This window comes from Lysinibacillus sp. HST-98 (assembly GCF_016757845.1).
Lineage (GTDB): Bacteria > Bacillota > Bacilli > Bacillales_A > Planococcaceae > Lysinibacillus > Lysinibacillus capsici.
Window position 1 is genome coordinate 285051 of the sequence record NZ_JAENHX010000002.1, and the last position, 115343, is coordinate 400393.

Sequence of the window (115343 nt, forward strand, 5' to 3'; positions counted from 1 at the left end):
TTGTTGACCTCAGAGACATTGATGGGCATTTGTGTTATTTCACTCGTATAATAGCCCGCAATATCATCCTGTAAAGTGAATCCATTACTATCAAACTCATATAGATAAAGACTTGTAGTTTTCAATACTTCCAACCACTTGTTTTCTATGACTACTACATGTGAAGCTTGAGATAGATATTGCTGTCTGTCCTGCTCTGTTGTTTGATTTCCTGCATGAAAGCAGACACGCGGACAATCTCTTGGCGTTAAATAGTTTGGCAGGCATCTTTCGTTGATTGCCCATACTAGCCCTTTTTTGGCATCTAAATCTCGTCGCTCAGGTAGTCGAGGATGGAAAATCATAATAGTAGGGTCTTCACTGACATGAAATAAACGCATGGTTACTTCTCCTTTATTTCCTTAATTTAAAAACAATAAAATCTGCACAATGCAAATCTTCCACAAATTGAGGATACTTCTCTAGCATGTCTTGTGATGGCTTAGGCTCTACAATAGCCTCAATAGTAAATCCAGCTTGCCTAATTGCTTGCACATAGCTTGTTAATGTTCGATGGTATAGAACGATCGGTGGGTCAGCATCTAGCTGGTGATACTCCCCTTCATAAAAATAACGTTGGACTTTCCAATATTGTTGATCCAGCTGCTCATGTCTCATCCATCCACTATTTGGTGTCACAAAGCATGGGTGTAAAATCGAAAAAATAAAAGTACGATTAGGTTTTAATAATCGATACATCTCACATAGAACAGCCTGATAATCCTTTAAATCTTGAAGAACCATATTTGAAACAATACCATCAAATTGTTCATCAGCTAGAAATGATAGATTTTCACAATTCCCGTGTAAAAATTGAATAGCTTCCTGCTGTTGTGTTCTTTCCATAGCAATGTCTAGCATTTTTTGTGAAAAATCAACGGCTGTTACTCTTGCACCCTTCTTTACCAGTAATCTGCTTAAATAGCCTTCTCCACATCCTGCATCTAATAGATGCCTTCCATCTACCTCTCCTAGCAAAGAAAAGATAGAGGGATTCAACAGTACGACACGATGAATATCACCCTGCTCATCGTAGTTTGCTGTATACCTTTCCGCAAATCGATTCCAGCGTTGAATAGCTTGTTCTGTGTTCATATAAAGACCCCATTTCAAAGTAAAATCGTAACGTTACGTCCTTTGTGCACTTGTCTATTTTTCCATATAAAGAAAAAAATATATAGACTTTTATTTTATTTTTTAATATCATGTAGATAGAGGCACGGCTTCTTTAAGTAAATGATAAAGCCAGAAATCCTATTTGGATTTCTGGCTTTTATGCGTTATATAGAAACTGTATGTTCAGCAACAGCTTCTTTTTTTACAGTTAACCATCTACCAATTACCATAACGAGCAATGCAAGAAACACAATGACACCAGCAAATATAAGTGCTGCTTTATAGCTACTATAAACTTCAACCAGTTTTCCTGCGATGATCGGTCCGATAATTTGTCCAAAAGCATAAAAGGTTGTTAATAAGGAAACAACGAATCCGCTCTTTGTCGGGAAAAGCTGTCGTGCATAGGAAGTAGTTAGCGTGACAATCCCTACAAAGGTTAATCCGAATAAAAACGATGCTAGTAAAACGCTCCATACCGCTTGTGCAAAAACAGGTAAAAGGATACCAACCACTTGCAGTATATACGCCACAAACAAAATTTTTATAGCTGAAAACTTTTCTAATAAGACTGTCCAAACAGGAGCTGATGGGATAGCCGCTAGCCCCACAATGACCCAGCTATAGGAAGAGTAAGCTTGAAGAGAAGGAATATTATGAATAATATCGACTAAAAAAGTACCTGTAATAATATAGCCTAACCCCTCTAAGCCATAGGATAAAATCAGCCATGGCATAAAACCCTTTGTCATTTTTGTATCAAGAGATTTCGTAACTTTTGTGCTGTCCTGCACCACTAAACTTCTCCATAAATAAGAGGTAATAAATAAAAAAATTGCTGATAAAATCCCTAAGCCTAACCATGCACCCTGCCAAGCAAATCTTGCTTCTATAGCAGGTACACATAAACCTGAAATAGCAATCCCTAAGCCTATACCACTAAATACATAGCCAGACCATCGTGATAATGAATGCTTTGCCAAGTAGTCCATAATAATACTCGATGTTAACACAAAAATAAGGCCCCCTGTAATGCCAGCAATTAAACGCAGAACTAGCCAGACACTATACACTTCTATTAAGCCCATTAATATAACAGATAGGACATTGGTAACAACACTTGCCATTAAAACATTTTTACGTTGACGATAAATGAACCCTGCCCATAATGCGCCAATGAAATAACCAATATAATTGCTTGAAGCTAAAAACCCAGCCACTTCCAATGAAAATCCTACATCATGACGCATAAAGGGGAGAATCGGTGTAAAGGCAAATCGACTAATCCCCATTGCGACAACCAATAACAAAATTCCTCCAAAGACAATTCCTACATGTTGTCGATTCATGATGAACCCCCCCTCATATTATTCTACTGTAATTAAAAGGATACAGAGCGTAAATTAATAAATCTAATATATAATGTATATAAAAGCATAAAAAAAATTTATGAAAGGTGTAACGACATGAATTTACATGCTCTCCGTTTATTTACAAAGGTGGCTGAACTCAATAGTGTTTCCAAAGCGGCACAGACACTTATGATTAGTCAGCCTGCTGTAACCATTCAAATTCGAAATTTAGAGAAAGAACTAGGCTTGACACTGCTAGAAGCCAAAGGTAGGGGCATTTCGCTAACACAAAATGGTACTTTTTTATACAAACAGGCACAGCGCTTATTTGATCTAGAAACTGATATTGAAAATAAAGTTGAACAGCTTAAAAATACGGGCTATGAAGAACTGCAAATTGCCTCCACACATGTTCCCTCCCATTTTTTACTACCTAAATGGTTAGCTCGATTTAAACAAGTTTATCCAGCAACACATATTCATTTAAAGACCGCCAATTCCCAGCAAGTGATTGAGGATTTACTTCATTATAAAGCTGATTTAGCTTTTATCGTCAAAGAAGATGGACATCATGCTGATATTAATTATCAATTTCTAATGAATTTGGATTATTGGTTTATTGTGCCGTACAATCATCATCTGGCAGGTCAAACAGTGTCCCTTGCAGAACTTATGCAGCAGCCCTTCGTCACAAGGGAGGATGGTAGTTCCACAAAAGAATACTTAAATGCCCTATGTAAAGTGCATAAAATTCCTCCACCGAAAGTAGGTTTACAACTAGACGGGATTAATGAATCCATACATGCCATTGCAGCAGGTTTTGGTACGATGCTAGCACCATCCATAGCAGCTTCTAGCTTTATACTACAGCAGCAAGTTGCCCGCGTTTTTATTAAGGACATTGATATCCAAAGACCGATCTACCTTTGTACAAGAAAAAATGAATTGCATCACTCCACATCCTTTAATAACTTTCTTCACATCATCAATGAATCCATCATGTAGTAAGAAGGCACTCTCAAAAAGGTGCCTTCTTTTGTTATCTATCAACGCTTGTCAAAGCTGTAAAAATGTAGTTAAAAAGGTGCATGTATTTCTTTAGTCACCCTACTAATATTCGTTTTTTTGTAGACTTAATAGTTTTTATAGCCTATAATAATCCGTGTTATTATCAATAAACGAACATTAAGGTGGTTTTTATGTCTGAATATACGCATATTTTTAAAGGAACAGCTTTTACTAGTAAATCTGCTACTGACGTTCACATTTTAAAGGATTATTTATTTTTCATTAATGCTGACGGCATGATTGTTAAAACTGTCGCTCCTGAACAAGCTGATTACCAACAACTATTAATTACATATCAAGATCAAAATAACTTCCACGCATTAGCTGAAGGGCAATATTTCCTACCAGGATTTGTCGATTTGCATGTACATGCACCTCAATGGGCACAATCTGGGACAGCTTTAGACATTCCCCTTTACGATTGGTTAAACACATATACTTTCCCTATCGAATCAAAATTCTCCGATTTAGCATTTGCTCAAGAAGTTTATGAGGATTTAGTAAGCACACTACTTGCCAATGGTACAACTACCTCATTATATTTCGCGACAGTTCATAAGGAGGCCAGTGTACTTTTAGCGAAAATCTGTGCTGAAAAGGGGCAGCGAGGATTAGTCGGAAAAGTAGTCATGGACGATCCGGAACAGAATCCAGATTTTTATCGAGATGAAAACACAAAAACCGCATTACAGGATACGGAGGAATTTATTTTAGCTGTAAAAAATTTAGCCAAAACGACTAAACAGGGTGTTTATCCTGTTGTCACTCCTCGCTTTATTCCAAGCTGTACAGACGGTGCCTTAAAGGGTTTGGGTGAATTAGCTGCGAAATACGATACACATATTCAATCACACTGTAGTGAAAGTGACTGGGAGCACAGCTACGTCAAAGAACGATTCAACAAAAATGATGCCGTTGCCTTACATGACTTTGGTTTGTTAGGTGAGAAATCTGTCATGGCTCATTGTAATTTCTTAAGCGATGAGGATGCCAGATTATTTGCTGAAACTGGCACTGCCATAGGCCATTGTCCAATCTCTAATGCCTATTTTGCTAACAGCGTGATTCCAATCGCCCGCTTTCATGCAATGGGCGTTGATATTGGACTAGGTTCAGATGTATCAGGCGGATTTTCTCCAAGTCTTTTTGATAATGCAAGACAAGCTGTTATGTCATCGAGAATGCTAGAGGATGGTGTAGATACAACTATTTCCGCCGAAAAGCGTGGTATCCCAAATTCACGCATTACAATAAATGAGGCCTTCTATCTTGCGACAGCTGGTGGTGGAGAAAGCTTAAGTCTTCCAATTGGCCGTTTACAGGAAAACTATACATGGGATGTACAAATTATCGATACAAAAATTCCTACTGCTAGGCTTCCGATTTTTGATCAAAATGAAGATTTACACGATATATTCCAAAAAATCATGTATCTTGTACGCCCAGAAAATATCCGCGAGGTATGGGTGCAAGGAAATAAAGTTCATACGAGAGGCTAATCATTCTCTTAATCTCTAATAAAAATCTATCATTTTGAGGTGTACAACATCGTGGAAACACAACATAGAAAACTAACTAATCAAACAAAACAAACACAATTAACCGTATTACCAGATGAAAAAATTTCGCTCGGTCAGTCTGCTCTTCTCGGTTTACAGCATGTTATGGCTATGGATGTTTATGTGGTGCCTTTTTTAATTGCCATGCTAATCGGTCTACAAACTGGTCAGGCAAGCGCATTGATTCAATCAACCTTTATTGCTGCTGGGATCGCGACAATTGTGCAAACACATTTTTGTATGAAATTACCGATGGCACAAGGTCCATCTTATGTTCCACTTGGTGCCATTGTTGGGATCTATGCAGCAAGTGGTAGTGGTGATTTAGGCTGGAATACGGTGCTAGGTGCTAGTTTAATTGGAGCCATTTTGGTTATTATTTTAGGTTATACAGGAATCTTCAATAAAATTGTCCAAACATTTATTCCACCCATTGTTGGTGGAACGATTATCTTTGTAGTAGGACTGTCCTTAATGCCTGTTGGTTTAAGTGATAATATTTTTAATGGAGCAGGTGCATCCATAAATCAAAACATTTATTTAGCGCTGATCACAGCATTCGTGTTAATTATTTGTGTCATGTTAGGCACAGTCTTCCATCAAAAAGGACGTCTATTCCGAATTGCTTCTGTCATCATTGCCTTAATTGCTGGTAGTATTGCAGCAAATATCATGGGTGTTTTAGATTTATCTCCTGTATCGCAAGCCAAATGGTTTAGCATGCCACAAATTCCATTTGCAGATTTTAGTTTTAGCTTTAATTTTTCCGCTATTATCACAATGGTCATTATATATATTGTCTTAATGGCAGAAACAACAGGAACATGGTTTGCTATCAGCAATGTCATCGACCAACCTTTGACAAATAAACAAATTAATCGTGGTGTGATTGGTGAAGGAATTGGCTGCTTTATTGCTTCTTTATTTGGTTCCACTCCTGTTACTGGTTACTCAACAAATGCAGGTGTTATCTCTATTACTGGGATTGCGAGCCGTCGTGTCTTTATAGCTGCAGGTATTTGGTTTATCGTTTTCGGCTTCTCTGGTAAACTAGCAGCACTCATCTCAGCCATTCCTTCAGCTGTTATCGGTGGTGTATTTGTGATCGTCTGCGGCATAATAGCCATTAGTGGTTTACAGGTCATGAAAAATGAACATATTGGTGAAAAGGAAATGTATGTCATCGCGATTCCTGTTATTTTAACGTTAGCATTGACATTATTGCCTGATGATTTCCTGTATTCCTTACCTACAACTGTGCAGTATTTATTTGGTTCGCCTATTGCAACCGCTGCGCTCGTAGCGATTTTCCTTAATAAAATTTTACCAAGCTCAAAATAGTAGCTATCTACAACACACAGCATCTTTAGTCCATTAGGATTGCAGGTGCTGTGTCTATTTATTTTCTAAAATTTCTGTTTCCTTTTCTATAAATCTGTTATACTAGAGCAAAAAAGTAGGGATTAGAATGGACTATGATGTCATAATAGTTGGTGCTGGCTCCATGGGGATGGCGGCTGGTTACTATTTAGCAAAGGAAGGGAAAAATGTACTTATGCTAGATGCCTTTACGCCACCACATGAAGAAGGTAGTCATCATGGGGATACAAGAATCATTCGCTTTGCTTATGGTGAAGGAGCTAGCTATGTACCTTTTGTAAAAAGAGCTGGCGAGCTTTGGCAAGAGCTAGAGTCATTAGCAAATGAAAGCTTATTTTTACAAACTGGTGTAGTTAATATTGGTGCGTCAACATGTGCCTTTATTCAAAATGTGAAGGCTAGTGCTGCGCTCTATAATTTAGCACTTGAACACTATTCACCTGCTGAGGCGATGAACAAATGGCCAGGGTTATTCTTACCAAAAAATTTAGTTGCTTGCTTTGAACCAACTGCTGGTGTCCTTCGTGTTGAAGCATGTATCCAAGCCTATAAAAAATTAGCCTTAGAGGCGGGTGCAAGCCTCCGAACAAATGAAAAAGTATTGGCTATCCAAGCTAGTGATATTGTACAGGTACAAACAGTACATAATAGCTATAAAGCAAAGCAATTAATAGTAACGGCGGGTGCATGGGCAACAGAGCTACTACAAACAGTGGACGTGAGCATACCCGTTACACCAACGCGGAAAACCTTTGCATGGTTTGAGGCAGATGAGCAGCTGTATCGTGATGAAGTTTTTCCAGCCTATTGCTTTGAATTTGCCGATTCAACCTACTACGGTTTTCCAAGTATTGAAGGAGCGGGGTTAAAACTTGGACGACACGATGGTGGTGATGTGGTGAATCCAAACGACCCTCTACGTCCGTTTGATGCGTCTGATGCTGTTGACTTACAAAACTTCATTGATCAGTTTATGCCTCAGCATGGAACGCTTAAATACGGAAAAACATGTAAGTATTCGATGACACCAGATGAAGATTTCATTATCGACTTTTTACCTGAACATCAGAATATTGTGATTGCTGCAGGTTTTTCTGGTCATGGCTTTAAATTTAGTAGTGCCGTTGGGGAAGCTCTTGCAGATTTAATTGTAGAAGGCAAAAGTAAACAAGATTTATCTCCCTTTAAACTTAGTCGATTTTAGCAAAAAAGGATTGGTACAACGGTTAGACGTTGCACCAATCCTTTATTTTGTTAACATTGTTTGAAACTGTTGCCAATCATATAAACGTGGAAAATTTACATGCTGGTTATAAGATTGATTCTTTAAGATTACCTTAGTTGTCACATCATGAAGTGTCTCAAGTACTGCTGGTTTATCATCTACATAAATATCTAAAGCAAGCTCTTTTATAATGGCTACTTTTTCTTTATCTTGCATGCCACAGAAAAAATGACCGTCTGTTATTGGAAAGCCCTGTGCTTCCATCCAAGCTTTTGTTTGCGCACAATATTGTTTTGGACGAGATGTAATATAGTAAATGTCATGTCCCTGCTCTGCTAAAGCTTGGAGGGTTTTTAATGCACCATCAAAAGATGGACAGTCCGTAAAATAGATTTCTTCCAATGCGCTATTCCACATGGCTGAACCTTCCTCATCCGTTAATCCAAATGGTTCATGAATTTCTACTCGTTGTATCGCTTGAAAGGTTTCAAAGGAAACATTTTTGCCAAGCTTTTTATTATAAAGTGAAAAGGCATGTGCTCGTAAATCAATTAATGTATCATCTATATCAAAGCCAAACTTCATCTAGTTGTTCGTCCTTTCACGAAGCCTTGTTTATAAAGTTAGAAGCAAATGTCTGCTCTTTTTCAATTTGTTTTGCTAATACTTCCTCAATGGCTTGCTCACGCATTTGTTGAAAATATTGTACGTTAAATTGTGCTAGTGTGTCTTTATTTAGCAAGGATGCAAGACAATCTGCATCTTTTAGTGCACTATTCAGCCCAAAAGCGCCTGTTGGTGTCATTGTGTGAACGGCGTCCCCTAGCAAGACAAGGCCCTTTGTCCCCCAACTATTACAATGGCTACTAAAGACATCAAGCAAAACAAAATCCTGCCAGGAGGTTATTTGTTCCTGTACTGTCTTCGTTAATGCTGGAAATGCCTCCACAAGCTGCTGGATAAAGGGTGTAAATGCTAGTTTTCGAAGCTGAGGGAAACTACCTTGCTCAATATTCCAGCCTATTTGAAGATAACCACCAACTTGTGTAAACAATGACAGCTGCTTATCATCGATGAGTGCCATTTTTATAGATGGTTCCCAATCAGCTGGTGCAGGGATTTTAGCCCACAGTAAATCAAAGCCATGCTTCTGTTTCTGAACATCAATATGTGCTTGCTTACGAATAGTAGAATAACGACCATCCGCACCGATAATTAACTGACTATTGATTTTTATAGGGTCTCCGTTTTTTATCGCCATAACGCCTCTATAATGACCTGTAGCATCCGCAATTAGCTTTGTAACCTTTGTATGTAGCAGGCATGTAAAGTTAGGGAACAGCTGTGCTTTTTGTAAAATTCCTTTTAATAAATTTGTCTGTGGTACATGAATGCCTAAATGTCCTATTGCTTCATCTGGATGAATTGTTTTAAATGCTCTGCCACCAGCATAATACTCGAGCTTCTCCATTCGTAATATCCCGAGTGCCTCGACTGCTTCAAAAAGATGGTGGCTTTTTAAAACAGCCTCCCCCTCCTCATTTAAATGCTCGCCACGAAATGCCTGACCAAGTGCTACATTTTGCTCTAATAAAATCACTGACAGCCCTTTTTTAGCAAGTAGGTAGGACAACAATGCACCAGCAGGCCCTGCCCCTACTATACAGACATCTGCTTGATAGTTCACTTTTCTTCACCCTGCTTTGGATAAGCAATAATACGCAAATCCTCGCCTATTTTATCAAATGAGGCAAACTCAACATTCCATGCCTCATCCATGAGAGAGGGATTATAGCCAGCAAACGGCGTTAACGATAGTTTTCCACCCAAAACTTTAGGAGCTATATATACTACATATTTATCGATTGCACCTTGCTGTAAAAAGGAAGCATTTATTTTACTTCCACCTTCTAGCAAAATATCTGTTATACCGTGCATATAAAGTTTTTCAAGCATCTCATCAATCTGTAGTCCATATTCATTTTTTTGTACAGGTAAAACTGTAACACCTTTTTCTGTAAATAAATGAATCTTTTCTTGGCTTACGTCGTCACTACAAACAAGAATCGTTGGTGCATCCTCTGTATTTAAGACATTTGCATTGTCAGGTGTACGTAGAGAACTATCCATAATAATACGTGTTGGATTTTTTCCATATCCTTGTTTTAGTCTTGTTGTTAAAGAAGGATTATCAGCAATGACTGTACCTACGCCAACTAAAATTCCATCTATTTCATGACGAATATTGTGAACATCCTCACGTGCAGCCTCTCCAGTTACCCATTTTGAATGTCCTGTATGCGTAGCAATTTTCCCATCTAATGTCATAGCAAATTTTGAAATAACAAATGGACGGTGTGTAAGCATATTGTGAATAAAACGCTCATTTAAACGGCGCGCTTGTTGCTCTAAAACCCCTACTTCGACCACTATTCCGGCATCTTGTAGCAATTGGATGCCACGACCTGCTACAGCTGGATTTGGATCTTGCATAGCAACTACCACTCGACTGACACCAGATTCCTTCACTAAATTGGCACAAGGTGGTGTCTTACCATAATGTGAACAAGGCTCTAATGTTACATATAATGTAGCACCCATTGCATGCTCTCCAGCCATTCGAAAAGCATGCACTTCAGCATGTGGTTCCCCTGCTTTTCTGTGTAAACCTGTGCCTACAATCACACCGTTCTTCACGATTACAGCTCCAACAAGTGGATTAGGGTTCGTATTTCCTTTAGCACTAGCTGCTAAATCCAAAGCCAGTTGCATATACTTTTCATCTACATTCATCATCATCGCAACCTCCACCTATTGCTTTTCACGTATATGTCCAGATTTTTCAACTTTCGTTTCTAAATAAAAACGATTCGTCTCTGTCAAACCGCCCCATAAAGGAACATGCCCTTCCGCAGCCATGCCACGAGCCTGTAATGCAGCCAATTTCTTCGGATTATTTGTAATGAGTGTTACTGGTTTGGTACGCAGTGTAGCTAATACCGCAAGTGCTTCGTCATAGGATCGTGTATCATCTGGAAAGCCAAGTGCATGGTTTGCTTCAACTGTATCGAGCCCTTCCTCTTGCAATAAATAAGCAAGAGATTTAGAGAATAGTCCAATACCACGACCTTCATGATCAGCTAAATAAAATATAGCTCCACAGCCATGCTCAACTATCATTTTCATAGATTCATGCAACTGGTATCCACAATCACAACGTTGGCTGCCAAATATGTCGCCTGTGTGACAAATACTATGCATTCGGATTAAAGCACCTTCTGAATGGGTAAAATCACCATATACAAGCACAGAGGATTGTTGTAAAAATGCTAAATTGGCAGCGGCTAATCCATCAATGATTTCTTCTTTAGTTAAATCCGCATCAATTTTAAGCCAGTTATACCATTGAAAAGTTGCAGAAAAATCACCTTGTTTTACAGGTAATTTCACTGGCCCAACTAGGCAAATATTCTCTGTATTTGTATGCTTTACTAATGTCATTTTATCTTTCACTAAGTCCATCACTTTAGTCGTAATTGTCATATTAATCTCCAACCTTCTATAGAAACAGTTGGCTAAATTCACCAACTGAGCACATGTATTTTCACACCACTTACATAACGTAACTTAGTTTATAATAATAACTAAAAAGTGTCAATCAACAGCTATTACTCTTTCATTATAATTATTAAAGATGAGAATTTTATTATTACTTTTTCATCATATACTACTAGCTTATGGAGATGCTATTTTTTCTGTGCAGGCTAGTCTATAATAAGCTTTGGTACAGTAATGACGAAAGGAAGTTTAACATGAACTTAGAAAAAAATGTTCAACTAAAGCAACCAAAATATCAACAAATAGCCATTGATCTCGCCTCCAAGATTGTTGAAAGAAAATACAGCATTGGCGATAAAATATATGCAAGATCCTCTCTTGCCAGTCAATATAATGTTTCCGCTGAGACTGCAAGAAGAGCTATTGCCGTTTTGCAAGACTTAGAAATTGTTGAAGCTTCAAAAGGTAGCGGTGTAATTATAAAATCGTATGAAAAAGCGGCTCATTTCGTCAGACAGTTTCATGATGTACAATCGATTCATGAAATACAAAATGAGCTTTTGACAAGTATTCAAAAGCAACATCATGAATTGATTAATTTACAAGACAAGGCAAAGCAACTCATTAGCCGCACAGAGCATTACCGATCAGTCAATCCGTTCATTCCTTATCAATTAGAAATGACAGCTGATAGTCCATGCATTCATCAAACTGTACAAGCTTTAAATTTTTGGCAAAATACTTCTAGTACGATCGTAGGTATTCGCCGTGGCAATGAATTATTACTATCCCCCGGTCCTTATGTCTCATTTGAAGAGGGGGACATTATTTATTTTGTTGGAAATGATGAAAGTTTCGCTAGAGTTCAAAGCTTTTTATACCCAAATTAAAATCCGTTTAAGCGCTGATATAACAGCGTTTAAGCGGATTTTTTCTTATTTGTCGATTTGACAAAAGTAACAACCCTTTGCTACAGTAAGGTTGTTACTTGTTTATTTTTGGGTATCATTATCCTCACATAGTAATAATCTACGAAAGGAGTGCTTCTATGGAAAAAATTAAAATAGAACACGTATCAAAAGTGTTTGGCAAACATATTCCCCAAGCACTAGAACTCGTTAAGCAACAAAAAAGTAAGACTGATATCTTAAAAGAAACAGGTGCAACTGTTGGTGTATACGATGCAAGCTTTACTGTCAACGAAGGAGAAATCTTCGTTATTATGGGATTGTCAGGAAGTGGCAAATCCACGCTTATACGGCTTTTAAACCGCCTAATTGAACCAACGAGCGGAAATATATATATCGATGGAGAAAATATTTCTACCATGGGAAAAGAAAGTCTACGGTCTGTAAGAAGAAACAAAATGAGCATGGTTTTCCAAAACTTCGGTTTATTCCCCCATCGTACATTACTTCAAAATACCGAATATGGCCTTGAAATTCGGGGTATTTCAAAAGAAGAACGGCAAGCAAAAGCTGAACAGGCTTTAGAAAATGCCGGATTACTCGCTTATAAAGACCAGTATCCAAATCAGTTATCAGGTGGTATGCAACAGCGTGTAGGTTTAGCACGAGCCCTTGCTAATGATCCTGAAATATTACTAATGGATGAAGCATTTTCAGCCCTTGATCCATTGATTCGCAAGGAAATGCAAGATGAGCTACTCGATCTACAACAAACATTGAAAAAAACAATTTTATTTATCACACATGATTTAAATGAAGCATTACGCATCGGGGATCGCATTGCCATTATGAAGGATGGCTCTATCATTCAGATTGGTACGGGAGAAGAAATATTAACTAACCCAGCAAATGATTATGTTAAAACATTCGTGGAAGATGTGGATCGTTCTAAAGTATTGACAGCTGAAAATGTCATGGTACGTCCAGTTTATGTCAATACAGACTTAGATGGCCCTAAAGTGGCACTAAAGCGTATGCGTCAAGAGGCTGTTAGTTTATTAATGGCTGTTGATAAAAATAGACATTTAAAAGGCTATATCACTGCAGACGATGCACTGGCTGCAGCGAAGAAACAAGAGCAAACCGTCCATTCTATTGTGCAATCGGAAGTGTTAACCGTTCCACCAGATATGCTACTACAGGATATTTTAGGGATGATTTATAATTCTCCTACTCCTATTGCCGTTGTGAAAGATGGTCGCTTGCTTGGTGTACTAATTAGGGGCGTTGTCATCCAAGCACTGTCAACTAGCGATGAGGAGGCCGAAGCACATGAATAACTTTTTAGATAATATTCCAACATTGCCACTAGCTCAGTGGGTAGAATCAGCTATGGACTGGTTGACGAGTAATTTTTCAGCGTTCTTTAACTCTATTCAGCAATTCGGAAAACTACTCATGAATCAGGTCACTGATTTATTAATTAGTATCCCAGCCATTATTCTTATACTTCTTGTCGTGATATTTGCCTTCTTCGTTTCAGGCAAAAAGTTAGGGCTTGCTGCATTCTCATTAATCGGCTTGTTGTTTATTTATAACCAAGGATTATGGACTCATCTTATGGAAACAACCACGCTTGTGATCTTTTCCAGTATTATATCCATCATCATCGGTATTCCACTAGGTATCTTAATGTCAAAATCAACGGTAGCTGAAAACATTATTAAACCAATACTAGATTTCATGCAAACAATGCCTGGCTTTGTCTATTTAATTCCGGCTGTTGCCTTTTTTGGTATTGGTATTGTACCTGGAGTCTTTGCATCCGTTATCTTTGCTTTACCCCCTACTGTACGTATGACAAACCTCGGTATTCGTCAAGTACCAAAAGAATTAGTGGAAGCTGCAGACTCCTATGGTAGTACAGCTAGCCAAAAATTATTTAAAGTAGAAATTCCACTTGCTAAATCAACCATTATGGCAGGGATTAACCAAACCGTTATGCTGTCACTTTCTATGGTAGTTATTGCCTCTATGATCGGAGCTCCTGGTCTAGGACGTGAAGTATTAACAGCCCTACAACGTACCCAAGTTGGGAATGGCTTCGTTGCAGGATTAGGTTTAGTTATTTTCGCGATCATTATTGACCGTTTAACACAAAGCTTCAATAAAAAGAAAGCATTATAGAAATGTCATCTTTCTTGCTACCATCCATCCTCCGATGGATGTCGGCAGTTTGATACAAAATGATGAAGAGAAAGGGAGATTCGATGAAACTGAAAACACTATCAAAGTTAGGAATGGCTCTAGGTCTAGGCTTCATGCTTGCTGCATGTAGTGGAGGCGACTCAGGCTCAAGTTCTGGAAAAAACAGTGATTCTAAGGAGGTAAACCTAGCCTATGTTGAGTGGGATACAGAAATTGCCTCAACAAATGTTGTTGGGCAGGTACTCGAAGATTTAGGTTATGATGTAACATTAACTCCTTTGGATAATGCGATCATGTGGGAGGCTGTCTCCAAAGGAGAGGCTGATGGAATGGTTGCTGCTTGGCTACCACATACACATGCTTCACAATATGAAAAATATAAAGCTGATTTAGATGAGCTAGGTGAAAACCTTGCTGGTGCAAAAATCGGTTTAGTTGTACCAAGCTATATGAATGTCAATTCAATTGAAGATTTATCTAATGAAGCAGATCATACAATCACTGGTATTGAGCCAGGTGCGGGCATTACTGCTGCTACAGAAAAAGCATTAGAAGAATATGATAATTTAGCAGATTGGAACTTTATTACTTCTTCTTCTGGCGCGATGACAACAGCATTATCAAAAGCACTGAAAGATAAGGAAGAGATTATTGTCACAGGCTGGTCACCACACTGGAAATTTGCGAAATATGATCTTAAATACTTAGAAGATCCAAAAGGTGTATATGGTGGAGAAGAAACGATTAATACATTCGTACGTAAAGGCTTAAAAGAAGATTTACCAGCTGTATATTCAGTACTCGATAACTTCCACTGGACAGCAGAAGATTTAGAAAGTGTTATGTTAGAAGTAATGGATGGTAAAGATCCAAAAGATGCTGCGAAAGAATGGGTTGATGCCAATCCTGATAAAGTGGCTGAATGGACAAAAGATGTAAAAAAATAATATAAAAACAGGCACTCCTTTTATGCAGGAGTGCCTGTTTAATTATGATAGCAATTTCAACATGATTGCTGCTCCTAATACAAGGACAATACAAACGATGCGTCGCCAGTCCTTAGATTCATTAAAAAACAGCATACCTAGCAGTGCTCCTCCAGCTGCACCAATCCCTGTCCAGATCGCATAGGCAGTACCCATTGGCAATGTTTCCATCGCATAGGCAAGGCCTGCAAAACTTAAGGTGAATGCACCAATCAACAGTCCTAAATTTTTCATACTCTTCGTCTTATTATATTTACTAATCATATATACGCCCAACATCTCACATACCCCTGCAACAACTAATGCCATCCATGCCATTATTCACTCACCTCTTGTTCCTTAGGCTCTCCTGTTACTAGCTTTAAGCCTACAACTCCTGCAAGTAACACAACAATACATATGATTTTTGCTAATTTCCACGGCTCTCCAAATAGCAAGCTATCCGCACATACAGTACCAGCTGTTCCTAATCCGACAAAGATTGCATAAACGGTCCCAACTGGTAGATGCTCACCTGCTTTAATGAGCAAATAAAAACTAATAAAAATGGCAATTGCTGTACCAATCCATTCTAGTACACTTGTTGCATGCTTTAACCCAATGACCCAGCCAACTTCAAAGCAAGCCGCTATAATGACGCTGATCCATTGTTTATTCATCATAAATCCCTCCGTTTTATAAGACACGGCCGACTAATTGGATGATCCAACTACTTTTTCAGCATTCGTCAAATGACTTGATTTTAGCCAAACAAAAAAGCCTGAAGAAACTGTCTTTAAACAGTATCTCCCAGGCTTTTATCCTTCCGTGTCACAAAATCAATTTGTGGTTTTCTCTCGGACCAGACTAGCAAGCGCTACGGAACCCTAGAAAACTTTTATTCGATTATTACTCTTAGTATAGCAAACTATTCAATGATTTTCCACTGGTACATAGCCAACCTTTTCTACCATTGCCTGCCCCTCCTCAGAAAGTATCCAATCAATCAGTTTCTGTACATTTTGATTTTCCGTTCCTGCTGTGATGGCATAAAATTCAGACACTAAAGGATATGTACCATTTTGAATATTCTCTTTTGTTGGTGCTACTCCGTCAATGGATAGTAATTTGATCTTTTTGTTACCAACCATCTCTGTAGAATAATATCGAAACGTAAAGCCCAAGGCATTTTTATAATTTCGATATTGCGACACTTCACGAATGATTCCGCCCATTCCTGATGCAACATCTTCAGTGGGTGCCTCCATGATTGGCGTATTGCCCATCAGCTTTTCTAGTGTCGTTTGGCTTCCACTATCTGCTGGGCGTTGGAAAGCACGAATGGCCTCATCCTCCCCACCCACTTCACGCCAATTAGTTATTTCTCCAGCATATATTTTTTTGACCTGCTCAAGTGTTAAATTATCGATTTTATTTTTACGATGCACAAAAAAGACAAATGCCTCTCGACCAATTGGCGTCATATCAAATGTAAGTCCTTCCTTTTCTGCTTGCCATTCTTGTGAGGTGGACGGGGCTGCCACAAAGATCAAATCAACATCTCCAGCTATTAAATTTTGATAGGCCTCTGGTGTACGACTTACTTGAACTCTACTATTATATGGAGGATATTCCCCTTTGGGATAAGTAGCCTCCACAAAAGCCGCATATAAAGGGTACATGGCTGTTGCACCATCTAGTCGTGGTAATGACTCTGTCAATTGTAAGGAAGCTTTATTTTTCACTATTTCATTGCCAGGGACAAATGGCTGATAGACTGTTACATCAATTTCCGCATCAACAGTGGGAATACTCATTTTATAATAATGTTGAATCGGTTTAATGGCTGCAATCAACAGGGCGATTCCCATGACACCAAATAGCAAGCCCCTTCGTTTTTTTGTGTTGGTCCATTTAAACATGCTACAAACAATCCAGACAAATAAACAAACGGGTATAGTAAAGACCAAATTAATTAAATGCAGCCCACCACTTAATGTGATAATGAATGCAACCATTAATGTCACAACGGATAAACCAATTAGTATCGATACTATTTGTATAAACTTAAGCATACAAAGACCTCCCTAGTGTAATTTTACACTCCTTACACCAATGGTACCCGAAAGCTAAAGCATTCACAACTATATATTCTGAAAATTATGGTAGAATTAATTTTGTCTTGATTTTAATGAATGCTTTTTGTACGAATGTGGTATATCAAATATAGAAAACGCTCTTTATAGAAAAAGAAGCTTTTCGAATAATCTCAAAAATCTTGACAACTATGCTAAGGCATAATTGATATAAGTAGGAGGATGTACATATGGCAATCGAAAAAGTACGTCGCCATTTAGCACAATGGCATGTAGAACACAAAATACAAGAATTAGAAGAAAGCTCCGCAACAGTTGAATTAGCAGCACAGGCACTTGGCTGTGAGCCAGAGCGCATAGCAAAATCTTTATCTTTTCTTGTAAACGATGGAGCGATCTTAATTGTGGCTGCTGGTGATGCTAAGATCGATAATGCAAAATATAAAGCCGTATTTGGTACGAAGGCAAAGATGTTATCCAAAGATGATGTAGAGACGATGATTGGCCATGATGTCGGAGGTGTATGTCCTTTTGGTGTGAACGAGGGCGTAGCCATTTATTTAGACGAATCTTTAAAACGTTTTACTACAGTATTTCCAGCGTGCGGTAGTAGTAATTCAGCCATTGAGGTAACCATTTCAGAACTTGAAACATATGCTCCCTATAAAGAATGGATTGATGTCTGTAAAGGCTGGAATGAATAGGGACCAAACGATTGGCGATACTTTTAAAAGTCTCGCCAATTCATGTTGTGGAAAAAAGATAATATCGCTAGGAGAAATAATACCTTTTTGCAAGGTAAGGGTTGATTTCCGTTCTGCCAGCGTCCTTTCCAGGGCGCGTCCAATGAGCCGCTTCTCTCACTTCCGTTCGCTCCAGGGTTTCATCAGTGACGCTAAATCCCCTAGGAGTGACGCTGGCTCCTCTCCAATCAACCATTCTGCAAAGTGTCTTTACTTTTTTCATAGTAGCATAGTAATAAAATCGCCCATTATCTGTATTCATAGAGGGGATAAGCTCTTATTTTCAATGTGGAGAAGTGATGAGTGACAAGAAGTGAACACCTTCACTTTATTTGAAAAGCTTTGCTAAAAAGATAACACCTTTGTAGGTTGGAGTGGAAGGCTACTTGACTCCCGTGGGATAGCGAGTCAGGCGAACCCCTAAACGGAGCGGAGCGAAGGAAGCGGTTCGGCGCTCGCCCACAGGAAAGCAAGTAGCCTGCAACGGCAATCCATTTTCACCTTCTAAAAAAATTTTATGGGTGGTTTTGTTTTTCAGCACTATAGATTTGTTATTCCTTGTAACCAACGGCTAACCAATGTGAATCCCATTCTGTAATTTGATTGCCTACCCGACAGCTTAAACCACATGCTCGATTATCAGCAACAAATGAGCCAATTAGCCACTTCTTAGCGTGATATCCTTCTTTTAACTGCACTGTTATGCTAGGCATCTCCACATATTGTTGATAAATAAACAAATTATCAACATAATGTTTGGATGTGGAAGCATTTACTCTCCGCCCACTTCCTTCGTAAATTTCTACTGTATTTCCCTCACGTGAATAAACAGGCTTCTTGACATAAGGTACATCATCTCGAATAAATGGTTCTGCTGTAAGGTATGTAGGAAGCATATATTGCAAAATAGCTGCTCGTTCCTCGGAAGTAAAGAGCAATGGATCATTTCTCCGCTCCCATATTAACCATAATAAGATTTTCGATTGTAATACATAGGCAGCAGGTGGATTAATAATTGCCAGCTGTCGTTTTTTGACAAGCTCTAAAAGATGCAATCCAATGCGATCACCATCCGCTGCCACATCATCTATTAAAAACTCTACAGGGTGTGCGGGTCTAAATAAAATATCAATTTTCTCCATTGTAGGTGTATAAAGACCTTGTGCTACCTCAGACGTGTCACTAGAAAAGATGATAAGTTCTTGAATGGGCACATACTCAATGTCAAAAGGAATACAGGACTTGATAAACTGTACCTGGCAATACTCTTCGTAGTCCTCTTTCGCTGTTTTTCCTGTGATGACAATCTTTGGTTTTTTGACATTATGTAAGTATTGGATGGCAGCAAAAAGAGCGCCCGACAATGCTTTTTGTAAGGCTGTTACATCATTTGGATTTTTATAGCCAAAATGCTGACATAGTGCGTCATTCATCTTGAAGGTTTCTTGTACAAGAAAAGGTGTTTCTCCATTTAGCTCTAAACATTTAATGTAGCCCTCCTCTGTACAAATAAAATCAAAGCGTGCCAGAATTGATTGCTGCTGCAAATAATCTAATTGAATATATGGGATCATTTCCGGTCGAATACCTAAGGCTAAGAGCTGATCGACCGATAAATGTTTGAATTGTTTCCCAACTTTTAAAAAGATGTGCCAAAGTATTTGTGTTGCATAATGAAGTTGATCAATTTGTTGCTTTGGCAATTCTATAACATCATATAATGCATACTCTAAATCCTCAAAGTCAGGAAAGAAGTCAGGGAAATTTGAGTAAAATACTTGTCGTCGCTGTGTGTGATTCATCATGTTCTTCACTCCCTATCCAAACCTTACGAGGAGGACGAGCCCCCACGAGATGCCCCACCAGAACCAAAGCCCGATTTCCCTGTGCTTGAGGAAGAGCTATTGGAATAGGAATTGGAACTCTGAGATGAACTATCTGTCGAATAGGAGCGTTGTCCACTCGAATAAGAATTTGATCCACTTGAAGTTGAGCTACCTGAGGTTGAGCTAGCCTTATTTTGCGTACTGTTTGTTATACCATTTGTTGGTTTACTTTCATCCTTAGCGTTTGATGACGATCGTGGCACTGCTGAGCCGCCACCATTGCTTTGCTCATATCGATCTGTACCATTTTTTAAATTGCGACTTTTGTATATCGCACTTCCTATCATGGCTCCAGCCGTTGCATACATCAAACCATTAAAGAAATGCTGTGCATAGTAAGGTGAATTTTCATCGATACATTCAAAGGAACCATCTTCACCTTCTTGCCATTCATCACAGGCATCAGCCATTTCACTATTGTAAACACTTTCTATTTCATCACTTGTATTTGCTTGATTTTGATCTTCAGTTATCTGATTAGAAGTAGTTAAAGGGTATTCTTCTGCTGTTTGAGTTTCACTATTTCCACATGCTGCTAGCTGTACAGCCATCAAAGATGCTGTTGTCACAGCCATATATTTTTTTATTTGCTTTGCCATATTATAAACGCTCCTTTATTTCGAGTACCTAGTTTACGATTATCTCCTATTTTAGGTTTCATTTTTTACAAAAACATACAATTTATTTTAGCAGAAAAAATCCCAAACAGTAGGATTGTTTGGGATTTACAGTATTTTATGATTGTTTGGACACGACTTTTTTTCCATAAGTCATATATCGCCATAATTTTTCAAATGGCCCTATTGTAAAGAACTTAAACCAAATCACGCTAAAAATTATTTGAATGATAAACGTAATACTCGCTATCACTACAATATCTGATGGTGAAACTACTTCTAGCCCCATTAATGAAATGATGGCAGTTCCAATAAAGCTTTGCGCTAAATAATTTGTAAAGGCCATTTGCCCCACACGTCCAATTGGCTGAAGTAGCTTCGCTATTGTTTTATGTTCTAATAGAATAAACAAACAACTTAGATAAAAATAGGTTGTTGGAACAACCCCTAAGCCAATGATAAATTGAAGCTGTTGGTCATCTGCTTGTGAGGCAAACCAAATCCATAATGAAAATCCAATAAAGAATGGGAAAGTACTGTAAAGCAGCCGTTTTATTTTTTGACTATGCGCTCCAATATGCCCAATCCAATCAGCTTTTGCTACTAAAAATCCACTTAAAAACATAATAAAGATGGCTACGGCATCATTGCCTAAAAAGCCAAATATAGCTGACGAAACCGCATTAGACGGCATATACATTTGTCCTAATAATGCCAGAATATGCAGTGTGATAATCGTAAACAACCATTTAGAAATGGTTGAAACCTTCGCAGAGTAAAATGGTAGCAATAAAAACCCAATCACTGCGTAAATGGCTAGGATAGAGCCCCAGAAAATAAAAATATGAATAATACCTATAACCAATAAAGCCAATAAGCGTCTTGCAAAGCGCATTCTCGGTCTATCGCCTCGCGCTTCTGCACGTGTAGCAAAAATATAAAAGCCAACCCCAAATAGGAATGAAAAGATTGAGAAAAATTTCTTTTCTATAAAAATATTAATAAGTGAATCAATAACCCCATTGATTCCACTCATATCAGGCATTGGTGCACCCTCTATTATGAGCTGATAGGCACCTACATTAATAAATAAAATACCAAATAACGCTAATCCTCGTATAATATCTAAGGAAACGATTCGTTCTTTTTGTGTAACGGATGGCTTCATGTTGAAAAACTCCTTATCTTTTATGCTATAGCTAGCATAACTCCCCATCCTTACAACTAATTATTTTTAAGCTTACAGGAACCTTACAAATCAAAAAGAATAGTCTTATAGTTTTTTATCCTCTTCTACGATGAAATATTACATATTTTATAGTAAAAACATCGAAAAGAGAGGTTTAGGAGATGAATAGAAATCGCAAGCTTGGTTTTTGTTATCCCGGCTACCGATACTGTGGTCCTGGCTGCTCAGGACCAGGTACGCCTACAAATGCAGTGGATGCTTGCTGTAAACTGCATGATGAATGCTATGAACGCCACGGTAGCACAAAATACTGTGATGAATTGTTTCAACAATGCCTCCGTCCCCATATGAACACTCCAAATAAAATGGCTAGAGACGCTAGACTATTCTATCGAGTTTTTGAATTACGCAATCGTTTCTTTTAAAAGCAGATAAAGCTCACGATGTTTTTAATAACCGCGTGGGCTAGCTTTTTGTATAGATAGTATATTTTTGTGGTGTCGTAAAACCAAGCTTTGTGCCTAGGTGAATGGATCCTGTATTCGAAATATCACAATCCCAACAAGGCTTTAGCTGGTTGACAAGACAATGGTCTATAAATGCTTCTGCAATGCTACTTGCTAATCCTTGTCCTCTAAATTTCGAATCTGTCATAATATCAATTTCTGCATACTCATTTGATTTAAATATAGAGACTGCTTCACTAATGATTTGTTCTTTATGTACGAAACAAAAGCCAAAGCCATTTTTGAGGAAATTAGAGGTAGAATCCCAATATTCCTCATAATATGTCTGATCAAATTCCAGTGAATTTTTAATCAAGGGTTCAGTAATAGATTTGACTTCGTAATCACGTTCCCCATGCTTCTCTCTATGATTATAAATATTTTCATGAAATGTAAATGTATAGCGTTCTAGCTTTCTCAGCTGATTATTTAACAATTGTTCGATTTTAATATTCCACTGTTCAGAATAAGAAAATAAGGTAAACCGTTTCTGTTGTTCCATAGCCTGTTGAAAACAATAGGCAAGCTGATGATCAATCGAAGTCTTACTTTCATCACCATATACATAATATATACCTGATTTCGTGTGGAATAATAACGTTTGGTAAGCAACTGTATCCGTATAGACAGTTCCTTCTATCATTCGATCTAGTATACTATAAACAAATGTTGGAGCTGTTTTTATTGTTTGTTTTATAAGTGGGTAATGTTCTTCCGTGACAGTCTTCATGTAAATTCCTCCAGTATTTTGCAGTATGTATCATTTCTATTATAATAAACTTAATTTATATGAAGGGACTGAATTATGCACAGATAGCAATATTTTTCATCCAACATCAACATAATTTTGGAGGTAAAAGTATTGATTGAAAATATCGACACGGAAAGATTGCAGTTACGAAAAATGGAGAAAGCTGATGCTAAAAGCTTATTTGCCATTTGGTCTGATCCTGATGTAACAAAGTATATGAATATTGCCCAGTTTACACAAGAAGAGCAGGCCTTGGAAATGATTGAACTTCTAGAACAATTAGCTAAGCAACACAAGGCAATCCGCTTCTCTATTTTTGAAAAGGCATCCGACCATATCATTGGCTCATGTGGATTTAATCTGCTTGATTATGACAATGCTCTAACAGAGATTGGCTATGATTTGAGCAAGGAATATTGGGGAAAAGGCTATGCAACAGAAGCTATAACTGCTTTAATTGATTATGCCTTTAAGCACTTAAAAATGGAAACAATTGTGGCAGAAGTTGAGGCTGCCAATATCAATTCAATCAAGGTTTTAAAAAAATTGAACTTCATTTACCAAGAGAAGCACAATACTAAAGATACTCTACAACTTTACACTTTAACAAAATCGTAATAAGAAAAGGCTAAGCATGGTAGAATTCAACCAATACTTAGCCTTTTTAATTAATGATACATGCCGTGATTAATTTTCCCTGTCAGCTTTTCTATTTGTACTTCAAATAGTTCAATTTTCGGCATAATCGGATAGCCTTCTCTTTCAAATGTCCATTCAGGATTGCCATACTTCTCCAGTAACGCATCAAAGAACCATTCTTTTTTCGTTTCCTCTTCAATTCTTTCGATATGTCCAAACAAAACCACACTTTGATAAACTAGTGCGGATTGACAAGCATATTTTTTGCCTGGATGTAAATCACCCATATCGCAAACTTCTATACAAATTTTAGGATTTTGTTTGATATTTGTCCAAAAGTGACTTTCTCGAAGATTACCAATATGCAAGTATAGTTTGTCCTCCCCTTCATATACATAGACAAATGGAATAACATAAGGAAAACCTTCCTAATCAACTGTTGCAACATGCGCCACTTTTCCCAACTTTAGGTATTGCTGTGCATCCTCTTGTGAAATTTCTACACGCTTTTTTTGAATCGTACCTCTCATCATTTCTTAACCCCCTCATGAAATTATGTAACGATTAATAAACGTCGTTAAACCGTTTATTCCAAATATATATATATTTTACATCTTTAAAAAAACTAAAAAAGGGTAAATTTTTTCAGTAGAATTATAAAAGCCAAGGATGCACTAGTATAGCATCCTTGGCATTCTTGTTATTTAATTGGAATCCAAATTTCTGAATACGAATCAGGGCTATAAGCATCCTCTTCAGGATAAACCTCCAACTCCGCTGTTCCTGCTGGTTCATATGGGTTGGATGGGAACCACTCTGAATAAATTTGTTTCCACGTATTTTGCATTGCATCAGGCATAGGTCCATGTACTTCAAAGATAACCCATTTGGATGCAGGTACTTCCATTGTTAAGAGATCTTCTCCTACTTCTCCTACATGATCAGTAGCAATCCAATAATCAATGAAGCCCTTTTGTCCCTGTTCAGTATTTGGTACACAAACACCTAATACGCCATTGACTGTGCCATTATTTAATTGATATAGCTGATGATCAAAGCCACTTTGGTTTATCTCTTGCCAAAATAGAGGTATTTCCGTTGTGTTCTCTCCATTTTGACAGTTGTATGTTCTTTTTACACCCACAATTTGAAACTTGTCTTTTTCAATAATTTTATATTTCATTGGTTCTGCTCCCTTCAAGCTTACCTGTATGACCAGGCGATTATATGATTGTAATGGTCCTTGCTTCTTTCTTGCTTCACTAGGCGTTACATGGTGCTGTTTTCGAAACGCTTTAGTAAAGGCTTCAGGAGTTTCATAGCCGTATTTGTAGGCGAGATCGATTATTTTTTGTTCAGTACCCAGCAATTCTTGTGCAGCTAACGTTAATCTTCTTCGCCGTAGATAATCAGCAATAGACATATCTGTCAAAATGGCAAATGTTCGCTGAAAATGAAAGACAGAGGAATTAACCTCCTGTGCAATCTGTTCAATCGTAATATCCTCTAATAAATGTTCCTCCATATAATTAATGGCCTTCTGTATCGACTCAACCCAACTCATTGCTCTCACTCCTTGATTCCATCTTAAAATAGATATTGCTGTATAACCTGTCTTTTTATGCTAACTTCGGACAGGTTAAATGGAAAGCATTTTTTGACTAGCTCCCCACTTTTAATTTCTTATCACACTCACTATTTTTTCTTAAAATTCCATTGTAGTAAAAATCAAAAAAACATCCAAAATATTTCTAAAATATATTTACAATAGTTTCTATTAAATGGTAAAACGGTATAAGAGAAGATATAGGGGGACTTTGCGATGAAATGGCTAGGTGCTGCTGCTATTTGTTTGAATGAAAGTAATCAGTTATTAATGGTTTTACAAGGAACTGTTGATGAAGAGAAAACTTGGACTGTGCCATCAGGTGGAAAAGAGGCCACGGAAGATTTTAAGACTTGCTGTATACGAGAAGTTTATGAAGAAACAGGCTATACAGTAGATATTATTAAGGAAATTTATTATAAGGACAATGAAGTAGTGGAAGTTCGCTATTTTCAAACCATCTTAACAGGTGGACAAATGATGATACATGATCCCGATGAATTAATATATGACATAGCATGGAAATCTAAAGAGGAAGTAGCACTTTTACCCCTAACATTTCCAGAAGATCGGGTATTTCTCTTATCGTTATTTAAATAAAAAAAAGTCACGTCTCATCGACATGACCCTCTTGTTAAATGGTGTAATCGTTTTGCTGATAAATAATTAAAGCGGAATGGATGACCGTCTGCTCTCCAATAAAGAGCGTATTGTATTTGATATCAAGTATGAAAAAGCCTTTTAAATCTACTAAAGCTCGGTTAATATCAAGTTCAAATTGCACAATATCATTGTTTTGAATTGTCACAACTTGAGTTATCTGTGTCATTGTCCACACTCCTTTAATCTTATGATAGAGCAAAAAGAAGTACATGTCACACAAAAAAGTTGGAGCTAAAAAAGCCCCAACACCTTTAGTACATCGTTAAATATTCCTCACGCTCCCAGTTATGGACACGTGTGCGATATTTATTCCATTCAATTTCTTTGGCAGCTGTAAATTTATCGTAAATATGGTCACCCAATGCATCACGAACAATGGCATCCATCTCTAATTCGATAAGCGCAAATTCTAATGAGGATGGTAAACTATCAATCCCGTTCAACTCCCGATCTGCTGCTGTCATTTTATAAATATTACGGTCTACCGCAGCTGGTGGCGTTAAATCTTTTCGTATGCCATCCAGCCCAGATGCTAGAATAACAGCCATTGCTAAATAAGGGTTTGCTGCTGGATCAACTGAACGCAATTCAATTCGTGTAGATAGTCCACGTGCTGCTGGAATACGAATTAATGGTGAGCGGTTTTGAGCAGACCACGCTACATAGCAAGGGGCTTCATAGCCAGGTACTAATCGTTTATAGGAATTGACAAGTGGATTCGTGATAGCCGTAAAGCCATGCACATGCTTCATAATTCCTGCCATAAAGCTACGTGCGGTTGCACTTAATTGCAAGTCTGCATGTTCATCGTAGAAGGCATTATTATCACCTTCAAATAATGAGAGATTAAAATGCATTCCTGATCCATTGACCCCAAATAGTGGCTTTGGCATAAATGTTGCGTGGAGACCATGCTGTGCAGCAATCGTTTTTACCACCAGTTTAAATGTTTGGATATTGTCACATGCCTCAATAGCACTCGCATACTTAAAGTCGATTTCATGCTGGCCTGGTGCTACCTCATGATGAGACGCTTCAATTTCAAAGCCCATTCCCTCTAGCTCTAAAACAATATCACGACGACAGTTCTCTCCCAAATCAGTTGGCGCTAAATCAAAATAGCCCCCACTATCATTTAATTCCAGTGTCGGATGCCCCTTTTCATCCAACTTGAATAGGAAAAATTCAGGCTCTGGCCCTAAATTAAACGACGTAAAGCCCAGCTCCTCCATTTCCTTCAATACGCGTTTTAAATTGGAGCGCGGATCTCCTTCAAACGGTGTGCCATCTGGTCTTGCAATATCACATATAAAACGAGCTACCTTCCCCTTTTCAGCAGTCCAAGGAAAAATCACGAAGGTATTGATATCAGGCTTTAAATACATATCTGATTCTTCAATACGCACAAAGCCTTCGATTGAAGAGCCGTCAAACATAACTTTATTATCTAGCGCTTTTTCTAATTGGCTGACAGGAACTTCAACATTTTTGATTGTCCCTAAAATATCCGTAAATTGTAGGCGAATAAATTTCACATTTTCTTCCTTCACTCGGCGTATAATATCTTCTTTGGTATAATGTTTCATTCTTCACCACTCCAATGTAATTTTAATTAACACGTATTTTTGTAACTGATCTTAAAATACATTATTTTTTTAGAATAAGCAATATATATGTAAGGTTTTATAACATGCATTTTATCGAATATATTAATCCCTATTTTAGATTAATTTTTCTAACCACATTCCATCACAAATAGCGATTTTTCATCTTTAAATAAGGGCAAAATTACTACTTTTTACAAAAGGCCTTTAGTCTTACAAATTTCTCCGTCCCTCCAAAAACAAACAGTCTAGTATCATGACTAGAGAGGAGGGATTCATTTCTTCCGCATACATCAAATATAGGTATATCAAGAACATCGTTAAAAAGATAACCCGTGAACACGATCCAAGAACCAAGATGTCAAAAATCCTATTGATTAAGTTTTACTTTATATCACAAAAGCCTTGTATAATGTGATATTTATTGGTAAATTTATAGCAAATTAGAATTTTATTTTATTCATATTATAAGTAAATACGGAGTATATAATTATGGTTAGAAAACATTATGTTGGCTTCCAGGAAATATTTAGTTATAGATACATAAGGCGGTGAATTTAGTAGGCATGTCAGTATTAATTATTGGCAGCGTAAGTAATGATGTGCTACGTCTGCAAAAGTATTTTCATCGTATAAGCATCCCAAATATTCATTGCTTTTCAACAACGGAAGCAGCAATGAACTATTTAGTAGATTCATCTTTGAAAGATGAGCTGGAATTAATCGTACTTGACACTAAAATGACACTCAGCAATTGCGAGGAAATTTGTCAGCACATTCATGTACTTAAAAATTGGATAGATGTCCCTATCCTACTATCTACTACCTACGAAAAAAACATAACAATCGATAGGGTTTTTGAAGCAGGAATTTTCGACTTTATTTTAAAGCCGTTTGATTTTACTCATTTTAAGACTCGAATTCAAGTAGCCTTAAAATATCAGAGGGAAGCCAAGCTTCGAAAGCAGCAAGAAAGTATGATTCAAAAAGATTTGTTTGTTGCAAAAAAATTCCAAAAGAACGCACTATCTCCTCCATTAAATCTTGAGCAACTTCAGGTTGATGGTCTTTATGTAACATCCAATACACTAGGAGGTGACATGTACTGTTGGTTTAAGATTAATGACCATTTAACCGCCATTCTTCTGTACGATGCAATGGGGCATGGCATAGCTGCATCACTCGTTACTATGTCCATCAGATCATTACTAAAAGGAATGATTACTAAGTTAATTGATCCAGTAGCAGTAATCCAAGAACTTAACCGCCAAATATACGAGCTATTTTCTGATGAAGATATGGACCGTTTTTTAATGACAGCAATCTACATACTTCTAGATACAAAAAACGGAACTTTGCACTATGTGAATGCGGCTCATCCTTCTGGTTTTTTATTTGGAAAATATGGAGAAACAGTCTTTCTCCCAGCGAATACGCCTATCCTCGGACTATTCCCTACTATTCAAATAAATAAAAAAACAATACCTTTATCAGGCTGGCATCGTATTATTCTTTATACGGATGGACTATTAACATTGAACGAGCAAAACTCAATTGATATGGACTTTTTCTACGCTTATGCTTCACAGGATAACAGCTATGCACTACAAAAGTTTTCTCAAAAGTACAATTTATTTGATAATGATTACAGCGATGACATCACAGTCGTTTCAATAACAATTACATTAAAGGGTAGGTGATTGAAGATGGAATTCACACTCAATGTAAATCCTGATACACAAGCTATAGCCTTTATTGATCAAGTTATGGAGAATTATACAGATTTATATAATCTACCTTATAAACGAGAATTAAGATTTGTTGTTCATGAACTAGTCATCAATGCCATAGAGGCTATGGGAAAAATTAATACACCCGTCCAAAAGGAGATTCAAATACATGTAGCCCAATCAAACGAAGAAATAAAAATAACAGTCACTGACGAAGCAAAAGGCATTGACGAAAAGGACTGGGACAAAGTTCTTCAATTCGATTTAGACAAACTTGATTATGCTGATCGTGGACGCGGTTTATTTTTTGTCAAAAATATGGTCGACCATATTTGGTTTGAAAATATTTCTAAAACAAAATTTTTAGTTGGTATTTCCAAAAAGATTCATCTATAAAGTAAACGTAAAATTGGGGGCGTTTTAATGAAGTTATCTATACGGAAGAAAATGAATCTGCTTATATTTGGGTGTATTATTTTACTTACCTCCCTTTTAGCAGGAGTCAATTTTTTTGTTGCCAAGAACAATCTATTAGAAAGTGCTGATACAAAGCTTTTATCAGATATACAGTTAAGCTATGAATATTTAGACGCTAAATATCCTGGAGAATGGTCCATTAAAAACAACCAACTCTATAAGGGTGATATCAATATGGTAGAAAACTTTGAGGTAGCTGATAAAGTTGGAGAACTCACAAATGGGAATGCTGTCTCCATCTTTCAAAACGATACGCGTATAAGTACCAATATAGTGGATAATGGTCAACGCGCTTTAAATACCAAGGTTTCTGACGAGGTTGCTACTGTTGTGCTAGGAGAAAAAAAGCGCTTTATCGGTTCTGCAAATGTCTTAGGAAGTTTGCATCAAGCAGCCTATGATCCGATTGTAAATAGTCAAGGCGAGGTTATCGGTGTATGGGCAACCGCTGTTCCTACTGCTCCCTATATAAGCATTGCCACAAAATCAGCACTGGAGAATGTAGCGATTTCCTTAGTAATCGCCATTGTAATGATCGGAGGAATTAGTTGGTTCTTACAAAAGCAAATTGTTAATCCTATTAACATTCTAAGTACCAATGCCAAGGAACTAGCAGAACTAAATTTAAATGTTAAACTGTTAAACCCTAAAGGCAAAGATGAAATCGCTGAATTAGCACGCGCATTTAGTAGTATGAAAAATCATTTAACAGAGACGATAAAGATTGTGGCTGGTAGTGCACATCAAATTGCAAAGTCGTCACACACTTTGGCAGAATCATCACACCAAACAAGTGAAGCATCTAATCAGATCGCACTAACAATGAATGAAATCGCCGTGGGTACTACCACTCAATCTGATCAGGCTGAGCGAATAGTTTCAATGATGCAAAAAACGATTGAAGAAGTATCAAAGAGCTTACAAAAGGCCGAAATCACTTTAAACAGTGCTATCGAATCCACACATATCGCGCGTAAAGGAGAAGAAGCCATCAATGAAGCGATTATGCATCTAAGTGATGTTACGAAAACAGTGTCTTATGCAACTGATTCTATCCAAAAATTAGGCAAGCGCTCTGAAGAAATTGGTGGTATTATTACCGTTATCACTGGCATCGCAGAACAAACGAATCTGTTAGCACTCAATGCGGCCATCGAGGCAGCACGAGCAGGTGATCAAGGAAAAGGTTTTGCTGTCGTTGCATCAGAGGTTCGTCAGTTAGCTGAACAGTCAAGTTTAGCAGCTGGACAAATTACTAATCTTATTAATGATATCCAAGCGGAAACATCTGTGACCGTACGGACAATGGAAAGTAATTTACTAGCTGTCGAGGAGCAAGTAACAATCATCAATAAAGGCGGAAGTGCCTTAAAAGAAATTGTGGAGAAAGTTGTCGAAACTGAAGAAGGTGTGGAACAAATGAAAGTGGCATTTACACATGTTAACGACAACTCCTTAGGTGTGCAACAGGCTATCCAAGATATTTCTCGCATCATCGAGGATGCTGCAGCAGCTACAGAAGAGATTGCCGCAACCTCAGAAGAACAATATGCGACTGTTGCAGAAATTACACAAAGCTCAGATGAGTTATCATCAATTGCTGATAAATTACAAAATGAAGTGAATAAATTTAAGTTTGAATAACTCCCCAAACAAGAAAAGAAAAATGGAGGCGCTATAGGATGAATCAGAAGAAAATTGCAATGAATATTGACACAAAGGCTGATTATATAGTGATTGCGTTTACAGGCGATTTAGAATACGGGATGATTGAAGAAATAAAGTCAGAGCTTCAAACACTTAGCTTAGACACAAAACACGGATACATTATCGATATGCAAAAGGTAACAAATATTGATAGTACTGGATTCGGTATGATCGTTAATTTCGCTAAGAAGGTGTCTGTAAAAGATAAGAAAATCGCCATTATTGTCGTCGATGATTTCATTCGCAACTTATTCGCTATTTCACAGGTTGATAAAGTATTCCCTATTGCCGAAAGTGAAGAACAAGCAAGGAAGATTATTAAAGAAGATTGGCTAGGTGAGCTATCACTTAACGACTATTAATTTTTGTTATACTAATAAAAAGGTGTATTCCGTCTAATAGGAATACACCTTTTCTTTAATACTGCAGTAGCATATTAACAAACACAACTAGAATGATAAACGGGACAACAACTAACATTAACATACGATATGTCGAGTAATAGCCTTGTCCCATTTGACTACCCGTTAGCAATTCTCTCTTCACAAATTCTTTATCTACTACATAGGCAATAAAAATAGCAATGAATAAATTCCCTAGTGGAAGCATGATATTTGACACTAAAAAATCGGTTGCATCAAAGATACTTTTCTCGAAAATCATTATATCCGATAAAACACTCGAAGAAAGTGCTGCTGGAATAGCTGCAATAAATACGACTATACCAAGTATAAGCGTCCACATTGGACGGGATTTCTGACTATGCTCCATAAATGCCGCGACGATAATCTCATATAAACTAAATGATGACGTTAATGTAGCAAATAAAAATAGCAATAAAAACATAGCTAAAAACACTTCACCGAATGGCATTTGACTAAAAGCTGTTGGTAGCACCATAAATAGCAAACCCGGACCCGCTGCTGGCTCTAAATCAAAGGCGAACACAACAGGGAAAATTGCTAAACCTGCTAAAAATGAAACAAGCACGGTTAACAGCACTACAGAACCTGCTGAATTCGGAAGACTGACATCTTTTTTTAGATAAGAGCTATATGTAACTAGACAAGAAAAGCCAACTGCTAACCCAAAGAACGATTGCCCGAGGGCTTCTAATAATGCCTTACCCGTAATATTCGAGAAATCAGGCCATAAGAAGAATTTTACCCCTTCCATTGCCCCATCTAATGTAACAGCACGCACAACAAGGACAATGAACATTATGAAAAGTAACGGCATCATCCATTTATTGGCCTTTTCAATCCCATTTTGTACACCTAATGAAATCACAAGTACGTTGACCAATGTAAACAACACTAGACCAACTAGCGTAATCCATGGCGTGCCTATAATTTTTCCAAATAATTCAGCTGGATCTACTGCTGGATCAATTACCGCGCCAGCTACACCTAGCCCGCTATAAATAAAGATCCAACCTCCGACTACGCTATAAAAAGTTAATAATAAAAAACAGCCTAGCACGCCCATTCGACCAATCCAAGCCCAGCCTGGCTTAGTTGGAGCAATTTTTTTATACGCTGTTACAGCCTCGGATTGTGTACCACGTCCTAACACATACTCGGACAATAACATTGGTAGTCCTATTAACAAGGTAAATAACACAAAGATAAGGAAAAATGCTCCTCCACCACTTTGTCCTGTTACATAGGGCAGTTTCCAAATTGCCCCTAGTCCGATCGCCGCACCAGCTGATGCTAAAATAAAACCTAATTTACTAGACCATTGTCCTTTTTTTCCACTCATCTCTTCAAACTCCTCAAACATTCTAAACTCTTCTCTATTTTACATGAAAATGTAGCTTTCGACTAGGTTATAATTATAAAGTACTAGTTAACTATTTTACCCTATTACTTTTTTCTGTATTTATCCGTTAGTTTTGTTCTTTCTATTCTTCACACTTTTTCCTATCTATTGTTCCTTCCAATAAAAAAACCTCAGGTATATGACCCGAGGTTAGTAAAAATTATTTTGTTATATAGATAGAACGCTGGCGGTCGATCCATTTGCGCATTGTTGTAAATAAAAACGCCATAATAGCCGTTAATAAAATACCTTTCACAATGTTAAATGGTAAAATCCCAGCGATAATCATTTTATAAAGTGAGTCACCTACAACAGGTTCCATTCCTAAGAAGTATGTGTACATCGGTAAAAATACTGCGTAGTTTAAAATACTCATCCCTACTGCCATTACGACTGTTCCTGTCGCTAAACCTCCAACAAGACCAGCAATTGTTTTAAAGCGATTAAAAATAAGGCTTACTGGTAAAATAAATAAAATACCTGTTGCAAAGTTGGCCATATGACCTACTGGCACACCTGTTGGCGTTCCAGAGAAAATCCAATCCAATACATTTTTAAATAATTCTACTAAAATACCAGCTACAGGCCCCATTGTGATGGCTGCTATTAATGCAGGCATATCACTAAAGTCCACTTCCAAAAATGCTGGGAATGGTGGAATTGGGAAATTAAAAAGCATTAATAAAAACGAAATACTGCTCAGCATACCAATCGTAATAAACGATTGGAGTTTAACATTTTTCTTCATAGAAAACTCTCTCCTCTTTGCTGATTCAATCTCGCAAGAAGAAAGGTGACGATCTTTCAATTGTTAGCACGAAAAAACCCTTATGCATGAAGAGCACAAGGGAGAAAGGCATGACGAATAAGCGTCAATTTAAACTATTTTTGAGCACCGTTTAAAAAGCCATACAAAAAAAGCGCTCGGTCATAGTTTATTTCATAACAATGAATGACGATCGTACCTCCATCTTCTCCCATCCAGACTTTAACTGTCGGCCTCGGAATCACACCAAGTCAGCCATGCAAATAAATTTGCACAGGTCGCGGGCTGAAGAGCGAAGCATAAACCATTCGAGTTAATGGAAACATTAACGGTTCACCACTCTATTACCGCCGGTCGGGATTTTCACCCTGCCCCGAAGATGAATCATATTATTTTATACTACAACCTTACTATAATTAATTATTAAGAAAAAGTAAATAGTTCTGCTTAAAAAAATCCGATTAGATTTGTATGTATTATAAAAATGGAGCATTCCATGTTACAGGGATGCTCCATTTTTGATTCTGACTAAGGCATATATTGTTTATTTGGCCCCACAGGCTTTGGCAAATACGTTTTTAAATCGAATCCTTCCCAGCTTTCTTGGACCACATTATCTAAGCGTAATTGTTGGTCAAAGCTAGCAGCAGTTAACATCATAGCTTCAATCAATTGGGTAGCGCGAATTGGCTCCATCGATGCTAAATCTAAGGGAATGTCGAATGTTACGACTACACCTTCCGCTTCCTCTTTCACGGTATATGTTACGTTTTCAGGAACCACTGTTACATAAACATCATCATTTTTGTTTTTCATTAGTGTAAGTGCCTCTGTAACATTAGCAAATGTTTGACGGAAATCTGGCGACAGATATTCTGCCCCATTACCATCTTGGTATAAATAATAATTAAAATGCTTAGCGTTTGTTAATGACATGGCTTGACTTGGCTCACCCTCTTGAGAAAACGCATAAGGTGTGCCATCTTCATTTTGAATCTCAACTTCCGTATATTCAGAATCCGAGAAGGTATCCTCTAAAGTCCCTTTGTATTCATTAACGGTAGCTGATGCAACATCATAGTCATTGTCCTTTGGTAAAACGTGGACAAGCTTGTCTTCCTTCTCCTTCAGTTCACCTTTAAAAGGATGATATTCCGTAAACCCTTTGGCTTCTTCATCTATTTGAGGAGCATATTTTTCATACATCTGTAAGGTAGAAGGCTTTTCTGTTCCAAAATCAGTTGCTACACGCTCATTTGGTATCACATATGTCATCGGAACACTTTCTGCATCGCGTCCTGCCAAACCAATACGGAAAACGACAGCATCTTTCACATCTTCCTCATAGACAGACGACCGTAAAGATAACATACGCTCATGCTCCGATACAATACTGGATTGAAGTGCCTCATCCTGCGTTGCTGCCTCTTTAGCAGAACGATCTTCCTGTAAAGTAGCGTAATTAGCCTTTTCTGGCGTACTAGCGAGATCTTTTTGGCTAGCGCCATTATTCATGAACATGAAGCCAACGAGTACCGTTATCGCGAAAACTGCTGCTACACTCGGAAAAATCGGCATTTTCCGGAACTTTAAACGTGATGGTCGTTCATCTTGAATTAAAGGTTTACTTTCTGATTGTGCTTCTTCATTCTCTATAGGTTGTTGTATTGCTTCTTGAAGGTGACTATTATCCTGCAAGCGAGCATCTGCCATTAACCGATTTAATATTTCTTCTTTTGAACGGCGGTCAGAAAGCTTAGGGGCATTGTTCAAGACATGTTCAAGCTGTTCATCATCAAATGGCTTATGTGTCATTGCCGTTTCGCCTCCTGTTCTCTAATCGGCTGTAGCTGTTGCCTTAAAAATTTAATGGCTCGATGCTGGGTCGTTTTTACCTTAGCTTCTGTCCAATCTAGTATTTGCGCTGTTTCTGCAATCGATAAATCTTGAAAATAGCGCATAATAATGACCATTTTTTGGTCACCTGTACAGTTTTCAAGTGCTGATTCTACCTGCATAAATTCATCACTGGCCTGTAGTATATCTTCCGGTGATGGCGTGGTTGAATGGAGCTGTTCCGTTTCCCAGTCAAAGAAATCATGTGAATGCTTTTGACGTACAGCTTGCTTTCTAAAATGATCAATCGCTACATTTTTAGCAATAGCAAATAGCCAAGTTTTCTCACTACTATTCCCTGCAAATTGATCGTATGAGCGCAACACTCGTACATAAACTTCATGTGCTAAATCTTCGGCAAGTGTACGATTTTTTACTAAATAGATTAAAAACTGAAACACGTCTTGGTGATATGCATCGTATAGTCGATGGAACACGGAGTCATTCAAAGCACTCCACCCCCGTTCTATAATATTTGTCGTCTTACATTCATAGAAGTTACAGCCAATTACTAGCAATACTTGTTATTAATCGAACGGTAAATAAAACGTGAAGGTCGTACCCTCTTTCAACACACTGTCTACCATAATATTACCTGAGTGTGCCTTCACAATATTTCTAGCGATGGCTAAGCCGAGACCAGTACCACCCTTGGAACGAGTACGTGCCTTATCGGCTTTATAAAAACGTTCAAAGACATAGGGTAAGTCCTCTTGAGGAATGCCATGTCCTGTATCTTGAACAGATATTTTAGCAAATGTCGGCTCCTGCTCTACTTTCACAGACACAGACCCTTCATCTGTATGTCTAAGGGCATTGTCAACTAAATTTGTAAGCACTTGTTCAATGCGATCCTCATCTATATTAATCATGGCCTCATCATTAAATTCACTTTCAAACAACAAACGAACGTGCTTTTCTTTTGCTACTTGTGAAAATTTTTGTGTAATACGTTCGAATGTAGAATTAATTGGTAATTCATCTTTATAAAGCGTCATATGGCCAGATTCCATGCGTGCCAAATCTAATAGATCTGTCACAAGGCGACCCATTCGCTTCGATTCATCATAAATAATTTTGGTAATCTCATTTCGCTCTTCCTGATCCTGAATAAAATCGTCATCCATTAATGCTTCTGAGTAACCTTGAAGCATAGCAATCGGTGTTCGGAGCTCATGGGAGACATTGGCAATAAAATCGGATCTTAGTTTTTCCAAGCGATGCTGTTCTGTCATATCACGAATTACAGCCACAGCGCCACGTATCATTTCACCACTATAAAGGGGACTAATAGTAAATGTATAATAGCTGCCATCCATTTCAATTTCCTCTTCTAGTTTATCCTCAAACATCAGTACATGATCAAGCATATGATAAAGCTCTGGCGGGATAGGTTTTGCACTTTGTGAACCTTTATTCACAAACCACTTTTGCATTAGACGTTCAGCTGGTGGATTACTTAATAATATTGTACGATCCCGATTAAACGTAATCACTGCATCTGTCATGGATGTCAAAATATTAGAAAGCTGTTCGTTTTCTTGATTGATAACCTCTAAATTATGCTTTAATTGACGGCCCATTTGGTTGAAGGCAACGGCAAGCTGACCAATTTCGTCATTTTGGGTAGTAGGCATTTTTGCTTCAAAATTCCCTTTTGCAATTTCAAAAGCTAATTCACGCATTTTTCTTAATGGCGAAGTTATACGTGAAGAAAGGAAGAATGCGAAGAATGTCGTCAACACAAATGCTATGAAGGCTGCTAAAAAGACAATTTTCGTTGTTTCCTTAGACGTTTTATGTAGCGCATCTGGGCTTTGGTAGATGAAGACAGCTCCATGTACTGCATTTTCAACATTTAAGGGAAAGCCAAGTACGACATAAGATTCCATCTTCTCTTGATCAGTTGAAGAAGGCATCATCATTTCTTTAATAATCGGTTCATCTGATTGAAACACTTCATGAAAAGATTTATTGGCTAAAATAGTATCTTGTATTTCTTTTTTGTTGACACCCTCTTGCATCGCAAAAGACACTTCAACATGACTGATTGCGATCAATGCATTGGTCCCTGTAGGTAAAATATCTTTTAATAATTCTGAGGTAGATTCGGCTGTTTCATTGTCATCTACTATACTTGCTACCGTTGCAGCTGTTTGTCGCAATGAAATTTCCGCTTGCTGCATATGGTAATTTTGAAGAAATTCAAGCATTAATACCGTGAAAACAAATAATACAAATGAAACGAGAAGCAATATGGTTACCCATAGCTTCCCGACAACACTATTCCATATTCTATTCATTGACAACCTCAAATTTGTATCCAACGCCCCAAACCGTCACAATCATTTTAGCAGCGTTTTCAGAAACTCGGTTGAGTTTTTCACGTAAACGTTTTACATGTGTGTCCACTGTACGTAAATCACCAAAGAAGTCATAATGCCATACCTCTTTTAGTAGTTGTTCACGGTCAAATACTTTGTCTGGCGATTTCGCTAAAAAGTACAGCAATTCATACTCTTTCGGTGTTAAATTAACCTCAATGCCCTCTGCAGTCACACGATGTGCATCATGATCAATCATTAAGTGTTGGAACACCACTAAATCTTTTGAAGAAGACGCATTAGTCGTTGGTGAGAAAGCCTGTGAACGACGTAAAATAGCCTTCACACGTAACACAACCTCACGAGGACTAAATGGTTTTACGATATAGTCATCTGCACCAAGCTCAAAGCCTTGTACACGGTTTGCTTCTTCGCCTTTGGCAGTTAATAAAATAATTGGCGTTGCTGCGCGCTCTCGAATTTCTGCACACACTTCTAGCCCATCTTTTTCAGGCATCATAATATCAAGTAAAATACAGTGATACTCTTTTTCTAAAGATTTCTCGATCGCTTGTTCTCCATTTTCGGCCTCGTCAACAAGGTATCCTTCTCGCTCAAGATACATTTTTAATAAGCGGCGAATACGATCCTCGTCATCTACTACTAATACTGAAATATTTTCTGACACTTTCACGATCCCTCTCTTCCAATCTTTCTCTAACTTCTATTGTACATGGTGTGACACATATTGAAAAGAAAAGAAAGCCTCTTCGCTACAGCGAAAAGGCTTGTTGCTTCACAGGTTATGCGTAGGAGTGTAAACCTGCAAGAATTAAGTTAACAGCAATTAGATTGAATAAAATAATCCCAAAACCAATTAGTGCTAACCAAGCAGATTTTCGACCTTCCCAGCCTTTTGATAGACGTAAATGCAGGAATGCTGCATAGAATAACCATGTAATAAGAGCCCATACTTCTTTTGGATCCCAACCCCAGAAACGACTCCAAGCAATTTGTGCCCAAATCATCGCAAAGATTAAAGCACCAAGGGAGAATACAGGGAAACCAATCAGCACTGAACGATAACCAATTTCATCAAGTAATTGTAAATTGACCCGTTTAACAAGTGGTTGGAAAATGGCACTAATTCGACGGCGAGCAATTAAACGAATTAATAAATACAACACAGATCCTACCATTAATGACCAAACAACAGTTGTTAATTTTTTAGCATTAATTAACGCTGGCATTTCTACTAATGGTGACATGCCATGTTCTTCTATCACTTCATATTCATTCATACCGAATACTGGAGGTAAATTGTAAATAATTTTACGAGTAGTTCCTTCTTTATCCACATAATTATAGCTAGACTCATAATCCATAGCACTAAATGTAGATGTTACCGCGACAAATCCAACAACTACTACAAGACAGTACATGACGGCTTCTAACCAAAAACGTTGTTTAGAGGGCTTTGTTAAATCTACTACTTTTAATAAGTAAATAAGTCCTGCCACAGCACTAATGGCTAAAATAGATTGCCCTAATGCTGCTGTAATAACGTGAATTGTTAACCAATGACTTTGTAATGAAGGCACTAATGGACTTACTTCTTTCGGGAACATTGCTGCATAAGCAATAATCAAAAGCGCAACAGGCAGTGCCACTAATCCAAGTGCAGTCAAACGATAAATAAAATAAATTAAGATAAACGCGCCGACAATGAACATACCAAAGGCAGTTGTAAATTCAAACATATTACTTACTGGCGCATGTCCTGTATAAATCCAACGCGTAATAAAATAGCCAAGCTGTGATAGGAAACCAATAATAGTAACCACAATGGCAAACTTGCCCCATTTGCCAGTATTTTTACCAGTAGCATTACCTTGCTTAATTGAACCACCAAATAATAATGTCGCAACTAGATAAGCAATAAACGCAACAAATAGTAAGTTTCCACTTAAGTCAATCAAACTCATAAGGTGTTGTCACCTTCCTTTTCTTTAATGCCACCAGTAGTGGACTCTTCGCCAGCCTCATCTTTCTCTAACTGATCTTTATACGGAGGCAATGCAGCAAAGGTTGTAACAGCATCTAAATCCTTTTTCATGCTGAACATATTTTTGTTGACATGGGCAGCCATTAACACACGGCCGTCTGGTTCCACTTGAAGCCATAAACGACGATGATTCCAGTAAGAGCCAATGGCAACACCGATCATAAAGATGACCCCACCAACAAACAGAATAGGGATGGTGCTATCTTTTCGCACCGTAATACCTGACATATCCCGCATCTCTGCACTAGCAAATTTCATTCTGTATTTATTTTCACCCAGTGGTTCTAAAGGAGGCTGCATAATTTCAACAAAGCTTACTTCTCCTTCAGGAGTTTCTGGTGTAGTCATTTTAAATAAAAATGCAGGATTATTTGGAATAGACGTTTTAGTCTGAGGTTCTCCATTTTCAAATCCATCAAAATCAGGTGTATAGACAAGAATTTGAACGGATGAACCATTCCCTAAATCATATTCTTTTTTAGGATTTGTTAAATCAATCTCTACCTTACCTAATGATTTCTCTGTCGTCTTATTAATTAATTCAAAGTTCATCTGTTTTAATTCATTTAGACGATAATCCATCTGGTAAAGAGCAAAGCCATCTTCTTTCAAAGGATGGTTTACACGAATGGAATAGTCTTTTACTTTTTCTAGATTTTCCGTATCCCCAGGCAATGCGTCTTCAGGTTGCTTGTATAGTGTAATATCGGTTTGGAAGTTTTTAGCCACTACATTCACACCCTGTTTAACTTGCTCACCTTGAGGTGTATTATCATGTGTTTCTAAAACAAAATCACGGTTTTCAATGAAGTAGCCTTCCATTCCAGTAATAGCACGTGTTTCACCTTCACGCACCCATATCGATTCATCAACATAGAAACCTGGGACTAGACGTAGCATGACCCCACCTAAAAAAATGATGAGACCTACATGGTTTATGTACGGACCATAACGAGAAAAGCGTCCTTTTTCAGCTAAGAGAGCGCTACCATCTCGACGAACAGAATACTTCATCTCAGTCATTTTTTGAGCCACTTTATCAAGCGTTTCCTCCGCACTCGCTGACACTTGTCCTTCTGCAACAATGCGCTGACGCTTCATGAAGCTTTCATGTCTTTTAACTCGTTGATTCTTTAATGATTTGTAAAGTGGAATGCCTCGGTCAAGACTTGCCACTATAATCGATACTGCTAGCATACCAACCAAAATCTGGAACCACCATGAGCTATATAAATCCGAAAGCCCCAACGTATAATAGATTTTACCGAATGTACCATATACGTCTGCGTAGTAAGCCCCCTTCTCCATATCAGAAGCTTTTACGTAAAACTCTTGCGGTAGTAATGTTCCGACTGAAGCAGCAATTAATGTGATAATAATTAAGGATATACCCACTTTAACACTTGAGAAGAAATTCCATATTTTATCAACAAATGATTTGTTATATGTTTTGGAGCGAATGGCCATACCATCATAGCGCATATCAACAACCTTATTTTGTTTTTCTTCTTCGGTTAAAGGACGACCACATTTCTCACAAAGCTTCGTGCCGTATGGATTACTATGACCACAAGCACAAATGATTTTTTCCATCGTCATTTACTCCTTATTTGGCTTCACTAATTCCATGTACGAAGCAATATCTTTCTCCGTCATTTCACCTGTAATAATTTTGGCCACTTTGCCTTCTGGATCAATTAGCACTGTTGCAGGTAATTGTCCTACATTATAAGCAGTCATAACACTTTTTGTTTTGTCGATAACTACTGGAAATGACAACCCATATCGATCGACAAAATTCTGTACTTCAAAATCTGTTTGAGCAATATTGACAGCTAATGTTTGTACACCGTGATCTTTAAATTCTTGATACTGATTGTCCATTGCGGGCATTTCCTTCTCACAAGGCTTACACCAAGTTCCCCAGAAATTTAAAAATACCCCTTGCCCTTTATAATCCGACAATTTATGTTTTTCACCGTTTAAATCTACTAACGTGAAGTCAGGTGCCTCAGAGCCTACTGCTACTAACTCTACTTTTTCCTTTGTTGCTGTTCCATATACTGTGTACCCGATTGCCAACGCTAACACAGCTAAAATGACAGTTCGCAGTACAAGACGTTTTTTCTTTTTCTCCAAGTTAATAAACCCCCTATCAATTACGGCTTGCGTTGCTTTTACATATTGAAGAAACAAATAGAACTTTTTCACTCTCTATACGTCTATAAATATGTAAAAGCTTCTTTCACATTGACGTCAACAATACCGGATTAAATGTGTTACAGCTTTTTTGAACAAACTGCTACTAGGTGTACTATTCTCACCTATTATAGCAAAATGATACAAAAACACTTAGCTATTAATTATGAATGATTTATGAACGATTTCACCACAAAGAAAGTGTAAACATCCAAATACCTCTATTGGTATCCACACTTTCTTCTGGCAACATTGCATTAATCAAGCTTTCCTGTTTCTGCTAACACACGTAGTTGCTTTACTTCATGCTTTGATAATTCACGATATTCTCCTGGAGCAAGACCAAATAAATCTAAGAAAGCAAAGCGTTCGCGTTTTAATTTAACAACGGGTGTTCCAATCGCTTCAAACATACGACGAACTTGACGATTGCGCCCTTCATGAATCGTGATTTCACAAATAGCTTTGCCCGCTTTTTCATCGAAAGATGTCATACTTACCTTAGCAGGTGCTGTCTTACCATCCTCTAATTTGATCCCTCGTTGAAGCTTTTTAAGCCCTTCAATTGTCGGCACGCCTTTGACACGAGCGATATATGTTTTGTCAATTTTAAATTTCGGATGTGTCAACATATAGGAAAATTCTCCATCATTTGTCAATAGCAATAATCCAGATGTATCATAATCAAGACGACCAACTGGGAAAATACGTTGCGGAATATGATGAAATAAATCTGTGACAGTTTTGCGTCCTTTATCATCTGTAACTGCAGAAATTGTTCCACGTGGTTTGTAAAGTAAGAAATATACCTTATCTTCTTTTTCTAGTTTTACACCTTCTACTTCAATTGTATCGGAATTAGATACCTTTGTTCCTAACTCACGAACCACTACACCATTTACTTTAACTTTACCTTCTAAAATCAATTGCTCTGCCTTGCGCCTTGACGCAACGCCTGCATAGGCAATGACCTTTTGTAATCTTTCCATTTTTTCACCTCTAGTTTTCTTTCACATTGACACGTTCGTCATCATTCGATTTCGATCCAATGAATAGGGTTATTTTTCCCGCTAATCTGTGAAAATTATGTCATACTTTTAGACATTATTAAAGAAAAACAAATTTCACATTTTTTAATTAAGTATTCCGACTAATTTCTCATTCGTTAATTTCTTAACATTTGAACCGAGATTTTGTTTTGTTTACTAGCAGTATACTCATTTGATAATCATGCGAATCGATTGTAAAATGTTTATTTTGACAGAAAAAAGCTACCATTCGGCAGCTTTTATTTGTAAAAATTTTCAATTTTTAGACCGCGTTGGTTTAACTCATTGGCGATATAGTTTTTAGCCAGTAGCATGTTGCCTGCCAAAGGTTCTTCAATTGTGGAACCATCTTGAAATGTAAAAACCCAGATGATCAGGCTTTGTCACACCACTTTTTTCTAGATTAACTTGCTCAACTTTCACTATTTCTTTCCACTCGACAAAATTTACTTTTAAACTAAAAAATGGATTCATATGAATACCTCTTGAATCTATCCATTTATAAGCATTAAAGCTTAATGCGATGAAACCTAAGGCAATTAATAAGGAAGCAGACACCAGACCACGTTGAATATTCTTGCTTTTTTTCGTTTTAGGTATGATCAAATAATTGATTCGTAGTACGAGGGCCATGACAAATAAAGAGACCATAAAGATAATATAAGCATTCAAATAAGGTGCAAAATAATAAAATTCTATTGGTCGAATTGGATATAGTAGAATGACATGGACAATTAAACTTGATAAGAATAAGTTAATGATTAGCCCAAATTGAATTTGTCTACCATTACTTTCCATAGAAGCATTCCTCCATTCCCTCACCATTTTTCCAAATTTAACACCAATTAATCAAATAATGTAAAAAATCAGCCAATCGTTTTTAACGATCCGCTGATTCCACTTTAACTGGCGTTGCATAAATACGTTCTTCTCCAATAAAGATCGACAAGACTGCTTCTTGGCGTTTCCTTGAAACATGTAATACTTGCCTCACCTGTTCTTTTTCCTCTTTATTTAACTGTAGTCGAACGGGCTCTTGTAAACGAATAGCCAACTTTTTATTGACATTGTATTTACCCTTTTTCACTACTGTTTCAAGACTATAATCTTGCCATACTTTATTGGATAAGCCTCGGTGTACATTCCAATCATCTGATTCATTTAATGTAACGACAATGCATATTTGCCCGTCCTTTTGAAAGGCCGTTGCAAGTGTTCGTCCAGCAACCTTAGTAAAGCCCGTTTTTCCAGCGAAAGCAGTACCAGTGGCTGACTTTAAGGAACTAACAGGCTGTTCTGTCTCATCATCTATATCTGCCGCCATTCCTGAACCTTCTCTTAATAGACGGTGTTTATTTTCCCATAGCATACCGTTTACTGTATTTGCCCGATAAAGTACCGTTGAAGCAATTTTCTCAAATGTTTTATTTTGCAACGCAAGTCTTAACATCTCAGCAGTATCCCTTGCAGACGATAAATGCTCATCATGATGAAGACCAGAAGGATTCATGAAGACGGTATTGGTAAGACCTGCAATAACAGCTCTTTCATTCATTAATTTGACAAAACCCTCTACAGACCCTCCTACATGCTCGGCTAAAGCTGTTGCAGCATCATTGCCGGAACGTAGCATTAAGCCATACAATAACGTTTCAACTGTCACCTTTTCACCAGCCTGTAAGTAAATAGAACTCCCCTCAGCCATAGCAGCCTTCGGAGAGATGACAACTTCTTCCTGCAAGTCACTATTTTCAATTGCCACAAGTGCTGTCCAAATTTTCGTTAGACTAGCAATAGGTAATCGTTCATCGCTATTGGACCCTATTAAAATCCGTCCAGTCTCGCCATCTAAGACAGCATAGCCGCTTCCTCCTCTTGCTAAACTAGTCTGAGGAAGCATTACCATTAACACAATGATCATAAACAGTGTTAAACGAAATAACCGAAGCAAGGAGCCACTCCTTATTCAATGTGATAGGAAATTATAGATTTATATTTATGTTGAAGACAACGCATTATAACCTTTATTTTGTCACACTAAATGTTTCTTGGAATTTGGTCATAAATAAATCTGTTTCTTGTTCTGACTCAACAAGATCCTCTTCAGGTAGAGGAGGCATTTCTTCTATACTATTTAAGCCAAAATAATGTAAAAATTCTTTTGTTGTTCCATATAAGATGGCACGTCCAGTCCCTTCTGACCGACCTACCTCTTTAATTAATCCTCGCGAAACTAACGTCTGGATTGGACGCTCACACTTGACACCGCGCAAATCTTCTATCGCTACACGTGTAATGGGCTGTTTGTATGCCACTATTGCCAACACTTCGAGGGAGGCCTGGGATAAGGATTGTGCAGTTGGATTTTCTACTAATCTTTGAATCGTATCGGCAAACTCAGATTTTGTAATGAGCTGATAGACGCCTGCAATTTCTTTCACCGTAATTCCTCTTGCTAAATCTTCATCATACGCTTCCCTTAATGTATTCATTGTTTGAAGGATCAACTCTTCCTGTTCTCCTAAAAGTTGTGAGAGTTGTTTAATCGTTAAGCCATCATCTCCCACAACAAACAATAAGGCTTCAATTCTACTCTGTAACATTGATGTTTTCGTCATCTTCCCATTCCTCCTTCTGTAAGGTAACCGTTAATTCTTCAAAGTTACCATCTTGCTCTACGATGACGACCTGACGTTTCATCAGTTCAAGAAGAGATACAAACGTCAGAATAAGTGTTGGCTTATCTTCATAGGGAAAAAGCTCGAAAAATGATGCACGTCCACCTGTTAATCGTAACGAATCCACAACAGAGCGCATTTGATCTCTTACTGATCGCTCCTGCCTTGCTACAGTAGTTTTTAATGGTTTTTTTAATTTTTTGCGACGCATCAATTTTTGAAATGCGCCAAGCATATCATAGATATTCACATTCAAATCAAATAAAGCCATCTGTTCTTCTGAGGCTAATCCTGTTAAATCAGCAGGTGGCCTCGTAAATACCTGTGCTCGGTCTGTTTCAAGCTCCTGCAAATTACTAGCTGCTTCCTTGTATTTTTTATATTCAATTAAGCGTTGCACCAGTTCTTCACGAGGGTCAGGGCCGTCCACTTCTAATTCTGCGTCCTCCATCTCTCCTTCGTGAATTGGCAATAACATGCGGCTTTTAATTGCCAGTAACGTTGCTGCCATCACTAAATATTCACTTGCTTCATTTAACTCTAGTACTTGCATTGCGTGTATATGGTCGATATATTGTTGTGTAATTTCAGCCATTGGGATATCATAGATATCAATTTCCAATCTGTGAATTAAATGCAATAATAAATCAAGAGGCCCTGAAAAGGCTTCTAATTTTACTTCATAAGACATTATTTTACCACCCTGAGATTCTATGTTCTTTAAGTATAGTGGAAAGGAGTCCAAAATGCATCCACAGCATCATACTTTATTTATAGATTACTGTGCCTATTTTAATGGCAATCAAGATTTTTTTGAATGCCATGAAGTGCTAGAGGAATATTGGAAGGAAATTGCACCTGGCGATAAAATGCATCCACTTGTCGGCTATGTGCAGCTGGCAACAGGTTTCTATCATTGGCGACGTGGTAACAACACTGGTGCTATACGAATACTAGAAAAAGCACTTCATAACTTTCAAGAAAATGAAGGGCATGTTTTTTTCCAAGAAATTGATTATCTTGAACTCCTAACACAAATAACAAAAGCTATCACTTCGATTGAAATGGGCAAGTCCTTTCAAACTTTCCAGCTCCCTCTTTCACCTCACTTGCTGGATTTAGCCCTAGCACGTATAAAGCTTTTGCCATCAAATAGCTCAAATTATCTTCTTCATAAACATATGCTTCGAGATCGCTCACATATTCTTGCAGAGCGACAAGAAAGCAAACAAAGAAAAAGCAGACGTTGTTAATCGTCTGCTTTTTCATCGATACAATGAATACATTTTTGAACAAAACTACGTGTTTCATCTGTCGCACGCATACTTTCATATTGGCCAAGTTCCGCCACTTCTTGAAGCATCTCCGTTGCTACGCCCTCTCCCCTATAGGAAGGGATCACCGACACGTGCTGGATTGTGGCTATATTATGCTCGTCAACAACAAGCCCTACAATGCCAACATATTCATCATTCTTTTTCCATAAGTATAAAACCCAATTATCGTCATTTTCATAGGAGTGGATGGTTTCTGTAAGCTTTTTTACGTCTTTTTCGTTAGGCATAAATGAAAGTAGCCCCATTGCTATTTTCTCTAAAGCTTTTTTATATCGAATTAACATATTTGTCTATTCCCTCTTTTTCTAGCTGTACATAATCTTTGACTATCCTACACGATTTGTACTTTTACCGCAAGCCAATTTCTGTCTTACGAACCAGGTCCGAGAATACCTTTCGACGCCAACACCCAATAGACTACGCCCCATAATAAAATAAATGTTGTAATGGACGCTAGTAATACCCACTTATTTTTCCTCAAATTTACTCACCCTTTTTTAAAGTTAGCGGGAGATCGTTTTGCACAATATCTTCATAACTTTCGCGGCGAATAGCTAGTTGATGCTGTCCATCCTCTACAAATACAACTGCAGGTCTTGGTACACGATTATAGTTACTAGCCATCGAATAACCATACGCACCTGTACAGAAGATGGCTAACACATCACCTGAAGCAGCATCTTGTAGTTTAGCATCAATAATTAATTTATCGCCAGATTCACATAATTTACCAGCAACTGTATAGAGCTCATCTTTCGGCTCGTCCGCCTTACTTGCGATGACTGCCTCATACTTAGCGTCGTATAATGCGGGACGGATATTATCGCTCATACCTCCATCAACAGCAATATATTTTCGCACATCTGGCACAGTTTTTTGTGAACCGATTGTATAAAGAGATGTTCCTGCATCACCTACAAGTGATCGACCTGGTTCAATCCAAATTTCCGGCATCTTCAGTCCAAGAACAGTTGCTTTATTTTTGACAACTGTAATCATATCCTCTACATATACTTGTGGTTCAAGCGGTGCATCTTCTTCAGTATAACGAATACCAAAGCCCCCACCTAAGTTTAACACAGTACATGTAAATCCGTGAGTCTTGTTCCAATCAGAAATTTTGTCAATCAATTTTTCTCCAGCCAACCCAAAACCTGCAGTGTCAAAAATTTGTGAGCCAATATGGCAATGTAAACCAAGTAGCTCTAGGAATTCATGGTTAAATGTTTGTTGGAATGCTTCATCTGCTTGACCATTGTTTAAGTCAAAGCCGAATTTTGAATCTGCTTGACCTGTCGTGATGAAATCATGCGTATGTGCTTCAACACCTGGTGTAACACGTAATAATATACGCATTTTTTGCTGACGGCGCTCCGAAATATCTTTTAAAAGCTGTATTTCATAGAAATTATCTACAACAATACATCCAATCTTGGAGTCAAAAGCTAGCTCTATTTCAGCAATGCTTTTATTGTTACCATGAAAATGAATGCGCTCTGCAGGGAAACCAGCCTTTAAGGCCGTAAATAATTCTCCACCAGATACAACATCCAATGATAAATTTTCTTCTGCTGCTAATTGATACACCGCTACACATGCAAATGCTTTTGAAGCATAAGCTACTTCTGCTTTTACACCTAGTTTTTTAAACGTATCGATAAAGCTGCGCGCACGCTTACGAATAAGTGCCGTATCATACACGAAAAGTGGTGTACCATACTCTTTTGCTAGCTCTAATGTGTCTACCTGTCCAATTGTTAAATGACCATCTTCAGAAATCGCTTGTGTTCCATATAAATGCATGTGCATCTCTCCCTTTTCACATCGTTCCATCTTGTTATTTTTACGGTTTGAAAGTGGAAGGGTTCTTTACTATATTAGAACCATTCCATCAAAAAAATTATTTCCTTCACATATAAAAAACAAATGTATAGTACTTGCTTTTTCTTGAATGAAAATAATTTTTGCAAAAATCACAAAATACTATATGTGAACTTTATCACATGAAAAAAACGAGTGCAACGGCTCCTATGATCTTTTTCGCTGTTTGGAAGCGACTACATAAGGTCTGAGTGCATCCGCTGTCATTGGGAAGCGTATAATGACGCGAAGCATTGCGGTTGGAAAGAATGGAACAAGCGGCCATAAATAAGGTGCCTGCATTGGTCGCAATGAACATAAATACGTAAACAATAAAAATAAACCAATAAATAACCCATTGACACCCCAGAGACCCGTCATCAGAAGTAGCAGTAACCTAAAAATTTTAATGGAGATACTAAGCTCATAGGATGGAATAATGAAAATAAGAATGGCAGCAACTGCTGTATAGAGAACCACCTCAGAAGAGAATAATCCAACATCAATCGCAATTTGACCAATGATTACCCCCGCAACCAATCCCATCGCTGTGGACAATGGTGACGGAGTATGAATGGCGGCCATCCTCAAAAACTCTATTCCAATATCTGCAATCAAAATTTGTAGTAATAAAGGTACATGCGATTTCTCCTCCGTACCTAAAAAGGAGAGGGCATCTGGAAGTAGGGATTCATTCGTTGCAAATACATACCACAATGGCAATAAAAGTAAACCCATTACAGAGCCAAAATATCGCATAAAACGTACAAACGTCCCTACTGTGGGTGCCTGACGATATTCCTCTGCATGCTGCAATAAATGAAACACTGTAACAGGTACTAAAATAACGGATGGAGAAGTATCGACTAATATAGCTATATGCCCTTCAAGTAGATGAGCTGCAGCAATATCAGGTCTCTCCGTATAACGTACAAATGGAACTGGGTGGAACTTTTGTTTAAAGAGCCATTCTTCTAATGATTTATCGGCCATCGTCAAGCCATCATGATTTATTTGTCTAAGACGCTGTCGTAAACTTTCGAGCATATCTTCATTGGCAACATCCTTCATAAACGCGATCGCCACGTCGGTTTGACCGATTTTGGATATTTTATGTAGCTCGAAACGTAGATTACTATTACGAATTCGCCTACGTATTAAGGCTGTGTTTTGAGAAATCCCTTCTGTAAAGCCATCCCTTGATCCACGGATAACTTTTTCATTATCTGGCTCTTCTGGAGAGCGTCCTGGATAGTTTCTAAGCTCTGCAACATAGCAATAGCCACTTTTAGTAATAAAGGTGACTTGTCCACTTAAAATGGCTAGTAAATAGGCTTTACGCTCTGTTTCTTCTGAACGTCCATGGAAATTAAAGTAAGACTCAAAATATTCCTTCTCATCCTCTACATCAATTTCAATGTCCTCATCTGGCAGCATGCTAGACAGCAACTGTGTTAAAGCTTCTCCATCTACAAGCCCGCTAATATATGCACAAAGGACCGGCAAATCTTTGACAAATAAGTGTTTAATACCAACGTCAAACGATTCGCCGTCACCAAATTGTTCTATAAGAAAATCTTCGGCTTCTTCTAAGCTGTTAAATAATTTATTTGTCATGCTGTCACCATTTTCTTAGATGTCTTTTTTTATTACTTCCTGCTCCACTGTTGCACTAGTTGCCATCCAACTTTTCAGCTGGGCAAGGATTTTTTTCTCTAATCGGGAAACCTGTACCTGCGATATACCTAATCTATTTGCAATTTCAGTTTGTGTGCAATCTGAAAAATAGCGAAGATATATGATAGACTGCTCTCTTGGCTCAAGTCTCGTTAGTACTTCTTTTAATGGGATGTAATCAAAGGGTTGCTCCGATTTTTCATCCTTCATTTGATCCATTAGTGTAATGGAATCCCCCTCACTCTCATACAATTGCTCATGAAGAGAGGCAGGGTCTCTCAATGCATCGGATGCGGTAACAATTTCCTCTGTTGTCACACCAAGCACCTGAGCAAGCTCTTGAATGGTTGGTGGATGTTCGTTCTTTTTAATAAATTCATCTGTAGCATGACGGATTTTAAAATTGAGCTCACGAATAGAGCGGCTCACCTTCACCATGCCATCATCCCTTAAAAAGCGCTGAATTTCTCCAATGATCATCGGCACAGCATAGGTTGAAAATTTCACATCATAGGTTAAATCAAATTTATCCACAGATTTCATAAGCCCTATGCAGCCAATCTGGAATAAATCCTCAAGCTCAACACCTCTCGTTGTAAAACGTTGAACAATGGACCACACAAGTCTCGTATTGCCTTCTACCATTCGTTTACGAGCCTCGTGATCGCCCTGCTGTGCGCGTGCAATTAAATCACGCATTTCCTCCTGAGACAATAGCTTATCGGACGACTGTTCTAACGGCTTCACGGGTTTAACCTCACATTACCGCTGTGCGAACTGTGTAAAATTTCTTCGTGAATGTTACAGTTGTTCCTTCTTGCCATTTTGATATAACTGTCAGCTGATCTGAGAAGCTATCCATAATCGTGAAGCCCATACCCGAACGCTCCATCATACTTTTTGTTGTAAATAATGGTTCCATCGCTCGACTAACGTCTTCAATTCCTATCCCTTTATCCATGACAGATACTGTCACAATATCATCCTCACGTTTAGCATGAACTGTCACAACACCCTTACCATCTTCTTCATAGCCATGAATAATAGCATTGGAAACTGCTTCTGAGACAACTGTTTTAAATTCTGATAGCTCATCAATAGTTGGGTCTAATTGTGCAATAAAGCCTGTAACAGCTACACGCGCTAAAGCTTCATTTTCACTAAGTGCCAAAAAAGTTAATGTCATTTCGTTATCCATTTACAATCCCCCTTACGCGATCAATCGCTTGTTCCTCTGTTGCATCCATCATCCACGGTCCTAATCCTGAAAATTGAAATACTTTTCGCATTGTTGGCGATGGATTCAATAATATAGTTCGCCCAGCAACTGCCTCTAACTCACGCATACGACCAAGCACTAAACCAACTCCCGAACTATCCATAAAAGATAGTCCTTCCAAGTTCCAAATGATGGTCGTCACAGTGCCTTGAAAAATTGCTGCAGAAATTTTCGCTCGAATTTGTTCAACGGCATGATGATCGAGCTCCCCAAACAAACGTATAACGACTGTCTCTCTTGTGACCATTTCTAATTGATAATGCATGAACATCGCCTCCTCCTCGTGCAATTCCACATTCAATAGATTGAATCCTTGTGGCTGACAGAACTAGTGCAAAGTCTTCCGAAATAGTGTCTAATCGACATACTTATAGCTTTTTAGGTTAAGTGCAGTATGGGATAAATCTACAATTTCTAAACGCCATCGAGCTCTAAATTTTGGCGATTCATCGAACACACAAAAAAGCGAGAACCCTCATAAGTAAGGGCTCTCGCTAATAATCTTTATGCAATTGTATAAGCTTGCTGAATTTTATTAATTGTCTCTTCGTCAATTGGCTGATTGGAATACAAATAAGCAATCGTATCGCCATTATTAACATGATCACCTTTTTTGGCGATTAGCTGAATTCCTGCATCATAATCAAGCTGTGACTCCTTCGTTAAACGTCCAGCGCCTAGACTAACACTTGCTTCTCCAACTAATAAAGCATTAATCGTCTCCACCGTGCCCTCTGAAACCGCTGTCACTGCTACTTTATGAGCTGTGTCATTTTGAACAATATCAGAGACTACTCCTCCTTGCGCCACAATAAACTCCTCGAATTTTGCAGCTGCAGAGCCATCTGCTAGCACTCGCTTAACAGCAGCTGTCGCTTCCGATTCATTCACACCTGCCGCAATTTGGTACATCAAGGAAGAGATGACAACACATTCATCAACCAAATCTTCATGCGTTTCTTCCATACGTCCACTTAATAGGGCATAAGCCTCCACTACCTCAAGCTTATTACCAATCATTTTCCCTAAAGGATTATCCATATCACTGATGTGTGCGATGACTTTACGGCCAAGTTTTTCTCCAATAGCCGTCATTGTATCTGCTAAACGCTGTGCTTCTTCCTGCGTCTTCATAAACGCACCTGAGCCACATTTTACATCGAGGACTATACCATCGGCACCACTTGCAATTTTTTTACTCATAATCGACGCTGCGATTAGTGGAATAGAATCGACAGTACCTGTCACATCACGCAAAGCATATAATTTTTTGTCGGCTGGTACTAGATTACCTGTTTGTCCAGCAACCGCAATTTTATGCTGATTGACATTATCAATGAACTCCTGTGATGAAAGCTCTGTTTTAAAGCCCTGAATGGATTCAAGTTTATCAATTGTCCCCCCAGTAATCCCTAAGCCTTTACCACTAAATTTCGCAACAGGAATTCCTAGAGCAGCAATAATTGGCGTAACAACAAGTGTAACCTTGTCACCAACCCCTCCAGTTGAGTGTTTATCAATTTTAAAGCCTTCAATAGATGTTAAATCAATGACATCGCCTGATTCGATCATTGCCTTTGTTAAATAAAATGTCTCATCATCAGACATGCCTAGTAAACGTATCGCCATTAATAAAGAACTTGCTTGATAATCTGGGATAGAGCCAGTCGTATAGCCTTCAACAAAATACTGAATTTCAGCTTGAGAAAGCTCTAATCCTTGTTTTTTCTTTTCAAACAATTGAACCATATTCATTCAAAAAACCCCCTTATTTCAAATCATGTAAGAAACTTTTACCGAATGGCGGTGCGTCTACATGAAAGTTTTCTGCAACTGTTGCTGCAATATCTGCAAAGGTTTCACGAAGCGCAAGTTCCGCACCACCTTTGAAACGTGGTGAATAGACAATTAGTGGTACATATTCGCGTGTATGATCTGTCCCTGGGAAGGTTGGATCATTGCCGTGATCAGCTGTAATTATTAATAGATCGTCTTCTGACATTGCCTCTAGAATTTCTGGTAGACGTGCATCAAATTCTTGTAATGCCTGTCCATAGCCTAAAGGATCACGTCGATGGCCGAAATTGGCATCAAAGTCGACTAAATTTAAGAAGCTTAGACCACGAAAGTCACGACGTACAACCTCTGCAAATTGATCCATACCATCCATATTATTTTTTGTACGTACAGCATCTGTCACACCTTCACCATTGAAAATATCTGAGATTTTTCCAATTGCAATCACATCTAATCCCGCATCCTTCAAAACATTCATTGTTGTACGACCAAATGGCTTTAACGCATAATCATGACGATTGGATGTACGAGTAAAGTTTCCAGGCGTACCCACAAATGGTCGTGCGATGACGCGACCTACTAAATATTCAGGCTGTAATGTTAATTCACGAGCAATTTCGCAAATTTTATATAACTCTTCTAGTGGAATGATTTCCTCATGAGCAGCAATTTGTAAAACAGGATCGGCTGATGTATAGACAATAATCGCACCTGTTTCCATATGCTCCTTCCCGAAATCTTCAATTACTTGTGTACCACTTGCTGGCTGATTGCATAGCACTTTCCGACCTGTACGTTTCTCTAGCTCATCAATTAGCTCTGCTGGAAACCCATCTGGATACACTTTAAATGGTTTATCAATATTTAACCCCATGATTTCCCAATGGCCAGTCATCGTATCTTTACCAACTGATGCTTCTTGCATTTTACCGTAGTATGCTTTAGGGTCAGTAGTTGCATGCATTCCATGCAATGGTTCAATATTCGCTAAACCAAATGACTCCATTACTGGCATTGTAAGCCCATTCATTTTTTCAGCGATATGTCCTAGTGTATGTGCGCCAACATCCCCAAAATTTGCAGCGTCTGGCGCTTCACCAATACCTACGGAATCCATGACAACAACATGGATTTTGTTAAATGGTTTATTCATAATGGTTGCCTCCTAATCTCATGACTCTATTTTACCAAAAAAATGCGAAAAATAAAGGTCAGACATCCGACTGAAATATAATTTTTTCCTATTAACTTTTAAGCACGTGGATGGAATTGCTTATAGACCTCAGATAATCTTGTTTTGCTAATATGTGTATAAATCTGCGTAGTAGAAATATCTGCATGGCCAAGCATCTCCTGCACCGCTCGTAAATCGGCTCCATTTTCAACCAAATGAGTGGCAAAGGAATGACGCAATGTATGTGGTGTTAATTCATGTTGGATGCCTGCCTTTAACGCATGCTCCTTCATTAATTTCCAACAACCCTGCCTTGTTAAACGTTTCCCTCTTTGATTAATAAAAAACGCATCTGTCTTGGGGTACTTTCCCTGTAATTGACCACGAGCACCATTTAAATAGGCATTTATTGCCGAAAGTGCGCTTTTGCCGAGTGGAATGATTCGCTCCTTACCACCCTTCCCAAATACACGTACAAAGCCCATGGTTAAATGAATATCAGCTAAATCCAGTGCAATAAGTTCACTGATGCGCATACCAGACCCATATAGTAACTCCAGCATGGCAAGATCACGTATACCTTGTGGCTTACTTTTATTTGGAGCTGTTAGTAAAGCTTCAATCTCTTGGATAGATAAAATATTAGGCAACTTTTGCTCAATTGTCGGCATCTCCAAATGGACTGTCGGATCAGTTTCTGCGCGCTTTTCTCGTAGTAAAAATTGGTGGAAACTCCGAATCGATGAAATATGACGGGCAACGGTACGACTTGTCTTTCCCTGTGCCCGCAATTGCTCTAAATGGCGTAATATAGTTGTCCGTTCCACCACACTAAAATCAGACATACCTTCTGCTTCCTTTAAAAAATGTACATAGCTTTCTAAATCTCGGCGATAGGATGCTAATGTATTAACAGATAACTGCCTTTCCACCTGAATAAAATGGATATAGTCCTCAACTGCATATTGAAATTCATTCATCACAACGCCCCCTCACTGTCAATTATTCTCTATTTTAGCATGGCCTTAAGAAATGTGCTAAAGGACCCTCCATTCGACATAAACCACCAACCCTAATGGTGTCTATACTTCAATAAAAAAAACAAAAAACTGCCCGATTCAATCTATACCAAAGATTAAAACAGACAGTTTTTCGTTATTTTTCTTCATTCGATTCGTCGTTTTTATCATGACAGCGCCAGCATATGCCGTGGAAAGTTAGTCGGTGATCTTTTATAATAAAGTTCCAACGTTTTTCAACAACGGCTTCCACATCTTCAAGTAAATCTTCTTGAATTTCATCAACAGCACCACATTCGATACAAACAAGATGATGGTGGAAATGGGCAGCTCCCTCTTGGCGTAAATCATAGCGCGATACGCCATCGCCAAAGTTGATTTTGTCGACAATTTTGAGCTCAGTTAATAATTCTAACGTTCTATAAACAGTAGCTAGACCAATCTCAGGTGCTTTTTCTTTTACTAAAAGATAAACATCTTCAGCACTTAGGTGGTCCTCTTCGTGCTCAAGCAAAACAGCAACTGTCGCTTCTCGCTGCGGCGTCAGCTTGTAACTAGCACTATGCAACTGTTTTTTTATACGATCAATTCGGCTCTCCATGTGACGCCCCCCTAAACTCTTTCCATTATACCAAAGGAGTAAATCCTATTACAAGATAGTGAATAGATTTCTAACATGCTTCTACTTTTTTATCTGATCACAATTTTGGTCTATTCAATCCATCATTTTAACACATAAGAAATAACAATAAACTCAGCAACTATTATGATGAAAAATGCGATAAAATTCAACAAAATTGTCCGACCAGATACTTGTTTCCCGATTTTTCGCTTTGACCAAGCGGGTACAAGTAAATTGCATAGGACTAGCAACAATATACAATAGATGAGCTGAAATGGAAACCACCAAATCGTATAAAGCCAAAAAGCTTCAAGTTTTTGTAATAAAAAAACCGAACTAAAGCCAAAAAAAGTGGCACGCATGGCTACAGTCACACGCACTAACACCTTTAAGACGCTATGTGTTGCTAGTAATAATATAAGACCTATGGAAATAGCAACAGGCAGTACTAAACGAAAAATGGATTGCCTGTCCCCATCTGCTAAACGAGGCTCTATAAATAATATAAAGGGTTCCGCTTTCGGTCCACCAATAATATGAAAGAAAATAACGCCACAAACAAAACTTACTGCAATGATGGAAGCGTGATAAAAAATAGACACCGTACGAGACATAAACATGCTCCTTTTCTATCAAGGTTTGTACAGCTTATGCTCGTCCGTCTCTATTATGCTAAAAGATTATTTTCTAAATTTGCAGCTAGCCATAGTACTGCGAATGCTGTTTTAGCATCATATATACGCTGGTCAGCCACCATTACTTGTGCTTCTTCCAACGAAACTTCTAATAGTTCGACAAATTCATCCTCATCTAAATCTGCTTTATTATCTATTGTATATAATCCCTTCGCCACAAACAAATGAATAACTTCATCCGCAAAGCCTGGTGATGTTGCAAATGTTTGTAAAAAAGTAAGTTGATGCGCGCCATAACCTGTCTCTTCCTCTAATTCTCGACGTGCTGTCATCACTGGCTCCTCACCTGGCTCAAGCTTTCCAGCTGGAATTTCAATAATAGAACGCTCCAGCGCTTTGCGATATTGCTCTAATAACACTAGTTTACCCTCGTCCGTAACAGCAATCACTGCTACGGCACCTGGATGTTTAATGATTTCACGTTTTGCAACCTGTCCATTTGGTAAAGTGACATCATCAATTTGTAGTTTTATTATTCTTCCGTCATAGATCGGTGTCGTTTTCGTTGTTTTTTCCTCAAACTTTTTCATTGACGATAACCTCGCTTGTTCTTCAGATATGTTCATTGTACCATTACAAGTAGAGAAATCGAAGGAGGTCGTTCATATGAAAAAAAGACAGCTTGGTACAAGTGAATTGTTTATTTCAGAGATTAGTTTAGGAGGCATGTCTCTTTCGACAGATAAAACACAAGCAGCTGCCATTGTCGATATGGCATTAGATGCTGGCATTAACTATATAGATACAGCTGATTTATATGATTATGGTGCAAATGAAGAGATTATCGGCGTAACGTTAGGTAAACGTCGTCACGATGTCATCCTAGCAACAAAGGTAGGTAATCGGTGGGCAGAAGGGGTAGATGGCTGGCATTGGGATGCATCACCATCCTATATAAAAGAAGCTGTCCATGCTAGCTTACGACGTTTAGGAACAGACTACATTGATGTATATCAATTACACGGTGGCACAATCGAAGATGATTGGGACGGGATAATTGACACATTTGAAGGACTTAAAAAAGAAGGGCTCATTCGTGAATATGGTATATCCTCCATTCGTCCTAATGTATTGCAGCGATTTTTACCTGCAAGCTCGGCTAGAAGCGTCATGATGCAATATAGTGCCCTCGATCGCCGCCCTGAAGAATGGTTTAACTTTATTGCGAAACAGGGTGCATCTGTTGTCACACGTGGCACAGTGGCAAAGGGCTTATTAACAAATAGCTGGCAACAACGTCTACAACATGTTAATGGTTTTAACACCTATACCGCTGAGGAGTTAACATCAACGTTAACAGACTTAGCTTTACACTATGATGATTTGCATGCTTTGGCTATCGCTTTTAATCTGAAAGAGCCAACAATCGCTTCTACGGTCATTGGTGCAAGCTCACAACAACAACTAGCACAAACGCTTGCTTCCTACGAGAAAATTAATTCAATAACAGATTTCAAGATAGCTAATGAGCTAACAAAAAATGAGTACTATCATGAACATCGATGAAAAAATGGCTACTTTTACTCATTTGTCTAGTTGTACTAGTAATCTCCTCTAGTTTGACCTATGAGCAACAGAGTATACTACCAGAATTAGAAGATTTGCTCGCCAATAAACCTTTTGAAAAACAACTATCTATTTTAAAAATTCCCTATTGGGGAACCATCGTTTCAGTGGAAGAGCGAGGTTATTTTCCATTTGTAGAATTTTTAATTCGTAAATTGACACACTTCATGGGATTTGGATGCATCGCACTTGGCCTTTACTTCGCCTGGGGAAAAAGACGTTTTGCAGCAAGTATTGCTATCGGTGGAACGGCAACAATCGCGGTGCTTGATGAATTTCGTCAAAGCTTTACGCCAGGTCGTACTATGAGTGCTCAAGATGTGCTTGTCGATACAGCTGGAGCCATTGTTTTTGTTAGTCTCGTTGTTGCAGCAAGAAAAATACTCAAAAACAAAAGACAAAAGGCTCAATTATAGCCTTTTGTCTTTTATTTTAAAGGTGGAACCGCCAAAAATAGAGAGACTTCGTTTCTTTAAACAAGACAGCCCCTGCTTTTTCCAAAACTCGATGGGAAGCCATATTTTCTTTTTCCGTGTCAGCGATAACGTATTTTGCATTTGGCTGATGGAGTAACCAGTCTTTAAGAGCTATGATTGATTCTGTCATATAGCCCTGCCCCCAATAAGGAGGCAAAGTATAATACCCGATCACAACTTCCTCTTGCTCATTTGGCGTACCTTTTAGCATGATGCCACCAACAGCACAATTTTTTTCTTTTAATACAAGTAACCAATTCGTGTGCCACAGATAATTTTGCTCATCTTCTAATACTTTGGAAAGTCTAAAATACAACGCTTGTTTAAGCTCGCAATCTAAACCCCCTACACCTTTACTCAATGACAACTCCGCCGCCATTTGCTCCTCATGCTCTATTAGTAACTTTAGATACTTGGCGTTTAAAGGAATTAATCTTATTCTTTCTGTCTGTAATTCTACCATGTTGTTCTCCTAACATAATTTAATTGATACTAAACTACAATTAGGTATATGTTATTGGCAGCGTCTCCCGTTGCATTAATTTCAAAAATCACTCCCTATATATCGACCACAACCATATAGATTTTATGCTGTAAAATATAAAACAGTGAACCCACCTATGTGAATTCACTGTTCTCTCTTAATATTTAGTACCTTTATCGCCGTATTCGTTCAAAAGTTCTTCAAACGATTTGTTTTTTTCTCGTTGTTTACGTTCAAAAGCTAATTTTGCCTGACGCTCTTCTTCTGCCGCCTGCTCTTTAGCAGTTAAATCTTGCTTCGCTGCTTTTAATTTTGCTAGCACATCCCCACCTAGCTGATCTGCTAATGTAACGGCCTCTTGCTTAGGTAGGCTAGCTGTTACGCTATTGTCAGTATGTTGTTGCTGTTTTCGTTTCTTTCCCATTTCTATTCACCTTCTTATTGACATCAAGGGCGCTTCACAACTGTTGCTACGCCTTGTCCACCACCGATACATAATGTGGCTAAGCCCGTTTTCACATCACGCTTTTCCATCTCATGTAATAGCGTTACCAAAATCCGAGCACCACTAGCACCGATTGGGTGACCAAGAGCAATGGCACCCCCGTTAACATTTAGTTTATCATGATTAAAGCTTAATTCACGATCTACAGCAATTGATTGTGCTGCAAATGCTTCATTTGCTTCAATTAAATCGATATCGTTTAAAGTAATCTCAGCCTTTGTCAGCGCTTTTTGTACTGCTTTTACAGGACCTGTACCCATAATTGCAGGATCTACACCAGCACTAGCATTCGCTGTAATGATCGCCATTGGTTGAATGCCTAGCTCTTGTGCTTTTTCCTTTGACATCACCACTACCGCTGCCGCACCATCATTAATTCCAGACGCGTTCGCTGCTGTGACAGAGCCATCCTTTTTAAATGCTGGTCGTAGCTTACCTAATGATTCAGCTGTCACACCTGCTCGTGGAAATTCATCTTTATTGAAAAGAAGTGGCTCTCCCTTGCGCTGTGGAATCTCAACAGCAACGATTTCATTTTCAAACTTGCCCGCTGCAATCGCTGCCTCTGCACGTTGCTGAGAACGAGCTGCAAAAGCATCCTGCTCTTCTCGAGAGATTTGATACATATCACATAAATTTTCAGCTGTAATGCCCATATGATAATCGTTAAAAGCACACCATAGGCCATCCTGAATCATTGTATCTACTACCTTTTGGTCGCCCATTCGGAAGCCTTCTCGTGCATTTTTTAATACGTATGGAGCCTGGCTCATATTTTCAAATCCACCTGCAACAACAATCTCTGCATCTCCCGCTATAATCGCCTGTGTTGCTAAATGAACAGCCTTTAAACCTGATCCACATACTTTATTAATTGTTAAAGCTGATACCTCTTGAGGTAACCCCGCTTTAATTGCCGCTTGACGAGCTGGATTTTGTCCAAGTCCAGCCGATAAAACATTCCCCATAATGACCTCATCGACCTGTTCTCCTGCTACGCCAGCACGCGCTAATGCTTCTTTAATGACAATGCTACCTAACGTTGTCGCTGGTACGTCTTTTAATGTCCCCTGAAATGAGCCGATTGCTGTACGCACCGCACTCACGATTACTACCTCGTTTGTCATAATCATTCTCCCCTTTTCCCCGTTCAAGAATCAACACTGCATGCATATGCTACTAGCAGATATGTATATTTTAACAAATATTATGACGATTTTCGATAATAGAAATAATCGCAGTTTTGCCAAAGATATTGTAAAATGTTGACGTGTTTTAAACAATCTTAGTTGGGAACATTACAAATAAGAAACAGCATGTGGAGGTGTTTTATGATGAAAAAGAAGATGCTTTTATTCTCTGGTATTACAACAACGCTAGCCGCCGCTGCAACAGGTCTGTTCGGCTTCGCGCTTTCCAATAAATTAATGTATATCCAACAAAAAGACCCTGAATTTATACGGGAACGAGAAACGACCGCAAAGCGCTTTGATGAGGCTTGGTACAATAAAAACTTGAAATGTGAACTGAATATTGATTCTCCAAATGGCTATACAATTCGAGGCATTATGTTTCAGCCATTGCAAACAAATAACACGATCATCATTTGCCACGGTGTTACCGAAAATAAAATAAATTCCGTGAAATATGCTCGCCTTTTTGAAAGACTTGGCTATAATTCTGTTATATTTGACCACCGCCGTCATGGGGAATCTGGAGGCAAGACAACAAGCTATGGCTACTATGAGAAAAACGATCTTGATGCTGTAGTGAAAACAGTAAAAGTCATGATTGGGGAGGATGCTATTCTTGGTATTCATGGGGAATCGATGGGTGCTGCAACCATGCTCCTCTATGCAGGAACAGTCGAGGATGGCGCTGATTTTTATATCTCAGATTGTGCGTTCTCCGACTTTTCTATGTTACTCAAACAAATTGCAAAAACTGAATTTAAATATGGCTCCATTATTCCTATTCGTTTTGCTGACTTTTTTGTTCGTCTCAGAGATGGTTACTCATTTAAAAGTGTAACACCTGCAGAAGCTGTCACACATATTGAAAAACCTGTGCTCTTTATCCATAGTATTCCCGATACGTTTATTCCAGCTTCCATGTCACTTGATCTCTACAATAAAAAATCCGGTCCAAAAAAATTAAAACTTTTTGATACGGGAGCACATGCACAGTCCTTTAATGAAAATATGGATGAATATGAGGATTTAATTCATGATTTTTTAGACAATTTTATTTATCAAAAAATCAATCGAGATTCTTCTTCTTCCAATGTCATTCCATTCCATTTTTAGGGCATTGAAAAACCTTGCGTCATTTTACTCGCAAGGTTTTTATTTTATTCAATCTTCAAAAATAATATGCCATTCATCACGTTTCGCCAAAAACTCTTTTGCTAATGCTTGAGCCCCTTCTAAACTATGGCTAGCAGCCCAGCCACATTGCACTTCATTGCAGGCAGGCACTGCGGTTGCCTTTGTCACATCTGTAAATGTGTTCTCTAAAATAGCTAATAAATCCTCATAATCATTATGATTGATCAAGGACACATAGAAGCCTGTTTGACAACCCATTGGACTGAAATCAACAATATGATCAGAGTAATTACGGATAATGTCAGCAGATAAATGCTCCAAAGAATGTAATGCAGGCATTTCCATATGCTCTTTATTTGGCTGTTTAAAGCGAATATCGTATTTATATACTTCATCGCCATTTTTGCCAGTTTTAACACCAGCTAAACGAACATAAGGTGCCTTCACTTTTGTATGATCTAGATCAAAACTTTCTACATTTGTTTTTTCTTTTTGCAAAATACACAACTCCCTTCCATATAGTAACTCCATTATACATAGTTTCCCGATAGAGTTGTATGATTTTTAAGAATTATTCAAATACTATTAAAAATAAAAAAACAACTAGTTAAGCTTGAACTAGTTGCTCTGATCATTCCAAATTACTTCTGGAATTTATTCATTTGCGCCATCATTTGACGTACTTGCTTTTCAGACGGCGTACGACCCATTTGCGCCATCATCATACGAATCATTTGCTCATTAATAGGTGGGTTTTCTTTCAAATATTTCATCATAGCTTGACGAGCGAAATAGAAACCAAGTGCTGCGCCCGCTGCTAATGCGATAATTACGATAATAATCCAGCCCCATGTAGGCATACAACCAACCTCCTCCACTACAATATACCGAGAAAAAACTCTCCACGCTCCATTATACACCAAATAATAGCGTGTTACTATATATTGTAGTGAATTTTCCTAGTGCATTGTATACTTCATCGGCTTTAACCACCCACACTCATTATCCTGTTTATTAAAAGCAATAAAACGTTCACTCATTTTAGCAAGCATTTGAAATAAATCTAAATCTAGCATTCGCGAACCTTCACAATAAACACAAATTTTACGATCTACTAAATAAATAGCCATTTTACCTTTTATCGGATGTTCTAAAAACAAAGCATTACGAGCTCTTTCTAGGTGTGCATATTTGGAATCAAGTTGATGCTCTAACATGGCTGCAATCTCCTCAAAACGAACGGATTCACATATATATGCAAGCTCTTTTAAGGATTTCTCATTGGCATCTTCACAACCTTGCATCATCTCTAACAACTTACGCTCTCTGCCAAAAATAAACGTTAAATGCTCTTCTTTTATCTTATATATAGAATAGGTTCTCACCAGAAATCCTCCTTCGCTTAGTTTCTTTTTCATAAGTATAGCTCATTCAATCTTGTTTATTTGTCAAACGAAGGAGGGATCTCTCTTCTATTTTTGTCGAAAAAATTCTAGTTTCGGGTCTATAAATGACTTTATGACAAATGGTATTTTCAACCAAAAATAATTAATATTTTTCCAAAAACAAGAAAAAAAGCTTGTTAAACACGGCCAAAAACCTTTTATTGCGGTTGCTTAGATGACTCTCAGCCTCAAGACCTAGTTCAAAATCAATTTCGAGTCCGTTTTAGACAATCTTGTAAATAGGTAACATAAAGGTACAAACGAAAGGAGCTAAAACAAATGAAAAAATTTCTTTTATTAACTGGAGGCGTCATTGCAGCATGTGTTGCACTAGCGTTAATTGGACCACTGGCAGGGCTATTATTCTCTGGATTATTTGTAGCACTGGGCATGCACTTCTACATTGCTAGTAAGTCATCTTTCGGTAAAATTTTCTGGTTTACAGTTGGTCTAATCGGTGTCCTATCAGCAGTGTCTAACATTCCAGCAATGGTTGGTCTTGCTGCGATCGCCATTATCTATGTTATCTATAAAAAATGGAATGGAGAAGATGTAAAAATTCCAACAATTGAAGGAACAAAAGAAGAAGATCCGTTTACAAACTTCGAAAAAGAATGGTCAAATTTAACAAAATAAAAGGAGCGATTTTAAATGAACTTATTTCAACGTTTTAGATATACAGTAGAGGCAGACTTACATCAATTATTTGATAAGAAGGAACAAAAAAATCCGATTGCGATGTTAAATCAATACATTCGTGAAGCAGAAAAACAAACAGAACAAACAGGCAAATTATTAGAGCGACAAGGGCAATTAAAAGAAAAGCTAGAGCAAGAATATAAAGAAAACGCTGATTTACTAGCGAAACGTGAATCTCAATTAGCATTAGCAAAATCTAGCGGAGAGCAGGACTTAATTGATTTCGCTACGGATGAAGTAACAGCTTATTCAGCTCGTAACCTTACATTACAAGCGAGCATTGAAGCAAGTACTCGTGAATACTTCGAGCTCGAGCGTAAATTTGAAACAATGAAGCATAAAATTAAAGATATGAAAGTACGTCAATTACAGCTGATGGGGAAAGAAAATGTAACTCGCGCCCATCATCAAATGGATGGAATGATCGCCAAAAATAATAAAACAAACTTTGAAGATTTAGAAGCATATATCGATAAATTAGCTTATCAAATCGATAAAGACCATGAGCTTACAACTTTTGAGGCAAGACTGGCAGAATTAGAAAAAAAAGCAGTAGAAGAAAGCTCACCACTGCTAATTGAAAATAAATAACATGGTATAATGAAAGCAATGCGCCAACATTAAAAGGCGCATTCTTTCACGTTTAAGAATAGAGGGTCCCATTCCCTCTCTTATACTATTAGTAGAAGGAAGGGTGACCCTCATGCAAAATTTCACAACAAATAAGCTCACATTTTGGGTACTTTGCTTCTTTTTACTCGTCTTTGTGGAGCTAACTATATTTAATAATGGTGGCGCCTTCTGTTTATTGATTGGGGCTGTACTTCTTTATTTAAGTTTTTCCAAAAAAGTTCGATTTTTTAAATGGACAGGAATTTTCTTTATTGCTATTGCTTTGTTCACGATGTGGAGCTTACGTTTATTTATCGTCATCATGCTCTTATATATGCTCTATCAATACTTGCAAAGAGAAAACGAGCCAAAAGTAGTTGGTGCAGAGCTTTTTGAAAAGCTTCCTGCAATTAAAAATGACTTAATTGGCACAATGCCAGCGCCTATAGAAGCTTATAAATGGCAAGATGTACAAATTCAGCGCCTCGCTGGAGATATTACCATTGATACAACGCAAACGATTTTACCAGCTGGCACTAGTCTTATTACAATTCGACAAGGTATCGGTAAAGTTCAAATCTATGTTCCTTATGAAATTCCATTCCGTTTACAGTATACGACGTTATTTGGTGAGCTCTCCTGCTTACACGTAGGGCCGCAACGTATAGTAAATGAAAGTATTACTTTCTCAGACGGCAACCCTGAAGATGCTAAACGTGTACTAATTATTCATGTCGCAACCTGGCTTGGAGATTTGGAGGTGCTACGAAAATGATAGCCTTTATCTCAAGATTATTTACATTATTTTTTATTTTAATGAGTGCTGTTTTCGGTCTTCTTGTTGCACTATGGGGCAATCCTGATGAAAAAACATGGCAGCCCTTATGGCAGCAGAATTACGATAATATCCCTCTAGGTGGCATCATCATAGTTAGCCTGTTTATACTTAGCTTCCTGTTTGCCAGCTGGATCAGTATGACTGCAAGGGCACGAGAAGCGCAGGCAACACGAATAGTGAAACAATTGATCGAGCCTGATTTTGTTTTTCCTAAAAAACAAGCTCTTCCGAAATCGTTAAAAAAGGCACTTGTCCAAACGAGTGAATTAATCGATACGCAACGTAAAAGTCTACAGCGCTTGTCCAATGAACGGGCTGAGGCCAATGATAAAATTATTCAGGAGCGTATTATTGCTGAACGCCAACGACTAGCTAGAGAACTACATGATTCTGTGTCACAACAACTATTTGCTGCCTCTATGTTACTCTCCGCGTTAACTGAAAATGACGAACATGCTACTAGCTTAAAACAGGTGGAGAAAATTGTTCAGCAGGCACAGCTAGAAATGCGTGCATTACTGCTACACTTACGACCTGTAGCTTTACACAATAAAACATTGGCACAAGGCTTAGAGGAATTGATTATTGAACTTCAGCAAAAAGTTTATTTCCATATAGAATATGAATTAGAAGAAATGGCCTTAACTAAAGCAGAGGAAGATCATTTATTTCGTATTGCACAGGAGGCTCTCTCCAATACGCTGCGTCATGCCAAAGCAAGTGAGGTGGAATTACTTCTTGTGGCACGAGACGACTTAGCTATTTTACGAATTCAGGATAATGGTTTAGGCTTTAATGTGGAGGAAGATAAATCCACATCATACGGTTTACAAAATATAGCTGAACGAGCAGTTGAAATTGGCTGCACCTATAAAATTGTATCAGTGCCTGGTGAAGGAACAATTGTAGAGGTTAAAATTCCTTTACATAAGGAGGAGGTCAATGTCGATGATTCAAGTGCTCATAGTGGATGATCATGAAATGGTACGGATTGGTGTATCAGCCTATCTTTCAGCACAGCCAGATATTACGGTTGTAGGTGAGGCTGAGAACGGTAAAGAGGCTGTGGAACGTGCCCTAGCGCTAAGGCCAGATATTATTTTAATGGATAATGTGATGCCTGTTATGACAGGGGCAGAGGCAACAGTGGAAATATTAGCAGCATGGCCTGAGGCAAAAATCATGATGGTGACTAGCTTTTTAGATGATGACAAAGTATATCCTGCCTTAGAGGCTGGCGCGGTAAGCTATATTTTAAAAACATCTAATGCCAAACAAATTGCAGATGCTATTCGAAAAACGATGGGTGGCGAAACGGTATTAGAGCCAGAGGTCACTTCCAAAATGATGCACCGCATGCGCCACGGCAATAGTACGCCACTATACGAACAATTGACTGAACGTGAAATGGAAGTATTATTGCTGATGGCCCAGGGTAAAGCCAATCAGGAAATCGCTGATGAGCTATATATTGCCTTGAAAACGGTAAAAACACATGTTAGTAATATTCTAGCAAAGCTAGAAGTTCAAGATCGTACACAAGCCGTCGTCTACGCATTCCAAAATGGACTTGCTAAATAACCCTACATAAAAAAACTGCATGCTGACATGCAGTTTTTCGTGTTTTTAGAGGTATTTTAGGAGATCATTTACATGGTCCACAATATATGTAGGCTCTTCATTTTTTAACTCTTCTAGTGATCCAAAACCATATGTCACACCGATGGCATCGATTTGATTTTCCCGAGCGCCCATTAAATCATATTTTCGATCCCCAACCATAATAAATCGCTCTTTTGGATAGGAGTCAAACTGTTGAAGCACCTCTTCAATAATCTCACTTTTGTCAGACCGGGAACCATCTAAGTGGCTGCCTACGACAAGATCGAAATAGGACTCTAGCTGAAAATACTTTACGATTTGTTCTGCAAAGACAGTTGGTTTTGATGTGGCAATAGTCAGAATATATCCTCGTTGCTTTAAATGAGCTAACAAAGCTGGAATATCTTCATAGAGTTTATTTTCAAACATTCCCCTTTCCGTAAATCGTTCTCGGTAATCTCTAATTGCTTGCGTTATTTGTGTATCATTGAAGCCATAGATTTCTTGAAAAGATACCTGTAATGGTGGTCCGATGAATGGTTCCAGTTCATCCAAATCATTCACCATGACGCCCGCTTTCTGTAAAGCATACTGCACTGATTTAGTGATTCCTATTTTAGGATCAGATAATGTTCCATCTAAGTCAAATAACACAACTTTATAGTTCTTCATTCGCTCACCCTTTTTATGGAGTTTTTACATACTGTGTTTGCCGCTAAAAAAAGTACCACAACACTCAGTTGATGTTTTTTTCACTGAGTGTTGTGGTATTTGTTATAAATTATAGTGCTTTCACTTTTGCTACTACGTTTTCAACAGTGAAGCCGTATTTTTCCATTACTAATTCACCCGGAGCAGATGCACCGAACTTATCAATTGCTAGAACATCGCCTTCAAAGCCAGTATATTTATGCCAGCCGAATGATGCCCCCATTTCAATTGCAAGACGTTTTGTAACAGCTTTTGGTAGAACAGATTCTTTGTAAGCGGCGTCTTGTTTTTCGAAGCGATCCATAGATGGCATAGAAACCACTGCTACATCTACACCGTCTGCTTTTAATGCTTTTTGTGCTTCGACAGCAAGGGAAACCTCAGAGCCTGTTGCAATTAAAATAGCATCTGCCACTTCTTTTGTAGCTGGAGACACTGTGTAAGCACCCTTTGCTACGCCCTCACGTACGGTTTCAATAGAAGCGTCAAGAACAGGTAAGTTTTGACGAGATAATACAAGAACAGTTGGTGTTTTTTCTGCTGCTACTGCAAGCTCCCACGCAACTGCTGATTCATTTGCATCCGCAGGGCGAATAACAGAGAGGTTTGGCATTGCACGTAATGATGCAAGGTGTTCGATTGGTTCATGTGTTGGGCCATCTTCCCCTACTGCAATCGAATCATGTGTGAATACATATGTTACAGGAAGACCCATTAATGCAGATAGACGAATTGCTGGACGAACGTAATCAGAGAATACGAAGAATGTACCACCGAATACATTTAAACCACCGTGAAGAGCCATTCCGTTCATAGCAGCACCCATTGCAAATTCACGAACACCGAACCAGATGTTACGTCCAGCATAGTTGTCTGCTGAGAAATCTCCTGCACCCTTCATCGTTGTTTTATTGGAGCCAGCAAGGTCAGCTGAACCACCAAAGAATGAAGGTGTTTTCTTCGCAATAGCATTAATTGCATCGCCTGAAGAAGAACGAGTTGCTACAGATTTACCTGCTTCATATACTGGTAACTCAGAAGCAAAGTCTTCTGGTAATTCACCATTCATCGCTTTCTCGAATTGAGCTGCTAACGCTGGGAATTCTTCTTTGTATGCAGCAAATTTTGCATTCCAAGCTTCCTCTGGCTGTGCGCCTTGCACTTCAGCAGCCGCATTAAATGTATCGTAAACTTCTGCAGGAATTTGGAACGGTTCATGTGCCCACTCATAAGCAGCCTTCGTTAAGACAACTTCATCTGTACCAAGAGGTGCACCGTGAGAATCTGCTTTACCAGATTTATTTGGAGAACCAAAACCAATCACTGTTTTCACTTCAATTAATGTTGGCTTGCCAGTAGATTTTTTGGCTTCTTCAATGGCTGCATTAATAGCATCTACATCTGTACCATCTGCCACTTTTAAATAATTCCAACCATAAGATGCAAAGCGTTTTTGAACGTTTTCTGAAAATGACTTTTCTAAGTCACCATCTAAAGAAATATCATTAGAATCGTAAAGCACGATTAATTTTTCAAGTTTTAAGTGACCAGCTAATGAAATCGCCTCTGCTGCTACACCTTCCATTAAGTCCCCATCGCCACATAACGCAAATGTGTAGTGGTCAACAATGTCATGACCTGGTTTATTGTAAGTAGCCGCTAAATGGCGCTCAGCCATTGCCATACCAACAGTCATAGCGATTCCTTGTCCAAGAGGACCAGTTGTTGCCTCTACCCCTACTGTATGACCATATTCAGGATGTCCTGGTGTTAATGAATCCCATTGGCGGAAGTTTTGAATTTCTTCCATTGGTAAACCATAGCCTCCAAGGTGAAGTAAGCTGTATAAAAGCATTGAACCATGGCCTGCTGACAGTACAAAACGATCACGGTTAAACCATTTTGGATTTGCTGGATTATGGCGTAATTGTTTTGTCCAAAGCGTATAAGCCATTGGCGCTGCTCCCATTGGTAAACCTGGGTGACCAGAATTTGCTTTTTCAATAGCATCGATTGACAAAGTTCGGATAGCATTAATTGCTAAAAGATCCGCGTGTTGAGTCATTATATTGTGACATCCTTTCTCGTCCTATATATTGTTCTTTTACAGTTTAGTCAACATTGCTTTAGAAAACAATGCTTTTTGTTATACTATTTGCGTTTTCATACATACTTTATTGAATTGTGTCACATTAATTTAGAAATTTATTTTTTTGTGCTTGTTTTACCTTCTCAGGCGTTACATCATTTCCTTCGGCATCGACCACTTTAACGTTTTCAATCGTATCTCGCATCGTTGCTCTAAACGTATCTAAATACTCCTTGCGAAGCGCTGTGCGCTCCTTTGCTTCTTCCTCTGTTAATTGTCCGCTTTTCGCTTTAGCAGATAATTCATTAATTCGGTTAATTTTTTCCTTTGATAACATGGTTACACACCTTTCAGTACCTAGCTTAATGACCTCAGTATGCAAAGTATAGCATGGTTTCCCTTAAAATGCAGTTATACCAACCCTTAAAAACACTTCTTAGCCATTATTTACATGACTTCCAGAAGTTAGAGGTGTATAACTAATAATAATAGGAAAAATTTGATAGATAATAGGAGGAGCTACCATGAACATCACAACACCTAGACTACTTATTCGAACATTTGAAGCCCAAGATTGGCAGGCTGTTTATAGCTATATGTCCGACAAAACGGTCATGCACTATATGCCAGAAGGTGTGTTGAATGAAGATCAGGTTCAACATTTCATAACAGAGAATAGCACCGAGCAAGCAAAACATTTCGCCATTGTTTTATGTGAACAACAGCGAGTCATTGGTCATCTTGTTTTCCACAAATACTTTGGCGACCATACGTATGAAATTGGATGGGTTATGAATCCTGCCTATCACAATCATGGTTATGCTTCTGAAGCTGCTCAGGCCCTATTAGATCACGGTTTTAATAAAATGAAACTTCATCGAATTATTGCCACATGCCAGCCAGAGAATATTGCTTCTTACCGAGTCATGGAGAAAATCGGGATGCGCCGAGAAGGATTTTTTAAAAAATGCATACCTCATGGAGAGACTTGGTGGGATGAATACTATTACGCTATTTTAGAGGAAGAATGGAACGATCTAAAGCTAAGAGGTGTGTGAAATGAAGAAAACTGCGGTGTTATTATACCCACAATTTAGTGAATATGAATTGAGTGTTGCTTTGTCCATATTAATGCAAGGCGGTAAACCCATCATCACACTAGGATCGAATACCAAACCTATCAGAGGAGAATCTGGTTTAAATTGTATAGCTGATTTATCCGTGAATGAAATAGAGCTTGACGATATTGATAGTCTACTATTACCAGGCTGTATGGATATTTCTACATTACAACTTGAAGAGAGCTTACTAGATTTCATTCGTTATCTATCTGCAAAAGGAGGAATGATTGCCAGTATTTCTAGCTCCCCTTACCTCTTGGCAAAAGCAGGTGTCTTAAAAAACAAGAAATATACAGTAGGACTACCTTTTGATGGTATGAAGCAGTTAGAGTGCTTTGAGCTTCATAACTATTCAGATGAACTAGTGGTACAAGATGGAAATATCATTACAGCAAGAGGAAGAGGTTTTATTCCTTTCGGTATTTGTTTCGGGCATGCGTTAAAGCTAAATTTTGATGAAAATTGGTATTAAGTGATGATTTAAAACCCAAATGTCCAATTAATCGGGCATTTCATGTTGTTGAAAAATGATGTCATTAGTAGAATGAGACCTTTTAACAAGGCTGTGGGTGATTTCCGTTCCGCCAGCGTGCCACAGGAAAGCAAGTAGCCTGCAACGGAAATCCATTCTACCCTTCAATTGACTGTTTTGTTTTTCACACTGAAAAATGTCCAATCAGTTGGACATTTTTCGATTCTTATCTTACGATATATGTCTAATACTTTAGACAAAATGGAGGGATAATTCTGAAGAACATTATCAAAATTTTAAGAAAAAAATTAGGCATAACACAAGCTGCTCTTGCAAAAGAATGTGGAGTTGTGAGACAGACCATTAATAGTGTTGAAAATGATAAATATGATCCGACCCTAGAATTAGCTTTTAAGATTGCTAAGGTTCTCAATAGCCGTATTGATGAGGTATTTATCTATGACTAAATTTCACCCAAATTATATGATTACAATGAAGGACTTCGTGAAAGAACACTCGACAATTTTAAGAAAACAAACTCAAGAAGTGCCGATACCCGTGACCACTGTGGACCGTAATACCCTCCTAGCCATGCTACAATATCTGAAAAATAGCCAAAATCCAACGCTAGCAAAAAAATATAAACTTCGCCCTGGAAGTGGACTCTCTGCTAATCAAATTGGCGTAAATAAACGCATGTTTGCTGTACTCTTTGATGACCAAGAAATGATGCTGATTAACCCTAAAATAATCAGTCATTCCCTTAATATGATTTATCTTCCGGAGGGAGAAGGCTGTCTATCTGTAAATCGACCTGTCCCTGGTTTTGTACCGAGATATGAGAGAATTAAAGTCAAAGCTTACGACATCGATGGACATGAAAGCATTGTACAGTTACAGGGCTATGGGGCCATCGTTGTACAGCATGAAATCGATCATTTAAATGGCATCATGTTTTATGACCGAATAAATAAAGAGCACCCTTTCCAACTGCCTAATCATGTTATTATCGAAAGCTTTTCTTCCATTCAGTAGTTTTTTACAGAAAAAAATTAGCAGGAATATTACTTTCCTGCTAATCTTTCTTGGTGCTCTTGGAAACGACGATGTACAGTCGCCTTACTTACCTCAAAGCCTAACCCTCTAAGCGTTATAGAAATTTCTTCAAAGGTAAATCCACGTTTGCGTAGCTTCACAATTTCCTCTACAGGTAGATCTTTTCGCTCCTGCCCCTGAGGATTACCTCGGTTCGATAAATTATTTTCTGGACGATAACCATTTTCTACAGCACGTCGCATACCTCGTCGAATTTTAGCATTATGGATTCTACGCTGATATTCCTCTACGATTGCTAAAATTTCAAGCAGCATCGTATCCATTTCATTTAATTGGACTGGGCCTGCATCACGCATAGAAAAAACATCAGTTGCTGACTTTTGTAATAAATGTAATACAGCCATCCTTGCATTGCCTCGTCCTAAACGAGTTTCATCTTGGACAAAAAGAGCATTAATGTTCTTGTCTTTTATAAAATCAAGCATTTCTAGTAAGCCTTCACGTTCTACATCATAGCCACTATGTTGATCTTTAAACACGCCCTTCACCGCATAGCCTTGCTCTTTAGCATAGCGCAGCAACTCTTCCTGCTGGCGCTCTAATGAGGAGCTTTGTGTTTCTTTTTCAGTGCTTACGCGACAATAGACAACAGCCGATAGTTGATTATTTATCATTGTTCATTTCTCGCAATTTCGATAGTATTGATGGGACTGGCTTGATCACTCACAACAGGAATAACTAGAGATTTTCCCGCTACAATTTTAATATCTGCTAGTTCATTTTCAGTTTTTACAAGCTTTATCCAATCATCAGTACTCATTTTACCACGATATTGCTCGGCTAACGACCACAAGCTATCCCCATGTTCAATTTCAATTTCTGCGTAACTAACTTTTCCTGGATCTGTAATGTAAAGGTATGCTGCAAATAATAAACAAGCTCCTATTAAAATTGAGATATGTGTGTTTTTCTTAAACCATGTCATAATCATTACCCCTTTTTAAGAATGTTTGTTCGGAATGTATGTTCCCATAATAAAGCGAACAAACGTTTTTGTCAAACACTTTTCGAACCTATGTTTGCATACGTGTTCGCATTCTGTTATACTATCAAATAAGAAGATGATTTTAGAAAAAAAGAGGTGAGCACTCATGAAAAAAGTTTCGAAAAGACAAGAGGACATTTTAGCTTTCATTAAGGAAGAGGTACGAGCTAAAGGATATCCACCATCAGTACGCGAAATTGGTGAAGCAGTTGGACTTGCTTCCAGTTCAACTGTTCATGGACATTTAGCTCGATTAGAACAAAAAGGCTTTATTCGTCGAGATCCAACAAAGCCACGTGCAATTGAAATTTTAGAGCCTGAAGAATCCATCCAAAAGCAACAGGTGATCCATGTTCCACTTGTCGGGAAGGTTACAGCTGGTTCTCCAATTACAGCAATTGAAAACATTGAAGAATACTTCCCATTACCCGATACGTACGGCACAAGTGAAGATCAATTGTTCATGCTAGAAATTATGGGAGAATCAATGATTGAAGCTGGGATTTTAGATGGAGATTTAGTCATTGTAAAACAAAAGGCAACAGCTAATAATGGGGATATTGTTGTAGCTATGACAGCTGAAGATGAAGCAACTGTAAAACGTTTCTTTAAAGAGAAAAACCATTTCCGTTTACAGCCTGAAAATTCTTCTATGGAACCTATTATTGTGGATCAAGTTTCTATTTTAGGACAAGTTGTAGGTCTTTACAGACGTGTACATTAACGATTAAAGCAGGTTTTGAGGATTATGTTCCTTTTAAGAGCATGTATCCTCTTTTTTACGCAAAAAAAGAATCCACATCCGATTGGATTCTTTGTACAATGCCTCTTCTAAGCTTCCTTCTTAAATTTTATGCTCGCTTCCACAAAGGCTGAAAATAGCTTTTGGGCACTCTCATCTCCTGCTATGGCTAGTTCCTCAGGATGCCACTGAACAGCCAAGCAAAATGGCATCTCCTCATGAACTACCGCTTCGATAATACCGTCGCTGGATTTTGCTGCTACTTTTAATTTTTCTGCTAACACATTCACCGCTTGATGATGAAATGAATTCACTGCTATCTTCTCTTGTTCAACGATAGTCGCTAATAGATTGTCAGCAATAATCTGTACAGAATGGGTAGCTACAGCTCGACCTGATTGTTGCATATGTTGAAGTAATTTAGTGCTAAAATGATCACTATCAATATCCTGATATAAGGTACCACCTAAAGCAACATTTAGCATTTGAATTCCTCGACAGATCCCGAAAATAGGCATCTTCCGTTGGAATGCGGCTTCAATTAATGCTAACTCGACCGTATCTCGCGCGGGGTGAATTTTCCCAAGCTTTAATGAAGGCTCAGCCCCGAATAGAAATGGGTGCACATCATAACCACCAGATAATAATAAACCGTCTGTAAGGGCTAAAATCTGTGCTGCCTCTTCTTCTACCCCAATTGGAATAATCAATGGAATTCCACCAGCTTCAATGATGCTTTTGCTGTAAGCCACATTTAATCGAGAGGATAAATCATCCTCAACAAAGGCTGTAATACCAATAATCGGTTTCACTTGCTTCCCTCCATATTCCTGAAAATTGAACAATTACCAAAAGCCTAGATACCAATTGATTAATCGATCGCCATAGAAATAAACAATAACTGCGGCCAATGCAATAGATGGCCCAAACGGAATGGGTGTTTTTCTCCCCTGTTTGTTTTTCGATAACATGGTAATCCCGACAATCATACCAATCACTGCAGCTAAAAATAGCGTTAACAGTGTATCAATCGTACCCAGAACGAGACCAATTAAAAAGAATAATTTAATATCGCCTCCACCCATGCCACCGTTCGATAGCACAGCAATGATATATAATATGCCAAAACCAACCACAGCACCCACAAGAGAGTCCCACCACGGTGTTAATGGTGACAGCACTCGTCCAATAGCTAGCAAAGGTAAAAAGAATACTAACACCTTATCTGGAATTAGCATATAGGCTAAATCTGATACAACGATAATAACTAATAAGGAGATAAAAAAGAGGGCTACTATCAATTCTATGCCCCAGCCTAACTGCCCATAAGCAAAGGCAAATAATACACCTGTCATTAATTCTATGACTGGGTAAACCCAAGAAATTTTATTGCCACAACCACGACATTTTCCTCCTAACAATACATAAGACAAAACTGGTACTAAATCAAGCGCCGTCAGTCGTCTCTGACATTTTGGACAATGTGAAGGAGGATGTACAATCGACTCCTTCTGTGGTACACGTAAGCCAACTACATTATAAAAAGAGCCAAAGACAAGTCCAAATAAAAAAATAAAGATCGTATAAGCCATTTCCAATTTTATGTCCTCCTAAACCAATAGGCGCCCATACAAATGCAGTATGGTGCGCCTATCAATAAAGTTATTGTTGTTCTTCGTAATAGAACGTTGTCACTTGCACTGTTGCCTTTAACGTAAGATCTGCATCTTTCTCAAGCTGTGCCTGCTCTCCAGGCAATTTAAATTCAATCTTATCGGTTTTCATGACACGCTCTAATTGTTCAACCTCCTGTAAAAAGCTTTCAAGAGAATTAAAATCAAGCGCACCCACCTCTAATATAAAAGTAACAAGCTTTAAATTAGTTGGTAAAGAGTCCTCCGAAAGAGAGGCAATCGGTGTAATACTCTCCTTGTTCTCCTGATCACCATTGACCTCTGCTTCAGCCTGCTCCAACATATTAAGATCATTCGATACATCTGAAGGTGTCACAGTGCCGTCCTCACCTTGAACAGTTAAAGACAGTATACGAGTTCCTGTCACCTCTTCAATCTCAGCTAAATCAAGAATAATCTTTTCAACGGCTCTTGTTGCAGGTAGCTTTTGTCTTAAGGCTAATATATTGATAGTAGGCTGTCCCTGCTCTTTGTCTAATTGTGCTAGTTGTTCTTTGACACTAGCTAATTCTTGCTGCACCTGCAATACATTACTCTCTTTTTCATTCACTTCATCCAATTTTGGTGAAAGCAAATAATAATACAGCGCAAATAAAATAGCAGCTATCAGCGCCAGTAACAAGATCATAGATGAATTTTTACTACTCGTTAATTTATTCATGAGCGTCGTCCTCCAGCTAAATACATAAAATCGATTGTCGCTGTAATGGACACTGAATATCGCGGTACTTCTTTAAATTTTTGTTGGGGTGTTAACACCCTTTGTTCACCTAGCTCTATTTCAAAGTTTGAGACAGTGTTAATTTGAGCATCTGTAAAATAGCTACTCATTAAAAGTCGCTCCACATATTTCGATATATCTGTCATCGTTTCAAAATCCACTTCAATATTCACCGAGTTCTCTCCGAAAACATAGCTACGTAAATAGGATTGAGTTGGTAATAAAGTTTTTGTTTCATCAATTAACGGTGTTACAGGATAAGAAACGCTTTGTATAAAAGTTACTGAATCTTCCAACGAACCCTGATCGACATTTTGTCGTGCGTCTAGCTCTTGCTGCAATTGATCAAGCTGTGTTGTTAATGCCTGTTCCTCTGCAGTCAATCGTGACAATTCACTTTTGGATGTAAAAAATAAAAAAAGTAAATAAGCTACAATAAGTCCCACAATGACAATCACCAAGCTATAAAAAAGCTTGGGAGAGGTTGTTCTTTTTTCAAGTTGTGGTAAGAGGTTTATATCTGGAACCATTAACGAACCTCCTTCAAAGCTAAGCCAAGCAACGTTGAAAATTCTCGCTTAAAGCGAGGAAACGATTTCTCAATTTTTTTCCCATCGACAACCCTTAGTGGTGGTTCTAAATTAGAAGCGAGTAAGTTCCCAATTGATTTCAATAGTGGGTTATCGCCAAGCATGATAATTTCATCCACTGTTTTTTCACCTTTATGTAAAGAAAACTTAAAGAAATTCATCATCCGATCAATCTCTAAAACCTGATCCATTACGACCATTTGATAATTCTCTGATTCGCCATTATAAATAAATTGATAGCTAAACTCATTCTCTTTCTTTCCCAGCCATTGCGTCATATCTACTTCAATGGTTTGATAGCGCAAAAACTCCACTTGGCCATTGGAAAAAATACTGATGGAGAGTTCATTAATTGACCATTCTGCAATTAAATAGGTTTTATTAGGCATTAATAAGGACATGTGCTCTAATAAACGTATATTACAAAGCGCACGAATATCGGCAGCTTCGGGTTCTAATGAAACATCTAACAGCATCCCTACCAGTTTCGTAATCTCTTCAGAAGGTGCAGCAAATAAGATAGCCTTGCCGTCCTCGGCATCTGCATCATACACATCAATTAAAGGGTCTTGAAATGGTAAATGAATAGAATGTCCCAATTCCATTTCAGCATATCCTCGTAATTCCTGAGGCTTTACATCTTTAGGGTGCTCAAAGTTTTTCAATAGAACCGTCGTATCAGGGACAAACATACGAACAGCCTGTTTTTTCCCTGTCCATTTCATTACTTGCTCTTTAATCACCTCAAAAAGAGCTACCTCATCGATAATAGTTCCATTTTCAACGATTCCAGCTGCTAAAGGGTATTCATAGCCCTGCCACTGATTAGGCTCTGGTCCTTTCGCCACAATCGCACGCAGCACATAATCCTTCAGTTCAATCGAAACATGCGACTTTCTTTTTCTCTTAAACATGTGAAAAGACCTCCTTATCCTATTCAGTATAATCGATTTTTTCTATTAGTCATCCATTTCCCAGCCAGAAACGCAAATTTTCTTGCGCTTCTGAGTGGGTTGGGAGGACTGATTATGGCTTTGGAGTATCTGGAGTAGTCGCAGGTTTTTCTCCTGCGCTTGTTAATGCTTCATTTAATTCTTTTTCAGTTACTTCAGTTTTTCCTAATTTGAGATTAGTTTTCATACTATCAAATTTAGGATACTCAATTGACCATGCGTCCTTTTCAAAAGTAACTGAAGTACCTGTTAAATCAATTCCATCTACAAATGGTTTTAATGCCTCTGCATCACATTTACCATCAGTACAAGCCCCATCAATATAAGCAATCTTTGCCCCTGAGAGAATATTTGATGCTTCCGCTAAAATTGCACGGTCCTTCGACTTATTGATAATATTACCAATTGCAGGTACAGCGATTGCTGCGATAATTGCTAGGATAACAATTACAGCTAATAGTTCAACTAATGTTAAACCTTTCTCATTTTTCAATAGTTTTTTATTTTTCCATTTTTTTAACATAATGAAATCCTCCTTAATAGTTTTATATGAAGTGTGTGTACACGCGCTTCTGAACATTATGGCGAAGCTGCACAATCTCGCCCTATACATTTGCCACCAGTTCCCTTGCTGCCCTTACGAATATCGTCTGCAATATGCTGTAAGGTGGCATTATCAAAATTAATATATTTTCCATTGCTGTAATAAATCGCATGCGCATTGAAGTAGTAGGTGCCCTCGATAAATTGAACATTGGCACTCTGACCTTCTTTATCTGCCTCTAATATTTTACCGGCACTGTCTAGATACCCGTCGGATACTAATTTTTCCACTTCGACGATTTGCCATTGATCAGCGGTTGGATGCTCCATAAAATAAAACTGCGCAGCATGAATAACATTAATGGCATCTGCTTTTAATGCCTTATAACGTGAATTATCAATGACATTACTTATAGCTGGAATTGCAATGGCAGCAACGATAGCTAGAATAACAATGACTGCCAATAACTCGACTAATGTCAAGCCCTTTTCGTTCTTTACCCTAATTTCCATGTCCAGTCTCTCCTTTAATACTTAACCATGAAGATACCTACTTGCCGCTTCCTTTTGTTAGCAAATCTAAGTAGATATTTTCCATTAAGCGGAACAAAAGGGCATCCATATAAATATTGTAAACATTACATATTTTCATATAGTTGGAACATTGGTAAGAATATAGCCGCAACGATGACTCCTACAACTAGAGCCAGTACTACAATCATTAAAGGCTCAATGAGTGACTTCATGGTATCGACAGCACGGTTTACTTCCTCTTCATAAAAATCAGCGATCTTTTCGAGCATGTAATCCAAGGACCCTGTTTTCTCGCCAATTGAGGTCATTTGTGTAACGAGTGGTGGAAATAGCCAGCTTTTTTCAAGTGGCTCTGATAATGTGCCACCCTTTTCTAAATTATCGCGCGCTTCCAGTACCACTTTACCCATTACCGGATTACCACCAACCTTTTCGACTATTGTTAAGGCTTGTAAGATTGGTACGGAGCTGCTAAAGAGTGTTGACAAGGTTCTTGTCATTCTCGCGATAATATCCTTTTGCAAAAGCTGTCCAAAGATTGGCATACGCAGTAAAAATACATTGACGGCATAATGAAACTCTTTATTATTTTTATAGAAATAGTGAAGGCCCACTACTAATACCAAAAGCCCTAAAATCACAAAGTACCAAAACTGAATGAGCCAATCACTAATACCCACTACAATGACCGTTATTAACGGCATTTCCAAATTCATTTCTTTAAATGCATCCATAAAGGTTGGCACAATAAACACCATTAAAAACATACCAACCACTAGTGTTAAAAGCGATAAAATCGCTGGATAGGTCATGGCAGATTGAATTTTTTTCTTAATGTTGTATTGCTTCTCTAGTGTGCTTGCAAGACGATCTAATGTATCGTCGACGTTCCCTGTAGCCTCACCAGCACGCATCATATTGACAAATAGCAATGGGAACACTTTTGGGTGTTTGCCTGCTGCATCTGAAAATGCCATACCATTTCGAATATCCTCTTCAACCTGCATCAATGCTCGCTTTAGTGGTTTACTCCGTGTTTGCTCACCCAAAATATGGGTCGCTTCAACAACGGGAACGCCAGCACGAATTAATGTCGCATATTGTCGACAATAAATAACAAATTCCTGGTGCTTTACTTTTGTTCCAAAAGCAATATCTTTATGTAAAATGCTATTTGACTCCTGAAGTTCTCGTGCATTAATTCCTTGTGCTCGAAGCTTTTCCATGGCTACCTTTTTATTCGGTGCCTCGATAATGCCCTTTTTAGGTGCTCCTGTTTTGGTCCGACCACTATAACGAAATATCGTCAACTATAATCACCAGCGTTCATATATGGTCTTGCATCCTCTAGTGAAATCTTACCTGTGGTAATTAGGTGTTGCATGGAATACTCCAATGTGTGCATACCCAATGCTTTACTTGTCTGCATCACACTTGGAATTTGGTGAATTTTTTCGTTACGAATTAAATTAGAAATAGCAGGTGCCTGTACTAAAATTTCTGTCGCAGCAATACGCCCTTTTACATCCTTACGTACAAATAAACGCTGAGAAACAATACCTTGTAGTACATTCGCAAGCTGCACACGAATTTGACTCTGCTGATGCGGTGGAAATACATCGATAATACGGTCGATCGTCGTTGGTGCACTACTTGTATGCAGTGTAGCCATTACTAAATGCCCTGTTTCAGCAGCCGTAATAGCCGTTGAAATGGTTTCATAATCTCGCATCTCCCCAACTAAAATAATATCTGGGTCTTGACGTAATGATGCACGTAAACCATTGGCAAAGCTCATTGTATCGACACCAATCTCACGTTGATTGATGACAGACTTCTTATGTGTATGCAAATATTCAATTGGATCCTCTAACGTAATAATATGTTTAGATCTTGTTTCATTGATGTGATCTATCATTGCTGCCAAGGTAGTTGATTTCCCTGAGCCTGTTGGGCCAGTTACTAAAATTAAGCCTTGTGGTTTTTCCGCAAGCTTATATAACACCTGTGGCATATTGAGTGCTTCAATAGAAGGAATTTTAGCCTCAATTAAACGAGCTGCAATCGTCACTTCATTTCGCTGATGGTATGCATTGACACGGAATCGACATTTCCCAGGCAATGAAAAGTTAAAGTCCGTTTCTCCCTTATCCTCAAATTCCTGTTGTTTATGGACAGGAAGAATGACCTTTACCATTGCCTTCAAATCCTCTGTTTCAAGTGGGATTGTGCCATAATGCTCTAGTTGCCCATGGATACGATATACTGGTGGAATACCTTTTGTTAAATGAAGATCAGATGCTTTTTCTTCAAATGCACGTGTTAATAATTCAACGATTGAATATGCTGTCATTTTTTTCACCCCTAGTCTGCACTTGCAACACGTAATATTTCTGAAGTGGTTGTTTGGCCTGCTACAACCTTTTGTAATCCATCCACTAATAGGGTATGGTAGCCTTTTTCTTTCATATAATCACGGAGGACGCGATCACCAACACGATTTAAAATCATATCCTTTATTTGGCGATCAACAGGGAGGATTTCATGAATCGCCATACGTCCTCTGTAGCCTGTTTGATTGCAGGCAGGACATCCACGCCCTTTTTTACCATGTGTTACGCCTTCCACCCCATTCTCCTCAAGTATTTCTAGTTCACGAGAAGTGAATATATATGGTTCAGCACAATCACGACAAACTTTTCGTACAAGACGTTGCGCCATGATTCCTACAAGGGAAGAGGATAATAAAAATGGCTCGATCCCCATGTCATGGAGCCGTGAGATAGATTCGATAGCACTGTTAGTATGCAGTGTACTTAATACTAAATGGCCTGTTAGTGAAGCACGGATAGCAATTTGAGCTGTTTCAAGATCACGAATTTCCCCTACCATTACAATGTCGGGGTCCTGTCGTAAAATTGAGCGTAACCCTACCGCAAATGTTAAGCCGACTTCCTCTTTTACTTGAATCTGATTGATACCATCTAACTGATATTCCACTGGGTCCTCAACCGTAATTATGTTGACGCCTTCTTCATTTAAATGAGAAAGGGCCGCATATAACGTAGAGGACTTACCTGAGCCTGTTGGTCCAGTAATCAGCATCATACCGTTTGGATGGGCTATCATTTTCCTGAAAAGTGCTTCATTACTTGCACTAAAGCCTAATTTATCAATATCATTGGCTGAATTAGTTAAATCTAAAATACGCATAACTACCTTTTCACCATAAACTGTTGGTAGGGTAGCTAAACGGATATCGACAGGTCTAAAATTAACATTGGTTTTAATACGTCCATCCTGCGGAATACGATTTTCTGTAATATTTAAATTCCCCATAATTTTAATACGCGCCAATACGACGTTTTGCATGTGCTTTGGCAAGGATCGCTCAGTACGTAGCACACCATCTACCCGATAGCGGACACGAAGCTCTGTTTCTTGCGGATCAAAATGGATATCACTAGCGCGCTGTGCGACACCATTCGCAATAATTTGATTCACTAAACGAACAATAGGTGAATCCTCATTCTCTATTTCCTCTTGTGTTTCCGTACTTGTGGCAGCCAAATCCAACATGGCCGCATCCATTGATTCCTGTAAATCATAGTATTTTGTTATCGTCCGATATAAATCATCTTTTGCCGCAATACTTGTCTCGATTTGACAGCCTGTCGTCATACGAACTTCCTCAATGGCGAAATAATCCATTGGGTCTTCCATTGCAATAAACAATTTATTTTTTTCTTTGCGAATCGGCATAATATTTGTCCGCTTTGCCAGCTCCGCTGGAATTAGCTGTAATAATTCGGGACTAATTGAAAACTGATTCAAGCTGATATGAGGGATACCAAGCTGGAATTCTAAGACTTCAATAAGCTGCTGCTCTGTTAAGAAATTTTCTTTGATAAGGAAATCTCCAAGCTTCTCATTTTTCATCTTAGTAGTTAATGCGTACTCAAGCTGGTCAGCTGTGATAACACCTGATTCCACCAGTAAATCCCCTAAACGTTTACGCCCTGGCTTCATTGCCATAAACATACCTCCAATCGTTATGGACTTGTTTGTACAAAATTACCACCCTTATCATAGTAGCCATAGACAATTTCTGGTCCATCTTCTTGCTTTGTTTCCTCTGATTTTGAAGGCTTCACATCAGGCAAGCCATTACCATCTAAATCCACTTCTAAATCAGGATCTGATGCACCCGCCCCTACGTTCTGAGTAGGCGTTGTGATAATAACAGGCTCCTGCGAAGAACGCGTAACAATTCGATTTTGAGGTGCATAATAATCTCTACTAATGAATTGTTCTTCTGTTGCACCGTTCTCTAAAATGGAACGATATACTTCCACTCTTGAACCCTCTTTCCCCTCTTGCTCCACTCTTTCTTGTCCAGCCTTTAACTCCTTCGAATAGCGATAAATAATGCGTGGCTTTACAATTTTATCCTTACTAACACGTACTGTGATGTCCTTGTCTTTCGCGGCTGCAAAAACTTCTATCTTTAATTGATTACCCTCTATAGATGCTTTCAGTTTACCGAGCTGCTCAGACCGATTAATAAATTGTAAGTCTTTTGCTAATGCTGTATTGATATCTGCCTCAATTCCCTGTTGCAAATAGCTTGGATTTATTTCCTGAGAGTGTCTTTCTAAAATTTCGTAATCCGTTTGAAGAATTACACTATATAGCATTGATGCCACAAAATCTAAACCTGCATCATTGACAACCCCAGCCTGTTCACCTAAAAGTGTAAGCAACGAGATGGATTGATTTGGAACTAGATTTACATCATTTAATAACGGAATGATTTTTGCTACTCCTTGACTATTTGCTGGTAGCTCGGCAATCTGAAAGGCAATCCTTTCCCCGGTTTGCATGGAACCTTCATTGATAACGGCTTCGACCTTATGCTCCTTCAAATAGCTGGCTTGTAAGATTAGTTTCTGGAGTGTTTTATCTGTATCCCAAACACCTGCTTCATCTATTTGCTGCGTAATCGCTTCATTGACGGTAACAGGAATGGGAATATGAACTACTTTTTCTTTTTGCCAAAAAGCATACCAAGGCTTTTTAGTCAGCATTTCGTACTGAGCAATAGCTGCTGATGGATCAAAAACAAATTGTTTCGAGTCAATGGTTTTGGCTATACCATCACTAACAATTTCCATTTCGGCACCTTGCCATTCTGAAATTGCATTTTGTAGCGTAGTTGCTAAATCTACTGTTTTCACATCATGGATCTTAATACCCCCAATGGTTGAAGATTTAGGACCTTCTTTAGCAAAAACTGTGTCATTTAGCACAAATGATGGAACAAAAAATCCCACAACTAGAACAATTACCAAAAACAAGCTAATTATTTTTATGTATGTTTTCATCCACATCATCCTTTATTTAACTTAGTGGTTTTCTATTTATATACAAATCATACTACAACTATGGTATTCTGGCACTACTAAAATGCAACTTTGTTCCGATTTTGACTAGATATTTTACACGAAAATTAAAAAATAATTCAATGATTAGTCACAAAGAACTACAAATAACCTTAAATTCCATTCGATACATATTTAGAATTTGTTATAATAGCCTTAATCGACTATTATCATTCATTATCTTTTTGAATTTACTTACATATTTAAGAAATTTTTATTTTATAATAAATTGAAGCCAACTATATCTTTAGCATTAAAAATATTTATAATATTTAGGAGGTTTTACATACCTTATATGAAATCTATGTTTATGAACATCAAATGATGAAAGATTTGTTAGTGGTAAATTTATTGATAAAGCGTTGCTCCATGAAGTCCACATTAACCTTGAAGTGGACAAAGACATTGTAAAATAAATTAATACAACAAAATAAAGCTAAATATAGACGTACAAAATATTTTTCGGTTACTCAACATAACCCAAGCTATTGATATATCAATAGTAATATAGGGAGGGAATTGATTTTGATAAAATATCTTAAAAATAATCAAGGCATGACTTTGATCGAAGTTGTTGCCGCCCTTTTAATAATAGGCATTGTGTTAATTTCATTTTTTGGCTTGCTTGTTCAATCAAATAAGACAACACACAAATCAAATGATATTATGGATGCTACTTATGCCGCACAAGTAAAGATGGAGGAGATTTATAATACGTCTGGTGGAGCTGTTACTTATGAAGATTTAGCAGGTGGCTATGAATTAGATGAAGAGAATGCTAAAACGACCTCATCTTCTCTACCCACTAACCAAGTGTATAAATATCTACCACACGAAGAAGATCGTTTTACTTACTATTTAATATTAGAAACATTTCCTGCAGATACCGCTTATAAAAATGCGGTTTATGTACATCTAGAAGTTATTGAAAACAGTACAAATAGTAAAGCAACAATGGAAAATGTGTATATACTTGGGGGGGCAAAATAAGATGAAATGGCTCCGAAATAGCAAAGGTCTTACATTATTTGAAGTACTCACAGTCGTTGTTATTCTTGCCATCGTATCCATGCTGAGTATTAGTATCGTAACATCTGCTACAAAGCAACAACTCGAGCAAAGTACTCATAATCGTGATATTAAGGATTTATCCTTTGCATTAAAAGTAATTACGAAGGATTTTCGAAAAAGTGATAACCTGATAACAGAATCTGATGATACAACAGACCCTCCGACAGAATTACACACCTTACTGTTAGGTGAGGAAGTTGTATCAACTTATAGATTAGAAAATAATCAAATTATTCGCAATTCAAATGGTAGAGAAGAAGCCATTGCATATAAAATATCTTCATTTACGATCAGTGGAGGGACTATTGAAATTAGAAGTGAAGATGGTCAAACAGCAGCAACAGATATTACTCAAAGGAGAGGAAAATAATGAGTAAACAAATGAAAAATCAACGAGGTTCAGCACTTGCCCTTGCATTATTTTTAGTTGTGATTATCTCCATTCTTGGTATTTCTTTACTCAGTGTCTCTTCTAACAGTCTAAAACAAGTAGACTACGAGAGAAAAGATCAGGCTGTCTTTTATATTGCTGAGGCGGGGATGAGTTTAGCGAAATTAGAAGTAAAAAAAGAATTAACAGAAATTCAAAGTAGGTCCTATCAGCAAATTACGCAATGGATTGATAGGGAAAATACAAGAAGAAAAAGCGCTCGACCTCAGCTTCCACGTTTAAAAAAGGCTGAGGCTGAAGCTGAATACAGAAGAATTTTAAATAGTGAATTTAAAGCTCTTAAAAATGCCCCTTCTATACTAGAATCACATGCCATTTCGACAGGAAAAGTGGCTTCCATTACATTAGATACTGAATTACCAGCAGATGGAACACGATTGCCGTATCGAATTAATATTGTATCAAAGGGCAGCATTGATGGCGCCAAAGAACGTGAGGTAACGCAAGAAATCGAAATTGAACCTCGTCTTCCGTTTTCGGAGGACGATGACAGTGGTGATGGCACTGGTGAAAATAATAATGAACAACCACCTGGTAGCTTCCCTGATGGCTATGCCTCCATTGTTTCAGGAAATATCTCCATTACAGAGGGTGGTTCTGTTACAGGAAATGTAAGTTTACAAAACGGTACATTTACCCTTAAAGGTGGAGCAAAAGTTAATGGAGATATAAGTTTAGAAAATCCAAATAATATAATTGCGGATCACTGGCTTTCGTATACTACCGTCCCGAAGCTGAATATTGATCCGAAAAGTTATCTACCCGCAACATTTTTTCCAGATGATAAGTTTTTAGCTGCAAACAATATATCTTATGCATCTAAACAAACAATAGGAGATCAATGGAATCCGTATGATGTTATTGACAATCAAGGAAACTATAACGCTCCCCATACATGGAGAGATCCAAAATATACGTTAAACCTTTCTACAGGATCTTCAAGTATTAAGTTTAGAAATTTCACTGTGGCTACAGGGAATGATTTCACAATTGATGTAGGAGATAAAGAGGTTGATATTTATATAGATAATTTAAATATTAAAAACGGGAAAATTTTTATTAAAGGGAACGGGAAGCTAAATATATATGCAAAAAATATAAGTAATTTCATTGGCCCCTTCAACCAAAATGGGAATCCATCTCAATTAAATATTTATCATCAAGGATCATCTACAATAAATCTTAATGCTAACTCAAAAATAGCTGGATCTATTATAAATAAAAGCTCAAACATGGTTTTAACATCAGGAGCTGCTATCTACGGAAATATTATTTCAGGAGGTAGAAGCATAGAAATTAGTGGAGGCATGCAAACTAATGGGCAATATATAATTGCACCGAATGCCACTATTAATTTGAAAGGAGGGGGAAATATTACAGGTATTGTAGTTGCAAATAATATATCCTCAAGTGGAGGTACTAGTATCACTTATGGAGGACCTGCTACCCCTCTACCTCCAGGTGTTGTACCTGAAACAGAAACATCAGATTACCCTACTCCAAACGTAAAAGATAATCTTTTCTGGACTGAGGAAACAAGTATGATTGAAAATTAATGCGACATACAAAACAGCCATGAGAATTTTTTGCATGGCTGTTTTTCGTCTTACTTAATTTCATAAGCAAAACTTTTTTGTTAGTAATTGCTTAGATGATACTTGTTAATTGTTCTGAGCTGAGGAACTAATAGCAAAAATGTCAAAGCGCTGTTTAAACTACGCTTTGACATTTTTATTGTTACCATTTACTGATACCTATACACACTAACTTTATTCATTTTTCCTCAACAATCTACCCGACAACAGCATCCCAATACCACCAATGGTAATAAATAGAACAGCTCGAATTAATAAATCAAGGGCAGATAAGTCAAAGAAAATTAGCTTAATAAATGCGATAACTAAAATAATAAAGCCTGTTGTGCGCAATGTTTTTAAATGTTGTGTGGAACTAATCCATAGTGAAACACTAGCTGTTAAGAATAATGTAATAGTTGTAAGGGCGATACTTAGCTTCCAATCAAGGGCGTTGTTAAACGTGAACTGATGGATCAGCCCCCATATCGAAATCATCGTGAGCACGATCCCCGTACTTACAATGGCGTCCACATATTTCCCCAGACGGTCCTCATACAATCGATAAATAATTCCTTTTACAAGCACATCAGCGACAACCGCTACAATCACTGCTATATAAATTAATCTAGTGATACTGTTTAAGCTTTCCAACATTGTCACTTTAGTGCTAATCATCAAGGAGACTAGTAGGAAAAATGCGCCAAGTACTGGCGTTAAAGCACGTCCTTTGTAAGTTTCCTCTACAAATAAAGAACCAGTAAATAAGGCAGCTAATACGATACACACCATATATGGAATGCCATTTGTGGCTGTAAAGTATACGGCATCTAGCTTGCTAATATAGGCTAAGAAATAGCCAGCTGTGACCACTGCTAAAATATCGATTACGTACAAATCCTTCATGACCTTTTCAAAAGGTGAAAGTGTCTCTTTTGGACGTCTTGCATATAAATAAATAATGATGAAATAGATGATTGGCATAAATAAGCTTAAATGATCGATGCTGAAAAATGGATTGGGTTCATGGAAAACAAAGTTTAGTGTAAATGTCATCACAAGGGAAAGTGAAGTAACGACCTTCATCATACTTGCACGTATTCGTAAGCTCATCATCACGCCTGCAAATGCAATCAACGGATACAATAAATCATCCACTTTATTCGGAATATTCAATAGAAGTATCATATTACAGAAGGTGATAAAGACGAGTGTCACAGCACTATCCAGTACCTCCTGCCATTTTTGACGATAGCTATAAAACGCTACAGCGCCAAATAAAGCCATTAAAATGAGGAGTAGCATTTCTCCATTTTCTAGAGTACGAATGATTAGGTTCAACAGTAATAAACTAAATGAGCCTAAAGAAAATTGGAGTCCAATGTGAAGTGGCTTCCATTTGGATTGTGCGTTATACAGTAAACACCATATTGCATAAAAGATTCCTAGAATCACAAGTAAGCCAAGTGCAAAAACTACTTGCTGATCACTATTCATAAATGCTACAACACTCACTGCTAGCACTGAAAAGAATGTGGCAATATAAAGGGCTAGTTTTTGCTTGTGCTGATAAATAACTAATTGCAATGCAGCAAACAATACGACTACAAATAATAAGATAATGACAGCACTAAAATCCATATATTCTAGTAAGTAAGGTAGTAATAATGATGTAAAGGCAACAAAAACAGTTAGTGCTTCATTTTTCTTCAAATAGCTAATGGCAATACCATAACCAATATAAAGCAGCGTAATGCCTAGTGCTGGGATAAGACCAATGATTTCATACAATATGGCACTCGCTGCGGTTGTTAAAATACCAACAATAAATGCCCCACCATATAAAGAAATCGTTATAGCCGATGAACCTACTTTCCTACGCTCTAGTACATAGGCAATAACCGCCAATCCCACCGATAGTACATAGGCAAGGATGATTTTCACGCCATCCGATAAATAGCCATAGTCACTGACAAGTTTTAGACCCCAAAGTACGCCCATTACTAAAATAACCATGAATACTTTTGGAAGTGCCCACATAACACGTTCCTCCATCGATGGCTGTGGTTGCACTTCTTTTTCCGCTACTTTAGTCGGGATAGGCTTCGGCTCCCGTACTGGTTTTGGTTTAATTGGTTCTGATTGCTTGATCATCGACTGTCTGGCATCAAGAGTATTAATTTTTTCAGTGCTTTGCGAACCTTTTAATACTGACAACTCCTGACGTAAATCTGCCATTTCCTCCTCGAGCTTCGCAATTCTGCGCTCCAATTCAAGGGACATTCAATCATCCTCCCCACTTTATCAATTTTCTAACATTATAACATATTTATCCTTATTGTAAAATTACACTTTTCGTTTATTTTATCTCGGTCTCCGATACATTAAGGCACGTTCACTATCACTAGTACCCCGTGTGGTTGGATCGACAATGACCCCCATTAACACAAGAATGGATAAGACTGTATTTAAAATAGCTGATATTTGCTCACTCATCACACCTGTAAAATCATAGCCAAAAATTGCAGCCATTTGTTGTGCGAGTAAGAGCAACAATGAAAATAGCCCTAGTAGAAATGGAATATGTTGAAGACGAACCTTCCAATTAATTCTCATAAAAGCTCACCTCCCCCCCTCTTGCCACAGTATATGCATAGTGGTTATGTGACACATATGCAAAAATGGAATTCTCGCCAAGTTACTAGTATTTTTTAATAATATTTTGTGATGCAAACTATTTTCAAACATACAAAGTGAAGGAAGCTTTTTCCTTCCATGATTTCTTTATAAAAAATGATGTTTAAGATTCCTCTAAAATTTTTATGGAAGGAGGAATCTTGAATGAAACAATATGGTTATACCCGTGTTTCCAGCAGGAATCAAAATATTGACCGACTGGGAAGAAATTATGAGGAGATTTTAGCACAATGGCGTTATTTAACCACGGTGAAACAAATTGATGGATTTTACGTGATTGGCTACCCATCAGCCGGTACAGGGGATTAAAGGAAAGTTTTTAGCTGATTTGGTCTTGCAGGTGTTATCCTAGGTGGCACAGATTGAAAGGGAACAGATTTCCCAAAGACAAATGGAGGGCATACAGGAAGCTAAGAAAAAAGGCATCTGTTATGGCAGACTGCCTAAGCAATATCCCGAAAACTTTTTACAAGTGGCAAGGTTATGGGAGCAGGAAAGCATTAGTCTTCGGGAAGGGGTTGAGAAATTGCATGTCAGCCATTCAACGTTTTCAAGATGGTTGACACAACATCATTTTAAGTAAGGTCGTTACGGCGCAAAAAAAGAACAAGAGAGGCATTTTCTTGTTCTTTTTTGTACGTGATTCCTTTGTCTGGAAGTTGAAGCATTGTTCTATTTTTGTTCATGAATCCGATCCTTTGTTCTCTTCTTCCCTTCCCTTGTGATCCTGGGGATAGGGATGTGTTTTTTGAAATTGAAGAGGTGTAAGTCCCGTATGTTTTTTGAAGGCTTTTGTAAAATGAGAGAGATCATAAAAGTGTAATTCTTTCGCAACGGTACAAGGCGGTATTTGAATCATCAGTAAATATTTCGCCATAATCATTTTTTGTTTTTTAATATATTCTCCAATACTGATACCAACTTCCTTTTTGAAACAACGTCGTAATTGAGCGTTGGATATAAATAAATGTTTTTCGATATCCGCAAGCTGTAAAGGATCGTAGATATGCATGTTGATATACTGGATCACCCGACGGATAAGCAAAGAATAAGAGTTCATCGATATTTCATGTAGCAGTTCCGTAAAATAGACGATTGCACCATCCCGTATGGTCAATACACTCATTACCTGCGTTTGTTTTTCGATTTCTTGTATATAGTAATCTCTCAAGGATAAACATTTCATAATGTCCACACCCATTTGAATCGCAAACCAGGAGATTTTTTCCATAAGAATAATACAGTAGTTTTTTTCATTGCGGATGTCATTGGTTTCTGGAATAGGAAGAATCCCTAAAGGTGTTTGACGGACTAATTTATGTAATTGTGCAGGATCTCCTTTTGCCATTGTTTCCATAAGCTGGTGTTCTAAATGGAATAATGTTGTATATGATGTTAAAACGTCTTTTGATAAAGGATGATTGAATTTCTCTAATTTCTGTTTTTGAACTTTTGTGAGAAGCTGAATGTATTTTACATAATATTTTTCTAACTGCAAGGAAAATAAATGATCAATGATAACAAGCAAATCTCTGAACTGCTCCGAAGAAAATACGGGAAGCTGTTCGAGATAGCCTTGCATGGAAGAAGGACTGATTTCTATTGTATTTTTCGGAATACTCTGACTATTCAGTATAGGCCCCATGGAAACAAACAGCTCCTGTAACGGAAAGATGAAAAACACCTCATTGAATTTTCCATACTGTATGGAGAGTTTGTGTTTTTTATTGAATGTCAAAGACAAAGGATAAGGGGGCAGTTTCGGAGGTTTTAATTCCTCAAAGAATAAAACGGTTCCATTCTTTTCATAGATGGTAATAGAAAAAATAAAGCGATTATTTACACTTTTTAATTTTTGTATGTTTTCCATAGAAAGTGCCACACTTTCTTCCCCCTCCCTTTCTTTTATGACATCACGGTCATTTTCTGTTTCCATTCTTTAATAGAATTATAGTATAAAAGATTTTTCTGGTTTGTCAAATGCTCACAAGGCTAAAAATCAAGACCCAATTTAGAGCATTCATCAAAGTATATAGCGATATATTGTTGTATAATTAGTTCTTTTTCATCATATTTTGTCATGAAACGTAAATTTCTATATTAAAATAAAAAATATCCTGATTATATTGTATAAAACCTCTAACTAGAAAGGAGGTTTTTGAGTTTTTTATATTGAGTAAATTGTTGTAACAAAAAGCATACGTTGTATTACAGAATTTTACAGTTTATTGAGGCTATATGCAATACAATGGGGATATCAAGCAAATATATAATAGGAGAGAAGCTTAGAGATGAATTACAAGTATAGAGGGAAAAAGAATACACTTCTTTATGAAGAAGATCGAAAACCAAAGTACGGTTTGAAAAAATTGAGTATTGGTATTGTGTCTTGCTTCTTAGGATGTGCCATTTACTTTGGAGCAGGTATTACGGTTAATGCCCAAGAACCTACTTCATCAGTTCCAACAGAAGTCTCTAGTACAGCTGATACCACAAATGTTAGTGAGGAAACGCCAACGAATGACGAAGAATTAACGGTTAATGAAACTCTGAATAATGGAGAAAATCAGCCACAGCCTAATAGTGAAACTGTAGAAAAAAATGATTCTACTGAGGTGAGTGAAGAAAATGCACCGTCTGAAACAGTTGTGCCAGAAAACAATTCAGAAGTAAATGAAGAACCTTCAACAAATGTTGTGGAAGAACCTTCAACGAATGTTGTGGAAGAACCTTCAACAAATGTTGTGGAAGAACCTTCAACGAATGTTGTGGAAGAACCTTCAACGAATGTTGTGGAAGAACCTTCAACAAATGTTGTGGAAGAACGTAGTGATGAAACTGTTACTCAGCCTACAGAAGAAGCGGAAACCGCTGCAGAACATAACATCGGACGTAACGATAACTCCGGAACCTATGCTCGTCAAATCCACTGGGTTGACTTTAGCGGTTTTACAAACCTTGATGCAAACGGTAGTTTAACAACTGACTCAGTCTTGGTAACTACACTTAAGGACGGTTATGAATTGACCATTAAGGTCAAACAATTGGCACCATTTGTCACTTCAAAGTCCTATGCTGAAATGCTTGCAAAATACAATGCTGCTAATGGCACCTCTTACACGCTTCCTGAAGGTATTGAGAACACTGTCAATATAACTGGCGCTGATTCTGGTGTTGGACCATCACAATTTGACATGAGAAACAAACCAACAAAGGTTCCTCAAGTAAATGAAGATGGAACTGTTACTTATGTTGAAGGTAGTATTCCGTTCGGCTATAACGTTTTACAAGGGGCTGACTACGCTATTGAGGATATCGATGGTAAATATGTTATTGCTAAAACACCAAATTCTGACCAAATTAATGCTGGTGTAACCCTAGAGTTAAGTGCGACTTATTTGGGTAAACCTGCTCCAGTTAATCTCATTGCAACTGACGGAGAAGAAGTTCGTTATAATGAATTTATCGCTATGGTCACAGACGGTACACCTTGGAGTTTATTGGATATTTCAGGCGCTACAGAATTTGCCAACGTTGATGGAGAGGTACTTGATATTTCAGGACAACTTGTCCATGACCGAACAACCGATACCGATAAGTTCCGTCTTTGGGCAGATACCAAACAAAAAGAATTTACCTCTTATTTGCGTTATCTCAATGCAACCAATGCTGATGGGGACATCATTGCCAACTATAAGGAAATGGGTTACTGGGATGTCCTAAACAACACCACCTTCGGTAATGAAGACATTGTAGCCTATTATGCAGAAAAAATTGCAGAAACGGAAGCAGCAATTGCGAATCCTAATAGTGTAGGAGAACTCGATGAGTTGAACGCAGTATTGGCTGCGTATAAAAAACTTCATTCTGCTGCTGTCGTCGGAGCTGGTACTCAAACCGTTGGTAACTATTCAGAAGTACAACACTATGGAAACCCACTCTGGCTATCTAATAATGTCCGTGAGTTCTCCTTCTACTGGAACTCACCTGCCCAACAAAATATGCGTTTTGGTTTTATCTTCCACGATGAAGGTGATGCACCGATATCATACGGTACAGCACTCCACGTTATTCCAGCTTCAAAGACGGCTGCTAAACCTTACTTAGGAACAGTTGAGCCAGACCTCAATATGATTAAAAATAGCGAAGCTGATCCATATGCTGGAGATGATTTAGAGAATCATGCTGACGAGGGCGAAGTGCAATTAGTGGGTGTTGGCAATACGTATGTTATCCATGATGGTTCTACAATAAATTACTCCTTAGATATTATTGCCAATAACGACAATAAAGATTCCACAGCAACAGCCTATGTCTATGGTTGGATTGACTTTAACAACGACGGGGTCTTCTCTGATGATGAAAAATCTAGCCTCGGGGTTGTTACAGGACAAAACCAAAACATCACCTTGACTTGGTCTGGTGATAATGTCAGAGTCACGGATACAGACATTAGCAAGCTGGCTACTCGTATCCGTATTTCAACCGACTCCCTATCTATTTTGGAAGCAACAGGTAGTGCACCTGACGGTGAGGTCGAAGACTTCCAAATTGACGTTGTTCATCCACCAAAAGGTTCTAAAGAAATCACTGTTGGTTACAAGGGTGAAACCCAAACAGCAACAGTTAGCTTTGAAGCTTTTGGTCAGGTAGCTAGAACTGAGACAACTAACGTCATTGATACTGCTGAGGCTTCCTATATCGTTGATAGCAACGGGCAACCCGTTACCCTGGATGCAGAAGGCTATTATGTTGTCCCTAGTGAGGGTAAATATAAGATTACTGACAATGGTACTGATGTTGCTGTTGAATTTGTTCCAGAGGCTGACTTTGTTGGTAAGGCAGAAGGTATCACGATCCGTCGTGCTGACCTGAATGGTAAGACAACTGGTTGGACTGATGAGACAGATGGAAATGTTTCAGAACAAACCAATACAATGGACGGACGCTATATTCCAGTTGTTAAGACTAGAGGTGAAGTCCTTGTTCATTATGTCAATGAAAAAGACGAACCTATCAAAGAGGATTATACTGACACTAACTTAGTTGATCTTATTGATGATAATGGTGATCCTGTTACAGTTCAATACGATACAGCTCAAGATGACACAGAAAAACCACAAACAATCATCAAGGACGGTAAAACTTATGCTTTTGCACAAGTGAAGGAAGGTGATGTAGAGTCAGGTGATGTCGTTGAAGGCACAACAGAAGTGACTTACATCTATCGTCTTGTAACAGGTAATGTCATCGTTAACTACTATGCTCTCGATGCCGATGGTAAAGAGATTTTAGATGTTAATGGCAATAAACTGACTATCAAACCAACAAATCCTGTTATCGATAATGGTGATGTTGATGCTCCATATGATACAACAACTGAAGATATCAAGGTTCCAGAAATCGAGTACAATGGTGTGACCTACCGTCTGGTTAAAAATGATGGTGATGATGAAAAGGGTAAAGTGGAAGGTGATCAGCAGAAAGCTGTTAACTACTACTACGCCCCAGTTGTTGGTGAAGTTATCGTTCATTACCAAGATGAAAATGGTAACCCAATCGCTCCTGATAAGATTGACACTCCAGCGAAAACACCAGTTGGTACAGCGTACGACACATCTGATAACAAACCAACCCATATCGTAACTGAAGATGGTCGCACTTATGAGCTTATTCCAACTAAGACAGTTGGAGACGAAACAGGTAAAGTTGTAGAAGGCACAACAAACGTGACATATGTTTATCGTGAGGTTAAGGATGATAAGCCAGTTGTACCAACTATTCCAACTTCACCAGAAACACCAAACAATATTGACACTCCAGCGAAAACACCAGTTGGTACAGCCGACACACCTGTTAACAAACCAACCCGTATCGTAACTGAAGATGTTCGCACTTATGAGCTTGTTCCAACTAAGACAGTTGGAGACGAAACAGGTGAAGTTGTAGAAGGCACAACAAACGTGACATACGTTTATCATGAGGTTAAGGGTGATAAGCCAAAGGATGCTAAGCCAGTTGTACCAACTATTCCAACTTCACCAGAAACACCAAACAAATCTGGTTCACCAACAACTCACACAGCGCAAGGAACACCAGATGTTTCTAGAGTACTTCCACAAACAAATGGTGATACAACTAATATGACAAGTATACTCGGTGGTTTGGCATTAAGCCTTGGCTCATTATTAGCTTTATTTAAAGAGAAACGTAGAAAACAGAAACATTCATGCTGATTTAGAGATCTCAAAGAAATCCAAATAGTTAAATATATGAAAAATGCCAAGTCCATTTAAGACTTGGCATTTTAGTTAGAAGAGTAGGTGACCAACCAATGCAGCGATTGGAAGAGAAATAAGCGTACGTAGTATAAATAAGACGACTAAATCCAAAAACTTCAATGGAATTTTTGTACCTAAAATAAGTCCACCTACCTCAGACATATAGATCAGCTGTGACACAGAAACAACTGCAATAACAAATCTAGTAACATCCGATTCAATTCCTGCACCTAAAATAGAAGGTAGAAACATATCGGCAAAGCCTACGACCATAGTTTGCGCTGCTTCAGCCGCTTCAGGCAAGCCAAGGACAGTTAAAATTGGCTCAAACGGTTTTCCTAAAATCACAAAAATACTTGTAAATTCAGCAAGCATTAAGGCAATTGTCCCAAAAGCCATAACGATAGGGGCCACACCCACCCATAAATCAATTACATTTCTAGAGCCATCTTTGAAAAATTGTCGAGGATCACGATTTGCATGCGCAATAGCAAGTGCATTCTCTAAGCCATGTGAGACAGAATTATAGCCCTCTGGTAATTTCTCACGTGAATAATCTACTGGTGTCCCATCTATATACGTATCTTCTTTTTTCGCAAGTGGATAGATTCGAGGCATAATAATGGCTAATACAATTCCACAAAGGACTACTGTCAAATAATAAGGAATAAAATAGCGTGCCAAATGCACAGTATCCAACACAACGATACAGAATGTGATGGACACTACGGAGAAACTTGTGGCAATAATCGCAGCTTCTTTTTTTGTATAGTTCCCCATCTCATATTGTTTACTGGTCATTAACACACCTATTGTGCCATCACCAACCCATGACGTAAGAGCATCAATTGAAGAACGTCCTGGACTTTTAAACAGTGGCCGCATAATTTTCACCATCATTGTCCCGAAAAATTCAAGTAAACCGAAGTTTGTTAAAAATGGTAAAAGGAAACCTGCAAACAAAAAAATGGTAAATAAAAACGTCACAAGCCCCTCATTTGGATCCATGAGGAGTCCACCTGTCTTTTCATTAGTGATGGCAGAAGGTCCAAAATTGAAGACCACCATTGAAGCAAAGGCTAAACCGATAAAACGAGTGATTGTCCAAAACCAATTAACATAAAACAATGAATCTAAAATACTAGGTTCTTTAGCATTTTTACGAGGGATAAATTTCGCTATCAGTGCACCAATCGCAGAGATGGCAAACATTCCAATTGTAAAATAGCTAATGATTGGAGCCACAATCCCCGCTAAAACATTGGCTAGTATGGCAATGGGCACTTTCCAGCCCTCTTCTGTTAAAAGGGGGGTCATAAATAGAAAGATACCAATTAAAGAAGGAATAATGAAGTAAAAATAGGTAGCAACAGAATACTTTTTCATTTTTTCTAAAACCTCATCTCTTTTTATCTCAATAATTTATGTATTTTGCATTACAACAATTAAAATAGTGTTTATAAGAAACATTTATTTATCCATCGTTGTACTACTATACAAGCAAGCAAATATGTTGTGTTCATTCACTATCTCATCCCTCCTTCTGTTATAGGACTATTTTAAAAGCTTTGAAGTATTGAGCATTAAATAGAATAACACTCACATTATTCATGTTTTTATACCATAAACGTGTTATAAAACTATTGTAAACGCTACAACATATTTGGTTCAACCTCACAATATTCTGAATATTTATTCATTCTTAAATATAGAAAAGCCTAACTTCTTAATTCGAAATTAGACTCCTTTGATTTAGCTAGCAATTCTACTATGCATCAGCTTTTTTTAATTGTTTTACTGGACCCTTCGTGACTTCAGTCAGTTTTGAATTGATAGCAAAGATTTTTGCGTTGATAGTAGTGATTCCAAATTCAGCTAGCCTTTTGGAATGCATTTCTATATATTGTTCAGCTGTGCGTTTCGATTCAAATAGATAGATGCCGCCTGCTTCGTTTGTTTCCGGGCTCTCTGTCCAAATTTTCCACAAAAGTCCTTCCTCTTCATAAATACTTTTTGCTAAATCAGAAAACGCTTCTGCCATCTCATCACCAAATGGTCCATCCAATTTAAAATCTACCTGTAATACGTATGTCATAGCCATTCCCCTCATTATTTAGTAGTAATATAACATTCACCGAGCATTTCCTTCATTTCATATTGATCTGATGAAAGCTCTTTTTTCACATAGGCTATAGCCTCTGACTTTTCCAAATCATACATGACTTCAATCTCTTTGGAAAATAGAAGCTTTTCTTTTTCAAGTAAGCTTAAAAGAGATGGCTGTTGTTTTGGTTGCAGCTCTTCCAAATGGAGAACCTGTTTGAGTCCTTCCACATAGTTTACAAATGGACGTCCACCAACAATTTTCAAGCCTTTCTTATCCTCATTCATCATAATAATAGTGGGAAATCCTCTTACGCCTAGATTTCTTGCAAGATCAAAATCTTCATTTAATAACTGTTGCCCGCTTGTTTGTTCTGATTCATGTACAATAGCCCCTCCATCAAGCCCCAGCTTATTTACAATGTCAATCATAACGGATTCCTCTGCAATATTTTGATTAAACATGAATAACGCTTCTCTTGCTCTGCGCAAATATTCAAATGCTATAGCATCATGTTGGTTTTTTTGAATCACTTTAAAAACACGAGATGGCGGATAGGATGATTGCACTGGATTATTCATCATCACTGTTCCATCTATTGGCATGCGATAATATTCTCCAACTTCTCTCCAGTGTCCTACAACGTCCGCAGGTCCTGATATTCCATTTGCAGGGTCTACTGGACCATCACCCCATTTTTCTAGTAATCCCCCCATAATCGTATGAAAGTTAAAATAGTGTCCGTACTGCTCGATAAAACGTCGAAGAACGGGTTCGAGTGCCCAACAATGAGAACATATTGGATCCGTTACATAATATACTTCAACGGATTTCTTTGGTTGATTAAAATCAATCATCCCCCATTCATCCTCGCTAGCTACTCCACATACACCTGTCTCTAAATCACAAACCATTGGATGATTCTTCAATTGACTATCCCCTTTTCTTACTTTCGTTAAGAATAAATATATAACGCTCTTATTTGCCTTACAGTTGTATTTTATTCATAATAAAATCATCATTAAACCAATAATTTATTTGAATTGTTGTTTATACAACACTTTGAAGAAATTGTTTAAAAAGGAGTGCTAAGTAATGACCTCATCTAAGACAGATCTTCGTGTTATACGGACTCGTAAATTAATCATGGATTCTTTCATTGCACTGTCTAGTAAAAAAGAGTTCAAGGATATAACGGTTAAGGATATTACGACAGAAGCCATGATTAATCGTGCGACTTTTTATTATCACTTTGAAGATATATATGATTTGTTAGAGAAGGTCCTATCAGAAGTATTATTAATTAATTTGAATGATGACTTTCTACAACATAACGAACTTAATGAAGAAGCTTTTATTATTCTCTTTAAAGCGATAACTAATTTTCAAAAGTCATTGTCTAATCGTTGTCATAGAGGCTATGAAGAGACAATTGCTCGGATTATTAGAGAGCAGCTTGAAATTATCTTTTACAAAATGTTATTGAAACAAAATGTAGCGACAGAGAACGAAGCGCTAAAAATGACTGCTGTAATATTAAGCTGGGGAATCTATGGCGCTTCTATAGAATGGAGAACTAGCAATCAGGCGATACAGCCTGAAGAATTTATCAAACCTGCAATTCCTTATTTATTGGCAGGTATTAATGGTCAAAAATAAAAGTGAATAAACACTTGTGAAATGATAGAAGTGTTTACTCACTTTTGGTGGTTAGAAATTTTGTTGCTACGATCATCTTTTTATTTTTGGACAGGAGATACAATAATCATTTGCTTCATCAGAGGTATGATAATAGAAACAACATGTTTTTCTCAAGCGTACAGGTTGCTCCGATTCCATAATTGTCACTTTAGGACCACAGTAGTTCGTCAAAGGATTTTTCCTTTCTCCAAAAATGGAGCCTGGTGCTAGGTTTACAATATAGTGATAATCCTCTTGTATACGAGCCTTTTCTTGCTCGCTGGCCCCTTCCCCTATTTTTGTTTCATAGAGCCAATTCACATAAATAGCTGTGTTTTCCCATAAGATTGTTTTTGGAATTTTACTTATTTCCGCTAATGACTGCCACACCTTCGCTAAATTATTCGCAAAGATTTCTCTAAGAACCTCATCACGCCATTTTTCACGGTCTTCAGTAGGTATTGACACTGTGCGATCAATTAGCCGAATAGTAGGAAGCCAAGGTTTTGTATATTCCGCTTCTACCCACATATTTTCAATTCTGCAATGTAGTCCTTTATCGTATCTGGACATAGCATAGAATGCTGAAGCTATCGTTAAGACACTATAGCGCTTCGCAAATAACGATGCCGTCACTAGGATAGAGGGCGATTGAAAGAAATGGGCAATTTTCTGTAAATAATCTAGAGCTTGTTCATTGTCCAATAAATTTTTGGCATATAAAGAGTAGGTAGCATCTACTGCAGGCTCTATCGCCAATCGATAGTCTCTTAGTAACACGGATGTTTCTTCAGCTGACAGTGTGAGGCTCAACAGATCCCTACCTCCTCTAATTTCACTGTTTGAACTGTTCGCCCCTTGCCATGTGGCACACATAAAGGTGTACCAAAGAGCGGGTCTTTAATAATGGTACAATCCATACGAAAAACAGTCTGGACCATCTCTTCTGTCACCACTTCCTCTGGCTTGCCTTGGGCATAAACCTGTTTATTACGTACAGCCACAATATGATGGGCATAGCGACAGGCTAAGTTTAAATCGTGTAATACCATAACGACGGTACGCCCTTCCTTGTCATTTAAATCAAATAGTAAATCTAAAATTTCTACTTGATGAGCCATATCTAAATATGTAGTAGGTTCATCTAGTAAAATTAGATCTGTTTTTTGCGCTAATGTCATAGCAATCCATACACGCTGCCGCTGACCACCTGATAATGCATCTACAGGGCGATCAGCAAATTCAGTCATCTGCGTTACTGCAAGCGCATTGTTTACAATTTCTTCATCCTCCGTAGACCATTGCTTTAACCAACTTTGGTGTGGATAACGACCTTGCTTAATCAATTGCTGAACAGTTAATCCTTCTGGTGCAACAGGGCCCTGCGGCAGAATAGCTAAACGTTTCGCCACCTCTTTCGTTGAAATGGCGTCTAGTTTATTCTGATCTAAAAAAATCTCACCCGACTTCGCTTTTTGTAGTCGTGCAAATGTCCGAAGTAGTGTAGATTTTCCACAACCGTTGGCCCCCACTAGTACTGTAATTTTTCCTTTTGGTATTTGAAGATTCAAATCCTCTAAAATAAGATTTTCTCCATAGCTTACATGTAAATTTTGTGCTTCTAAGACATTTTTCAAAATCCTGTCACCTTCTTCTCCTGCTTTTAACTTTTATCATGAAACTTTATTGATTGCGCGTTCTAAATAATAAATAAATAAAGAATGGTGCGCCAATAGCAGCAGTAAATACACCTGTTGGTAAATCTTTTGGTAAAAAGGCTGTGCGTGCCACAATATCAGCTACAATGACTATGATTCCACCTATAATAGCTGTCACAGGAATTAATCCTGCAAAGGAACGCCCTACAAGCATTCTGCTCATATGAGGAGCCACTAATCCAACAAAGGCAATGCCACCAGCAAAAGCTACTGCTGAACCAGCTAGCATGACACTAATGAGTAGAAATAGTACACGATACACTTGTACTTTAACACCTAGCCCTATCGCTATTTCATCGCCTAATTCCTTCACATTCACCGTTCTTGCTAAAATAAATGTTAGTGGCACTAAAATGACTAGCCATGGTAATAGCAAATAGACATCCTGCATATTAGCCCCATACAAACTACCTGTCAGCCATAAATAAGCCTTCGTTGTAGCAGCTACATTACTGATCACAAGCAGCATCGTCACAACCGCCTTTGCTAAGGCTGAGATGCCAATTCCAATTAGTACCATGCGAATGGGTGTGACACCTTTTCTCCATGACAGTAGATAAATGATGAAGGAGACAATACCAGCACCTAATATAGCAGCTAACGGTAAAAATTGAATGCTGACTGATCCCATAAAGTACACGATAAAAATAATTGCACCCATCGATGCTCCGCTCGTTACACCAATAATATCGGGGGCAGCAAGAGGATTACGGATAATTCCTTGTAAAATTAAACCGGCAACTCCAAGCGCAGCACCAACTAATAAGGCCATTAAGACACGCGGGAGCCTTAATGTATGTAAGACAAAATCATACTCTCCATTCCCATAGCCCAACAATTCTTTCACCACTGTCACTGGATGAATAAACTCACTACCAGCAGATAAACCCAGAACCGTTATGATGACTAATAATAAGCTTAATAGTAATAGTATCCAACCCGTTCTTTTAGCAATTTGAAAAGATATACGATTAGATTGCGTTCGCACTGTCACATAATTAGGCATTTTTTGCTAACCCCTTTCGTGCAATATAAATGAAGAAAGGAGCTCCGATTAAGGCAGTCATGACTCCAATCGGCATTTCCAATGGCATAATCACATATCTTGCCGCAATATCTGCCAACAGTAGCAATATTGCTCCCAACACGGCACTGTAGGGAATAATCCAGCGATAATCTGTGCCAACAAGATGGATCGCCATATGAGGCACAATCAAGCCAATAAAGCCTATTGAACCTGCAACAGCTACTGAACTGCCAGCAAGTATGATAATAATTATGCCTAGCGCGATTTTCGTGAGCATTGTTCGTTGTCCTAATCCTTTGGCAATATCATCTCCTGATTGTAAAATATTGATTGAACGCCCCATAAATATTGCCACCACTGTCACTCCTAAAATAAACGGTAGGACAGGCACGAGCATTTCAATACTACGCCCCGATACAGAGCCTGCTAACCAAAACAGGACACTTTGTAAACCTTGTTCATCGATGACTAAAAGCCCCTGCGTAAACGAGACAAATAGAGCTGTAATCGCTGCACCAGCTAATACTATTTTAATCGGTGTTAACCCATCTCTTCCTAATGAGCCTAGGAAAAAAACCATTGCACCCGCTGCACCTGCCCCTAAAAAGGCAATCCACATATAGCTCATTAAAGATTGAACGGAAAAAAGAGTAATGGCACTGACAATAAAAAATATGGCCCCTGCATTAATACCTAAAATATCAGGAGCTGCTAAAGGATTTCTTGTTAATGCTCGCATTAATGCACCCGCAATGGCAAGGCTTGCGCCAACTACTGTAGCGATCACAGCTCTTGTAAATCTAGATGTTCGAATAATGACATGCTCCTTATTAGCAGCATCAAAATGAAAAATAGCATCATAGATTGACGAGAAAGGTATGGACGTTTGACCAATAGCTATGCTGATTATAAATGCCAGCAAAAGAATCAAACAGCTGATGAGTAAACCTATTTGTTTCATCGGTCTACTGGAAAGAATAATTCTCATGTTATGCCAACTTTCTTGATCCATAATTTATCTGATGTAGGTTTTAATTATGCTCAAACACTACAATGAGAGGGCTGTTATTCAAGTATTCTCTAACACTTTTAACAGCCCATCCTTCATTCACTATTTTTCTAATTCAAACTTGTCATAAATATCATCCAGCATTAAATTAGCACTAGTAATACCACCTGCTAGATTCCAATTGATTTCATCTACCTGATAAACTTGATTCGCTTTCACTGCGTCAAGCTCTTTCCAAAGTGGATGGTTTGTCCAATCTTCATAAGTTTTTTTCACTGTCTCATCATTTTCCATAAACATATAAATAACATCAGCATTCATTTGGGTAATACTTTCCTTGTCCGTTAGCTTCACAATTTCTAAAGAATCATCTGTTAAATTTTTAGGACCTTGGAATCCAAGCTCAGATAAAATAGAACCCGCATAACCTGTCACATAAATACGAGCATGGTCTGCTCTGAAGTTGACAACAGAAACATGGAATGGCCATTTATCGCCAAGCTTCTCTTTAATTTTTGTTTGGAAATCAGCTACTCGCGTATCCCAATCGCCAAGTAATTCTTTCACCTTATCTTCTTGATTCATTGCTTGACCCATCATTTCCGCTGTTCCTTTGAAATCAAAAACTGTTTCATGAGCAACTGTTGGGGCAATCTGCGATAACTGATCATAAATTTCTTCATGACGTACTTTAGAAGCAATAATTAAATCTGGTTTAAGCTTTGCAATTTCTTCAAGGTTTGGTTGTGTTTCTTGTCCTACAATTGCAACGCCATCAAGCTCATTCTTCATATAATTATAAACAGGCGCTTCAGCCCAAGATTCTACTACCCCAACTGGCTTAATGCCCATAGCTACTGCAACATCTGTTGCGCCTTGATATAGTGTAACGATTTTTGTAGGTGTGCCTTCAATCGTTGTAGTACCCATTGCATGTGTAATCTCACGACTAGAAAATGCTGATTCTGTGTTACTTTCTTCTGCTTTGTCGTTCTCTTGTGAACTACTGGAGTTCGATGTTTTCTCCCCACACCCAACTAATAATAATGCGAAGGTTAATAGTAGTGTGAAAAGTACAAAAAAGTTCTTTTTCTGAAGTGATAATTTTGGCATACATTTCCTCCTAAGAAATAATCGACAACGATAATCATTATCAATTAAAGAGTATACTGTACGATTGTTTAATTGACAATATCTATTTTTTCAAAAAACATACTTTTTTAATAAAAATTTATTTTACATTATGCCGCTAGGAAGAACGTTATTTAAAAAACTTATTCATCGCGTTGAAAAAAAGCAAGTGGATGGTTGTTAGATTCTTTTACTTCTTCACTTCGAAAATATGTGCTATTTTGTTCACTACTGTTAGTATGAAAGAAGTGTTGCAGTATGATTGAGGGGAGGATCATCGCCCTTTGGAAAGGACAATGATGGAACGGAAAACGCCTCGCCCGCAAAATTGCTTTTTCCCCCGTTGACATCATCTTTTTTCAACAATATGTCATGCTTTCATTTCACTCAAAGACGTAGGCAAATTGATTATAGATTTTCTACTATTTTAGTTACTTGTTAGATTTACCTATGCATTAATAGGCAAATAAATAGACCCTATCGACGTATATCTCATATCTTAATAATGAACTACAACTTATCAAAACAGGAGGTAATAACATGTTTCAACGAAGACGCCATCCGGCAAAAGGTCCACACTGCTGTCCGCCACAAATGATGCCAATGCAATATGATCCACCACAATTTTTGCCACCAGAGCAATATGTACGCACAAATTATATTCATACGGTTGTTCCACACGTACAACCTGCACATGTTACAACAGTCAACAAACATATGATTGATCATCAGTACTATTTCCCATGCACAGAATCTGTCGTGAATGAATGCTGTGAAACACATACAATGTGTGGTATGCCACCTAACCCTTGCCATATGCCTATGCCACACCATCATAAACATATGCGCTAATACTAAAATAACGATGGGGTTGTCATATGACCCCACCGTTCCTAATATATGTTCAGAAAAAAACCGAGTCACCTTTATCAGGGACTCGGTATCTTTATGATTAATACATTTTTAAATATTGATCGCGTTCCCACTGATGAACAGTTGTACGGTACATATCGAACTCGATTTCTTTTGCTTCTTTAAAGTTTGCATAAATATGCTCACCTAGTGCTTCCTGTGCTACTTGATCTTTAGCAAGTAATGTTAGTGCATCATCAAGTGCTGCAGGTAGGTTTTCAATACCATTTGCTTGACGCTCTTCTTCCGACATCACATAGATGTTGCGGTTAATAGCAGCAGGTGGAGTTAGGCTTTGACGAATACCTTCAAGACCTGCTTCTAAAATAACCGCCATCGCTAAATATGGGTTTGCAGAAGGGTCTACAGAACGTACTTCAACACGAGTTGAAAGGCCACGCGCAGATGGAATACGAATTAATGGTGAACGGTTTTGTGCAGACCATGCTACATAACATGGTGCTTCATAACCTGGTACTAGACGTTTATAAGAGTTAACTGTTGGGTTTGTTACAGCTGTGAAACCTTGTACGTGTGCAAGAACACCCGCCATGAATTGCATAGCTGTTTCAGAAAGACCTAATTCTGTAGATTCATCATAGAACGCATTTTCTTTACCTTTAAATAGCGACACGTTAAAGTGCATACCAGAGCCTGCTTCACCAAATAGTGGTTTTGGCATAAATGTAGCGTGTAAGCCATGTTTACGAGCGATTGTTTTAACCACTAATTTGAATGTTTGGATGTTATCACACGCAGTAACAGCGTCAGCATATTTAAAGTCGATTTCGTGTTGTCCTGGAGCTACCTCATGGTGTGATGCTTCAATTTCAAAGCCCATTTCTTCTAGCTCTAACACGATATCACGACGGCAATTTTCCCCAAGATCTGTTGGCGCTAAATCGAAATAACCACCATGGTCATTTACTTCTAATGTTGGTTCGCCTTTTGCATCTAATTTGAATAAGAAGAATTCTGGCTCAGGCCCTAAATTGAAGCTTGAGAAGCCCATTTCTTCCATTTTTTTAAGAATTCGTTTTAGGTTGTTACGTGGGTCACCAGCAAACGGTTCGCCTTTCGCAGTGTATACATCACAGATAAAACGTGCTACTTTCCCTTTTTCAGAAGTCCAAGGGAATACTACGAAAGTATCAAGATCAGGATATAAATACATATCAGATTCTTCGATTCGAACGAAACCTTCAATAGATGAGCCATCAAACATCATTTTATTTTCAAGTGCTTTGTCTAATTGACTTACAGGAATCTCAACATTTTTGATAGTGCCAAGAATATCTGTAAATTGTAAACGAATAAAGCTTACGTTTTTTTCTTCGATGAGACGTTTAATGTCCTCTTTTGTGTATTTACCCACAGTTTTCCACACTCCTATAATTTGTCTAGCTTTTATGTTTACCCTACCCTATTTATTAATAGAATCGAGATAAATCCCCTCTTCGGATGGATGATTTTTGCATGCGCTGTGCTTGACGCATTTCTTCGCGCATAATTTGGCGTAATTCTGAATCACTTAAGTCTTGCTCATCAGTTGTTGCAACAGGATTTTTCTTTTTAGCAAATATTTTTTTAATCTTCGCCATATTCATACCCTGTTCTAAGTAGTCTTTAACCTCAAGCAATGTATCGACGTCATTTAGTGAAAACATACGTCGATTGCCTTCTGTTCGGTGCGGCTCAATTAAATGGTGTTCTTCATAATAACGAATTTGTCTTGCCGAAAGCTCTGTTAATTGCATCACGATACTCATCGATAATAACGGCATAGTTCGTCTAATTTCACGACTCATTTAAGTCCTCCTCCAATACCCGCTTATCATATAACGAATTTTTTTTACTGTCAACCAACCATGTAAGGTTATCTAACATGGTTGGCACTATTTTTTTCAATCAGATTAAAAATTGTAAAAAACTATTCATATTTAGGCTTTATCTATTGTCTTGTTATGCTTTTTGAATGGCTTGAACCGCACTGCAAATAGCAAATTTAACGTGTTCATATGTTAGTCCGCCCTGGATAAATGCTGTATATGGCGGTCGTATGGGGCCATCCGCTGTTAGCTCAATGCTGGACCCTTGAATAAATGTTCCCGCCGCCATAATGACATCATCTTCATAGCCTGGCATATAGGCTGGTTCAGGAGCATAATGGGCATTTATCGGTGAGTTGGCTTGTATTTCACGACAAAAGTCAATCATTTGCTGTGCTGTTTGGAATGATACTGATTGAATTAAATCTGTACGCTTCGCATCATAGCTCGGAGAAGTGCTCATGCCGATTTCCTCGAGCATTGCAGCTGTAAATATCGCCCCTTTTAGTGCTTGCGATACAACATGTGGTGCTAGGAAAAATCCTTGATAAAAATCACCTAGTGTATTTAATGTGGCCCCCGCTTCTGCTCCAATACCTGGAGATGTCATACGATAGGCACATTTCTCCACTAAATCTGCGCGGCCAGCAATATAGCCACCAATTTTAGCCAAGCCTCCACCTGGATTTTTAATGAGCGAGCCTGCCATTAAGTCAGCACCGACCTCTGTAGGTTCCTGCGCCTCTACAAACTCGCCATAGCAGTTATCTACAAAAATAATAGCTTTCGGGGCTATTTTACGTACCTTTACACACATATCTGCAATTTCTTCAATTGTAAAGGATGGACGTGTTGCATAGCCTTTTGAACGTTGAATCGCGATCATTTTGGTTTGTGCTGTAATGGCCGCTTCTACACCTGCCCAATCAATGGCCTGGTTATCTAGTAAATCCACATGTCGATAACCGATTTTATAATCTTTTAGTGAACCTGTATCTTTATCACCACCATCGACAATGGATTGCAATGTATCATATGGCTGACCAGAAATATAAAGCAGCTCATCACCAGGACGTAAAACACCGAATAGACTAAGCGTGATTGCATGTGTACCTGAAATAATTTGTGGTCGGACTATGGCTGCCTCTGCACCAAATACTTCCGCATAAACACGCTCTAGATTATCCCGCCCCTCATCATCATAGCCATAGCCGTTTGATGGATGTAAATGATAATCACTTACTTGATGCTTTCTGAAAGCTGCTAGCACCTTCTGCTGATTGTAGAATGCCATTTCTTCTACCTTGGCATGATAAGGCCGAACTTGCTCCTCTACTTTTGCCGCTAACGATAGCGTTTCTATTGATAAATTTGATGTAAATGTCATTCTTTCTTCTCCATTTCACAATGTCACGCATTTCAATCAGTAAGATTTATTGACTATCTAAATTGACTTCAATCACTCTAGAATTCCCTAACCAACTACTGGTATATGAACGCATTTGACGAATGTTTTTCTTTATTTTAATCACATTTTATCAATTTGTATGTGCACCTGTAAAACTTGCCTATTGTTTCTAAGAGGATTTTACGCTAAGCTAATGTGCGGACTCAATTCAAGAAGCGTATTTAATGACCGATTTTGGCTATTAAATTCATAGATTCTGTTACGTAAAACGTCTTTTAACTTTTAAAAAGTTTATTTATTGATAGAAGGGGTGAACGGGATGGCTTGGGAGGTTTTTAGTATCATAGGAACAATTGCCTTTGCTATTTCTGGGGCAATTATTGCCATGGAAGAAGAATACGATTTATTCGGTGTATATATACTTGGTATTGTGACTGCTTTTGGTGGAGGAGCTATTCGAAATTTACTCATTGGACTACCTGTCACAACACTTTGGGGACAGGATATGATGTTTCAAATAGCGCTTGCTGCGATTACGATATTCTTTATTTTTCCACATCATCTGATTCAACATTGGCATCGTTGGGGTAACTTCACAGATGCGATTGGCTTATCAGCATTTGCTATTCAAGGCGCACTCTATGCTGTCAAGCTTGATATGCCAGTGAGCGCAGTCATTGTAGCTGCTGTTTTGACAGGTTCAGGTGGTGGTATTGTACGAGATTTATTAGCTAGAAGAAAACCATTAGTTCTCCGTGATGAAGTTTATGGCGTTTGGGCAGCTCTTGCTGGACTGTTAATCGGCTTCGAGGTTTTTACAGGGGACATTTTCCTTTATATTTTATTCGCAGTGATTACAGCTTTACGTATTCTTTCCTATATGATGAAGTGGCGCTTGCCATTACGTAAATTAAATCGAGCATAAACACCATTCAGCCAATGACCAAAAATTAAGTCATTGGCTGTTTTATTGTTTTAGCTAATGTTTCATTCCTTATATGATTAAAAAAAGACATTTAACTTACCTTTTTAACAACTGCATTGATTCTTCTAAAGTCACCATGTTTTTCATCATCGAGCAAGCTGCATCTAAAATAGGAAAGGCTAAGGCTGCTCCAGAACCTTCGCCTAAACGCATATTCATATGCAACATCGGTTCAATGCCTAGTAACGCAGCGGCAATTTTTGCCCCTGGCTCCTCTGAAGCATGGGAAGGAATAATATAATCAATTACTTTTGGTTCGAGCTTATAAGCAATGAGGGCAGCTATAGTCGAAATAAATCCATCAATGACAACGGGTTTACGATGGGCAGCAGCGCCAAGAATAATACCTGTCATCGCCCCTATCTCTAATCCTCCAACCTTAGCCAGAAGATCAATAACATCATTTGGATTAGGCTTATTTAAGGTAATTGCTTTTTCAATAACTGCTGCTTTATAGGCAATGCCTCCTTGGCCTACTCCTGCACCAAACCCCGTTACTTCGATAGGGTCGTATCCCGTCAAAACTGCTAATATTGCAGCACTTGGTGTTGTATTGCCGATGCCCATTTCTCCAGTCCCAAGTACATCAGCACCTTTTATGATTTCCTCAGTGGCCACACGGATTCCTACTTCTATCGATTGAATGGCTTCTTGTTTGGACATAGCTGGACCTTGTGCCATGTTATCGGTACCATATTTAATTTTATGAATAAGGACTCCTGCATCAAGTGGAATATCTTCTTTTACCCCAACATCTACTGTGACCACCTTTGCATTGGTAATGCCCGCAATCGCACAAACGCCTGTACCACCCTTAGGAAAATTTAATGTTTGAAAGAGCGTAACATCTTGTGGATTCGTGGTTACACCTTCCTCGCAAACACCATGATCTGCAGCACAGACAATCATCACTTTTTTGTCGACCGTCGGATATAATTGTCCGGTTATACCAGAGAGCTGTACGGCAATTGATTCTAGTTTACCCAAGCTACCCGGGGGCTTACAAAGCGCATCAATCCGCTTTCTGGCTTGTTCCATACTTTTCATATCAACCCCTGGAATGTTTTGAATCGTGTCTTGTAATAATTGCATGATTATTTCTCCTCTCGTTCTCATAAGACAAAATAAAAAGTCTGTAGTTTATTGTCATGACAAATAAACTACAGACTTTTCCATCATCTATATCTTCTAAAGCAAGTAGGCAGGTCTCCTGGCTCAAGTTCAACACCTCATAGTACCTTCCCAGCAATTTGCTAGTGGCATACACTATGAAACTCCCTTATACAGTGGCGGGTCCGCTAAAGCTTTTCACTTTATTCCCTATTCTCCCTAGTGGGCACCTATTGCTTTTATGTAATTATGATAAATCTACTTTACAACTTTTTTATTGTCAAGAGGAAAAATTTTTTGAGTGTTAACTTAGTACAACCAGCTATTCAAACAATTTAGGAGCTTATCAAGAGCTTATAACAATAAAGGAATCCTTCACTTGGATTCCAAGTCTTCCTTAATTAGTGCTTTTTAGAATTCTCTATGCCTAAAACTCGGCTTGTTACAAAAACTATCGGCTACATCAATTGTCCTAACAAATAAATCACAAATTAACTCCATTTCCACCTTCCAAAACTTGTATTTTTCCAGTTCTCTAAGAAATGTTAAACATAAAATTGAAAAGCCCTTATAATCTGTTCAATGTAAACATAAATTATTTCTGAAACTTCAGTATTGAATTGATTGAAGATTGGGTAAGTATCAAAAGTAATAAAACGATAAAAAGTTAGGGGAAGATATAATGAATGCAGAAGAATTAAGAAATGCTATTGCTGAAACCTGTGAAACACACGATAGCCTCTATGCCCAACTCGTAAAACCGATTAATCAGTTGTTAATCAATGTCGACGCTTCGATCAGTGAAGAGACAGCAAATAAAATACTGGAAAATTTAAAGTTATTTCATAGTGGTGATAAATACTTGACGGAATGTCATTTGGAGGAGAGCCAAAATTTCTTGAAAGATGGCATTGAGCTTCTCCAAGAGGGGGATTTGGCGAATGGAGCACTACAAATTTATGGAGCTGGTCTAAACTTTGCTAGTTATGCTTCAAAAGTGCAGGGACAAAAAAACGTTAATATCTACAAAAACTTTGAAGAAAATTTTAATTTTATCATGGACGCCCTGAAAAATAAACCATGAAAAAAGAAAGAGTATACACTCTTTCTTTTTCCATGGTTTATTTAAATTCTAATTCTCCATCATAAGCCAGCATGCCGCCTTCAAGGTTTGTTACATCAAATCCTTGTGCCTCTAAGTAAGCACATGCATTGGCAGAACGAGCTCCAGCCTTACATACAATAATATATGGCTTTTCTACATCTAAATCCTCTAAACGTTCAGGGATAGTTCCGAGTGCAATATGTTGAGCACCTGGGATCATGCCATGTGCTACTTCATCCTCTTCACGAACATCGATAATATATAGGTCCTCATTTGCATCTAACAGATCTAATAATTGTGTTGTTTCCATTGTTTTCATAAACTTTGTCCTCCAAAATATAAAATTCCACTATCATTATAGCTTGTAGCAAAAAAAACAGCCAGTGTGAGTACACTAACTGTTTAACAAACTTATTATACTTCTGTCTCTAAAAACTCAATTTGTTTTGCTGGTACGAATGTAGAAATGGCGTGCTTGTAGATTAGGTGCTGCTTATTTTCAGCATCAAGTAGTAATACTGTAAAATTATCATATGATTTCACAGTCCCTTTTAACTGAAATCCGTTTAACAGAAATACAGTTACAAAAACACTGTTTTTACGTAGTTGGTTCAAGAACGTATCTTGCAAATTGATTGATTTCATCAAATAGCCTCCCTACTAACTTTCTACCTCTTCATTCCTATAGTAGCATGTTCTACCAATTTATCAATTAGTAATTTTTAGAAATTTTTCTTTATTCTTATAATCGATCATCAGGCGTAATAAAATGGACATCCATTTTATTACGGAAATAAGTAAGCTGTCTTTTTGCATAGCGACGGGAATTTTGTTTTAAGCTATCAATGGCTTCCTCTAGGGTACATTTACCATCTAAATAATCATATAATTCTTTATACCCGATGGCTTGTATAGACTGCACACCGCGGATATTTCGCTGCCATAATCCCTTCACTTCTTGCAGAAGACCATTTTCCATCATTAAATCAACACGACGATTAATACGGTCATATAGCACGTCTCGAGACATGTTTTGACCTAACCCTAAAATAACATGGTTGTAAAGGGGTACTTCTCCTCGATTTTGCGCTTCAGCTGCTTTTGATACACCGCTTAATTCCAGCATCTCTAA

Annotated in this window: 123 protein-coding genes, 1 pseudogene and 3 riboswitches (2 of these 127 cut by a window edge); of the genes and pseudogenes, 40 read left to right on the forward strand and 84 right to left on the reverse strand. The window is 38.1% G+C overall.

Annotation, left to right across the window (positions count from 1 at the left end):
- The 3 genes from JIN86_RS07040 to JIN86_RS07050 all read right to left on the reverse strand — a co-directional run.
- On the reverse strand, window positions 1-380 hold the 5' portion of the coding sequence (locus JIN86_RS07040) for a DUF6886 family protein (RefSeq protein WP_202341580.1). The gene continues 136 nt to the left of window position 1, outside the view; the window shows 380 of its 516 coding nt (coding positions 1-380); it begins with the start codon at window positions 378-380; its stop codon lies off the left edge, out of view.
- A gap of 13 nt (window positions 381-393) precedes the next feature.
- Complete coding sequence (locus JIN86_RS07045) at window positions 394-1134, reverse strand: class I SAM-dependent methyltransferase (protein WP_202341581.1); 741 nt, start codon at window positions 1132-1134, stop codon at window positions 394-396.
- 185 nt (window positions 1135-1319) lie between these two features.
- On the reverse strand, window positions 1320-2504 hold the full coding sequence (locus JIN86_RS07050) for a YbfB/YjiJ family MFS transporter (protein WP_202341582.1): 1185 nt from the start codon (window positions 2502-2504) through the stop codon (window positions 1320-1322).
- Between the two features lie 117 nt (window positions 2505-2621).
- Between JIN86_RS07050 and JIN86_RS07055 the strand changes: the two genes are divergently transcribed.
- The 4 genes from JIN86_RS07055 (at window position 2622) to solA (ending at window position 7718) form a co-directional block, all read left to right on the forward strand.
- Window positions 2622-3512 (forward strand): LysR family transcriptional regulator, encoded by an 891-nt coding sequence (locus JIN86_RS07055; protein ID WP_004232321.1) that lies wholly within the window; start codon window positions 2622-2624, stop codon window positions 3510-3512.
- 194 nt (window positions 3513-3706) lie between these two features.
- Window positions 3707-5074, forward strand: coding sequence for a guanine deaminase (guaD, locus tag JIN86_RS07060; RefSeq protein ID WP_202341583.1), 1368 nt, complete (start codon window positions 3707-3709; stop codon window positions 5072-5074).
- 51 nt (window positions 5075-5125) lie between these two features.
- Window positions 5126-6475 carry a uracil-xanthine permease family protein gene (locus JIN86_RS07065; protein ID WP_004232316.1) on the forward strand — a complete coding sequence of 450 codons (1350 nt, stop codon included), beginning with the start codon at window positions 5126-5128 and terminating at the stop codon, window positions 6473-6475.
- Between the two features lie 127 nt (window positions 6476-6602).
- Window positions 6603-7718, forward strand: a complete 1116-nt coding sequence (solA, locus tag JIN86_RS07070; RefSeq protein WP_202341584.1) for an N-methyl-L-tryptophan oxidase — start codon at window positions 6603-6605, stop codon at window positions 7716-7718.
- Window positions 7719-7760: 42 nt separating this feature from the next.
- Here solA and JIN86_RS07075 read toward each other — a convergent pair whose 3' ends face one another.
- From JIN86_RS07075 to JIN86_RS07090, 4 genes are read right to left on the reverse strand one after another with little or no spacing between them, the layout of a single operon-like run.
- Window positions 7761-8324 carry a 5' nucleotidase, NT5C type gene (locus JIN86_RS07075; protein ID WP_009370742.1) on the reverse strand — a complete coding sequence of 188 codons (564 nt, stop codon included), beginning with the start codon at window positions 8322-8324 and terminating at the stop codon, window positions 7761-7763.
- Window positions 8325-8340: 16 nt separating this feature from the next.
- Window positions 8341-9426, reverse strand: a complete 1086-nt coding sequence (locus JIN86_RS07080; RefSeq protein WP_202341585.1) for an FAD-dependent monooxygenase — start codon at window positions 9424-9426, stop codon at window positions 8341-8343.
- Window positions 9423-10535, reverse strand: a complete 1113-nt coding sequence (ribD, locus tag JIN86_RS07085; RefSeq protein ID WP_004232306.1) for a bifunctional diaminohydroxyphosphoribosylaminopyrimidine deaminase/5-amino-6-(5-phosphoribosylamino)uracil reductase RibD — start codon at window positions 10533-10535, stop codon at window positions 9423-9425. Before ribD ends, JIN86_RS07080 begins: the two co-directional genes overlap by 4 nt.
- A 15-nt stretch (window positions 10536-10550) precedes the next feature.
- Entirely contained in the window at window positions 10551-11282 is a 732-nt protein-coding gene (locus tag JIN86_RS07090; protein WP_004232304.1) for a GTP cyclohydrolase II, read from the reverse strand.
- 269 nt (window positions 11283-11551) lie between these two features.
- Between JIN86_RS07090 and JIN86_RS07095 the strand changes: the two genes are divergently transcribed.
- From JIN86_RS07095 to JIN86_RS07110, 4 genes are all read left to right on the forward strand, one after another.
- Window positions 11552-12187, forward strand: coding sequence for a GntR family transcriptional regulator (locus tag JIN86_RS07095; protein ID WP_004232302.1), 636 nt, complete (start codon window positions 11552-11554; stop codon window positions 12185-12187).
- Window positions 12188-12345: 158 nt separating this feature from the next.
- Window positions 12346-13545 (forward strand): quaternary amine ABC transporter ATP-binding protein, encoded by a 1200-nt coding sequence (locus tag JIN86_RS07100; RefSeq protein WP_004232299.1) that lies wholly within the window; start codon window positions 12346-12348, stop codon window positions 13543-13545.
- Entirely contained in the window at window positions 13538-14392 is an 855-nt protein-coding gene (locus JIN86_RS07105; RefSeq protein WP_004232297.1) for an ABC transporter permease, read from the forward strand. Before JIN86_RS07100 ends, JIN86_RS07105 begins: the two co-directional genes overlap by 8 nt.
- Window positions 14393-14475: 83 nt before the next feature.
- The gene (locus tag JIN86_RS07110; RefSeq protein WP_004232296.1) at window positions 14476-15360 is read left to right on the forward strand and encodes a glycine betaine ABC transporter substrate-binding protein; all 885 of its coding nucleotides are present in this window, start codon (window positions 14476-14478) and stop codon (window positions 15358-15360) included.
- 42 nt (window positions 15361-15402) lie between these two features.
- On the opposite strand, the gene JIN86_RS07115 is transcribed toward JIN86_RS07110, so the two are convergent.
- The 3 genes from JIN86_RS07115 to JIN86_RS07125 all read right to left on the reverse strand — a co-directional run bounded on the left by JIN86_RS07115 (window position 15403) and on the right by JIN86_RS07125 (window position 17453).
- Window positions 15403-15717 (reverse strand): DMT family transporter, encoded by a 315-nt coding sequence (locus tag JIN86_RS07115; protein ID WP_004232294.1) that lies wholly within the window; start codon window positions 15715-15717, stop codon window positions 15403-15405.
- Window positions 15717-16058, reverse strand: coding sequence for a DMT family transporter (locus JIN86_RS07120; RefSeq protein WP_004232293.1), 342 nt, complete (start codon window positions 16056-16058; stop codon window positions 15717-15719). The genes JIN86_RS07115 and JIN86_RS07120 overlap by 1 nt, the downstream gene beginning before the upstream one ends.
- A gap of 125 nt (window positions 16059-16183) precedes the next feature.
- A riboswitch (guanidine-I (ykkC/yxkD leader) is annotated at window positions 16184-16280 on the reverse strand.
- Between the two features lie 30 nt (window positions 16281-16310).
- Window positions 16311-17453, reverse strand: coding sequence for a PstS family phosphate ABC transporter substrate-binding protein (locus JIN86_RS07125; protein ID WP_004232291.1), 1143 nt, complete (start codon window positions 17451-17453; stop codon window positions 16311-16313).
- A gap of 251 nt (window positions 17454-17704) precedes the next feature.
- Here JIN86_RS07125 and JIN86_RS07130 point away from each other — a divergent pair, with 251 nt between their 5' ends.
- Complete coding sequence (locus JIN86_RS07130) at window positions 17705-18178, forward strand: YbaK/EbsC family protein (protein ID WP_004232289.1); 474 nt, start codon at window positions 17705-17707, stop codon at window positions 18176-18178.
- Window positions 18179-18768: 590 nt separating this feature from the next.
- Here JIN86_RS07130 and JIN86_RS07135 read toward each other — a convergent pair.
- From JIN86_RS07135 to JIN86_RS07145, 3 genes are all read right to left on the reverse strand, one after another.
- Window positions 18769-20022 (reverse strand): glutathionylspermidine synthase family protein, encoded by a 1254-nt coding sequence (locus JIN86_RS07135; protein WP_202341586.1) that lies wholly within the window; start codon window positions 20020-20022, stop codon window positions 18769-18771.
- 23 nt (window positions 20023-20045) lie between these two features.
- Window positions 20046-20702, reverse strand: coding sequence for a hypothetical protein (locus JIN86_RS07140; RefSeq protein ID WP_202341587.1), 657 nt, complete (start codon window positions 20700-20702; stop codon window positions 20046-20048).
- A gap of 136 nt (window positions 20703-20838) precedes the next feature.
- Complete coding sequence (locus JIN86_RS07145) at window positions 20839-21888, reverse strand: DUF418 domain-containing protein (RefSeq protein ID WP_202341588.1); 1050 nt, start codon at window positions 21886-21888, stop codon at window positions 20839-20841.
- A 182-nt stretch (window positions 21889-22070) separates the two neighbouring features.
- On the opposite strand from JIN86_RS07145, the gene JIN86_RS07150 reads away from it, so the two are divergent.
- Window positions 22071-22334 (forward strand): Parvovirus coat protein VP1-like protein, encoded by a 264-nt coding sequence (locus JIN86_RS07150; protein ID WP_009370734.1) that lies wholly within the window; start codon window positions 22071-22073, stop codon window positions 22332-22334.
- 40 nt (window positions 22335-22374) lie between these two features.
- Here JIN86_RS07150 and JIN86_RS07155 read toward each other — a convergent pair whose 3' ends face one another.
- The gene (locus JIN86_RS07155; RefSeq protein WP_202341589.1) at window positions 22375-23145 is read right to left on the reverse strand and encodes a GNAT family N-acetyltransferase; all 771 of its coding nucleotides are present in this window, start codon (window positions 23143-23145) and stop codon (window positions 22375-22377) included.
- A gap of 132 nt (window positions 23146-23277) precedes the next feature.
- On the opposite strand from JIN86_RS07155, the gene JIN86_RS07160 reads away from it, so the two are divergent.
- On the forward strand, window positions 23278-23784 hold the full coding sequence (locus JIN86_RS07160) for a GNAT family N-acetyltransferase (RefSeq protein WP_202341590.1): 507 nt from the start codon (window positions 23278-23280) through the stop codon (window positions 23782-23784).
- A 50-nt stretch (window positions 23785-23834) separates the two neighbouring features.
- Here JIN86_RS07160 and JIN86_RS07165 read toward each other — a convergent pair.
- Window positions 23835-24221 (reverse strand): annotated as a pseudogene (locus tag JIN86_RS07165) (pyridoxamine 5'-phosphate oxidase family protein); the annotation flags it as partial.
- Window positions 24222-24505: 284 nt separating this feature from the next.
- Window positions 24506-25369, reverse strand: coding sequence for an AraC family transcriptional regulator (locus JIN86_RS07170; RefSeq protein WP_009370724.1), 864 nt, complete (start codon window positions 25367-25369; stop codon window positions 24506-24508).
- Window positions 25370-25627: 258 nt separating this feature from the next.
- On the opposite strand from JIN86_RS07170, the gene JIN86_RS07175 reads away from it, so the two are divergent.
- Window positions 25628-26011 carry an NUDIX hydrolase gene (locus JIN86_RS07175; RefSeq protein ID WP_004232234.1) on the forward strand — a complete coding sequence of 128 codons (384 nt, stop codon included), beginning with the start codon at window positions 25628-25630 and terminating at the stop codon, window positions 26009-26011.
- A gap of 34 nt (window positions 26012-26045) precedes the next feature.
- Here JIN86_RS07175 and JIN86_RS07180 read toward each other — a convergent pair whose 3' ends face one another.
- On the reverse strand, window positions 26046-26240 hold the full coding sequence (locus tag JIN86_RS07180; protein WP_004232233.1) for a hypothetical protein: 195 nt from the start codon (window positions 26238-26240) through the stop codon (window positions 26046-26048).
- An 85-nt stretch (window positions 26241-26325) separates the two neighbouring features.
- The gene (gene glnA / locus JIN86_RS07185) at window positions 26326-27660 is read right to left on the reverse strand and encodes a type I glutamate--ammonia ligase (RefSeq protein ID WP_202341591.1); all 1335 of its coding nucleotides are present in this window, start codon (window positions 27658-27660) and stop codon (window positions 26326-26328) included.
- 584 nt (window positions 27661-28244) lie between these two features.
- Here glnA (JIN86_RS07185) and JIN86_RS07190 point away from each other — a divergent pair.
- From JIN86_RS07190 to JIN86_RS07205, 4 genes are read left to right on the forward strand one after another with little or no spacing between them, the layout of a single operon-like run.
- A complete protein-coding gene (locus JIN86_RS07190) occupies window positions 28245-29378 on the forward strand; it encodes a response regulator (protein WP_004232231.1) in 1134 nt (377 codons plus the stop codon).
- 6 nt (window positions 29379-29384) lie between these two features.
- A complete protein-coding gene (locus JIN86_RS07195) occupies window positions 29385-29804 on the forward strand; it encodes an ATP-binding protein (protein ID WP_004232230.1) in 420 nt (139 codons plus the stop codon).
- Window positions 29805-29831: 27 nt separating this feature from the next.
- A complete protein-coding gene (locus JIN86_RS07200) occupies window positions 29832-31529 on the forward strand; it encodes a methyl-accepting chemotaxis protein (protein ID WP_004232229.1) in 1698 nt (565 codons plus the stop codon).
- 38 nt (window positions 31530-31567) lie between these two features.
- Window positions 31568-31954, forward strand: coding sequence for an STAS domain-containing protein (locus tag JIN86_RS07205; protein WP_202341592.1), 387 nt, complete (start codon window positions 31568-31570; stop codon window positions 31952-31954).
- Between the two features lie 55 nt (window positions 31955-32009).
- Here JIN86_RS07205 and JIN86_RS07210 read toward each other — a convergent pair whose 3' ends face one another.
- The 14 genes from JIN86_RS07210 to JIN86_RS07275 form a co-directional block, all read right to left on the reverse strand.
- Entirely contained in the window at window positions 32010-33356 is a 1347-nt protein-coding gene (locus JIN86_RS07210) for a sodium-dependent transporter (RefSeq protein WP_039885133.1), read from the reverse strand.
- Window positions 33357-33576: 220 nt separating this feature from the next.
- Entirely contained in the window at window positions 33577-34164 is a 588-nt protein-coding gene (locus tag JIN86_RS07215; RefSeq protein ID WP_004232226.1) for an ECF transporter S component, read from the reverse strand.
- Between the two features lie 217 nt (window positions 34165-34381).
- A riboswitch (FMN riboswitch) is annotated at window positions 34382-34567 on the reverse strand.
- 143 nt (window positions 34568-34710) lie between these two features.
- Complete coding sequence (locus JIN86_RS07220) at window positions 34711-35997, reverse strand: hypothetical protein (protein ID WP_004232219.1); 1287 nt, start codon at window positions 35995-35997, stop codon at window positions 34711-34713.
- A complete protein-coding gene (sigX, locus tag JIN86_RS07225; protein ID WP_004232218.1) occupies window positions 35994-36527 on the reverse strand; it encodes an RNA polymerase sigma factor SigX in 534 nt (177 codons plus the stop codon). The genes JIN86_RS07220 and sigX overlap by 4 nt, the downstream gene beginning before the upstream one ends.
- Window positions 36528-36605: 78 nt before the next feature.
- Window positions 36606-38381: an ATP-binding protein gene (locus tag JIN86_RS07230; protein ID WP_202341593.1), complete on the reverse strand. Its 1776-nt coding sequence runs from the start codon at window positions 38379-38381 to the stop codon at window positions 36606-36608.
- The gene (locus tag JIN86_RS07235) at window positions 38374-39090 is read right to left on the reverse strand and encodes a response regulator transcription factor (RefSeq protein ID WP_004232215.1); all 717 of its coding nucleotides are present in this window, start codon (window positions 39088-39090) and stop codon (window positions 38374-38376) included. Before JIN86_RS07235 ends, JIN86_RS07230 begins: the two co-directional genes overlap by 8 nt.
- Before the next feature lie 115 nt (window positions 39091-39205).
- Window positions 39206-40387, reverse strand: coding sequence for a c-type cytochrome biogenesis protein CcsB (gene ccsB, locus JIN86_RS07240; protein ID WP_004232213.1), 1182 nt, complete (start codon window positions 40385-40387; stop codon window positions 39206-39208).
- Window positions 40384-42060: a cytochrome c biogenesis protein ResB gene (resB, locus tag JIN86_RS07245; protein ID WP_009370714.1), complete on the reverse strand. Its 1677-nt coding sequence runs from the start codon at window positions 42058-42060 to the stop codon at window positions 40384-40386. The genes ccsB and resB overlap by 4 nt, the downstream gene beginning before the upstream one ends.
- A 6-nt stretch (window positions 42061-42066) precedes the next feature.
- Window positions 42067-42606, reverse strand: coding sequence for a thiol-disulfide oxidoreductase ResA (resA, locus tag JIN86_RS07250; protein ID WP_004232210.1), 540 nt, complete (start codon window positions 42604-42606; stop codon window positions 42067-42069).
- A 317-nt stretch (window positions 42607-42923) separates the two neighbouring features.
- The gene (locus JIN86_RS07255) at window positions 42924-43655 is read right to left on the reverse strand and encodes a pseudouridine synthase (RefSeq protein ID WP_004232209.1); all 732 of its coding nucleotides are present in this window, start codon (window positions 43653-43655) and stop codon (window positions 42924-42926) included.
- Window positions 43656-44048: 393 nt separating this feature from the next.
- The gene (locus JIN86_RS07260; protein WP_202341594.1) at window positions 44049-44513 is read right to left on the reverse strand and encodes a hypothetical protein; all 465 of its coding nucleotides are present in this window, start codon (window positions 44511-44513) and stop codon (window positions 44049-44051) included.
- An 82-nt stretch (window positions 44514-44595) separates the two neighbouring features.
- On the reverse strand, window positions 44596-45666 hold the full coding sequence (locus JIN86_RS07265) for a D-alanyl-D-alanine carboxypeptidase family protein (protein ID WP_004232205.1): 1071 nt from the start codon (window positions 45664-45666) through the stop codon (window positions 44596-44598).
- A 73-nt stretch (window positions 45667-45739) separates the two neighbouring features.
- A complete protein-coding gene (gene scpB / locus JIN86_RS07270; RefSeq protein WP_004232203.1) occupies window positions 45740-46333 on the reverse strand; it encodes an SMC-Scp complex subunit ScpB in 594 nt (197 codons plus the stop codon).
- A complete protein-coding gene (locus JIN86_RS07275) occupies window positions 46305-47084 on the reverse strand; it encodes a segregation/condensation protein A (RefSeq protein ID WP_004232198.1) in 780 nt (259 codons plus the stop codon). Before JIN86_RS07275 ends, scpB begins: the two co-directional genes overlap by 29 nt.
- 55 nt (window positions 47085-47139) lie before the next feature.
- Here JIN86_RS07275 and JIN86_RS07280 point away from each other — a divergent pair, with 55 nt between their 5' ends.
- Window positions 47140-47646 carry a DUF309 domain-containing protein gene (locus tag JIN86_RS07280; RefSeq protein WP_202341595.1) on the forward strand — a complete coding sequence of 169 codons (507 nt, stop codon included), beginning with the start codon at window positions 47140-47142 and terminating at the stop codon, window positions 47644-47646.
- On the opposite strand, the gene JIN86_RS07285 is transcribed toward JIN86_RS07280, so the two are convergent.
- The 12 genes from JIN86_RS07285 to JIN86_RS07340 all read right to left on the reverse strand — a co-directional run bounded on the left by JIN86_RS07285 (window position 47643) and on the right by JIN86_RS07340 (window position 58383).
- Window positions 47643-48014 (reverse strand): GNAT family N-acetyltransferase, encoded by a 372-nt coding sequence (locus JIN86_RS07285; RefSeq protein ID WP_009370710.1) that lies wholly within the window; start codon window positions 48012-48014, stop codon window positions 47643-47645. The two genes, JIN86_RS07280 and JIN86_RS07285, sit on opposite strands and share 4 nt — an antisense overlap.
- 199 nt (window positions 48015-48213) lie before the next feature.
- Window positions 48214-49533, reverse strand: a complete 1320-nt coding sequence (gene lysA / locus JIN86_RS07290) for a diaminopimelate decarboxylase (protein ID WP_202341596.1) — start codon at window positions 49531-49533, stop codon at window positions 48214-48216.
- 225 nt (window positions 49534-49758) lie between these two features.
- Window positions 49759-51207, reverse strand: coding sequence for a spore germination protein (locus JIN86_RS07295; RefSeq protein ID WP_202341597.1), 1449 nt, complete (start codon window positions 51205-51207; stop codon window positions 49759-49761).
- A gap of 15 nt (window positions 51208-51222) precedes the next feature.
- Window positions 51223-52014 (reverse strand): RNA polymerase sporulation sigma factor SigF, encoded by a 792-nt coding sequence (gene sigF, locus JIN86_RS07300; protein ID WP_009370709.1) that lies wholly within the window; start codon window positions 52012-52014, stop codon window positions 51223-51225.
- Window positions 52015-52024: 10 nt separating this feature from the next.
- Window positions 52025-52465 (reverse strand): anti-sigma F factor, encoded by a 441-nt coding sequence (gene spoIIAB / locus JIN86_RS07305; RefSeq protein ID WP_004232182.1) that lies wholly within the window; start codon window positions 52463-52465, stop codon window positions 52025-52027.
- Window positions 52458-52811 carry an anti-sigma F factor antagonist gene (gene spoIIAA / locus JIN86_RS07310; RefSeq protein ID WP_004232181.1) on the reverse strand — a complete coding sequence of 118 codons (354 nt, stop codon included), beginning with the start codon at window positions 52809-52811 and terminating at the stop codon, window positions 52458-52460. Before spoIIAA ends, spoIIAB begins: the two co-directional genes overlap by 8 nt.
- A gap of 239 nt (window positions 52812-53050) precedes the next feature.
- Window positions 53051-54301, reverse strand: coding sequence for a thymidine phosphorylase (locus JIN86_RS07315; protein ID WP_004232179.1), 1251 nt, complete (start codon window positions 54299-54301; stop codon window positions 53051-53053).
- A 13-nt stretch (window positions 54302-54314) separates the two neighbouring features.
- Window positions 54315-55496, reverse strand: a complete 1182-nt coding sequence (gene deoB / locus JIN86_RS07320) for a phosphopentomutase (protein WP_004232176.1) — start codon at window positions 55494-55496, stop codon at window positions 54315-54317.
- 98 nt (window positions 55497-55594) lie between these two features.
- Window positions 55595-56497: a site-specific tyrosine recombinase XerD gene (gene xerD, locus JIN86_RS07325; RefSeq protein ID WP_202341598.1), complete on the reverse strand. Its 903-nt coding sequence runs from the start codon at window positions 56495-56497 to the stop codon at window positions 55595-55597.
- Between the two features lie 175 nt (window positions 56498-56672).
- The gene (gene fur, locus JIN86_RS07330; protein ID WP_004232171.1) at window positions 56673-57137 is read right to left on the reverse strand and encodes a ferric iron uptake transcriptional regulator; all 465 of its coding nucleotides are present in this window, start codon (window positions 57135-57137) and stop codon (window positions 56673-56675) included.
- A 122-nt stretch (window positions 57138-57259) separates the two neighbouring features.
- On the reverse strand, window positions 57260-57772 hold the full coding sequence (locus JIN86_RS07335; RefSeq protein ID WP_004232169.1) for a hypothetical protein: 513 nt from the start codon (window positions 57770-57772) through the stop codon (window positions 57260-57262).
- A 53-nt stretch (window positions 57773-57825) separates the two neighbouring features.
- Window positions 57826-58383 (reverse strand): NUDIX domain-containing protein, encoded by a 558-nt coding sequence (locus tag JIN86_RS07340; protein WP_202341599.1) that lies wholly within the window; start codon window positions 58381-58383, stop codon window positions 57826-57828.
- Between the two features lie 76 nt (window positions 58384-58459).
- Here JIN86_RS07340 and JIN86_RS07345 point away from each other — a divergent pair, with 76 nt between their 5' ends.
- Window positions 58460-59359 carry an aldo/keto reductase gene (locus tag JIN86_RS07345; protein ID WP_202341600.1) on the forward strand — a complete coding sequence of 300 codons (900 nt, stop codon included), beginning with the start codon at window positions 58460-58462 and terminating at the stop codon, window positions 59357-59359.
- Window positions 59356-59835 carry a VanZ family protein gene (locus JIN86_RS07350; RefSeq protein ID WP_202341601.1) on the forward strand — a complete coding sequence of 160 codons (480 nt, stop codon included), beginning with the start codon at window positions 59356-59358 and terminating at the stop codon, window positions 59833-59835. Before JIN86_RS07345 ends, JIN86_RS07350 begins: the two co-directional genes overlap by 4 nt.
- 16 nt (window positions 59836-59851) lie before the next feature.
- Here the strand turns inward: JIN86_RS07350 and JIN86_RS07355 are convergent, their stop codons facing one another.
- From JIN86_RS07355 to JIN86_RS07365, 3 genes are all read right to left on the reverse strand, one after another.
- Window positions 59852-60358, reverse strand: a complete 507-nt coding sequence (locus tag JIN86_RS07355) for a GNAT family N-acetyltransferase (protein ID WP_004232164.1) — start codon at window positions 60356-60358, stop codon at window positions 59852-59854.
- A gap of 178 nt (window positions 60359-60536) precedes the next feature.
- Window positions 60537-60803 (reverse strand): YqkE family protein, encoded by a 267-nt coding sequence (locus tag JIN86_RS07360; protein ID WP_036080173.1) that lies wholly within the window; start codon window positions 60801-60803, stop codon window positions 60537-60539.
- A 23-nt stretch (window positions 60804-60826) separates the two neighbouring features.
- Window positions 60827-62011 (reverse strand): acetyl-CoA C-acetyltransferase, encoded by a 1185-nt coding sequence (locus JIN86_RS07365; protein WP_009370705.1) that lies wholly within the window; start codon window positions 62009-62011, stop codon window positions 60827-60829.
- A gap of 207 nt (window positions 62012-62218) precedes the next feature.
- Between JIN86_RS07365 and JIN86_RS07370 the strand changes: the two genes are divergently transcribed.
- Window positions 62219-63190 carry an alpha/beta hydrolase gene (locus tag JIN86_RS07370; protein WP_202341684.1) on the forward strand — a complete coding sequence of 324 codons (972 nt, stop codon included), beginning with the start codon at window positions 62219-62221 and terminating at the stop codon, window positions 63188-63190.
- A gap of 48 nt (window positions 63191-63238) precedes the next feature.
- On the opposite strand, the gene JIN86_RS07375 is transcribed toward JIN86_RS07370, so the two are convergent.
- From JIN86_RS07375 to sirA, 3 genes are all read right to left on the reverse strand, one after another.
- Window positions 63239-63742 (reverse strand): S-ribosylhomocysteine lyase, encoded by a 504-nt coding sequence (locus JIN86_RS07375; protein WP_048391314.1) that lies wholly within the window; start codon window positions 63740-63742, stop codon window positions 63239-63241.
- Window positions 63743-63852: 110 nt separating this feature from the next.
- A complete protein-coding gene (locus JIN86_RS07380) occupies window positions 63853-64071 on the reverse strand; it encodes a YneF family protein (RefSeq protein WP_004232154.1) in 219 nt (72 codons plus the stop codon).
- Between the two features lie 99 nt (window positions 64072-64170).
- Window positions 64171-64596: a sporulation inhibitor of replication protein SirA gene (sirA, locus tag JIN86_RS07385; RefSeq protein WP_004232148.1), complete on the reverse strand. Its 426-nt coding sequence runs from the start codon at window positions 64594-64596 to the stop codon at window positions 64171-64173.
- A gap of 339 nt (window positions 64597-64935) precedes the next feature.
- On the opposite strand from sirA, the gene JIN86_RS07390 reads away from it, so the two are divergent.
- The 5 genes from JIN86_RS07390 to JIN86_RS07410 all read left to right on the forward strand — a co-directional run bounded on the left by JIN86_RS07390 (window position 64936) and on the right by JIN86_RS07410 (window position 68386).
- Entirely contained in the window at window positions 64936-65292 is a 357-nt protein-coding gene (locus JIN86_RS07390; RefSeq protein ID WP_004232145.1) for a lmo0954 family membrane protein, read from the forward strand.
- A 15-nt stretch (window positions 65293-65307) separates the two neighbouring features.
- Window positions 65308-65946 (forward strand): PspA/IM30 family protein, encoded by a 639-nt coding sequence (locus JIN86_RS07395; RefSeq protein ID WP_009370701.1) that lies wholly within the window; start codon window positions 65308-65310, stop codon window positions 65944-65946.
- Between the two features lie 112 nt (window positions 65947-66058).
- Window positions 66059-66742, forward strand: a complete 684-nt coding sequence (liaF, locus tag JIN86_RS07400; protein WP_004232142.1) for a cell wall-active antibiotics response protein LiaF — start codon at window positions 66059-66061, stop codon at window positions 66740-66742.
- Entirely contained in the window at window positions 66739-67779 is a 1041-nt protein-coding gene (locus tag JIN86_RS07405) for a sensor histidine kinase (RefSeq protein ID WP_202341602.1), read from the forward strand. Before liaF ends, JIN86_RS07405 begins: the two co-directional genes overlap by 4 nt.
- Window positions 67754-68386, forward strand: a complete 633-nt coding sequence (locus JIN86_RS07410) for a response regulator transcription factor (RefSeq protein WP_009370700.1) — start codon at window positions 67754-67756, stop codon at window positions 68384-68386. Before JIN86_RS07405 ends, JIN86_RS07410 begins: the two co-directional genes overlap by 26 nt.
- 45 nt (window positions 68387-68431) lie before the next feature.
- Here the strand turns inward: JIN86_RS07410 and JIN86_RS07415 are convergent, their stop codons facing one another.
- From JIN86_RS07415 to JIN86_RS07425, 3 genes are all read right to left on the reverse strand, one after another.
- Window positions 68432-69079, reverse strand: coding sequence for an HAD family hydrolase (locus JIN86_RS07415; protein ID WP_004232135.1), 648 nt, complete (start codon window positions 69077-69079; stop codon window positions 68432-68434).
- Window positions 69080-69188: 109 nt separating this feature from the next.
- Window positions 69189-71183: a transketolase gene (gene tkt, locus JIN86_RS07420; protein WP_004232134.1), complete on the reverse strand. Its 1995-nt coding sequence runs from the start codon at window positions 71181-71183 to the stop codon at window positions 69189-69191.
- Between the two features lie 127 nt (window positions 71184-71310).
- A complete protein-coding gene (locus tag JIN86_RS07425) occupies window positions 71311-71544 on the reverse strand; it encodes a DUF896 domain-containing protein (RefSeq protein WP_004232132.1) in 234 nt (77 codons plus the stop codon).
- Window positions 71545-71731: 187 nt separating this feature from the next.
- Here JIN86_RS07425 and JIN86_RS07430 point away from each other — a divergent pair, with 187 nt between their 5' ends.
- The 4 genes from JIN86_RS07430 (at window position 71732) to def (ending at window position 73835) form a co-directional block, all read left to right on the forward strand.
- On the forward strand, window positions 71732-72265 hold the full coding sequence (locus JIN86_RS07430) for a GNAT family N-acetyltransferase (protein WP_202341603.1): 534 nt from the start codon (window positions 71732-71734) through the stop codon (window positions 72263-72265).
- Window position 72266: 1 nt separating this feature from the next.
- Window positions 72267-72800: a DJ-1/PfpI family protein gene (locus tag JIN86_RS07435; protein WP_202341604.1), complete on the forward strand. Its 534-nt coding sequence runs from the start codon at window positions 72267-72269 to the stop codon at window positions 72798-72800.
- A 275-nt stretch (window positions 72801-73075) separates the two neighbouring features.
- Window positions 73076-73267 carry a helix-turn-helix transcriptional regulator gene (locus tag JIN86_RS07440; RefSeq protein ID WP_202341685.1) on the forward strand — a complete coding sequence of 64 codons (192 nt, stop codon included), beginning with the start codon at window positions 73076-73078 and terminating at the stop codon, window positions 73265-73267.
- Complete coding sequence (gene def / locus JIN86_RS07445) at window positions 73260-73835, forward strand: peptide deformylase (protein WP_004232124.1); 576 nt, start codon at window positions 73260-73262, stop codon at window positions 73833-73835. Before JIN86_RS07440 ends, def begins: the two co-directional genes overlap by 8 nt.
- A 29-nt stretch (window positions 73836-73864) precedes the next feature.
- On the opposite strand, the gene JIN86_RS07450 is transcribed toward def, so the two are convergent.
- Both JIN86_RS07450 and yneA read right to left on the reverse strand, forming a co-directional pair.
- Entirely contained in the window at window positions 73865-74530 is a 666-nt protein-coding gene (locus JIN86_RS07450; protein WP_004232122.1) for a YneB family resolvase-like protein, read from the reverse strand.
- Window positions 74527-74841 (reverse strand): cell division suppressor protein YneA, encoded by a 315-nt coding sequence (gene yneA / locus JIN86_RS07455; protein WP_004232120.1) that lies wholly within the window; start codon window positions 74839-74841, stop codon window positions 74527-74529. Before yneA ends, JIN86_RS07450 begins: the two co-directional genes overlap by 4 nt.
- A 166-nt stretch (window positions 74842-75007) precedes the next feature.
- Between yneA and lexA the strand changes: the two genes are divergently transcribed.
- Window positions 75008-75625, forward strand: a complete 618-nt coding sequence (gene lexA / locus JIN86_RS07460) for a transcriptional repressor LexA (protein ID WP_004232118.1) — start codon at window positions 75008-75010, stop codon at window positions 75623-75625.
- Between the two features lie 107 nt (window positions 75626-75732).
- On the opposite strand, the gene JIN86_RS07465 is transcribed toward lexA, so the two are convergent.
- The 11 genes from JIN86_RS07465 to JIN86_RS07515 form a co-directional block, all read right to left on the reverse strand.
- Window positions 75733-76455, reverse strand: a complete 723-nt coding sequence (locus tag JIN86_RS07465) for a gamma-glutamyl-gamma-aminobutyrate hydrolase family protein (RefSeq protein ID WP_004232116.1) — start codon at window positions 76453-76455, stop codon at window positions 75733-75735.
- Between the two features lie 33 nt (window positions 76456-76488).
- Entirely contained in the window at window positions 76489-77241 is a 753-nt protein-coding gene (locus JIN86_RS07470; RefSeq protein WP_202341605.1) for a prepilin peptidase, read from the reverse strand.
- A 64-nt stretch (window positions 77242-77305) separates the two neighbouring features.
- Window positions 77306-77998: a hypothetical protein gene (locus tag JIN86_RS07475; protein WP_202341606.1), complete on the reverse strand. Its 693-nt coding sequence runs from the start codon at window positions 77996-77998 to the stop codon at window positions 77306-77308.
- On the reverse strand, window positions 77995-78588 hold the full coding sequence (locus tag JIN86_RS07480; RefSeq protein ID WP_202341607.1) for a PilN domain-containing protein: 594 nt from the start codon (window positions 78586-78588) through the stop codon (window positions 77995-77997). Before JIN86_RS07480 ends, JIN86_RS07475 begins: the two co-directional genes overlap by 4 nt.
- Window positions 78588-79562 (reverse strand): type IV pilus biogenesis protein PilM, encoded by a 975-nt coding sequence (pilM, locus tag JIN86_RS07485; protein ID WP_066036585.1) that lies wholly within the window; start codon window positions 79560-79562, stop codon window positions 78588-78590. Before pilM ends, JIN86_RS07480 begins: the two co-directional genes overlap by 1 nt.
- Before the next feature lie 112 nt (window positions 79563-79674).
- Entirely contained in the window at window positions 79675-80124 is a 450-nt protein-coding gene (locus tag JIN86_RS07490; RefSeq protein ID WP_202341608.1) for a prepilin-type N-terminal cleavage/methylation domain-containing protein, read from the reverse strand.
- 56 nt (window positions 80125-80180) lie between these two features.
- Entirely contained in the window at window positions 80181-80657 is a 477-nt protein-coding gene (locus tag JIN86_RS07495) for a prepilin-type N-terminal cleavage/methylation domain-containing protein (RefSeq protein WP_054550585.1), read from the reverse strand.
- Window positions 80658-80782: 125 nt separating this feature from the next.
- Window positions 80783-81988 (reverse strand): type II secretion system F family protein, encoded by a 1206-nt coding sequence (locus JIN86_RS07500; protein ID WP_202341609.1) that lies wholly within the window; start codon window positions 81986-81988, stop codon window positions 80783-80785.
- Window positions 81985-83031: a type IV pilus twitching motility protein PilT gene (locus JIN86_RS07505; RefSeq protein ID WP_048391346.1), complete on the reverse strand. Its 1047-nt coding sequence runs from the start codon at window positions 83029-83031 to the stop codon at window positions 81985-81987. The genes JIN86_RS07500 and JIN86_RS07505 overlap by 4 nt, the downstream gene beginning before the upstream one ends.
- An 11-nt stretch (window positions 83032-83042) precedes the next feature.
- On the reverse strand, window positions 83043-84713 hold the full coding sequence (locus JIN86_RS07510; RefSeq protein ID WP_369823970.1) for a GspE/PulE family protein: 1671 nt from the start codon (window positions 84711-84713) through the stop codon (window positions 83043-83045).
- Between the two features lie 17 nt (window positions 84714-84730).
- Window positions 84731-86062, reverse strand: a complete 1332-nt coding sequence (locus JIN86_RS07515; protein WP_202341610.1) for a G5 domain-containing protein — start codon at window positions 86060-86062, stop codon at window positions 84731-84733.
- A 582-nt stretch (window positions 86063-86644) separates the two neighbouring features.
- Here JIN86_RS07515 and JIN86_RS07520 point away from each other — a divergent pair.
- From JIN86_RS07520 to JIN86_RS07530, 3 genes are read left to right on the forward strand one after another with little or no spacing between them, the layout of a single operon-like run.
- Window positions 86645-87109 (forward strand): type IV pilus modification PilV family protein, encoded by a 465-nt coding sequence (locus tag JIN86_RS07520; protein WP_004232100.1) that lies wholly within the window; start codon window positions 86645-86647, stop codon window positions 87107-87109.
- A gap of 1 nt (window position 87110) precedes the next feature.
- Window positions 87111-87560 (forward strand): PulJ/GspJ family protein, encoded by a 450-nt coding sequence (locus JIN86_RS07525; RefSeq protein ID WP_004232099.1) that lies wholly within the window; start codon window positions 87111-87113, stop codon window positions 87558-87560.
- Window positions 87560-89197: a hypothetical protein gene (locus JIN86_RS07530; RefSeq protein ID WP_004232097.1), complete on the forward strand. Its 1638-nt coding sequence runs from the start codon at window positions 87560-87562 to the stop codon at window positions 89195-89197. The genes JIN86_RS07525 and JIN86_RS07530 overlap by 1 nt, the downstream gene beginning before the upstream one ends.
- A gap of 213 nt (window positions 89198-89410) precedes the next feature.
- Here the strand turns inward: JIN86_RS07530 and JIN86_RS07535 are convergent, their stop codons facing one another.
- Window positions 89411-91498 (reverse strand): DUF2339 domain-containing protein, encoded by a 2088-nt coding sequence (locus tag JIN86_RS07535; RefSeq protein WP_202341611.1) that lies wholly within the window; start codon window positions 91496-91498, stop codon window positions 89411-89413.
- Between the two features lie 81 nt (window positions 91499-91579).
- Window positions 91580-91831: a phage holin gene (locus JIN86_RS07540; protein WP_004232094.1), complete on the reverse strand. Its 252-nt coding sequence runs from the start codon at window positions 91829-91831 to the stop codon at window positions 91580-91582.
- Between the two features lie 225 nt (window positions 91832-92056).
- Between JIN86_RS07540 and JIN86_RS07545 the strand changes: the two genes are divergently transcribed.
- Together JIN86_RS07545 and JIN86_RS07550 are read left to right on the forward strand one after the other, a co-directional pair.
- Window positions 92057-92221, forward strand: coding sequence for a hypothetical protein (locus JIN86_RS07545; protein ID WP_004232093.1), 165 nt, complete (start codon window positions 92057-92059; stop codon window positions 92219-92221).
- Window positions 92222-92264: 43 nt separating this feature from the next.
- The gene (locus JIN86_RS07550; protein WP_202341612.1) at window positions 92265-92495 is read left to right on the forward strand and encodes a recombinase family protein; all 231 of its coding nucleotides are present in this window, start codon (window positions 92265-92267) and stop codon (window positions 92493-92495) included.
- 99 nt (window positions 92496-92594) lie between these two features.
- On the opposite strand, the gene JIN86_RS07555 is transcribed toward JIN86_RS07550, so the two are convergent.
- Window positions 92595-93848, reverse strand: a complete 1254-nt coding sequence (locus JIN86_RS07555; protein ID WP_237497163.1) for a YSIRK-targeted surface antigen transcriptional regulator — start codon at window positions 93846-93848, stop codon at window positions 92595-92597.
- A 355-nt stretch (window positions 93849-94203) separates the two neighbouring features.
- Between JIN86_RS07555 and JIN86_RS07560 the strand changes: the two genes are divergently transcribed.
- A complete protein-coding gene (locus JIN86_RS07560; protein ID WP_202341613.1) occupies window positions 94204-98148 on the forward strand; it encodes a GEVED domain-containing protein in 3945 nt (1314 codons plus the stop codon).
- Window positions 98149-98223: 75 nt separating this feature from the next.
- Here the strand turns inward: JIN86_RS07560 and JIN86_RS07565 are convergent, their stop codons facing one another.
- From JIN86_RS07565 to JIN86_RS07575, 3 genes are all read right to left on the reverse strand, one after another.
- A complete protein-coding gene (locus JIN86_RS07565; protein WP_202341614.1) occupies window positions 98224-99579 on the reverse strand; it encodes a YjiH family protein in 1356 nt (451 codons plus the stop codon).
- Between the two features lie 382 nt (window positions 99580-99961).
- A complete protein-coding gene (locus tag JIN86_RS07570; protein WP_004225776.1) occupies window positions 99962-100288 on the reverse strand; it encodes a monooxygenase in 327 nt (108 codons plus the stop codon).
- Window positions 100289-100302: 14 nt separating this feature from the next.
- Window positions 100303-101226: a DsbA family protein gene (locus JIN86_RS07575; RefSeq protein ID WP_202341615.1), complete on the reverse strand. Its 924-nt coding sequence runs from the start codon at window positions 101224-101226 to the stop codon at window positions 100303-100305.
- 166 nt (window positions 101227-101392) lie between these two features.
- On the opposite strand from JIN86_RS07575, the gene JIN86_RS07580 reads away from it, so the two are divergent.
- On the forward strand, window positions 101393-101956 hold the full coding sequence (locus JIN86_RS07580) for a TetR/AcrR family transcriptional regulator (RefSeq protein ID WP_004225780.1): 564 nt from the start codon (window positions 101393-101395) through the stop codon (window positions 101954-101956).
- Window positions 101957-102028: 72 nt separating this feature from the next.
- Here JIN86_RS07580 and JIN86_RS07585 read toward each other — a convergent pair whose 3' ends face one another.
- The 5 genes from JIN86_RS07585 to JIN86_RS07605 all read right to left on the reverse strand — a co-directional run bounded on the left by JIN86_RS07585 (window position 102029) and on the right by JIN86_RS07605 (window position 106844).
- Window positions 102029-102790, reverse strand: a complete 762-nt coding sequence (locus JIN86_RS07585) for an IucA/IucC family C-terminal-domain containing protein (RefSeq protein WP_202341616.1) — start codon at window positions 102788-102790, stop codon at window positions 102029-102031.
- Window positions 102787-103614 carry an ABC transporter ATP-binding protein gene (locus JIN86_RS07590; RefSeq protein WP_202341617.1) on the reverse strand — a complete coding sequence of 276 codons (828 nt, stop codon included), beginning with the start codon at window positions 103612-103614 and terminating at the stop codon, window positions 102787-102789. Before JIN86_RS07590 ends, JIN86_RS07585 begins: the two co-directional genes overlap by 4 nt.
- A gap of 46 nt (window positions 103615-103660) precedes the next feature.
- On the reverse strand, window positions 103661-104701 hold the full coding sequence (locus tag JIN86_RS07595; RefSeq protein WP_004225786.1) for a FecCD family ABC transporter permease: 1041 nt from the start codon (window positions 104699-104701) through the stop codon (window positions 103661-103663).
- On the reverse strand, window positions 104694-105710 hold the full coding sequence (locus JIN86_RS07600) for a FecCD family ABC transporter permease (protein WP_202341618.1): 1017 nt from the start codon (window positions 105708-105710) through the stop codon (window positions 104694-104696). Before JIN86_RS07600 ends, JIN86_RS07595 begins: the two co-directional genes overlap by 8 nt.
- 123 nt (window positions 105711-105833) lie before the next feature.
- Window positions 105834-106844, reverse strand: a complete 1011-nt coding sequence (locus JIN86_RS07605) for an ABC transporter substrate-binding protein (protein ID WP_202341619.1) — start codon at window positions 106842-106844, stop codon at window positions 105834-105836.
- 558 nt (window positions 106845-107402) lie between these two features.
- Between JIN86_RS07605 and JIN86_RS07610 the strand changes: the two genes are divergently transcribed.
- The gene (locus JIN86_RS07610) at window positions 107403-107714 is read left to right on the forward strand and encodes a CotD family spore coat protein (RefSeq protein WP_004225802.1); all 312 of its coding nucleotides are present in this window, start codon (window positions 107403-107405) and stop codon (window positions 107712-107714) included.
- A 100-nt stretch (window positions 107715-107814) separates the two neighbouring features.
- On the opposite strand, the gene glnA (JIN86_RS07615) is transcribed toward JIN86_RS07610, so the two are convergent.
- From glnA (JIN86_RS07615) to JIN86_RS07625, 3 genes are all read right to left on the reverse strand, one after another.
- Window positions 107815-109149, reverse strand: a complete 1335-nt coding sequence (gene glnA, locus JIN86_RS07615) for a type I glutamate--ammonia ligase (protein WP_004225810.1) — start codon at window positions 109147-109149, stop codon at window positions 107815-107817.
- 55 nt (window positions 109150-109204) lie between these two features.
- On the reverse strand, window positions 109205-109582 hold the full coding sequence (locus JIN86_RS07620; RefSeq protein WP_004225812.1) for a MerR family transcriptional regulator: 378 nt from the start codon (window positions 109580-109582) through the stop codon (window positions 109205-109207).
- 154 nt (window positions 109583-109736) lie between these two features.
- Entirely contained in the window at window positions 109737-110990 is a 1254-nt protein-coding gene (locus JIN86_RS07625; protein WP_004225814.1) for a methionine gamma-lyase family protein, read from the reverse strand.
- A 340-nt stretch (window positions 110991-111330) separates the two neighbouring features.
- On the opposite strand from JIN86_RS07625, the gene JIN86_RS07630 reads away from it, so the two are divergent.
- Window positions 111331-111936, forward strand: coding sequence for a trimeric intracellular cation channel family protein (locus JIN86_RS07630; protein ID WP_004225816.1), 606 nt, complete (start codon window positions 111331-111333; stop codon window positions 111934-111936).
- Between the two features lie 96 nt (window positions 111937-112032).
- Here JIN86_RS07630 and cobT read toward each other — a convergent pair whose 3' ends face one another.
- A complete protein-coding gene (cobT, locus tag JIN86_RS07635) occupies window positions 112033-113088 on the reverse strand; it encodes a nicotinate-nucleotide--dimethylbenzimidazole phosphoribosyltransferase (protein WP_202341620.1) in 1056 nt (351 codons plus the stop codon).
- Window positions 113089-113179: 91 nt separating this feature from the next.
- Window positions 113180-113355: riboswitch (cobalamin riboswitch) on the reverse strand.
- A 433-nt stretch (window positions 113356-113788) separates the two neighbouring features.
- Between cobT and JIN86_RS07640 the strand changes: the two genes are divergently transcribed.
- On the forward strand, window positions 113789-114190 hold the full coding sequence (locus JIN86_RS07640; protein ID WP_202341621.1) for a hypothetical protein: 402 nt from the start codon (window positions 113789-113791) through the stop codon (window positions 114188-114190).
- Window positions 114191-114227: 37 nt separating this feature from the next.
- Here the strand turns inward: JIN86_RS07640 and JIN86_RS07645 are convergent, their stop codons facing one another.
- From JIN86_RS07645 to miaA, 3 genes are all read right to left on the reverse strand, one after another.
- Window positions 114228-114530 (reverse strand): rhodanese-like domain-containing protein, encoded by a 303-nt coding sequence (locus JIN86_RS07645; protein ID WP_004225823.1) that lies wholly within the window; start codon window positions 114528-114530, stop codon window positions 114228-114230.
- A 95-nt stretch (window positions 114531-114625) separates the two neighbouring features.
- Window positions 114626-114856 (reverse strand): RNA chaperone Hfq, encoded by a 231-nt coding sequence (hfq, locus tag JIN86_RS07650; protein WP_004225825.1) that lies wholly within the window; start codon window positions 114854-114856, stop codon window positions 114626-114628.
- A gap of 97 nt (window positions 114857-114953) precedes the next feature.
- Window positions 114954-115343, reverse strand: partial view of a tRNA (adenosine(37)-N6)-dimethylallyltransferase MiaA gene (miaA, locus tag JIN86_RS07655; RefSeq protein WP_004225827.1) — the end only. 513 nt of this gene lie beyond the right edge of the window; the window shows 390 of its 903 coding nt (coding positions 514-903); its start codon lies beyond the right edge, outside the window — the gene reads right to left on this strand; its stop codon occupies window positions 114954-114956.

What these genes read in the sequence shown, in the direction of transcription:
- JIN86_RS07045 (WP_202341581.1), bottom strand. Translation starts at nt 1,134, where the DNA reads ATGAACACAGAACAAGCTATTCAACGCTGGAATCGATTTGCGGAAAGG.
- JIN86_RS07050 (WP_202341582.1), bottom strand. Translation starts at nt 2,504, where the DNA reads ATGAATCGACAACATGTAGGAATTGTCTTTGGAGGAATTTTGTTATTG.
- JIN86_RS07055 (WP_004232321.1), top strand. Translation starts at nt 2,622, where the DNA reads ATGAATTTACATGCTCTCCGTTTATTTACAAAGGTGGCTGAACTCAAT.
- guaD (WP_202341583.1), top strand. Translation starts at nt 3,707, where the DNA reads ATGTCTGAATATACGCATATTTTTAAAGGAACAGCTTTTACTAGTAAA.
- solA (WP_202341584.1), top strand. Translation starts at nt 6,603, where the DNA reads ATGGACTATGATGTCATAATAGTTGGTGCTGGCTCCATGGGGATGGCG.
- JIN86_RS07075 (WP_009370742.1), bottom strand. Translation starts at nt 8,324, where the DNA reads ATGAAGTTTGGCTTTGATATAGATGATACATTAATTGATTTACGAGCA.
- ribD (WP_004232306.1), bottom strand. Translation starts at nt 10,535, where the DNA reads ATGATGAATGTAGATGAAAAGTATATGCAACTGGCTTTGGATTTAGCA.
- JIN86_RS07090 (WP_004232304.1), bottom strand. Translation starts at nt 11,282, where the DNA reads ATGACAATTACGACTAAAGTGATGGACTTAGTGAAAGATAAAATGACA.
- JIN86_RS07095 (WP_004232302.1), top strand. Translation starts at nt 11,552, where the DNA reads ATGAACTTAGAAAAAAATGTTCAACTAAAGCAACCAAAATATCAACAA.
- JIN86_RS07100 (WP_004232299.1), top strand. Translation starts at nt 12,346, where the DNA reads ATGGAAAAAATTAAAATAGAACACGTATCAAAAGTGTTTGGCAAACAT.
- JIN86_RS07105 (WP_004232297.1), top strand. Translation starts at nt 13,538, where the DNA reads ATGAATAACTTTTTAGATAATATTCCAACATTGCCACTAGCTCAGTGG.
- JIN86_RS07110 (WP_004232296.1), top strand. Translation starts at nt 14,476, where the DNA reads ATGAAACTGAAAACACTATCAAAGTTAGGAATGGCTCTAGGTCTAGGC.
- JIN86_RS07115 (WP_004232294.1), bottom strand. Translation starts at nt 15,717, where the DNA reads ATGGCATGGATGGCATTAGTTGTTGCAGGGGTATGTGAGATGTTGGGC.
- JIN86_RS07120 (WP_004232293.1), bottom strand. Translation starts at nt 16,058, where the DNA reads ATGAATAAACAATGGATCAGCGTCATTATAGCGGCTTGCTTTGAAGTT.
- JIN86_RS07125 (WP_004232291.1), bottom strand. Translation starts at nt 17,453, where the DNA reads ATGCTTAAGTTTATACAAATAGTATCGATACTAATTGGTTTATCCGTT.
- JIN86_RS07130 (WP_004232289.1), top strand. Translation starts at nt 17,705, where the DNA reads ATGGCAATCGAAAAAGTACGTCGCCATTTAGCACAATGGCATGTAGAA.
- JIN86_RS07135 (WP_202341586.1), bottom strand. Translation starts at nt 20,022, where the DNA reads ATGATGAATCACACACAGCGACGACAAGTATTTTACTCAAATTTCCCT.
- JIN86_RS07140 (WP_202341587.1), bottom strand. Translation starts at nt 20,702, where the DNA reads ATGGCAAAGCAAATAAAAAAATATATGGCTGTGACAACAGCATCTTTG.
- JIN86_RS07145 (WP_202341588.1), bottom strand. Translation starts at nt 21,888, where the DNA reads ATGAAGCCATCCGTTACACAAAAAGAACGAATCGTTTCCTTAGATATT.
- JIN86_RS07150 (WP_009370734.1), top strand. Translation starts at nt 22,071, where the DNA reads ATGAATAGAAATCGCAAGCTTGGTTTTTGTTATCCCGGCTACCGATAC.
- JIN86_RS07155 (WP_202341589.1), bottom strand. Translation starts at nt 23,145, where the DNA reads ATGAAGACTGTCACGGAAGAACATTACCCACTTATAAAACAAACAATA.
- JIN86_RS07170 (WP_009370724.1), bottom strand. Translation starts at nt 25,369, where the DNA reads ATGAGTTGGGTTGAGTCGATACAGAAGGCCATTAATTATATGGAGGAA.
- JIN86_RS07175 (WP_004232234.1), top strand. Translation starts at nt 25,628, where the DNA reads ATGAAATGGCTAGGTGCTGCTGCTATTTGTTTGAATGAAAGTAATCAG.
- JIN86_RS07180 (WP_004232233.1), bottom strand. Translation starts at nt 26,240, where the DNA reads ATGACACAGATAACTCAAGTTGTGACAATTCAAAACAATGATATTGTG.
- glnA (WP_202341591.1), bottom strand. Translation starts at nt 27,660, where the DNA reads ATGAAACATTATACCAAAGAAGATATTATACGCCGAGTGAAGGAAGAA.
- JIN86_RS07190 (WP_004232231.1), top strand. Translation starts at nt 28,245, where the DNA reads ATGTCAGTATTAATTATTGGCAGCGTAAGTAATGATGTGCTACGTCTG.
- JIN86_RS07195 (WP_004232230.1), top strand. Translation starts at nt 29,385, where the DNA reads ATGGAATTCACACTCAATGTAAATCCTGATACACAAGCTATAGCCTTT.
- JIN86_RS07200 (WP_004232229.1), top strand. Translation starts at nt 29,832, where the DNA reads ATGAAGTTATCTATACGGAAGAAAATGAATCTGCTTATATTTGGGTGT.
- JIN86_RS07205 (WP_202341592.1), top strand. Translation starts at nt 31,568, where the DNA reads ATGAATCAGAAGAAAATTGCAATGAATATTGACACAAAGGCTGATTAT.
- JIN86_RS07210 (WP_039885133.1), bottom strand. Translation starts at nt 33,356, where the DNA reads ATGAGTGGAAAAAAAGGACAATGGTCTAGTAAATTAGGTTTTATTTTA.
- JIN86_RS07215 (WP_004232226.1), bottom strand. Translation starts at nt 34,164, where the DNA reads ATGAAGAAAAATGTTAAACTCCAATCGTTTATTACGATTGGTATGCTG.
- JIN86_RS07220 (WP_004232219.1), bottom strand. Translation starts at nt 35,997, where the DNA reads ATGACACATAAGCCATTTGATGATGAACAGCTTGAACATGTCTTGAAC.
- JIN86_RS07230 (WP_202341593.1), bottom strand. Translation starts at nt 38,381, where the DNA reads ATGAATAGAATATGGAATAGTGTTGTCGGGAAGCTATGGGTAACCATA.
- ccsB (WP_004232213.1), bottom strand. Translation starts at nt 40,387, where the DNA reads ATGAGTTTGATTGACTTAAGTGGAAACTTACTATTTGTTGCGTTTATT.
- resB (WP_009370714.1), bottom strand. Translation starts at nt 42,060, where the DNA reads ATGGAAAAAATCATTTGTGCTTGTGGTCATAGTAATCCATACGGCACG.
- JIN86_RS07255 (WP_004232209.1), bottom strand. Translation starts at nt 43,655, where the DNA reads ATGGAAAGATTACAAAAGGTCATTGCCTATGCAGGCGTTGCGTCAAGG.
- JIN86_RS07260 (WP_202341594.1), bottom strand. Translation starts at nt 44,513, where the DNA reads ATGGAAAGTAATGGTAGACAAATTCAATTTGGGCTAATCATTAACTTA.
- scpB (WP_004232203.1), bottom strand. Translation starts at nt 46,333, where the DNA reads ATGACGAAAACATCAATGTTACAGAGTAGAATTGAAGCCTTATTGTTT.
- JIN86_RS07275 (WP_004232198.1), bottom strand. Translation starts at nt 47,084, where the DNA reads ATGTCTTATGAAGTAAAATTAGAAGCCTTTTCAGGGCCTCTTGATTTA.
- JIN86_RS07280 (WP_202341595.1), top strand. Translation starts at nt 47,140, where the DNA reads ATGCATCCACAGCATCATACTTTATTTATAGATTACTGTGCCTATTTT.
- JIN86_RS07285 (WP_009370710.1), bottom strand. Translation starts at nt 48,014, where the DNA reads ATGTTAATTCGATATAAAAAAGCTTTAGAGAAAATAGCAATGGGGCTA.
- lysA (WP_202341596.1), bottom strand. Translation starts at nt 49,533, where the DNA reads ATGCATTTATATGGAACACAAGCGATTTCTGAAGATGGTCATTTAACA.
- JIN86_RS07295 (WP_202341597.1), bottom strand. Translation starts at nt 51,207, where the DNA reads ATGACAAATAAATTATTTAACAGCTTAGAAGAAGCCGAAGATTTTCTT.
- spoIIAB (WP_004232182.1), bottom strand. Translation starts at nt 52,465, where the DNA reads ATGGATAACGAAATGACATTAACTTTTTTGGCACTTAGTGAAAATGAA.
- spoIIAA (WP_004232181.1), bottom strand. Translation starts at nt 52,811, where the DNA reads ATGCATTATCAATTAGAAATGGTCACAAGAGAGACAGTCGTTATACGT.
- JIN86_RS07315 (WP_004232179.1), bottom strand. Translation starts at nt 54,301, where the DNA reads ATGAATATGGTTCAATTGTTTGAAAAGAAAAAACAAGGATTAGAGCTT.
- deoB (WP_004232176.1), bottom strand. Translation starts at nt 55,496, where the DNA reads ATGAATAAACCATTTAACAAAATCCATGTTGTTGTCATGGATTCCGTA.
- xerD (WP_202341598.1), bottom strand. Translation starts at nt 56,497, where the DNA reads ATGAATGAATTTCAATATGCAGTTGAGGACTATATCCATTTTATTCAG.
- fur (WP_004232171.1), bottom strand. Translation starts at nt 57,137, where the DNA reads ATGGAGAGCCGAATTGATCGTATAAAAAAACAGTTGCATAGTGCTAGT.
- JIN86_RS07335 (WP_004232169.1), bottom strand. Translation starts at nt 57,772, where the DNA reads ATGTCTCGTACGGTGTCTATTTTTTATCACGCTTCCATCATTGCAGTA.
- JIN86_RS07340 (WP_202341599.1), bottom strand. Translation starts at nt 58,383, where the DNA reads ATGAAAAAGTTTGAGGAAAAAACAACGAAAACGACACCGATCTATGAC.
- JIN86_RS07345 (WP_202341600.1), top strand. Translation starts at nt 58,460, where the DNA reads ATGAAAAAAAGACAGCTTGGTACAAGTGAATTGTTTATTTCAGAGATT.
- JIN86_RS07350 (WP_202341601.1), top strand. Translation starts at nt 59,356, where the DNA reads ATGAAAAAATGGCTACTTTTACTCATTTGTCTAGTTGTACTAGTAATC.
- JIN86_RS07355 (WP_004232164.1), bottom strand. Translation starts at nt 60,358, where the DNA reads ATGGTAGAATTACAGACAGAAAGAATAAGATTAATTCCTTTAAACGCC.
- JIN86_RS07360 (WP_036080173.1), bottom strand. Translation starts at nt 60,803, where the DNA reads ATGGGAAAGAAACGAAAACAGCAACAACATACTGACAATAGCGTAACA.
- JIN86_RS07365 (WP_009370705.1), bottom strand. Translation starts at nt 62,011, where the DNA reads ATGACAAACGAGGTAGTAATCGTGAGTGCGGTGCGTACAGCAATCGGC.
- JIN86_RS07370 (WP_202341684.1), top strand. Translation starts at nt 62,219, where the DNA reads ATGAAAAAGAAGATGCTTTTATTCTCTGGTATTACAACAACGCTAGCC.
- JIN86_RS07375 (WP_048391314.1), bottom strand. Translation starts at nt 63,742, where the DNA reads ATGGAGTTACTATATGGAAGGGAGTTGTGTATTTTGCAAAAAGAAAAA.
- JIN86_RS07380 (WP_004232154.1), bottom strand. Translation starts at nt 64,071, where the DNA reads ATGCCTACATGGGGCTGGATTATTATCGTAATTATCGCATTAGCAGCG.
- JIN86_RS07390 (WP_004232145.1), top strand. Translation starts at nt 64,936, where the DNA reads ATGAAAAAATTTCTTTTATTAACTGGAGGCGTCATTGCAGCATGTGTT.
- JIN86_RS07395 (WP_009370701.1), top strand. Translation starts at nt 65,308, where the DNA reads ATGAACTTATTTCAACGTTTTAGATATACAGTAGAGGCAGACTTACAT.
- liaF (WP_004232142.1), top strand. Translation starts at nt 66,059, where the DNA reads ATGCAAAATTTCACAACAAATAAGCTCACATTTTGGGTACTTTGCTTC.
- JIN86_RS07405 (WP_202341602.1), top strand. Translation starts at nt 66,739, where the DNA reads ATGATAGCCTTTATCTCAAGATTATTTACATTATTTTTTATTTTAATG.
- JIN86_RS07410 (WP_009370700.1), top strand. Translation starts at nt 67,754, where the DNA reads ATGATTCAAGTGCTCATAGTGGATGATCATGAAATGGTACGGATTGGT.
- JIN86_RS07415 (WP_004232135.1), bottom strand. Translation starts at nt 69,079, where the DNA reads ATGAAGAACTATAAAGTTGTGTTATTTGACTTAGATGGAACATTATCT.
- tkt (WP_004232134.1), bottom strand. Translation starts at nt 71,183, where the DNA reads ATGACTCAACACGCGGATCTTTTAGCAATTAATGCTATCCGAACTTTG.
- JIN86_RS07425 (WP_004232132.1), bottom strand. Translation starts at nt 71,544, where the DNA reads ATGTTATCAAAGGAAAAAATTAACCGAATTAATGAATTATCTGCTAAA.
- JIN86_RS07430 (WP_202341603.1), top strand. Translation starts at nt 71,732, where the DNA reads ATGAACATCACAACACCTAGACTACTTATTCGAACATTTGAAGCCCAA.
- JIN86_RS07435 (WP_202341604.1), top strand. Translation starts at nt 72,267, where the DNA reads ATGAAGAAAACTGCGGTGTTATTATACCCACAATTTAGTGAATATGAA.
- def (WP_004232124.1), top strand. Translation starts at nt 73,260, where the DNA reads ATGACTAAATTTCACCCAAATTATATGATTACAATGAAGGACTTCGTG.
- JIN86_RS07450 (WP_004232122.1), bottom strand. Translation starts at nt 74,530, where the DNA reads ATGATAAATAATCAACTATCGGCTGTTGTCTATTGTCGCGTAAGCACT.
- yneA (WP_004232120.1), bottom strand. Translation starts at nt 74,841, where the DNA reads ATGACATGGTTTAAGAAAAACACACATATCTCAATTTTAATAGGAGCT.
- lexA (WP_004232118.1), top strand. Translation starts at nt 75,008, where the DNA reads ATGAAAAAAGTTTCGAAAAGACAAGAGGACATTTTAGCTTTCATTAAG.
- JIN86_RS07475 (WP_202341606.1), bottom strand. Translation starts at nt 77,998, where the DNA reads ATGAATAAATTAACGAGTAGTAAAAATTCATCTATGATCTTGTTACTG.
- JIN86_RS07480 (WP_202341607.1), bottom strand. Translation starts at nt 78,588, where the DNA reads ATGGTTCCAGATATAAACCTCTTACCACAACTTGAAAAAAGAACAACC.
- pilM (WP_066036585.1), bottom strand. Translation starts at nt 79,562, where the DNA reads ATGTTTAAGAGAAAAAGAAAGTCGCATGTTTCGATTGAACTGAAGGAT.
- JIN86_RS07490 (WP_202341608.1), bottom strand. Translation starts at nt 80,124, where the DNA reads ATGTTAAAAAAATGGAAAAATAAAAAACTATTGAAAAATGAGAAAGGT.
- JIN86_RS07495 (WP_054550585.1), bottom strand. Translation starts at nt 80,657, where the DNA reads ATGGAAATTAGGGTAAAGAACGAAAAGGGCTTGACATTAGTCGAGTTA.
- JIN86_RS07505 (WP_048391346.1), bottom strand. Translation starts at nt 83,031, where the DNA reads ATGACAGCATATTCAATCGTTGAATTATTAACACGTGCATTTGAAGAA.
- JIN86_RS07510 (WP_369823970.1), bottom strand. Translation starts at nt 84,713, where the DNA reads ATGGCAATGAAGCCAGGGCGTAAACGTTTAGGGGATTTACTGGTGGAA.
- JIN86_RS07515 (WP_202341610.1), bottom strand. Translation starts at nt 86,062, where the DNA reads ATGAAAACATACATAAAAATAATTAGCTTGTTTTTGGTAATTGTTCTA.
- JIN86_RS07525 (WP_004232099.1), top strand. Translation starts at nt 87,111, where the DNA reads ATGAAATGGCTCCGAAATAGCAAAGGTCTTACATTATTTGAAGTACTC.
- JIN86_RS07530 (WP_004232097.1), top strand. Translation starts at nt 87,560, where the DNA reads ATGAGTAAACAAATGAAAAATCAACGAGGTTCAGCACTTGCCCTTGCA.
- JIN86_RS07535 (WP_202341611.1), bottom strand. Translation starts at nt 91,498, where the DNA reads ATGTCCCTTGAATTGGAGCGCAGAATTGCGAAGCTCGAGGAGGAAATG.
- JIN86_RS07540 (WP_004232094.1), bottom strand. Translation starts at nt 91,831, where the DNA reads ATGAGAATTAATTGGAAGGTTCGTCTTCAACATATTCCATTTCTACTA.
- JIN86_RS07545 (WP_004232093.1), top strand. Translation starts at nt 92,057, where the DNA reads ATGAAACAATATGGTTATACCCGTGTTTCCAGCAGGAATCAAAATATT.
- JIN86_RS07555 (WP_237497163.1), bottom strand. Translation starts at nt 93,848, where the DNA reads ATGGAAACAGAAAATGACCGTGATGTCATAAAAGAAAGGGAGGGGGAA.
- JIN86_RS07560 (WP_202341613.1), top strand. Translation starts at nt 94,204, where the DNA reads ATGAATTACAAGTATAGAGGGAAAAAGAATACACTTCTTTATGAAGAA.
- JIN86_RS07565 (WP_202341614.1), bottom strand. Translation starts at nt 99,579, where the DNA reads ATGAAAAAGTATTCTGTTGCTACCTATTTTTACTTCATTATTCCTTCT.
- JIN86_RS07570 (WP_004225776.1), bottom strand. Translation starts at nt 100,288, where the DNA reads ATGACATACGTATTACAGGTAGATTTTAAATTGGATGGACCATTTGGT.
- JIN86_RS07580 (WP_004225780.1), top strand. Translation starts at nt 101,393, where the DNA reads ATGACCTCATCTAAGACAGATCTTCGTGTTATACGGACTCGTAAATTA.
- JIN86_RS07595 (WP_004225786.1), bottom strand. Translation starts at nt 104,701, where the DNA reads ATGCCTAATTATGTGACAGTGCGAACGCAATCTAATCGTATATCTTTT.
- JIN86_RS07600 (WP_202341618.1), bottom strand. Translation starts at nt 105,710, where the DNA reads ATGAGAATTATTCTTTCCAGTAGACCGATGAAACAAATAGGTTTACTC.
- JIN86_RS07605 (WP_202341619.1), bottom strand. Translation starts at nt 106,844, where the DNA reads ATGCCAAAATTATCACTTCAGAAAAAGAACTTTTTTGTACTTTTCACA.
- JIN86_RS07610 (WP_004225802.1), top strand. Translation starts at nt 107,403, where the DNA reads ATGTTTCAACGAAGACGCCATCCGGCAAAAGGTCCACACTGCTGTCCG.
- JIN86_RS07620 (WP_004225812.1), bottom strand. Translation starts at nt 109,582, where the DNA reads ATGAGTCGTGAAATTAGACGAACTATGCCGTTATTATCGATGAGTATC.
- JIN86_RS07625 (WP_004225814.1), bottom strand. Translation starts at nt 110,990, where the DNA reads ATGACATTTACATCAAATTTATCAATAGAAACGCTATCGTTAGCGGCA.
- JIN86_RS07630 (WP_004225816.1), top strand. Translation starts at nt 111,331, where the DNA reads ATGGCTTGGGAGGTTTTTAGTATCATAGGAACAATTGCCTTTGCTATT.
- cobT (WP_202341620.1), bottom strand. Translation starts at nt 113,088, where the DNA reads ATGCAATTATTACAAGACACGATTCAAAACATTCCAGGGGTTGATATG.
- JIN86_RS07640 (WP_202341621.1), top strand. Translation starts at nt 113,789, where the DNA reads ATGAATGCAGAAGAATTAAGAAATGCTATTGCTGAAACCTGTGAAACA.
- JIN86_RS07645 (WP_004225823.1), bottom strand. Translation starts at nt 114,530, where the DNA reads ATGAAAACAATGGAAACAACACAATTATTAGATCTGTTAGATGCAAAT.
- hfq (WP_004225825.1), bottom strand. Translation starts at nt 114,856, where the DNA reads ATGAAATCAATCAATTTGCAAGATACGTTCTTGAACCAACTACGTAAA.